Source organism: Enterococcus asini ATCC 700915 (assembly GCF_000407365.1).
Lineage (GTDB): Bacteria > Bacillota > Bacilli > Lactobacillales > Enterococcaceae > Enterococcus_C > Enterococcus_C asini.
This window is the reverse complement of record NZ_ASVU01000001.1, coordinates 1,814,095-1,929,437: the sequence shown is the minus strand read 5'-3', so window position 1 is coordinate 1,929,437 and position 115,343 is coordinate 1,814,095. Positions and strand designations below refer to the sequence as shown.

Here is a 115,343-nt window from a genome sequence, read left to right as displayed (position 1 = left end):
CCGGTGAAAAAGTTTCATGGGATAAGCGCAAGAGTCCATTTTCATAATTGGTTTGGTTGTAGCCACTGTTTAAGCTCGCCACGGTTTCACGGCTCGCACTGGTTTGGTATTGCCCATCTGGCATAATCGCCTGATAGACGGAATTGTCTACCCTACCAGTCGTAATGCTACCACTTTCCGTTTTTTCCCCTTTGTCGGTATTGGTGACCCCTTTGTCCAGATTGCCACAGGCGGTCAAGCTGAACAAACACAGCCCCAAAGCAATCGCTTGTTTAATCTTCATCACTTGATCCTCCTTCGATAGTCATTTTTAATTGTTCCTCATCCCAAATCGGGATTCCCAACTGTTCTGCTTTTGTCCGTTTACTCCCGGCATCATCTCCAGCAATGACCAAGTCGGTCTTCTTAGAGACGCTCCCTGTGACGCTGCCCCCAAGGTTTTCAATCAGTTCCTTGGCTTCATTCCGGGTATAATGGGATAATTTCCCGGTCAAGACCACGGTTTTGCCACTGAAAGGGGAATCGACTTCTGCCGGTTGAATCTTCGGTCCCGTATAAGTCAAATTGACCTTGGCCGCTTTTAACTCATCGATTAACTGATGGACTTCTTCGTTGGCAAAATACGTTGCCAAGCTGTCCGCAATCGTATCTCCAATCGTATCCAATGAGATGATTTCTTCTTTGGTCGCATGCATCAGGCGTTCCATCTCTTCAAAATGAACTGCCAAAATCTTTGCCGCTTTCGCTCCTACATGGCGAATTCCTAAGCCAAAGAGCAGACGTTCCAATGAATTTTCGCGACTGGCATCAATGGCTTGCAAAAGGTTTTGCGCAGATTTTTCTTTGACCTTGTCCATGGTCAAAAGGTCGGCTTCTGTTAAGCGATACAAATCCGCTACGTCTGTCACCAGATGTTTGCTGTACATTTGATTGATGATGCGTGGTCCCAAACCGTCAATATTCATGGCATTGCGAGAAACAAAGTGAGCCAAACCTTCTTTGATCTGCGCCGGACATTTGGGATTAATACACCGTAATGCGACTTCTTCATCTAAATGAACCAACTCACTATGACATTCGGGACAATGGGTTGGCGCCTGATACGGCTGGCTATCTTCCGGCCGCTGACTTAAGACCACTTGGCTGATTTCCGGAATGATATCGCCGGCTTTATATAAGATGACTTGATCCTGCAGTCGGATGTCTTTCATAGCGATATAGTCCATGTTGTGCAGACTAGCACGGCTGACCATCGAGCCTGCAATGCGGACTGGAGTCATCACCGCAGTCGGGGTCACTACACCAGTCCGGCCTACCGTCCATTCGATATCTTCTAAATAAGTTTGAGCTTCTTCTGGTGGAAATTTGTAAGCCGTCGCCCAGCGTGGTGCCTTTATCGTAAAACCTAAATCTTCTTGTTGACTAAAATCGTTCACTTTGATGACCACACCGTCGATTTCATAAGGCAAATTGCTGCGTTTGTCATGAAACTCTTCGATGTAGGCCCAAATTTCTTCCACATTTTGACACAAGCGGCGTTCTGGATTGGTGTGGAAGCCGATTTTTTGCAGTTCTGCTAAAGCGGTGTATTGATCTGATACTTCCAGAGGACCAAAATCTGCCAACGTGTACAAAAAAGTATCCAAGTTGCGCTTGGCAGTCACACTAGTGTCTAAGTTACGCAAGCTTCCTGCCGCGGCATTTCGCGGATTGGCAAAGACATCTAAGCCAGCCGCTTCTCGCTCTGTATTAAGCTTCACAAAAGAAGACTTCGGCATAAAGCATTCTCCCCGCACCTCGATGGATAGGGGTTCTTTTAACGTCATGGGAATCGAGCGTACAGTTTTCAAGTTCTCCGTGATGTCTTCCCCAATCGTTCCATCCCCGCGGGTCGCCCCTTGTACGAAGCGTCCTTCTTGGTATTTCAAGGAAATAGAAAGGCCGTCGATTTTCAGTTCACAAACATAGGTCACTTGATCTCCCAGTGCTTTTTTCACCCGTTGATCAAAAGCGATGATTTCTTCTTGATTGAAGACATCATTCAAACTGTAAAGGGGCACATCATGGACTACTTTTTGGAAGCCTTCTTGAATCAACCCGCCTACTCGCTGGGTTGGCGAGTCTGGGGTGATCAATTCTGGATGAGCCGCTTCGATTGCCACTAATTTGGCATATTGTTCATCATAGAGATGGTCCGGCACCGTGGGCTGATCCATTACATAATATTGATACGCATATTGATTTAACTGATCCCGCAAAGCTCGGGCTTGTTCTGCAATTGAGGATTGTTCAGTCAAGGAAATCCGTCCTTTCTATACTTTAGTAATCGGGGCAAAAGAGGCTAATAAACGCTTGATCCCTTGAGAGGGAAAGGCCACGTCTAGCTCCAAGTCTTTTTGACTGCCCCCCACACGGACCACGGTACCTTGGCCCCATTTCTTGTGTTCGACTTTGTCGCCAACTTTCCAGGTGACGCCTGCCGCAGAGGTTTCTTTTTTCCCAGGCACTCCCGTGGTTACTGGTTGTTTGTACTGAGGTTTAAAGACCTTTGGCGCAAAAGTGGCCACGGGCGCTTTTTTCTCTCCTGGTGCTCCGTTGCCTTTTCCTTGCAAGAGTTCACTTTCGATTTCACTGACAAAGCGAGAGGGGCGGTTGTACTGGGTCTTCCCGTAAAGCGTCCGAGATAGAGCATTGGTTAAATACAAAGCCTCTTCCGCTCGGGTGATGCCCACATAGGCCAGGCGTCGTTCTTCTTCTAACTCCGCTTCTTCCATCATCGCCCGGGACAAAGGAAAGACGCCTTCTTCCATCCCCACCAAAAAGACTACAGGAAACTCTAGGCCCTTGGCAGCATGCAAGGTCATCAAAGTAACTTCACTGGCTTCTTCTTCGTAACTGTCCACATCGGATAATAAGGCCAAATCGTTTAAGAAAATAGTCAATTTATCTTCTGGGGCTTCTTGTTCTTCTTCCGATTGTGCTTCATAAGTCTTATCAAATTCCATGGTTACGGGAAGAAATTCTTCTAAGTTTTCCAAACGGTTTTGGGATTCCAAATTGTTCTGACGTTTTAACTCGTCTTCGTAGCCGGTCTTTTCCAAAACTTCCCGGGTTAATTCCGTCACGGACAAGTAAGGAATCATCTGGTTAAAGTCTGCCAAACTTTGGGCTAATTTCTCAATTTCCGTAGCTGCTTTGCCTTTTAACGAAGACAAGGCTACGTTTTGACCGGCTTCTAATAATGAAAAGTCATGGAGCGCGGCAAAACTTTGCAGTTTTTCAATGGAACCGGCACCGACACCGCGCTTAGGCACATTGATGATTCGCAATAGGCTTAAGGAATCGGCCGGATTGGCGATGACTTGCAAGTAAGCCAAAATGTCCTTAATTTCTTTCCGATCGTAGAACTTGTGGCCTCCGACCATTTTGTAAGGAATATTGGCTTTTAGGAACGTTTCTTCCACCACCCGGGATTGGGCATTGGTACGGTACAAAACGGCAAAGTCGCCGTATTTTCGCTGTTGTTCTCGTTGCAAGCGTTGAATCTCTGAAACGATAAAGCGGCCTTCGTCTCGTTCACTGTCTCCGCGATAATAAGTAATCTTGTCTCCTTGGTCATTTTCCGTCCAAAGTTTTTTCTCTTTGCGGTTTTGATTGTGGCCGATGACCTGATTAGCCGCGGACAAGATATTTTTCGTGGAGCGGTAGTTTTGTTCCAGCAAAATCGTTTGGGCATCGGGATAGTCTTTCTCGAAATCCAAGATATTTTGCATATCTGCCCCGCGCCAGCCGTAAATACTTTGATCCGCATCCCCCACGACACAGAGATTGCGAAAACCAGCTGCCAAAAGGTTAACCAAGGTGTATTGAGCGTGGTTAGTATCTTGGTATTCATCCACATGAATGTAGTGAAATTTGCGTTGATAGTATTGCAAAATCTCTGGATTGTCCTGAAATAAGCGAATGGTCAACATGATCAAATCATCAAAATCCAGACATTGATTGCGCCGTAGTTCTTTTTGATACAAGTCATAACAGCGGGCCACGATGTCTTCAAACAAACTGCCTTGTCTGGCACTGTATGCTGCTACTGTTAAGAGTTCATTTTTCGCATTGGAAATCGCCCCTAAAATGGAACGGGGATCGTATTTTTTCGGGTCGATGTTTTGTTCTTTGACCACTCGTTTCATCAAAGTCAGCTGCTCGGAACTGTCGATAATCGTAAAGTTTTTGGAATAACCAATATGATCCACATCTCGACGGAGAATCCGAACACACATGGAGTGAAATGTGGAAATCCACACATCTTCTCCACCGGCTTCCATCAAATTAATAACCCGTTCTTTCATTTCTTTGGCGGCTTTGTTCGTAAAGGTGATTGCCAAAATATTCCAAGGATTGACTCCTTTTTCTTCTATCAAATACGCGATGCGATGGGTCAAGACTCGAGTCTTACCACTACCGGCACCTGCCATGATCAAAAGTGGGCCTTCTGTTAACTGCACCGCTTCTGCTTGTCGAGGATTCATCCCTTTTAGTAGCTCTTTGGCTCTCATGAAAAACTTCCTTTCTCCATTAGCGACTAGCTTTCCCCAAAAAGTCCCAGCCGCTAGCAGCTGTTCTCTTTGCTTTCGTCGCGCAAAAATCCACCGTCACAGTCGGTGATTTTCTTGTTAATCAATCCTTTCAATTATAGCATTACCCCGCATTTGATTAAACGGCTAGCCTCTAAAAGTTAAGAAAAATATACTGGAATCCTTTTGGAAAATTTCAATAGACCTTGTCAACTTCATCAAAAATCGCTACAGTAAAGAAAAAAGGTGCAGTTTAGGTGGTTAAACAATGAACATTCAACATCTGGATAAAACTAGGGGACACTATCTCTTACTGGGAACAGCCGTAGGAATAGGCAGTGGGATCGTCGTCAGTCTCTTCCGTCTGGCTATCGAAAAACTCAGTGGCCTGGTAGGACGTGCTTACCACGCATTTCACAGCCAACCGACTTGGTTAGTCCTCTGGCTTTTCGTGAGTCTTGTAGCAGCATTATTCGTTGGTTTTTTGGCCAAAAGTGATTCGGATATCAAAGGCAGCGGAATTCCTCAAGTCGAAGGCCAATTACGAGATGAGCTCTCCACAAATTGGTTTTCCGTTCTCTGGAAGAAATTCGTCGGTGGCGTTATCAGCGTGGGCTTAGGCCTGTTCTTAGGTCGGGAAGGTCCTTCGATTCAATTAGGGGCTGCCGTAGCCCAAGGACTAGGGGAAAAAATCAAGGCCAATTCTTCTGACACGAAGATTTTACTTTCCAGCGGAGCCAGTGCCGGTCTAGCCGCAGCTTTTAATGCGCCGATTGCCGGTTTGCTTTTTGTCGTGGAAGAGGTTCATCATAATTTTTCTCCTTTGGTTTGGCTGACTTCTTTTACCTCAGCCATCGTAGCAAATTTCGTTTCCTTAAGTATTTTTGGGTTAAAACCTGTGCTTCACATGGGGCAAATTCAATCCTTACCCCTTCATTATTACGGACTTCTATTGATTTTAGGGGTTCTTTTAGGCGTCTTAGGTCGCTTTTATCAAGTCATTCTTTTAAAGATGGCGGATTGGTATCATCTCTTGCCGATTCCGGAGCAATTTTACGGCCTAGTACCCTTTTTGCTCGTGATTCCCATCGGTTATTTCTGGCCCACAACTTTAGGGGGTGGCAATCAGTTAGTGGTCGCTTTCGGGGAAGCCATTCCACCTTTGGCCACACTCCTCTTTTTGTTTGCGCTACGCTTTGTCTTTTCTATGATCTCCTATGGGGCTTCTTTACCTGGGGGTATTTTCCTACCTATCCTTTCATTAGGGGCGATTATCGGTGCAATCTTTGGCATGATTTCCGTGGCGTTTTTCGGCATGGATCTCATCTATGTAAAAAACTTCGTGATTATCGCTATGGCAGGTTACTTTGCGGCGATTGGGAAAGCTCCCTTAACGGCGATTATTTTGGTCACGGAAATGGTAGGCTCCTTACAACACTTGATGCCTTTAGGAGTGGTTGCATTGATTGCTTACTTAGTGGTGGATTTACTTGGGGGTGCACCGATTTACGACTCTTTACTCGCTCGCCTACTACAGCAAAAACCGGTGAAACTCCAAAGTAAGAAAGTCGTTTTGGAATTTCCAGTCTTTGCGGACAGCCCCTTAGATGGTGCCATGGTTCGGGATATCAACTGGCCGGAGCGCTGCCTGTTAACCTCTCTTACTCGGGGGGAACAAGAATTATTGATTCACGGAGACACGATCGTCCGCATGGGGGATACCTTACACATCCTCACCGACAATCGCCATGCCGGAGAAGTCTTTAGACACATCCAACAAATCGCCAAATAAACCAAAAGCCCCCTTTGCCAGAGGATGATCCTCTGGCAAAGGGGGCTTTTGGTTAGTAAATAATCAATTCTGCTCACTGCGCTTTCCTTGAAGGAGCTTTAGAAAATCTTGGCCTTTTTTGATAATCGGCAAGATTTCCTCGTTAACGTAAACCGCAATCTGCCCGTCAGCCACTGGGAAGACACCACCACCGTCTTTATCCAAGATGACTTTTTCCTGGTGATTGCCCATGGCGTCCACGAAGGTTTTTCCCCCATGTAACGCACTAATCGTCATTGCCACACTACCGCCAGTGGCATTGGTCATCACCACGGCATAGCCGGATAAAGGATGGTCAAAGTCTCCGGTACGGGTCCAGCCAATGCGATCTTCATGGTCAAAATAATCCACTTGATTGCCGTAAGCTAAGTGCTTTTGCAATAAAAGTAAGGTCAGTAATTCTTGCCCAACAGGATCGACGCCTTGGGTAGGAATGCCGTACAAGTCCCCCCAGAAAATCGTTGGTACCCCTTCTTTGCGTAGTAAAATCAATGCATAAGCATGGACTTTAAACCAGCCTTCGATCCAGGACTCTAAACTCTGTCCCTTTTGCGTATCGTGATTGTCCACAAAAGTCACCGCATAATCCGGTCGGGTACTCAAAAGCGTCTGATCAAAAATCCGTCGCATATCAAAGCTTCCCATACTGGAGCTAGCTTCAAAAAAGTTAAAGTGTAATGGAACATCGAACAAAAAAATCAAATTCCCAGAAGTATCCAAATAATGCTCCAACTTTTCCACTTCATCCGCCCAGTATTCCCCCACCACAAACATGGGAGCCCCTTTTTCCTCTCGCCGATGGAGCAACCAATCAATGTAATACTGAAAGTCAATGTGCTTCACGACGTCTAATCGAAATCCATCCACCTTGGTCTGGGCCATAAACCACTGACCCCAACGATCCAACTGCGCCACAGTCTCCGGATTTTCCATATCCAAATCACAGCCCATTAAGTAGTCGTAATTGCCATTTTCCGAGTCCACATCTTTTTCCCACCCCTTACCGGCAAAGTTAAAAATCCCGTGGTCCTTTCTTCTAGCATCATAATCGACACCGGAAAAATTTTGCCAATGCCACTGGTAGTCATTGTACTGCCCACCACGGCCGGGAAAAGTGAACTTAGTCCAAGCAGAAATCACTTCTTCTTCACTAATGGCTTCTTCACGATTTTCCCAGCTGTATTTGATTGCGGGAACATCCTCGGTCTCATCGGCTCCCATAAAGTGGTTAAAGACGATATCGGCATACACTTTCAGTCCGACTTCATGCATCTTTTTGATCATTTGGATGTATTCTTCTTTGGTTCCGTATTTTGTGGGAATCGTGTCCTTTTGATTAAACTCACCTAAATCGTATAAATCATAGGTGCCATATCCCACGTCTTGTGCCCCGGCCGCCCCTTTTGATGCAGGAGGCAGCCACAGTCCCGTAATTCCCAGAAAAGCAAACTCTTCTGCCATCTGCTGCAGTCTACGCCAGTGGCTATGATCGGCAGGTAGTTCCCACTGAAAAGCTTGTAGCAATGTGATATTCTCCATTTTCCATCCCTCTTTTCTGAAAATTTTTACTACTACCTATAATTAAGCCAAAAATCACTCCAAGTTGCAATTCTGGGCCTCTTTTGAGGCCAAACTTTTCAAATAAGGCAGGTTATCTCGGTTAATTGACCGTTCGTGATTGTTTTTGATTGTTTTCTGTTGATTGTAATCGCTTTTCATGCTATTATACTGGCGAAGGGAGGTTTGAAAATGCTTACAGAAGAAAGACAGCAACGAATCATTCAACTGGTGCAACAAAACAACATCGTCAAACTTCACGAACTCACCAAGCTACTACAAGCATCTGAGTCCACGATTCGCCGGGATTTACAAGATTTAGAAGATCAGGGATTGCTCAAACGCATCCACGGCGGCGCGCAAAAAAACAGTCACTTATTACAAGAAGCGGACATGCAACAAAAAACCACTGTGCATACATTGGAAAAACAAGCCGTTGCCCGCCTGGCCAGCCAGCAAATCGCGCCAGAAGACGTCCTTTATTTGGATGCCGGCTCGAGCACATTGGCCTTAATCGACTTTTTGCCCACGGATCAAAACATCCAAGTAGTGACCAATTCCGTGCAACACGCCGCACGCTTAATTGATCGCGGCATTCAAACCATCATCCTTGGGGGCAAAATCAAATTGTCCACTCAAGCAACTTTAGGTTATACAGCGATTGAGCAGCTCAGCCACTATCGCTTTACGAAGGTTTTCTTAGGCACCAACGGCATCGATCTTGCAGCCGGCATTACCACACCGGATCCAGAAGAAGCCTCTTTGAAACACCAAGCGATTGCCCATGGGGAGGTTGCCTACATTCTGGCTGATTCATCCAAATTCGGTCAAGTAACTTTCACCCATTTCGCAAATTTGGCAGATGTGACCATTATCACCTCACCCCTAGAGCTGGATAATCTCAGTGAATACCAAAGCAAAACAACAATACTGGAGGCATCCTTATGATTTATACTGTGACACTTAACCCATCCATTGACTATATCGTCCACGTGGCGGATTTTCAGCCGGGAACAGTGAATCGCATGACCAAAGACTTTAAATTTCCCGGGGGCAAGGGTATCAACGTTTCTCGCATCTTAAAACGTCTCGACACTCCGTCTAGTGCCCTGGGCTTTCTTGGGGGCTTTACCGGAAACTTTATCCAAAATGCTTTGGTTAAAGAAGGTCTTGCTTGTGATTTTACCCAAATAAAAGAAGACAGCCGGATCAATATCAAGCTAAAATCCCAAGAGGAAACGGAAATCAACGGGGCCGGCCCACAGATTACCAATGAAGAAATCCAAGCTTTAAAACAAACCCTCAGCAAAGTGGAACAAGGCGATATTGTGATTTTTTCCGGCAGTGCTCCGGCTAGTTTGCGCAAAGGGTTTTATCAAGAATTGATTCAAATCATCAAAGACAAAGACGCAGAATTCGTCATCGATACCACCGGTAAGGACTTGGAAGAAGCTTTAGACCAAGCTCCCCTTTTGATCAAGCCAAACAATCATGAACTTGGTGCTTTATACGGCGTAACGTTGGACACGGTCAATGACATCATTCCTTACGGCAAAAAAATGCTAGAACAAGGCCCTCGTTACGTGCTAATCTCCATGGCTGGGGACGGCGCACTTCTTTTCACACCGGATGGGGTTTATCAGTCCAATGTTTTGAAACGTCCAGTCAAGAATTCCGTAGGTGCGGGAGATTCCATGATTGCCGGTTTTGTGGGCGGATATGCCAAGACCAAAGATCCACTAGAAGCCTTTCGTTGGGGAGTAGCTTGCGGCAGTGGCACAGCTTTTTCAGACGACTTAGCGAGTCGGGAAATGATCGATGCTTTACTACCGGAAGTTGAAATAAAAAAAATACAGGAGTAATCAAGGGAGGACGTAAAAATGAAAATCAATGAACTACTGATTAAAGACGCCATGATTATGGATCTAGCTGCCACTGACAAAGCCGGAGCCATCGATGAAATGGTCCAAAAGCTGTACGATATCGGTCGCATTACCGATCAAAAGGTCTTTAAAGACGGCATCTTGGCCCGGGAAGCTCAAACCTCGACTGGCTTAGGGGATGGGATTGCCATGCCCCATGCCAAAAATGCAGCGGTTAAAGAAGCTACGGTTTTATTCGCCAAAAGTAAAAATGGTTTGGATTATCAAGCACTAGACGGTCAACCTACGTACTTATTCTTTATGATTGCGGCCCCAGAAGGCGCGAACCAAACACACTTAGAAGCCTTAGCCGCACTTTCTCGCTTATTGATTGATCCAGACTTTGTTGCCAAATTAAAAAATGCCCAAACCCCAACAGAAGTGCAACAACTCTTCCAAACAGCAGAAGCTGCTAAAGAAGCGGAAGAGACTGCCGCAAATGCTGAGACCACTGCGAGTGAGCAACCTTTTGTCGTCGCCGTGACCGCTTGTCCTACCGGCATCGCCCACACTTATATGGCCGAAGACGCTTTGAAAAAACAAGCCAAAGCCATGGGGGTAACCATTAAAGTCGAAACCAATGGCTCAGAAGGCATTAAAAATCGCTTGACTGCCGAAGATATCGCAAAAGCGAGCGGTGTAATCGTTGCCGCCGATAAAAAAGTCGAAATGAACCGTTTCGATGGCAAACCATTAGTCAATCGGCCGGTTTCCGATGGTATCCGTAAACCAGAAGAACTAATTAACGAAGCCGTAAGTGGCAAAGCACCGATTTTCCACGGGGATGGTAGTAGCGCTACTACAGCCGGAGAAGAATCCGCTGAAGGTACAATCGGGCAACGGATTTACAAGGACTTGATGAATGGGGTTTCCCACATGTTGCCATTTGTGGTGGCCGGCGGAATCATGATTGCAATCTCCTTTATGATCGACAACTTCATGGGCGTTCCCCAAGATCAGTTAAGTAGTTTAGGTAGCTTCAATGAACCGGCTGCGTGGTTTAACCAAATCGGAAGTGCTGCTTTTGGCTTTATGTTGCCGGTCTTGGCTGGATTTATCGCATCAAGTATCGCTGATCGTCCTGGTTTAGTAGTTGGTTTTGCTGCTGGTGCTTTGGCAAGTAGTGGCGGGGCCGGTTTCTTAGGTGCTTTAATCGGTGGTTTTCTAGCTGGTTACGTCATCATCTTCTTGAAGAAACTCTTCAGCAACTTGCCAAAATCACTGGAAGGCATCAAAGCCATCCTCTTCTATCCATTCTTCGGTCTTTTGATTACTGGGTTCTTAATGCTCTTGATCAACATCCCAATGAGTGCAATCAACTCCGCGCTTAACGATTTCTTGAACAGCTTAGGCGGTGCCAATGCCGCCGTTTTAGGAGCCTTATTAGCAGCTATGATGGCAGCCGATTTAGGTGGGCCAATTAACAAAGCGGCTTACGTCTTTGGTACAGCAACCTTGGCTACAACTGTTGCAGAAGGCGGTTCAATCGTGATGGCTGCCGTAATGGCCGGTGGGATGGTACCACCTTTGGCAATCTTCTTAGCAACGCGCCTCTTTAAGAATAAATTTGACAAAGAACAACAAGATGCTGGTTTGACCAATATCATCATGGGGCTTTCCTTCGTTACGGAAGGCGCGATTCCATTTGCTGCTTCTGATCCATTGCGGGCCATCCCAAGCTTTATGATTGGTTCTGCTGTTACCGGTGGTTTCGTCGGCGCACTGAGCATTCGCTTAATGGCTCCTCACGGTGGAATTTTCGTAATTCCATTGGTAAGTAGCCCACTAGTTTACTTATTGGTTATTGCCTTAGGTGCCGTGATTTCCGGCGTCATCTTCGGACTGTTGAAAAAACCATTAATTGCAAAATAAAAGTAAAAAGTAGCGTGATTAGTCAGTGGCTAATCACGCTACTTTTTTAATTCAATGTTTATTCACTTAGGAATGGGTCTCTTCGTAGTAGCTTAAGACAAAGCTCAACGTCACACCGGTTAATAAAAAGAAGAGACACACCGGCACTTTCAAAAAGAAATCCGGCAAAAGGTAAAGCACTAGTAACAATAAAACTGTGGGTACCATGATCTTCTTAAACACTTGTTCTGCCATTAAACTCCCCCCAAAGACTTCGTTTATTCTGCCCTGTTTCCTGTGCCACAAAACGCACACGCAGGTGATTGTCCCCTTTTGTTAAATCCATGTAGTTGCCTTTACGGCGCTTTTTCAAGCGAGAAAAGCGCACTTCCCCCATCTTTTCCTTCAACCTTTGATAAGGAAAATTTTGAATCTGTTCTTCTGGCAGATACAAATCCAAACCTACCAAATACTCCCGATACCGCTGATCCATTACTACCTTAGGAATCTCAAGATGATTGCGAATGTAAAATTCATACGCTGCCAGGCCCCCGTCAAGACTCAATTCCGGATTAAGCACCACCTGATTTTTCATACTCATGCGAGTGTCATCTACGATTGGGAAAAAGGCTTTCGTATTAAGACTCCCTTTCACCCGTTTGACTTGGTGCTGTTTTTTCTCCACATCAAAACTTCTTGTCACAAAATGTGTCGCTTGCTTTTTTGTGGTGGGTTGCAAGTAATCATTTTGGTATTGTACCGTTTGGATACGACCTTGCGTGTGGGAATACTCGATATATGGCTCCCGTAAAACCCCGGTGCCATTACTCCATGCTAGCTGATCAATCCCTAACTGGTCACGAAACATTCGCTGAAAAGATTGATTTCGCTGGTCTGCCCAACGAAACGGATCTCGATATAATTCCACCATTAAAGCTTTGTGGGACAACCAACGAACCTGTTCTACCTGCTGCACATCTTGGATGATTTCCAAGGGAACCGATTCCTGATACCCCTCCCCGAAATACATCCGCCAACAAGACGTGAGGCAATGACCACCAAAATACAAATCATAGCCGGCAAATTGACTACAATCCACCTCCACTTGATCGTCACTGCGTCGGACTTTTGGCAAAGCATCAATTTCTGCCTGACTTTGGATTGCAAGCCGGGATTTAAGATTGGCTAAATTGTGATGCAAATATTCCCCATAATCACGAATGTAGGCACAAGTGGCGAGATTCATTTGAACTTCCGTATAATCGAGAATCATTTGCCGATGCTCATAAAAGATTCCCTTAGTTAAAATGTGGTCTTCCCGTAATCGGCCATAGCGAAAGTGAATACAAGATTCATTGACCCCATCACTCATGCGTAAGGCAAACTCATTTTCCCCACAGTTTTCCCGAATCATGGTCAGACACAGACTCAAGAAAAAAGGCTGCAACGGTTCTTGATTCAGCCCCAGCCACAGCGGCCGATATAAAATTCGCGTAAACACCAACCAGTCCTGAATGATCCGCTTGATGGTTTTCTCCTCTAAGGAAAGAAACCGGATCGAAACAAAAATCTGCTCCGCTGCTTTCATAACCTCATCTTATTCTAATTTCATTATAATCTTATTATAACGTAAAAAGGCAAGTTTACAAAGTTTAAGCACCCCCGAAATAGCAATTTTTATTTGAAAAATGGAGAGTGCCTTTCAAGAGTGATTTTGTAAAAATTTCTTGTTCTTTTATCCAAGTCAATTTCCAGACTACCCTCCGGTAAAAAAACGTGCTAGACTATGCAAGGGAGGTGGAAATCATGGGATTGAAATTTCAACGGGATGATTCCCTAGATCGCAAATTCGAGGAGTTTGCCCAATTGCCAAAAGAAAAAGCCAAGGAAACCAAAGTGGATATCCAACGCTTTCTAGAACCAGAACAAAAAGAAACCAAAGCGAAAGACAAACAAAAATAAACAACCAAACCCTCGCCTAGCGTCGTATGCTAAGCGAGGGTTTTCTTAGGAATTCGCAAATAGACCAAAAATCTGGTATACTGTTTCTATGCGATAAATATTGTTATGCGAACGATTGATTTATTTCGGTGAATTTAATCCTTTGGCGTAACTAAAGAGTTACAAAGATGCATTAGAGGTAGGGAATGCATCGTTTAAACGAGAAATAACATGAATTAGTAGTAATAGTTTTGCTCCAACCTTAAGTAATAATATTGATTCGTTAGATAGCCTTCTCGCTTGCGAGAGGGCTATCGTCCATTTTGGGGATAAAAAAACGACTCAAAGCAGTCATTCTGACCTTTGCTTTGAGTCGTTTTTATTTCGATAAATGTTAGCCGTCCACTTCGTCTGCTAGTCGGACTTTTTCTGCCGGATAACGTTGGACCAATTCTTCTTTTAAAGCCAAAAAAGTTTTTTTGCGAAAAAGCAACCGAACCTCTTTGCCTTCATAAGAAAATGCGATACCATTTGGAAAGTAAATCATTTCAGAGATTTTGGTTAAATCATAGCTTTCGTGTTTCCAAAAGCGAGCGTAGCGCATCACCATATTCTGACCGTCAAAAAAAAGACTCCGGCGCCAACCTAGATAGGCAAAAAATGCGAAGATGCCGATTACCAAGTTGCTCTTCCAATATAGGCCGGTGTTTTCTAATGCCATGGTCATGCCGTAAAAAAAGACGATGAAGGTCAAGGACCAGTAAATAATCGCCCCGGCCGGTTCTGGTTGCCAGTGATAACGTTTTGCTTTCATGATGTGTCCCTTCTGTCATGCTATTCGAAAAAAGTTTATCACAGAGCTGTGAAGAAAGGAAGAAATTAACATGATTAAAGCTTATATTGACGCTTCTACTAAGGGAAATCCCGGTCCCAGTGGTGGCGGGATTCTATTAGTAGACGGTCAAGCGCAACAACAGCTTCATTTCCCCCTCCCAATTTTGACCAACCATCAGGCGGAGTTTGCGGTTTTGGAGCAGCTTTTGACCCACTTGATTGAAGCAGAACAAACCGCAGAAACCATTATGGTGTACTCTGACAGCAAAGTCTTAGTCAGTACGATTGACAAAAATCATACCAATAATTCTGACTTTCAAGCGTATCTCATCCGAATCCAATCACTGCTGGCTCATTTTCCTTTGCTGATTTTGCAGTGGATTCCCGAAAAACAAAACAAAGGCGCTGATCACCTTGCCAGACAAGGATTGCAAAAGGCATTGTTGTTACAAAATCGGCGACAATAGCCGGGAAAAGTTTTGCTTGAAACGCAACCAACGACTTTGCTTGGTAATGATTTCATCCGTCAGTAAGAAGCAGTCTTCCATATCTTTTTCAAAAATCCGCTGCATTTCTAGAGTAGTCCCTTCATCGTAAACAAAGGCGCTGACCTCGAAGTTTAAAGAGTAGCTGCGGATATCCTGATTGGTGGACCCCACGGAGCAAATCGTATCATCCATGACCAAAGTTTTGGCATGTAGAAATCCTTTGCCTTCCTTTTGGTATTGATAAATCTTAATGCCGTGTTGGTGTAAATAGTTACAATAATACTGGGTCGCTCGGTAAATAAAAGGATGATCCGGCATAGACGGCACCATAATGCGCACGTCCACTCCTGATTGAGCTGCAATCAAAAGAGCATTGATCATGGTATCATCAGGAATCAAATACGGTGTCTGAATCCAGACTTTGTCTTCTGCCGCTAGCAGCATCTTCACAAAGGCACTTTTCAAAATATCCACTTTGTTCTCCGGTCCGTCGGAAACAACTTGAATCGCCACATTCCCTACTTCTTTTGAGGGAATGACAAAATAGCGATCCTCATAGTTCAACTGGTTGCCTTTTTTCCGCACCGAAGCATTCCAATCCTTTAAAAAGATTTCTTGTAAAGTAAAGCTTGCCGTACCCACAATTCGAGCATGAGTATCTCGCCAATAACCAAAGCGTTCGTATTCCCCTAAGTATTGATCCCCCACATTAAAACCACCGGTCCAACCGATTTGCCCATCGATCACAACAATTTTCCGATGCAAATGGTAGTTCAATCGGGTCTTGCGAATCAAATCCCGGGAAGTAATAAATGCCGTAACTTGTCCACCGGCTGCTACTAATGGCTCAAAAAAGCTTGGCCCCGAACCTTTTGCTCCCCATGGATCGTAAATCAAGCGGACTTCTACTCCGGATTGTGCTTTTTCCGTTAATAAATCACGAAAGGCCGTGCCAATCTTATCTGGGAAAAACGCATAGTATTCCACGTGAATGTGGTCTTTTGCCCGGCGAATGTCCTCAAACAAAGCGCTGAATTTTTCTTTGCCATCCGTGTATAAATCAATGGAATTGCCCTTAGCTAAGGGGGATTCCTCCACATTTCGCAAGTAGCGCTCCAATAGTTTGGAGCCGGTGGTATTCACGCTGCGATGGTATTCTTGATTGTTTTCATGAATCAAGGCATTGATCTCCCCGATTCGTTTTTGGTCCTCATTATCAAAGCGGTAGACCGTCTCCCCATCGATTCCCCGACCGCAAAATAAATACACAATAAAGCCTAACACTGGGAAAAAGGTCAAGGTCATCAACCAAGCCAAAATGCTCGTAATCGACCGCGGCCGCCGAAAAACGGTAATCACTGCCCCAATGGTATTGATTAGTATCAATAAGGACAGGGCGGCATTGAGCATACTCATCTCCATTTGAAATTCCATATTTCTCCCCCTTTTTTACTCCGGTAACAAATAATTGTGATCAAAGGTAATCTCTATTTTTTGATTCCCATATCGTTGATGAATCTTCAAGCGAATCGTATCCGCCAACTCTTGATCACTGAGCTGAACTGTTTTGGGTACAACCAAATCAAAACTGATGCTCTCTGGATTTATCACGCGAAAGTCATGCATCCGCAAGCGCTCATCCACATTGGCAACAATGGCTTCAATGGTACGGCGTTTTTCTTGAAAATCGGCATCTTGAACCGCTACAGGATCGATGTGGCAGACCAAGCTCACATCCAACTGTTCTAAAAAATCTTTTTCAATTTGATTGATTACTTCGTGGGCTTGATTCAAACTCCAACGATCATCCACTTCAATGTGAACCGAGGCAAAGCGCTTTTGCGGACCATAATTGTGCACCAGCAAATCATGATACCCTAAAATCTCCGGATACTCACCAAGTAAAGCATTCATTTGCTCTAATTCTTCCTCATTGGGACGCTGGCCTAAAAGTTCAGCGATGAATTCCATCACCATCTTAATCCCGCTATAGATAATGTACAGAGCAATCAGAAACCCCACGTAGCCATCCACTCGCCAGCCAGTAAACCACTCCACAATCGCCGACAAAAGGACCGCCACTGTGGTCAAGACATCATTTAGTGAATCTTGAGAAGTTGCTTGCAAGGTTTTTGACTGGATACTCCGTGCCAGGCTTTGATACATCCGACTTTGCCAGACTTTAATGGCAATCGACAATAGCAGTACCACAAAAACAAGCCAATTTAACTTAACTTTTTCCGGTTGCAGAATCTTTTCAAAGGATGCCTGCAAAAATTGCCAGCCCACAAAAGTCATGATTAAAGAAATTAAAAAGCCCGAAATATACTCAAAGCGCTCATGACCATAAGGGTGTTCCTTGTCTGCGGGTTTCGCCGCAATTTTAAAGCCAACTAAAGTCAACACGGAGCTAATCGTATCCGTCAACGAATTGATCGCGTCTGCCATAATGGAGACGGAATGTGCCATGACCCCAATGGCAAACTTGCCAATAAACAAAATGGCATTTGACAAGAAGCCTAAGACTCCAGCCAATTGTCCTACACTCGTCCGGTTTCCTTCTGGGCCTTTTGAAAGAAACTTCTTCATGAAAAATTTAACCATGCAAAACCCGCCTCTTAACCTAAAAAGGAGGACAAGTCCCCCTTTTTCTTTCATTCCTACTGGGCAAAGATTCCCAACAAGCTTCTATCTATTGTACCGCGAAAGACTTTTCTTTTACAAGAAATCACTGCTCGTTCTTCCCTGTTTTTTGCTCAAAAACGAGGAAATTTCTTCCCAGAAAAAGACACTCTCAAAAAATTTTTGAGAATGTCTCTGAAATTCTAACTTTTGTGAATTTGAATTGCTTCGTTTTCTTTCTGTTTGTTTTTCTTTCCAACTAAACTGAAATATCGGTCTTTGATTTTCTTGACCTTCACTTTAACCCCCCAGTCCTTTTGCCGAACTTGATAACTAGCACCAGGTAACTGAGTGAAACAGCCTCGCCCCTCACTATCCGTGACCACTTGGTAATCCTGGCCTTCTCTTTTCATCCGGCGTCTACCATTTTTTGAATAAAGGGTAAAAGTTTCATTTGCTAGGGGCTGACTTTCATCATCAAGCAGTACAAAAGCTAAGTCATAACGCCGCCTCCGTAAAAACATCAAGCGTATTCGCTGGCAAATAATACCCGTAACCAGGATAAATAGCAGAAGACTGCCGCCAACCATCAAAAACTGTCGCAGGCGATTTTTCTTTTTACCGGCTTTCATTTCTTTTGCCATTTCAGGAACATAGGGAATTCGATGCCCTTGTACCAATAATCGGTGACTGTTAATCATATAAGGCGTACAAGTCATCAAGGTTGCCCGGTCCTCCCCAGCTACAATTCGCAAATCTTCCAGCTCAGTAGGCTCGATTACCTTGACTTTATCCACTTGATAAGCCAATATTTCCGTTTGGTTTTCCAAAAAGAAGCGATCACCAATTACTAACTCCGGTAACTCTGTAAATAACGTCGCCTCCGGTAAACCCCGATGAGCCGAAATAACCGTGTGAGTACTCTCACCTCCCACTGGATAAGAAGTACCCCCTAAAAGTCCCGCACCCCGACTTAAAAAGAGATCTGTCGTCCCATCAAAAATGGGAATCTCTACTCCAATTTTGGGAATCTTAACGATGCCAATCGTGTGCTGACTGTAGTAATCCACGGTAGGTTTTTTTTCATCTTTTGGAGGATTGTCAAAAGGATCATCACCGGGAGCACTCTCCTCCTTGGCCAAACGCTCGTTTTCCGCAACCATCTTTTCGTGAGCGGCTTTTTGCGCTTGAGCTGCTTTTTCATCTGCCTTTCTCTGATAATGATTCAAAATCTGATAATCCAAAAAATTATTCAATGAATCTTCTACAAATGGATACAGTATTGCTACCAGTCCTGCTACTACTAGGAGGATCATCAAGATATCGCCGATGTTTTTTTTCATTTGCTTTCCTCCTATTGATTAAAATTGTGAAAAGATAAGGGACATAGATCAACATGATATATGTCCCTTCTTCCTTTCACTTTTATACTTCAGCTTTGCCGTTGCGTTTGAAATACCAGCCCGCAATACCAAAGGCCGCCACCCCAAACATCAATAGGGCAACAATCCCCATACCCCCAGTAGAAGGCAATGTCCCTTTGTGTCTGTTGACTACTTCTGTTGGAGCTACCAGTTGAGAATTCGCCCCTTTGTAAGATTCTTTTGTTACTTCAAACTCAATGCGGTCTTTAAGCAAAATATATCCCTCTGGTGCTACTGTTTCTTCCAAATAGTAGGTACCATATGCTAAGCCTGTGATGTCGATGATACCGTCCGGATCAGTTTTAAACTTAACAGCATTTTCATATTCGGATACCCATCCGTGCTTTTTCGTTTCAGGATTGATTCCCCAATACTTGGCATTTTCGTTGTTCAAATCCCGTACCACAAACTCTGCACCTGCCAATTTATTATCTGGTTCTGCTAAGTCTGCATCGATTTTTACAAAACGTTTTCCCCCGGTATAACCGGTCTCTTCGTCTTTGCCTTCCAAAATATCCGTATCACCAGACACAACAACATCGGCATTATTTTTGTAACCATCGTCAGGGGTGGCAGTCGAATTTAGTTTCATTTTGTAGGAGAACGTCAGCGTCGCTCCTGGTGTTAACTGCGAGATACCGGCTTCTGTTAAGTTAAGGGTAAACCCGTTGTCAGCTGTAATAATTTTATAATTATCAACATTACCTTCAGTCACAGGAATCGTGTCTTCCCCACTCATCAAAGTAACTGTAGCAGAATCATTGATAAAAGTAAGAAAACTGTCATGAGTATCTTTTAACTCTACTTTGTCGTAACGCTTTTTCCCATTTTCCAACACATCTTGAATCCCATCTGGAATACGGAATGAAATCTTATAATCAATCAAATCACCAATACTATGGTCCGCCTGATCAATTGTCTTATCGACAATAATCGTGTCATTCATAATATAAAGAGGCGTCGTGCCATCTATCGGAATAGAAAAATCAGTTTCGATATAATCATTAATTAATCCGGCATTGTCTGGGGCTTTAATTTCTACCAAGGTGTAATTTCCTGCTTCCAAATTATTGATAACTAGTTGGCCGCTCGTTGCGGAGCCTTCGTCATATATTTTAAAGACTCCCGTATCAGGGTTAGTTTTAACCGAATACTCCTTACCTGATTCAAATATACTAGCACTTTCATTTTCTTTCACTCCCTCTTCACCAGCATCAACAAATCGTTTACTCCATGTGTAGAGTCCGTTATTTACTCCAGTAACTATATAGGGTTCTTTATCCATTATTTTTTGCAAAATAAACTGCGCCCCGTCTAATCCAGCTTCCTCCGCCGTACCTTTTTTTAAAATCGTCAGTCGTCCGGCGGTACTAACAACATTTTTTGGATATAAGTGAATATGAGAGAGCTCATTGTCCGTATCATTATCCTCACTGTCCAATTGATAGACTGGAAAAGCCAAAACCATATTTTCCGCAATAGTCACACCTGGCTTTGGTGTTTCCACGAAAAGATAAATCGCATCTTTTCCACCTTCTTCAGTAGCAATTTTTTTGTCCAAAGTCATGGTGAATTCACCATTTGCGTTAGTTATCTCGGTGGCTACTAAACGGGTATCCTCTGAAATAGGGACAATTTTTTGCATCTCGTCGATTGCTTCTGTGCGCGTGTAATATTTATCCGTACTTGAATTAATAGTTTTTAGGAGTGCATAGAACTCTGCAGAAACGTTATAAACTGTATATGCGACATCCTCTAGACCATCATACTGACTAAATTCGCTCATGATATTCCCAGTATTCTGAATAGACTCTAGTTTCGTCGTCATTTTTTTCTTATGAATGGTCACAAAAGCCTTTCCAGAAGGCGGTCCTTCAGCAAAACCTCCTATATCACTACCAAATAATCCTGCCACTAACGGTACAAGCAACAATCCTACCAGTATTACTTTCATCAGCTTCTTACTCATCTTTACTTCCCCTTTTCTTCTTTCCATTCTTATAACCAGCATCTTTAAACGGTGTTGCACCCCTTGAAGTAATATACTCCGTATTTACTTGAGAATTTTTCTCCTTTTTTTACATAACATCGCTACCGACCATCCTCCTCCGGCAGTTTATACTTGTAGTGCTTCTCTTGATTTAGACCTTTAGTCAGCGCCCCATATTTTTAGTCGGTTGCGAGGTTTGACTAAACGCAAAAAAAACAGCTAGGTAAAAAACCTAACTGTCTTGATTTAATAAAATGTGAAAAATCAGCTATCCGATTGCCCCTGTTCTTCTTTGCGGTAGTGTTCCATCTTACGGCGGAAAAGTTCCCCATTGGAAGGCGGGGTATAGGTGATGGCATTGGCACCGGCTTCAATGGTTTCTAAAATGCTCTTTTCTGAAGGGCCACCGGTAGCGATGATGGGTAAGTCGGGATATTGCAGTCGGAAGAAATTCACCGTTTCTGCCGTACGAGAACCGGCAGAGATATTGATGATTTTCACACCAGCTTCTAGTTTTTCTTCAATCGGCGTTAAGGTGGAAGTCACGGTACTAACTACGGGAATGTCCACCACTTCTGCCACCATTTTCACTGTTTCCACAGGAGTGGGTGCATTCAATACGACTCCGATCGAACCCTGACTTTCGGCAAACATACTCATATAAGAGGAGCGGTTGCCTTGCGTTAAACCTCCGCCTACTCCAGAAAAGACGGGAATATCCGCGGCTTCAATAATGCTTTTGGTAATCGCTGGGTGAGGCGTAAAAGGGTACACGGCAATCACCGCATCCGCATCCGTATTGCGGATAATCGCGATATCCGTGGTAAAGATAATGGAGCGAATTTTGCGACCAAAAATCGAAATACCACTTGCTTGACGGATAACCTGGGGTACTCGCACGATGTCCTTACGCAAATCTGTCATGATTTCCGGTGTCTCTCTTTTCATGGAATCACATCCTTACAATTATTTCAATCAGTCAAAGCGATGTAACTGGTACTGCTCAATCATAGCGATTATTTTATCAGCATATGTAGGATCTGTCGCATACCCTGCCTTTTGGAGAGCTTGGGCTGCTTCTTGGTAGCTTTTAGCTTGTAAAACCGGTTCGTACTTATGTCGATCCCAGTCCACGCCGTTGACAAAAAGTTGCGTGTGATCTTCCATGGAAGCCTCCCATGATGGATAGACTCGAAAATCTCCTTTAACGGTTACCCAGCGTCCTTCCAAATACTCTTGGGTTTCCAAATTCACTTTGTCTTGATCCCCATAGGCCTTTACACCAAAGAGATTGTTGTAGGTACTGGCTAAGGTACTCTGACCAAAATTAGATTCCAAGCAAGCCTGCCCAATGATGATACTCGGTAAAACGCCATAACCGGCCTGAAGCTCTTGGGTATAAGGGACAAGGGTTTCGATAAATTCTTGGCGACTCATATTTTGGCTTTCTTGTGCTTCTTGATTGCCCGATGAATCAGCCAAAGTCACCAAAGAGAAGACAAAGGCCACCCCAATCAAAAGTAGGCCTGTGAGTACCAAAGGGAGATTCATTTTTTTAGTTTTCTTGTGATAGCGTCTGACTGTCATAGGCCCCCCATTCTTTTACTTCTTGGACAAACTCTTCTAAGCACAGGTCATTTTTCGTCATATACTCAGCGACTTCTTGCCCCACATAGCGCAGATGCCAAGGCTCGTATGTGATTTTGGTCAAGTCGGTCTTATTCGCCGGATAGCGAATGACAAAACCGTACTCTTTGCTGTGCTCGGCTAACCACTTGCCTCCTGCAGTCTTGCCGTAGTCTTCCGATAAAGTCCAGGCCGGCCCTGAGGCTAACCAAGACTCGTCCACCACGTCCATGGCCAGTCCAGTGTGATGCTCACTGTATCCAGGTTCGGTCATATCGGTCATAGTCGCAGCTTTGGCTTCCTGATCCGTCATCCCTTGTGCTTTCATTCGTTGAAATTTCTCGTTGAAGACGACTTGTTGATCCGCAATGGAACGATAGCCAGAGATTTCCGTAATGACAATGCCAGCTTGTTTGGCGGCATCTTTCATCTTTTGATAATCCCCCGCGACTCGCTTGTCGAGTTTTTCCCCGGGAGCCACTTCTGTAAGTTGATTGGCATCGATTTCTTGATTTAAAGGATGGTCTGGTCCGACTAATAAAAGGCGCCAGTCGTTACTGTTGATTTTAGGAAAATCGGTAGGTGCCGCGCCTATCTTTTTCGTTTCATTTTCTGAATTCGTCTTTGGTGCTGATTTTTGAGACTCCGTTCCCCAAGGAATCGCAAAATCGGTGGGTAAGGATTCTCCGGTGCTCTTGATTTCAATTACGGGTAACACTTCTGCTGCCGATTCATGTTGCGGAAGTAATGCTTCATAAAAGAACCACACAGTGGGTACACTTGCAAATACGAAAAATGCTGTAATAATTTTTCGGCGATTTTTTGCCTCAACTACCATTTTCTAAATACGTCTCCTCTAAATTGTCATGTAACCAATCCAACAATGCCACATGTTCTTTTTCAATTTGTTGTTGGATCTTGGCTGGCAAACGGAAGCTTAACACATCGTCATAGCCCCACTTGCCGTAATTGACAATTACTTTTACCGCCACGAATTGGGCGTTATGATTTTCTTCTTGTTTCACGGATACTTCTGCCAAGTCGGCTTTTAACCAAGCTTGAGCAATCCGTGTCTTCATTTGGCGATACTCTTGAATCGCACCGGTCCGTTTTTCTGGAAAAATAATGGTCTGCCGCAAAATCTTTTGCAAAAGCATCCATTCATAATCACTAAACAGGTTTTTGATTTGCTGGGATTGTTCACCGGATAGGCTGTAGTTGCCTTGTTTCCATTGTTCCCAAGTGCTCTCATCCAGATTCAAGACCCCTTCATAAAAGGTCTTTTCGCCGATATACTGTTCTTTAATCGTCATTACTAAGATCTCAATGTAGACATCATGCATCCTGCTCAACTCATTTCTTCGCTTATTTTTTCCGCTCTGTTCTTCGGCTTTTAAGCCAAAGGAAACTCTCTTTCATTGTACTGATAAACCATTAGGAAAACCACTAACAGCTCTAGAACTTTCAATTTTTCTTAAGGATTGCTACACTGATACTAAGAACGGGAAAGGAGCTTTACTATGACGAACTACAACTGGGCGATTGCCGGTACCGGTGAAATCGCACAACAATTTGCCCTAGGCTTTCATGAGGAACACAGTACCCTTTACGCCGTCTGCTCCCGCAATCAGGAAACGGCGAAGCACTTTGCAACCGAATATAACATTCCCCACGCATACGGGAACTACGAAGAACTTTTACATGACGAACAAGTGGACATCGTCTATGTGGCTGTGCCCAATCGCTTCCACTTTGACTACATCAAAAAGGCCTTAGAAGCAGGCAAACACGTGCTTTGCGAAAAGGCCATTACCTTAAACTTAGCGGAATTAGAAACCTTAATGGCACTGGCAGAGGCGAAAAGCTTGATCCTCCAAGAAGCCATGACCATTTTCAACATGCCCCTTTACCAACAATTAACCGCCATTGCCACTAGTGGTCGTCTGGGTAAACTGAAAATGATTCAAGCACCCTTTGGCAGTTACAAAGAACCCGACCCCACGAATCGTTTTTTCAATCCAGATTTAGCCGGAGGTTCCCTTTTGGATATCGGGACCTACGCCGTGAGTTTTGCCACTCGCTTTATGAGTGAAGCTCCCACGGTCATTGCCAGCCAAATGCAGCCTTTTTCCACCGGGGTAGACGAGCAATCCATTACGATCTTGCAAAATCCAGTGGGAGAAATGGCCGCAGTCACGCTGTCTTTCCAAGCGAAAATGCCAAAAATCGGCATCGTGGCTTACGAAAAAGGCTATATTACAGTTCCGGAATACCCTCGAGGCGACAAAGCCGAAATCGTCTTCACCGATGGCAGCAAAGAAGTCATCGAAAGTGGTAGTACTGGTCAAGCCTTGAATTATGAGATTGCTACTATGATTGCCACAATTGAAGGAGCGCAGAATCAGTCCTTGGTTTGGACTCATCAAGCCACTGCAATCATGGATCAAATGCAACAAGCCTGGGCTGCAAAGAAAAACTAGCTTGTACTTTGCTACTTACCACTAATCCAACTGATACTAATGACCACTTTCTTGTCCGTTTTGTCCCTAGGAGATAAGGAGGAAAAACAATGCGCTTTGGCCGTTTTCGGATTGGGATGCGCACTATGAAGACTGCTTTGGCCGTCATGATTTGCATCTTCTTATTCCATATCACGAATCGGGGCGCCCCGATGATTGCCGCTTTAGCCGCGGTCTTTTCCCTGCGCCAAGATTTGACCACTTCCGTCTCCTTTGGCCGTTCCCGGATATTAGGAAATACCCTTGGTGGCCTGTTTGCTATTTTCTACTTCTTTGTCAGTCAGTTTTTTCACAATAATTTTCTCGTACAACTCTTCTTGCTTCCGGCACTGGTTGCCGTTATCATCATTTTTTCCGATGGCATCAATAACAACGCCGGCATTGTCTCTGCCATTGCTACCATGCTGTTGATTGCTTTGAGTTTGGACAAAAGTGAATCCATCCTCTACGCCTTACAACGAGTGGCCGACACTTTTATCGGGACTACCGTGGCGATTTTATTGAATTTCTTAATCCGACCACCAGAGCAAGAAAAAGAAGAAGCGTTGACGGAAGACTTAGCAATTTTGAAAGAAAAAGAAGAGAAACTGCAAGAACTATTGGCCGAAGTTCAGGAAAAAATCCAAGACCAAGAGCCTAAGGACCCATCAAAAAAGTAACCAAAAAAACTTCTCCCTTTTTCGGAGAAGTTTTTTTGGCTTGTTATTGGAAATACGCTAGTAACACTCCGGCCGCAACAGCCGAACCGATAATTCCCGCCACATTTGGGCCCATAGCATGCATCAAAAGATAATTCGAGGGGTCATTTTTCAAGCCTTCTTTGTGCACCACTCGTGCGGCCATAGGAACGGCGGACACTCCCGCTGCCCCAATCATGGGATTAATTTGCCCCTTGGTCAGCTTGCACATGAGTTTGCCAAACAAGACCCCAGAAGCTGTACCGATTGCAAAGGCGCACAAACCCATGACTACGATTTTTAAAGAGGTCACGGAAAGGAAAATTTCGGCTTCCGCTTTGGCTCCCACCGTCAATCCCAGCAAAATAGTCACAATGTACATCATGGCGTTTTGCAAAGTTTCCGTCAATTTTGGCACCACCTGAGATTCTCGAATCAAATTTCCCAACATCAAACAGCCTACTAAGGTAGTTGCACTAGGCACCACCAAAGCTACGAAAATCGTGGCAAAAATTGGAAACAAAATGCGTTCTTTCTTAGTGACCGCCCGTTGCATACTCATCTTGATTTTCCGCTCTTCTGTGGTAGTCAGAGCATTGATAATCGGCGGCTGAATAATCGGAACTAGCGCCATATACGAATAAGCCGCAATGGCAATCACACTAAGCAAATGAGGCGCCAGTCGCGTGGTCAGATAAATCGCCGTGGGTCCATCCGCCCCGCCGATAATCCCCACCGCAGCGGCTTCCAAGCCTGTCATCCCCAAAGCGATTGCCCCGAAAAATGCGGCAAAAATTCCAAATTGAGCTGCCGCTCCAAGTAGCAAAGTCTTTGGATTGGCGATCAATGGCCCGAAATCCGTGGCGGCTCCTAAACATAAGAAAATCAATGGGGGATAAATCCCTAAATTCGTCCCTTGATACAAATAGTACAATAAGCCCCCAGGTTCCGCTGCACTAGGGCCTGAAAAAATTCCCGTAAAAGGCAAATTCACCAATAAAATCCCAAAAGAAATTGGAATCAACAGATAAGGCTCGTATTCCTTAAAGATTGCCAAGTACAAAAAGATCAGGGCGATGACGATCATGACCCCGTGACGCCAAGTCAGCCCCGCAAAGCCTGAGGTCTCAACCATATTGCGAATAATTTCACCCATCGTGAGTCCCCCCTTTACCCACGACTTTGTGAATCAACTCCAGTGCCCCCCACAGACACAGTAGTACCACGAAAACAATCCCCATGGCGACAACCGTCACCATAGCTGCTTCTCCCACTGACATACTCCCCACTCCTTATTCATTTAATTTTAGTGCTTCAATCATATCGATTTTCTTCAACTTGAAGTAGATCACGATTCCTACCACTAGGGCGAAGAAGATGGTAATCAGACTGGCATAGCCATAGCTTTGCCAATGCAATGCCGGTGAAAACATCAAGATATCCAACTCCACCGTGGTCAACACGTAGAGGTGTTCAAAATAACCTAAAACCAGCCCGACAATGATCCCCACAATCGTCAAGAAGATATTCTCCCGATAGATGTACATGGTCACTTCATTGTCGTAAAAACCTAAAACCTTAATCGTGGACAACTCGCGAATCCGCTCGGAGATATTGATATTGTTCAAATTGTACAAGACGATAAAGGCCAGTAACCCGGCGGAAATAATCAAGACCCAAACGACGATGGTCAAAATCCCCATGGTGTCTTTTAGCTCATTGGAAGCTGCGGACAAAAAGCTGACATTGATGACTTGATTTTGTTCCATTAAAGTCGTAGTCACCGCTTTTTCTTCCGCTTTGGTCAAATTTTGATCAAAGAGGAGAAATTCGCTATTAAAGCTCGGTTCCTTTTGAAAAACTTCCTGGTAGTAATTTTTTGATAAATAAGCGAAATGTCCCGTATAGTTTTCTGCAATATGAGCGACTTTCAGCTGGAAGTCTTCCTTGTCCGCAGAAGTTAAGGTAATGGTATCCCCAGGTTTCACATGGAAAAGATCTGCTAGTTTTTCGTCGATGATTGCTCCTTCATCGGTCAATTGATACACTTCGCCGGTTTTTCGATTATTGAAAAGAACGAAGTCCCCTAGATTCTCCGTAGTCTCCGGTAGGTACACCGAGACGTCTTGAGTGGTTTGTCCTTTGCCCGACATGGTCAAAGTATCAGAGGCCACCCCTAAACTCTTATCGAAATGCTCCAACTCGTCTAACGCTTCATGATAGGCAGTTCGGTTTTCATCGGTAATCCCATCTTCAAAGGTCACCACGGCTTGATAGCGCCAAAGCTTTTCAAACTGTAAAGGCACCATGTCCCCAATGGAACCCCGTAAACCAAATCCGGTAACAATCATGGACGTACAGCCGGCAATCCCGAAAATCGTCATAAACATCCGCGACTTATAGCGGAAAAGATTCCGCACCGTGACCTTGCGAATAAAACTTAAACGGCTCCAAAGCGGCTTAATCCGCTCCAACCAGACCCTTTTTCCGGATTTTGGTGCTTTCGGTCGTAAAAGCGCTGCTGGCGTACTGAACAAATCGATCCGCAATGTAACGAAGGTAATCCCTACGGTACACAGTAATGCGACCAACACCCCAATCACGCTGTAAGAAACGTACCAAGGCGTGGTGAAATCGGAGAAGTTGTACAAGGCCCCATAAGCATTGATGATAATAGACGGGAATAAGTAGAAGCCCAGTGCCAGTCCGGCCACGCTTCCCAAAATCCCGGCAATCGCCGCATAAAGGAGAAATTTCACTGCGATTTCCCGGTTTTTATAACCTAGAGCACGGAAAGTTCCGATTTCGCCACGTTTTTCTTCCACCATACGGCTCATGGTCGTCAGACTGACCAAAGCTGCGATTAAGAAAAAGATGATGGGGAAAACCGTCGCCAAGGAGGAAATCCGATCCGCGTTTTGTTTGAACTCCGTATATCCTGGGTTGTCATTGCGATCAGAAAAAATGTAATCTTCCGGTTCTAATTCGGCTAACTGTCGCTTTTGATTTTCCAACTGTTGCTGAGCGTCCAACAATTTTGGCATATTTTTACTGGTTTCTTCTTGGTACTTGTCGACATTTTCGTGATACAAGGCTTCCTTATCGGCTAATTCCGCTTCTGCTGCATCCAAAGCGTCGTTTCCTGCTTGTTCTTGACTGGCTAAGGCATTGCGTTTATCGGTAATTTCTTGGCGGCCGCTCGCAATGGCTGCTTCTCCTTGGGCCAGTTGGTCCTGGGCAGCTTTTAACTGCTCTTCTTGGGTAGCCAGGGCCTCTGGAGACAGCTGTTCTTGGGCCTTTTCCAGCTCGGTTAGCTGTTGTTGCAGTTCGTTTTTCTGGCTTTCCGTATCCTTGGCGGCCTTTTCACTGGCAGAAGCCACGGCTAGTACTTCTTCTTTGGTGCTTTCTGGCGTCAGACTTTGCAGAGCTTGCTTTAAGGACTCATCCGGTAAGGACTCACTCGCCGTCTGCCACGCGGCGGTGCTGGCACCGATAGCCTGCGCTAAATCATCAGACTCGGCTACTGCCTTCAAACTCCCCATCAGATCATTCAGTGCTTTTTGTAAGCTTTCCAGATCTTTCACGGAAGTTTTTAGCTTGTCCATATCTTTTGTTTGTTCTTTTAACTCCTCCGCTTGTTTCTTAGCCTGCTCCAACTGTTCTTGGCCACTGGCGAGGGTTTTCTTTTGTTCTTCTAGTGCTTGAGCCTGCTGATTGAGCTCGACTTCTCCTTGATCTAAGGCCGTTTTCCCGGCGGCAATCTGATCTTTTAGCTCTTGGCGTTTGGTGGCTAGTTCAGCTTTGCCGGCAGTGATCTGTTGATACGCGTCATCTAGCTGGCTAGCCCCGTCATCCAGTGCTTTCTCCCCAGCAGCAATTTCCGCCGTAGCCTTATCCAATTGCTCCTGAGCGGCGGCGCGAACTTCGTTGATGCGCTCTTGCGGTCGATCTTGCAGCACTTTCTCCAACGCTTTTTGGCCTTTTTTCACTCGTTTTTCATAGGCGTCATAATAAGTCGTCTCCGTCTTATCTTTTTTAAAGGTTACGAGAATACGGCTGTACACATCCATATCAAACTGATTGGCAGGAACCACTGCAAAATAATCAATGCTCCCGGAGCCTACATTGGTATTGCCGCGGGTAAGATTTTCGATATATTCCGGGGAATTCACAAAACCTACCACTTTAAACTCATGGGTTTTCAACTGTTTCGGCAGATCGTCTTGGCTTCCAATAGTAAACGTGTCCCCTAACTTGTAGTCCCCATTGTGCTCCGCCAGCTGATCTAAGGCGATTTCATCGGCTTTTTCCGGCAATTTACCCGAAGTTACCACATACTGATTTAGCTTGTCAGCCTCATCGTAGCCAAAAAAGCGAATCACTTGATTGGTGTCAGCCAACTCCAGGTCTAGTAAATACTGTCCTTGAGCGGATTGCACTTCTTCCGTTTCACTCACCAAGGATAAATCCTTATCCGTCAAGCCTAGACTGGACATCACTGATAAATCTGCCAGTTTTTGCTTTTTAAAATACGCGTGGCCCGAGGCAATCATATCCGGCCCCGTGGCACCGATTCCGACGAAAAAGGCGACCCCTAAAAAGATAATGGTCAATATGGATAAAAAACGGGCCGGGGAATTGCGAATCTCCCGAAAGCTGGTTTTTAACAAAGCTTTTTTCTTCAACTGAATCCCTACTTTCAAAAAAGATAACGATTACAAATTCAAGTGGCTGACAAAGAAGCGCCTTGTAAAAAAGGCGTCACGCTCCCATTACGCCAATCATTCTCTCTTCTTCAAGTGTACCATATCCCCTTAGAATCGTCCTATCATTTCAAAGCATAAAAAAAGACGGAGCAAGAAGCTCCGCCGTTTTCATCAGTTGATTATGCTTCGTAGCGGACTGCACCGTCTAAGTAAGTCGCTTGCAAAGTCATGTCTGGATTCAAAACGATAAAGTCAGCATCCCGACCTTCTTTGATCAAGCCACAAGCGTCGTCCATGTGACAGCTGACTGCTGGTACCCAAGTAGCCATCATAATGGCTTGTTCAGGCGTCGCAATTCCCCAATCTACCACGTTTTTAATTGCGTCTTTTAATTTCAAAATTGAACCGGCTAAATTACCAGATTCCAAACGAGCAGTGCCTTCTTTTACGACTACTGGGAATTCCCCTAAGATATAGTCGCCGTCTGGCATGCCCCCGGCCATCATACAGTCGGTAATCAACGCCACGTGATCGTGACCAGCTTTTTCCATTAGGATTTCCGCTGCTTGTGGGTGAACATGGTGTCCATCACAAATCAATTCGGAAAAGACGTGTTGCAAGCTCAACAAAGCACCTACCATCCCAGGTTCCCGATGGTTCAAGCCTCGCATACCGTTGTAAGCATGAACAAAGACGCTGGCGCCAGCCTCCACTGCTTCTTCTGCTTCTTCCAAAGTGGCGTTACTGTGGCCTAAAGAAACCACTACGCCTTCTTTTGTCACAGTCGAGACGAATTCTTTCACACCTTTACGTTCCGGTGCCAAAGCGATTTTTTTGATTAAGCCTTGGGCAGCATCTTGCCATTCATGGAAGGTATCCAAGTCGGGATCACCAAAATAAATTGGATTTTGCGCCCCTTTGTGTTCTTCCGTGAAGAAAGGTCCTTCAAAGTAAATCCCTTGAATCTTCGCCCCAGTGACTTCGTCTTTGACAGAAGCAATCGTCGCTGCTACATCTTTCAAACGTTCTTTACTAGACGTCAAAGTAGTTGGCAAATAAGAAGTTACCCCACATTCCAACAAGCCATCTGACATGACTTTCAAGCCTTCTGCATCATTGTCCATGACGTCATGGTTTTTGTACCCATGAATATGAGTGTCCACTAAACCAGGGGCAATCCAAGAACCACTCTTGTCGATGACTTCATGGTCTCCTGCTGGTAATTCTTTGGTGTAAGCACCAAACTTACCTTCCACGATTTCCAAGTAACCAGGGCCTCGGGTAGCCGAATTCATAAAGAACTTGTCCGCATACAAAAATTTTCTCATGATTTTTTCGCTCCTTTATCTTACTAAACTAAAACTACAACTTATCCTTTTGTTAGTCAAGAAAGGTCTACACCATTTTGCAAATTTTAATGATTCGAGATGTCGCGAATGAAGCGGACCGCCTCCGAAGCACGATAATACTGCTCCCCAGCCGTCACTTCCACTAGCTGATCGTGAATCATCCCCATTAAGTGAAACAAATCCGTCAAATAATAATAACTCTTCTGTCGCCGGGCTACCGTAATGCCTTCCTTTGCAAACTCCCAAGCAGCTTGGTACTCCCCTTGATGATAGGAAAAATATGCGTGATTGTAAAAAATTTTAGCCGCCATATTGGAGATTCGCTGACTGGGCATTTCCCCATAGAGTTTCAGACTGTAGCTCAAGCTTTCCCGAGCCAAATCGATTTCCCCTAATTCTGCATACACCCGGCCAATACAGCTGATCAACTGAATTTCAATCGAGGAGACATTCGACTTGTCCAGTTTAAAGGTGCACGACAATCCTTGCTTCAAAGACTGCAAGGCTAATTCGGGATTCTCCTCCACATAAAACTGGCAACTCCCTAAAAAGTAGTAATACAGTTGCAGATCCGTATCCAAATAAATCTGATTTAACAGATTTTCCGAAGACAAAATCTTGCCCAATTTTTCGTATTGCTTATGAAAGAAAAGACACGTCATCTCCTCAAACAAACGATGCAAATGATGGATTTCCTCCGATTGCATGTTCATGACTTGGTCAATCGTGACCCCTAAACGCTGGCACAACTGCTGCATCACCCGCACATTCGGCAATTCTTCATCATTTTCGATTCGGCTAAGTACGCTTTGGGAGCAGATTCCTTGCGAGAGCATCTTTTGAGTCAGCTTCCGTTCCTTACGCAGGCCTTTCAAAACTTCCCCAAAAGACAGATCGTTCTTCATCCCCAATCCCCCCAATCAGTGGTTTATGCAGATTCGCATTAGACTTTGATACCTTTTTATTACATAATACCTGAAACCGTTCTTTTTATCGAGGGGTTTCAGTCTAAAACTCGTGAAACACAGGGGGAATGCAAAATGGAAATGAAAGCAAACGTTATTTTCAAATGGCAAGAACAAAGTTTCAAAGGATGGGTGGAACAAGAATATCAAAACTCCTATCTCATCAACGTTTTAGAACCATTCAACGAAGAAATCTCTGAAAAATACTCCGGGCGTATGGTAGTCAGTAAAAAACACTGCGAACTACTCACCAGCCTTGACAGCTAAATGAAGAAGGCAGAAACGAACTCGTGAAGCCAAACATAGTCAGACTCGATATAGCAAAAGAGGTTGGCACGCTTTTAGCGCGCCAACCTCTTTTTTACTCTGCTTCTTCGATATCTTTGGCAATCTCGTCTAATCTGATTTCATTTGCTAAATAGTCGGCATTTTCAACAGGAAAGTGTTGGCGAAACTCCGCTAACTCCATTAATTCCACCTGCCCTGTGGCTAACTCAAAGTCTAGCACATGGCCGCCAAACTGGTGATCATCACTGATGAAATGCAAGTGAAAACCGGCCGCTGCAGCTCCGTGAAAGAGCTTTGGCGTAAAGAAGCCAACAATCGTCCCGGAAATTTGTTCGGCGTGAAACTCGGGCTGATTCCGAGCAATCTCCACAAAACGAGGATACGGCTTCACTTGCTTTGGTGCTACCCGCACGTGCATTCGCTCAAAAACGCCGCTGATTTTCACCGCCGCAAACAAATTGTGACTGATATTCTCTAGAATCATTCCTTTGACTTCCTCGTCCGACATCTCGGACAAAACAAATTCTTGATCTGCTTTAAAATCGGTAACCGCAGCATAGGGGGTCAATTCTTCTCCGGTAAGTTGCTTGATTTTTCCGGTTTCCTCCGCATGATAAATCACGCCATCTAGAAAAATCACCTCACCATTGGAGCCTTCCAAGGTCCCAAGGCCAAAATCCCCATAGTTTCCTAACGTCCCGATTTTTTCGGTACCGTCCATTAAATCTTGCATTAATCCACCAAGTGTTCCGTGTTGGTAGATATAGTTTTTTTCTTTGACTATCATGAATCTTCCCTCTCACTTCAAGACATTCGTCGAACTTTTAGCGGCCATTTCTTAATAAAATTGATCCGGTAAAATCGTCTTGCCTAGTTCTTTGTTATCCGAATAATCGATTGGAATATCGATGATTACCGGACCTTCTGTCGCTAAGCCTTCTTGAATCGCCGCTTCCAACTCAGCTTTCGTAGTCGCTCTGAGCCCCTTGGCACCAAAGGCTTCGGCGTATTTCACGAAATCCACCGGGCCAAAATGAACACCAGAAGAACGATTGTATTTCATCTCTTCTTGGAATTCCACCATGTTATAACTGCCGTCATTCCAAACCAAATGAATAATGTTTTGTTTCAAACGAACCGCGGTTTCCAACTCTTGGGCGGAAAAAAGGAAGCCGCCATCACCAGAAACGGAGAAGATTTGCGTATTAGGCCGAACCAAAGCCGCAGAAATCGCCCATGGGAGAGCCACGCCTAAGGTTTGCATCCCATTACTAAACAGCAAATGCCGCGGTTCATAACTGCGAAAATGGCGTGCCATCCAAATATAGTGACTTCCCACATCCACGGTAACGGTCATTTCATCGGTAACTGCTTTTTGAAGCACGTCAATGACTTCCAGTGGATGCACACGGCCGGCTACCGCTTCAAAATTTTTATCTCCGTTTGAGAGTTTTTCTTGAAGCGTAGCCAAGTAATCCGCCACGTCCCCTGATAAATGATAGTCCATGATTCTTTCACTTAATTTTTCAATGGTTTGCGCGATGCTCCCAATTAGTTCCACTTCCGGCTGCATATATTGGTCGATTTCCATAGGGACTTCATCGATGACTACGATACGAGCGTCTTTCTCTGCATTCCAGTTCCGTGCCTCATATTCAATGGGATCATAACCCACGGCGATTACCAAGTCACTGCGCTTCAACAACATATCCCCCGGTTGATTTCGGAACAAACCTACTCGACCAAAGAAGTGTTCTTCCAAATCTCGGGAAATAATCCCGGCCCCTTGGAAAGTTTCCACCACGGGTAAGCCTGTTTTGGCAACCAATTGGCGGATTGCTTGAGTTTCTTTTTCACTGGATGCGCGCATCCCTACTAACAAAGTGGGCAGTTTCGCTTCTTGAATCCTTTGAATTAAGTCATCGATTGCTGCATCGGCAGGGGCCCCTAAAATCGGTGCTGACAAGGGTTTAATCGCCGCTCCATTAACTTCCCCATCGGTCACATCTTGGGGAATAGAAAGAAAACTGGCTCCTTTTTTAGCCGTTTTCGCAATTCGAAAAGCATTGGCGATACTTTCTGATAAATTTTCTGGATCTTGAATCTCAGAGCTGTATTTGGTAATTGGCGCAAAGAGTGCCGCATTGTCCATACTTTGGTGGGTTAATTTCGATAAATCCGCCCGTTTTACTTGCCCGGCCAGTGCCACGACAGGATCGCCTTCTGCCGTAGCCGTAACTAAGCCTGTGGCCAAATTACTTGCTCCCGGTCCGCTAGTAGCGATCACGACGCCAGGTTCTCCGGTCAAACGGCCAATTGCTTGGGCCATAAATGCCGCGTTTTGTTCATGACGAGCTAGAATCAATTGTGGCCCGTGATCTTCCAATGTATCGAATACCCCATCAATTTTAGCTCCGGGAATACCGAAGATAAAAGGGACGTTATGATTTTCCAATGTATTAACAATAATTTCAGAACCTTTTGCGCTCACTGTACTACATCTCCTTAAATTCTGTATCACTTACATTTGTGAATATAGCATGTATTCCTGATTTTATCAACAATGAAACACCATTAATGATTGTTTTATATGAAAATAGATTGTAATTTTCATTATAGTGCCCTCTTCATAATCCTTTCCTCGCCCCTCAAATAGAAGGCTTCACCCCAATCGAAAGAATCTAAAAATTGCTGGACACAGCAAAAAGCACAGAAACAGGGGCTTCCCCACGTTTCTGTGCTTATTCAATAAATATTGTGTGACAGTCTTGTCTTTCTTATTTGATTGTTTACGGCTTTTGGCGATAGGTTGCCAAAAACTCCCGCATAGCTGCCGTAGTAGTCTTCAAATCATCCATTTTAGGCAAGTACACAATGCGGAAATGATCCGGCTGTTGCCAATTAAAGCCCCCGCCGTGTACCAAAAGGATATGATGCTCGTGTAAGAAGTCTAAAACAAACTGCTCATCGTTCACAATATTAAAACGCTTGGTATCGATTTTCGGGAAGATGTAAAAGGCTGCTTTCGGTTTTACCGCCGATAATCCAGGAATATCGTTAATCGCTTGGTAGATGTATTCCCGCTGCTCATAAATCCGCCCCCCTGGCAAGAGCAGTTCATCCACACTTTGATAGCCGCCTAAAGCCGTTTGAATAATCTGCTGGCTTAAGACATTAGAACACAACCGCATGGAAGACAGCATGTTTAAGCCTTCAATATAGTCTTTTGCTCCAGATTTGTCACCGGAAAGTACCATCCAGCCCACTCTAAAGCCTGCCACTCGGTGCGACTTAGACAAACCGTTTAAAGTAACCACCATTCGATCTGGTGCCAGTGTCGCCAAAGGAATATGCGTTAGGCCATCCATAATCAAACGATCATAGATTTCATCAGAGAATAGCAAGAGGTCAAACTCCCGGGCCAACTCCACAATCCCTTCCAAAATTTCTCGAGGATACAGAGCCCCGGTTGGATTGTTAGGATTGATTACCACAATGGCTTTTGTTTTCGGGGTGATTTTCTTTCGCATATCTGCAAGGTCTGGATACCATTCACTTTCCTCGTCACAGACATAGTGCACCGGCTTGCCCCCGGCTAAGGAGACGGAAGCCGTCCACAAGGGGTAATCAGGCATGGGAACCAAAACTTCGTCCCCATTGTTACACAATCCTTGCATGGACATGGTGATCAGTTCGCTCACGCCATTTCCAGTATAGATATCGTTAATATCGACATTTGGAAATCCTTTTAACTGGCAATCTTGCTGAATCGCTTTTCTAGCGGCAAAGATGCCCTTAGACTCGGAGTAACCTTCTGATTCCCGAACGTTTAAGATTAAATCGCGAATAATCTCGTTGGGCGCCTCAAAACCAAAGGGAGCGGGATTGCCGGTGTTTAGCTTTAAGATGCTAATCCCCTCTTCTTGCATCCGCTCCGCTTCTTCCAACACGGGCCCTCGCACATCATAGCTGACCCCTTCTAGCTTTTGTGATTTTTCGTATTGCCGCATGGCGCCCACTCCTTTTCTTTTACAGATGTTATCAACAACTTTAATCGAGGAAATCGGAAATTGCAACAGAAAATTGCTCAGAAGAACGCTTATTTTTTAAGTGGTGGCAAGACAATTTTTTCATATAATTTGACCGTTAACAGATAGTAGCCGGCATAGATGATTCCGAACAAGGCAAAGGGTAACACGATCCCATTGTAAGGATTTTGCAGTAATGTAGTAAACATCTTCAAACCAAACAGTACGTGAATGGCACCGACAATTCCTGGTGCTAAAAAGAGCAAGCCTAGTTCTTTTTTGATGGAGCCTTTTAAAAGTTTTTGGCGAGCACCGATTTTTTGCAGCATTTGGTAGCGTTGAATGTCTTGACTCGCTCCAGATAAGATTTTGAACATCAAGCAACTAGCCAGCATGGTCAAAAAGGCAATCCCTAAGAAGAAGCCCATGAATTCAAAGCCAGAATAAAAACTGTTAAACAACTCGTAAACCACCACTCGTTGGGTATAGCCTTGTTCTGAGTTTAGTCCAGGATTGTTTTTCTCGTTGATTTTTACCAACTTCTTCAATTGCGGAATTGAGTCGGCAAAGTCTTTTACTTGAATCACTTTTAACTCAGTCGTGGGTAAGTTTAAGGCCGCAAAATCACTAGGACTCAGAATTTGAAGATTTAAAGCTTGGCGCTCAGGAGTCTCTAAATTCCGTAGTTCATCTTGCTTGTTAAGGTCTTTTACCAGTTCTTCCCCAGAGACTCGTTGATACCCTTTCACCCCATAATCCGTGATTAATAAAGGTTCTTGATCGAAATCAGCCTGGTTATAGTACAGTGTTGTGCCATCGCTTTTTTGCTGATAGGTAGCTTCTTTGGTAATGTCCAGCTTACTCAATTCCCCAGCAGATACAGCTTGGGAATTGTTTAACACCAAGTCATAGGCGGTACTTTGCTTCGTGATTTTCATAATGTCATTTTTAAACCCAATCCCCACGGTCAAGGCACCTAGGGCCAAGGCAAAAAGCATGGCTACTAAAGAGAGCACGCGACTGTAGTCTTGCAAACGAAAGTTTAACTGGGAAAGAGTAAAGTTATTCAGTCTGCGAAACGCTACGTTTGGCCGGTTTTTTAAGCCATTTACAAAGACCAACAAGAGCGCATGGAAGATTAGAAACGTCCCCCCTAAAATGGTGAAGAGTGCCCCAAAGATTCCCGCTATTTGAAAACGAACTAAATCGCTCATTAGGTAATAGCCCGCTGCTAATAACCCAATCCCAATCAATGATTGTAACAACAAGCCGAACAAATTCCGTTTTCCCGGAGCCGGCGTACTGCCGTCTTTTAAAAGACTGAGTAAAGTTTTTTTGCGAATCTGCTGGGCATTGAAGACCGCCGCTAAGAAAAACAGGATGCTAAAGAAGACGATGGTCTCCAATAACGCCTTTGGACTAACTGGTTGGAAATGGGTCAAACTCAGTTGCAGTTGATTGATTAAAATCAGACTGACGCCTTTCGTCAGTGCAATTCCTACTAAAGAGCCCATCAAGGTTGCCAAAAAGCCCACTAAAAAAGTCTCTAAAAAGATTAATTGTGCAATCTTTTTAACCTTTGCCCCCAACATCAGAAACATCCCGTACTCTTTTTGCCGCATATTCAGTAAGAAGGAATTGGCATAAAGGATGTAGACAAAGGTAATGATTGCCAATAAAACCGAGCCTAGTCGAAAGATGATGACCACATAAGAAACAGTGGTATTGGCCTCCAAAAAGGCTTTGTTACTAGCCAGTGACTCAAACATATAAAAGATCCCGGAAGCTACTAATAAGCCGGAAAACAAAACGAGATAATCCCGCAGACGAGCTTTAATTCCGCTAATCGAAAGTTTCAAAAGCATTGCAAATCCTCCTTATTGTTCCAAATTGCCTAAGATATTCAGGATTTGCCGATAAAAGTCCGTTTGAGACTGGTTTTCGCGACGAAGTTCCTGGTGAATCATGCCATCTTTGATAAACAAGATCTTTTGACAATAACTAGCGGACAATGGGTCATGGGTTACTAGTAAAATTGACACGTGATCATTTTCGTTTAAGTCTTTCATCATGTTGAGCAAGTCTTTGGCGCTGTTGGAGTCCAATGCCCCGGTTGGCTCATCCCCAAACAAAATCGTCGGTTCCCCTACCAAAGCCCGGGCAGAGGCCACTCGCTGTTTTTGCCCCCCGGACAAAGCCGCTGGGTATTGATCCAAAATGGCTTCAATGGACAAACGTTTGGCTACGGCCATGATTTTTTTGCGAATCGTTTTAGGCTTTTCCCCTTGTAAGGATAATGGCACCGCAATATTTTCATAAGCAGTTAAGTTTTCCAATAAATTAAACTCTTGAAAGACGAAGCCGATTTCCCGGCCTCGAAAATCCGATAGTTCATCCCCCTTTAAAGTAGTTACGTCTCTTTGGTTGATAAAAATTTCGCCAGAGGTTGGTTTGTCGATTGTGGACAAAAGATTCAAAAGGGTTGATTTCCCTGAACCGGAAGCCCCCATAATCCCGATAAAGTCTCCCTTAGATACATCGAAGGTAATCCCTTTTAGGGCCTCCGTGATTTTTTCTTTGGTTGTACCGTAGCTTTTCTTGACGTCTTTTACACTAATGACCGTTTCCATTTCTTTCATCCTTTCTAATCCAGTTTTGCTTGGGCTTTACTAGGGATTTCATCTTTTTGAACTTCTTCCCAGCTGGTTACCCCTTTGTTTTTATTCCAGATAACTTTTAGGTAGGCTTCTTTTCTCAATGGCCGTGCTTGAAAAGAATCAAAGGTCAATTCTTTACCACTCCCTTCTTTATCGTAACCGGTCAGTTGGTAACGATAGGTAACCATAGGCTTTCCTGCATCGTCTTTTTCGTCAATCTTCTCTCCGTCTGTGGTGATCTGAACATAATAAGGTGTGCCCCCCATAATGACCTTTTGGGCCACAGAAATGCCTCCGATTATGAGGACTGCTAGTACACCTAATGTAATCATTACTTTTTTCATGAAAATTCCCTCCGCTTCTTTGACTACATTCTACGAGATATTCTTGTTACAATCAGAATGATATGACTGACATTAGTCTTTCAGTTTTGTCACTTTTCTCAAGAAATCCTGATATAATAGTATTTAGCAACATTTTCCAATGACTTATAGAAGTCATTTTTCCGGCAAATCTTGGTGTTTTCATTAGATTTTCTTTACCTTTTTCAATTCATTGAAAAAAAGGCACAAAAAAAGAGGTTCCCTGATCAGGAAACCTCAAAAGAAATGCGGAAGATGGGAGTCGAACCCACACGAGCTATTGCTCACAACGACCTCAACGTTGCGCGTCTGCCATTCCGCCACTTCCGCATGTGCCACTGGCGACTGTTTAATCGTACCAATCCCCCCTTTATTTGTCAATAACATTTCAAGAAAAAGGAGTCTGCACGATGGAAAAAGAACACTTTGATGGCGAGTTTACCGCCCTAGGGCTCTTAATCGGCATCTGTATCGGTCTTGTGAAGGACAACTTGGTCTTTGGCTTTGTGATTGGCATCGTCATTGGCATTGCCCTAGACTGGCTAGGAAACCTATTTATCCTGTGGCGCAATCAAAAATAAACACTGCTGCTCGTAAGTACCCCTGAAGAATAAAAAACTCCGAGGCCTCTTTGCCTCGGAGTTTTTCTATAGAACAGTAGGATCGTAACGATAGGTGACACTCCCGTTATGATGTGCTTCGCCTACAAAGTATTTGCGATCTTCTCTGGTTAACCAAACTTCCCGAAACAACATGAATTGTTCCAGACTCACTTCGATTTTCTCGATTTCGCCAGATTTAAGCTTATCCAACTGCGTTTCGTATGCTTCCATCTGCCTTATCCCTTCTTCGTAAAGTAACCCTTATTCTTTGGATTCACCGTTTCGTCATGAATCAAACCTTGCAAGCCACGCTCTAAAATTCCTTTACGTTTCGTTGCTGGTTCTTCCTCATTGACCTCGGTTGCTGGGAATTTCTTCACCGTGGGGTCTTCCTTGCGCTTTTCTTGATACGCAGAGACCTCTTGATCAAACATCAAATAGCTGTCTTGAGGCTTTTTCAAAGAAGTTAACAGTTCCTCCGAAGTGACTCCAGAATCTTTACTATTAGACTCATCTGGAAGAACAGAAGCCGGAATATACTTAGGCACGAAGTAAGAACGACCAGAATACTCCCGTTTTAGGGAATCATCGGTTTTCTTCGGTGTCGCTGGATTGCGCAAAGCCGATTTCCGAGGGTCTTTCCCAAACAGAGAAGTTCGCCCCACCGCATCGGTTTCCGTAGTGATTTTTTTGCTGTAATCCGGTAAATTGTCCCGGTGTTTTTGTAATTCAGTCTGTTGACGAATCGTCAAACCTTGCTTGTCCAAAGTTTCTTTTCGAGAACGGCGCAAAGTGCGTTCGTCTTGATTGTCAGTGCTACGGCTATTCGTCGTATCAGCTACGGTATTTGCTGGTTTCGAGCTTGCAGCAGTATTTGGGGTCAACCAACTGCGGTCGTTGGCGAAGAGATTGCGCTTGCCTTCTCGGTGCAGTTTTACCCCTTCGTTGTCATCATAAGCTGGAAAGCGGTAGTTTTTCCGCTTGATCTCATTGTAGTTACTCATAAGTCTCATCCTTTGTTTCTGGCTTTGCCTTATTCTACCACAAAATGCAAAATCAGGAGAACTCTCCTCTTTATTCTGACAATTCTCCTTCGATTACATAAGAACCATGAGCCCGAATGCGCTGTCCTTCCAAAAGTTCGGCCAAGCGTTCTCTGGTCAGTGGCAACTCCCGAAAAGCCGCAAAGTCCTTTGCCGACACGATGACTTCCACCCCTAAAGGATTAAGCACGGTGAGAATAAACTGCGTCTCATCGTAGCGCAAAACGCCTAGTAGGCGCTCACTGTAAATCAAGCCGAATTCTCCTCCTTGAAGCAAGTGATTTTCCTTGCGCAAAGCCAACCACTTGCGACACTCTCGATAGCAAGTCTCATCCACTCGCCCCCACGGAAAGAACTTCCGATTGTCCGGGTCTTTACCTCCCGTAAGCCCTGCTTCATCCCCGTAATAAATACACGGTACGCCAGGAAAAGTCACCAAAAGCGCGAAAGCTAAGGAAAGCTTCTCATAATCTCCCTCTAACTGAGATAAAATTCGCTCCGTATCATGAGTACCGATATTATTCAGACTATTGTAGAAGACTTCTCGGGGATAATTTTCCTGCAACCGGGTGAAAACCAAGGCGATGTCTTCCGGACTACAATTTTCCATTAAGAAGTCAATGGTCGCACTACGCAAAGGATAATTCATCACCCCATGCAAATGGTCCCCTAAAATGTATTGCCGTCGAACGCCATAGGAAACTTTGTTTGAAGCATCTTCCCAGACTTCTCCTAACAAAACCTTGTCTTCATAGTGATCCAGATTGTTGCGAATCCCGGCGATAAATTCATCCGGTAATTCGTCTGCCACATCCAATCGCCAACCGTCTAAGCCCATTTGATTCCACTTACTTAAGACACCCTTAGCCCCATAGATAAAGCGCTGAAACTCTTCATTCTCCTTATTGACTTCTGGTAAGTCTTTGACTCCCCACCAGGAGCGATACTCATTGGGATAGTTCAAAAAGGTAAACCAAGGAAAATACGGACTCTTAATGTCTTGATAAGCGCCGACTCCAGGGCCGTACGCACCATCGTAGTTGAAGTAGCGGCTGTGGCGCCCCACGTGGCTAAAGACTCCGTCCAAAATCACACGAAAGCCTTCTTGATGCAAAGTATCCAGTAGCTCTTGAAACTCCGCTTCCGTCCCTAAAATCGGATCGACCTTCAAATAATCCGCCGTATCATAGCGATGATTACTACGAGCCTCAAAGATGGGATTTAGATACAAGGCATTGACTCCTAGTTCTTTCAAATACGGAATCTTCGCCTGAATCCCGGCGAAATTCCCACCATAAAAATCCCACCGTAAAACTTCTCCTTGGGCATCTTTAATATACATAGGATCGTCCCGTAAATCCCCGTATAAGAAGGTATTCTCTTTGGGATTGTTCACGTGACCGTCCGGATTGCCATTGAAGAACCGATCTGGGAAAATCTGATAAAAAACCGCCTGACGATACCAGTCTGGGGCTTTTTCGGCCTTCTGATAGCACGTTACTTGATAATTCATGCATTCCTTCAAATAATCCCGCACTTCCCCATGGCCATTTTCCCCGCTCCAGCCATAATAACGGGTAAAACGTTGCTGATTGGCCGAAAGGTACTCCAGTTCAAAGTGGTAAAAGTACAAGCCCTTCCCATCAGTAAAGGCAAACTCCGTCTGAAAAAAGCCATTCTCTTGTGGTGTCATCTTAATGCGATAAGCCTTTTGCCCTTCTGGTTCTATCACCAGATAGACTTGATCAATTCCCGAATCAGCACCTAAAAAACCAAAACGGGCACTCTGTCCTTCTTGAATCGCGCCAAAGGGAGACTTATACGCTGATTTCCATGGATTGTAATAAATTTCCCCCATTGCCCATTACCCCTTCTTTTTCGAATATTGTTCCACTGGTTCAATGTGCCAAATCTCTTCGGCGTAACGCATCATCGTATCGTCTGCGGAAAAACGCCCAGCGTTGGCAATGTTCATCAAGCTCATTTGCTGCCAATGGTGTTGATCCCGGTACAAGCCGTCAATTTTTTCTTGGGCTTTCACGTAGGCATCAAAGTCTCGCAAGACAAAATATTCGTCATTGTGTTTGAGTAAGGAATCGAAAATTTCCCGGCCTTCAAAGTAAATATTTGGAATCGTGCCATCCACAAAGGCGTTTAAAATTCGTTGTAGCACTGGGGACTGGTCATAATAATCCTTCGCTACATAATCTTGACGCTCGTAATACTGGTAAACTTCCCGTTCGGTCATGCCAAAGATTACCACATTGTCATCTCCCACGGCATCCCGGATTTCCACATTGGCCCCATCTAAGGTTGCTAAGGTAATTGCACCATTTAGCATTAGCTTCATATTACTAGTGCCGGAAGCTTCCTTAGACGCTAGGGAAATCTGCTCACTGACATCTGCCGCCGGAATGATTAGCTCTGCCAAATGCACGTTGTAGTTTTCCAAGAAGACCACTTTAATGCGTCCGTTAATGTCTGGATCGTTGTTGATTAGATTTGCCACTTCATTGATAGCTTTAATGATAGATTTAGCGTAAGTATAGCTTGGTGCCGCTTTTGCCCCAAAAATGAAGAGCCGAGATTCTTGGACTTTCTTCGGATCGTCTTTCAAGTCGAAGTAGAGTTTCAAGATATGCAAAAGATTTAACAACTGACGCTTATAGGCGTGCAATCGTTTGATTTGCACATCGAAAATCGCCTCTGGGGAAACGGTAATCCCCGTTGTCTCTTCGATATAGCTGGCCAATCGCTGTTTGTTGCTTTTCTTAGCCTCTGCTAACTGATCAAGAACCGTCTGATCCTCCACATAGTTTTGCAACAACTTCAAATCCCCTGGAGTTTTCCGCCAAGTGGTGCCAATGGTCTGATCCAAGACTTTGGATAATTTGGGATTTGCCAATTGCAACCAGCGTCGTTGGGCAATTCCATTGGTCTTATTATTGAAGCGTTCTGGGAACAATTGATAAAAGTCATGAAGCACGACTTCTTTCAAAAGGTCTGAGTGAAGTTTCGCCACGCCATTGGTGCTATGGCTACAAATAATCGCCAAATGGGCCATGTGTACTTGCTCATTTTGAATGATCCGAGTCCGTTGAATCAACTCAGGATTTTCCGGATAGCAAATGGTCAATTCATTTACAAAGCGACGGTCGAGTTCTTCGATAATTTGGTACATCCGAGGTAGATTTTCTTTCATTAAAGCCACCGGCCATTTTTCCAGTGCTTCTGCCATAATGGTGTGATTGGTGTAGCTCATGACTTTCACTGTTACATTGAAGGCCTTTTCCCAAGACATGCCGTGCTCGTCCATTAAAATTCGCATCATTTCCGGGATACATAGAGCTGGATGGGTATCATTAATGTGAATCGCCACGTACTCATTTAAAACGTCCAGTGGTTTATTTAAGCGCAAATAATAGCGAATGATACTCTGAACGCCTGCCGAAACAAAGAAATATTCCTGCCACAGGCGCGTTTGCCGGCCCCGTTCATTGGAATCATCTGGATACAAGACCGCGGTCAAATCCTCAAATGCTCGCCGGTCTTCAATGCTGCGGTAATGGTCTTCTTCCGATTCAGGAATTTCCACACTCCACAGACGCAACGTGTTTACCAAGTGATTTTGATACCCTAAAACCGCCGTGTCATAAGGCACTGCCCGCAAACGACGAGCTCCTTCATAGACCGGACGCAACTGACCGTCAGTGTCTTCTGCTAAATAGACATTGCCCCCAAACAGCACATCCACTGCTTTGGATTCTTTCCGGACTTCCCAGGTATTGCCATTACGCAACCACTCGTCTGGCAACTCCACTTGGTACCCATCCACAAACCGCTGCTTAAATAAGCCATAATCGTAACGAATCCCATTGCCATTACCCGGCAAGCCACAAGAAGCAATGGAGTCCATGAAACAAGAAGCCAGTCGTCCTAGCCCGCCGTTTCCTAAGGCCATATCCTGCTCCACTTGGGCTAACTCATCCAAAGAGACGCCAAGATCAGCCAAACCAGCTTCCACTGTCTCTAAAATTCCCATATTCAAAAGGTTACTTTTTAGCATTTTCCCTGGTAAAAATTCAATGGAAAAATAATAGGCTTGCTTCTGGCCATCTTCCAAATAATCTTTCCAGGTATTGCTCCAAGCATCGGAATAATACGCTTTTACCACGCTCCCTAAGACATTGTACAGTTCCTGAGAGGAAGCGTCATTGATGTCCATGGCGTACTTTTCCTTTAGTCGTTGTTGCAGTTCTTTTTTAAATTCTTCCTTCGTCATCTCCATTTACAAATACTCCCCTTTATATTGGAAAAAGACTGCGGTCAATCCCCAGCAGGTATCTTGTCGCATCGCACTTCATCTTGTTAAAAGAGACAAAGTCGACACCAAACTGCTGGGGTTTGACGCACAGCCCTTCATTAATTTGTCACTACTTCTTCATACAAAGCCAAGTAAGCATTGCAAGCGGTCTGCCAGCTAAAATCTTGCTCCATGGCTTGTTTCATCACTTGTTGCCAAACCGGTTTGTCCCGATACAAGGTTACGGCTTTCTCCATAGCTTTCATAAACTGATAGCCACTGAAATCTTGGAAGCCGAAACCTGTCCCCCTACCAGTTACCGGATTAAACGGCGTCACCGTATCCCGTAAGCCACCGATTTCATGAACCACTGGTAAGGTGCCATAACGCATAGCCATCATCTGAGAAAGTCCACAAGGCTCAAATGCAGATGGCATCAAGAAGATATCCGCCCCCGCATACATTCTTTGAGCTAAGGCCACGTCAAAAGTGATATTGGCAGAAATTTTGTCCGGAAAGGCTTGGGCATACCCTTTAAAGGCTTGCTCAAAGTCATAATCCCCGGTACCTAACAATACCAGCTGCATCTCTTGTTGCAAGAGACTTGGCAATTCCTCTAATAAAAGATGGAAGCCTTTTTGACGGGTCAAACGACTAACCACCGCTAGTAAAGGCACATCTTTTACCGGTAGTCCCATGGCTTTTTGTAAGTCTGCTTTGTTAGCCTTTTTGCCAGTCAAATCACTAGCCGTAAAATGATGGGCAATCAAAGGATCGGTTTCTGGATTGTTTGCGTCGTAATCAATGCCATTAACAATACCGGATAACTTGCCGGATTCCATGCGCAAGATTACATCCAGGCCTGCACCAAATTCCGGTGTTTGAATCTCTTGGGCATAAGTTGGGCTAACGGTATTCACTCGGTCTGCGTACAAAATGCCACCTTTCATATAATTCAGGCAGTTGTTCATGCGCAGTGTGCCGTCTTCATAGCGTTCCATTCCCACACCGAACCAATCCGCCAACTTATCCCCAGCATACCATCCTTGAAATTCAATATTGTGAATCGTCAAGATGGTCTTGATTTCATTGTAGGATTGAATCCAACGGTACTTTTCTTTCACCAAAAATGGCAACAAAGCAGTGTGATAGTCATTGGCATGGAGGACATCTGGGATAAAGTGTACCCGTTCCATCATCTCCATAATTGCCAACTGGAAGAAAGCAAAGCGTTCCCCATCATCGTCGTACCCATACAGCCCATCCCGAGCAAAGTAATACTCATTGTCGATAAAATAATAGGTCACCCCAGCATAGACTAGGCGCTTAATGCCACAGTATTGATTGCGCCAGCCTACGGACACCGTAAAATGAAACAAATCTTCACATTGCTCCCGTAGTTCTGGTGACATTTTGTGGTGAAAAGGCAGGACCACACGACAGTCCAAGCCTTTTTTCACCAATTCCTTTGGTAAGGCGGCGGCCACGTCTCCTAAGCCCCCGGTTTTAAAAAATGGTGCACATTCCGCTGCTGCAAAGAGTATCTTCAAATTACTCTCCTCCATAAATATCCGAAATTACATAGCTATCTTTTTTCAAGACTACTGGATGGGTTGGTGTACCGATGACTTTCACGCCGGCTTCAACGGCAACATTTTTATCTAGAATCGCATGGCGAACCACGGCGCCTTCTCCAATATTGTTGTTGGCCAAAAGAATGGCATTTTCCACTACTGCATCGGGATGTACGAAGGCTTGACGAGATACCAAGGAGTCTTTCACCGTGCCTTCGATAATGCTTCCGGAAGCAAACTGGCTATTTTCTACCTGAGAACTATCGGAGTAATACGTTGGCACTTCGTTTTTCAACTTGGTGTAGATTTTTTGATTGGAATACAACAAGGAGTTGAATTTCTTCGGATCCAACATGTCCATGTTTGCTTGGAAGTAGGTTTCCACATCGTAAATATTGCTCAAATAGCCGGTGTATTCGTAGCTAGAGCTGTTTACCGTACCCACTAAGTTACGGAAGAAAGTTTCCAAGTTCACCGAAGCATTGGTATTTTGCCCTACGGATAATGCTTCAATCAAAGCTTGGGTTTGCATAATGTAGATATCCATGGCCAAGTTGTTCTTTTCTCCAAGGGTCGTATCTTTGGCAATCATCGTTTCGGTGATTTTGCCATCTGCTGCCACATCTAGCAGCAGATCGCTTGGGTGAATGTTGTCTTTGCCCACTCGTTTGTAGACTACGGTCATATCATTTTTTTGCATTTGGTGGATTTTCAGCACCGCCCGCAAGTCGATGTTGCACAGCATCTTGCTACCCATAAAGACCACGTATTCCGACTTTGATTTTTTCAAATAGTCGATGACCTTTTCATAGTAAGCTTTGTGTTCCGCTTTTTGTTTTAACAAATCTTGGTAAACATTGATAAAGAAACGGTTTTGTACACCGTCTAAATTCCACTCTTTGCCCCCACCGATATGATCAAAGACCGACTGAGTTTCATCATCATTAAAGACCATGAAGATGGTATTGATATTCGCATTGACAATACTGGATAAGTTAAAGTCGATTAAGCGATATTTGCAGTCAAAAGGTAAGGTGGCGATTGGCCGGTTTTCCGTTAACGGCAATAATTCTTTAAAACGGGTCAAATTCCCCATAATGGCACACATTTTATTAGTTCTCATCTACAGACACCCCAATCACTTCAGAATACCCAACGACTTCGATTTCTTCGCTGCCGTCGATTACGGCATTGTCGCCGATAATGGCATTTTCGCCAATAATTGCCCGATGAATGCGGACATTTTTCCCAATGGTCGCTCCAGACATAATCACGGAGTCACTCACTTCAGAACCACTCTTAATCTGAACATCCTCGGATAAAATCGAATGTTCAATGGCTCCAGCGATGTAGCAGCCGTCTGAGATTAAGGAGTCATTCACCGAACCGGTTTCCGTTAAGAAATGCGGTGGTGAAATCGGATTTTTGGAATACACTCGCCAAGATTTGTCCCGAATATCCAAGTCCATCTCTGGTTCGATAAATTCCATATTGGCTTCCCACAAGGAATCAATCGTACCCACGTCTTTCCAATAGCCTTGGAAGCGATAGGCATAGACGTTTTCCCCACTATCCAAATAAGAAGGAATCACGTGTTTCCCAAAGTCGATCATCTGACCGTCTTTGGTGTAGCTGTTCATCAAGACATTGCGCAGACGGCCCCAGTTAAAGATGTAAATCCCCATGGAAGCCAAGTTGTTTTTCGGCTGTTCTGGTTTTTCTTCAAATTCAATAATCCGGTCGTTTTCGTCCGTATTCATAATTCCAAAACGCGATGCTTCATCCATAGGAACTTCGATTACCGCTACCGATAAAGAAGCATTGTTCTGTTTGTGAGTTTCCAACATTTCTTCATAGTCCATCTTGTAAATGTGGTCCCCGGATAGAATCAACACATATTGAGGGTCCATTTCATCGATATAATCGATGTTTTGGTAAATCGCATGGGCGGTTCCTTCAAACCACTTGCTTCCTTCCGAGCTGGAGTAAGGCTGCAAAATGGTAACCCCGGAATTAATCCGATCCAAGCCCCAGCTTGCCCCATTGCCGATATGACTATTCAATGTCAAGGGTTGGTACTGTGTCACAACCCCGACATTACGAATCCCAGAATTGGCACAATTACTCAAAGTAAAATCGATAATGCGGTACCGACCACCAAAGGGAACTGCCGGTTTGGCGATGTTTTTAGTAAGTTTTCCTAGACGGGTCCCTTGCCCTCCTGCTAGGATCATGGCTAACATTTCAGTTTTCATTTAGACGGTGAAAAAATCTCACCTTCTCCCCCTTTCACTTAGAAACTTTTTTAGCTTTTCGTGTATTAATCTGCTCAGGACGGATAATCAATGTTCCTAAGGCTGGTACAATCGTTTGAATCTGTTGGTCAAATTGTTTAAAGGCAATCGGCAGTGACTCACAAACGTCATTGTGCTTTGTCCAAGTCCCACCAAACTCCACCATCTCCGTATTCAGAACTTCTTGATAGGTTCCGGGATAAGGTACCCCAATGGCGAAGCTTTGCCGTTCCACCGGTGCCAGATTCAGCACGACGATTAAAAAGTCTTTTTTTGTTTTCCCTTGGCGGATAAATGTCAGCACACTATCTGCAGTATTATCTGCGTCAATGACTTCAATCGTATCCCAAGTGCCCTCTAACTCCCACAAAGCTTTTTCGCTGCGGTAAAATTCATTTAAGGTTTGGGTAAAATGCTGCATCTTGTGGTTCATATCATCCTCAAGATCCACCCATTCAAGGCCTTCATCAAACTTCCACTCTAAAAATTGTCCCCATTCACTCCCCATAAAGGTTAATTTCTTCCCAGGATGGGTAATCAAATAAGTGAACAAGGTGCGCAATTGAGCAAACTGCTTGTAGCGATCCCCCCACATTTTGTGCATCAAGCTTTTCTTCCCATGGACCACTTCATCGTGGGACAGTGGCAAAATATAGTTTTCATCCATCATGTACATGAAAGAAAAGGTCAACAGGTTGAAGTGGTGTTGACGAAAAAGTGGATCCATTTCAAAGAAGCGCAAGACATCATTCATCCAGCCCATATTCCACTTGTAGTCAAAACCTAGAGAGCCGGTTTCAATCATGCCGGTAATCTTCGTTTCCGAAGAACTTTCTTCTGCCACCATGATGACTTCTGGATGAGCGAGCTTAATCACCGCATTTAATTTTTGTAAGAAATAATAGCCTTCGAAGTTCCGATTGCCCCCTTCATGATTCGGCGTCCATGGTCCTTCATCGTAATCCCGATAGATCATATTGGATACCGCATCCACACGAATGCCGTCCAAATGATACATCTCAATCCAAAACATGGCGCTGGAAATCAAGAAGCTCTGAACTTGCGGTTTCCCTAAGTCGAAATTCAAAGAACCCCAACGTACATTGTTAGCTCGATCTGGATCCGTGTACTCAAAGGTAGGCGTTCCATCGTAATAAGGCAAAGTATCATCATTGATACAGAAATGCCCTGGCACCCAATCCACGAAGACGCCGATATTGTTTAAGTGACAAGCCTCTACAAAATCTTGAAACTCTTCTGGCGTACCATAATAGGAACTCAATGCAAAATACCCGATTAATTGATAGCCCCAGCTTCTTCCCAAAGGATGCTCCATTAAAGGCATGAACTCCACATGTGTGTAATTCATCTCTTTTAAATAAGGCACCAACTCCCGGGTCAAATCGGCAAAGCTGTAAGGTGTGCCATCTTCATGATGTTTCCAAGAACTAGCATGAACCTCGTAAATATTCAAAGGCCGCTTAAATTGATTCGAGCGTTTCTTCCGTCCTTGCCACAACCCATCTCGCCATTTCTTTTCTGGAATGGTATGAACCACCGCAGCGTTTCCTGGACGCTTTTCAAAGTAAATCGCAAAGGGATCAATTTTGAAAATCTCCCGTCCATCTTGTTGCCGGACTTTAAACTTGTACAAGTCCCCTTCTTTTGGAAGTTTCGTGGTCACCTCCCAGATACCGGATTCACTGGAAACAGTCATGGGCAATGTATCGTCCCAATCATTAAAATCCCCTACGAGCCAAACCTGTTGCGCATTTGGTGCCCAAACACGAAAAACATAGCCCTGGCTACTTTGATGTGCCCCTAAAAAATGTTGAGCATAGAAGTTTTCCCCTGTGAGAAACCGCGTTTTTGCGGCTTCTACTGCTGTTGCTACCTCGTCAGCCATACCATTGTCCTTTCCTTTTCACTAATCTTAGCCACTCTGGCAAACGCAAAAAAACCTCATCGAAAGCAGGTTTTCTAGGCACCAGAGTTTTCTAATATTATAATAACACAACCTTAATGATTCGAAAGCAGTTAATCACAAAAAAATTGAGTTCTTATCATCTTTTTTCGTGTTTTCTTTCGCTCATTTTCTTTCTCTTGTTTTTTATCGCGCTTACATTCTTTTTGTATAGACATTTTACAGTAATTTACAAAAAAACATTCATAATGATCGTTTTTTTAAGTTATCCATCATAAAATGAGAGATCAGATAAAATTACTTTTGTTTTATAAGAAAATAACACTCACCTAACAAAAAGGACAGTTGTTTTCCTAGCAAGAATAATTCACCAATAAAATGTATTTGCTTTCAATTTTTTGCTCAGAACCGGACCATTCTCTAAAAAAGAAAAAATCCGTTTGAGACACTTTTAACGAAAACAGACCTCCTTTTCAATTCTAGAAATTGAAAAGTACACCTATCACAAGCTTTTTCATTTTTTTCCAATAAATTGAGAGGATTCAAAAAAAAGACAGAAACTCATGAAAACTCGTGTTTATTGGATTTTTCAACAAAAGTAAAAATTGAAAATAGATTTTCTTCAAAGAAAAATGCTAACAATTAGATGGTAGCGTCAAGAATTATGTGTAAATGGAAAATCCATTCCGTTAATTACAGTTAAATCATTGACTCTAATGTATCCTGAATTTCTTTAAATCCTTTGTGAATCCTGCCTAAAAATTTTTGGTTATATTGATTAAATTGCGACACTAAAAATCTTTCTAAAGAGTCTTCATTTGGAAATTGTTCTTTTCTTCGAGTATACCGTTTTAATTGTTTATTAAATCCTTCGATTAAGTTCGTTGAATAGATGGTTCGTCTGATAGTGGGAGGAAAATTATAAAATGTGACTATGGCAGGATTCAAGAGCAGATTGACAACTCTTGGATACTGCTTTCCCCATTTTTTGACCATAAAGTCCACTTGAGCCAATGCCTCTTCTTTAGACGTTGCTTGGTAAACCGCTTTGAACTCCTCACAAATTTCTTTTCGATCTCGAATACGCACTTTATGTGCGATATTTCTAGATACATGTACACAGCATTGTTGAAATTGTGCATTCGGATACACACTATGGATACTTTCTTCGATACCACTTAAACCATCGGTTACCACTAATAAAACCTCTTCTAACCCACGGTTTTTAAGATCTTGAAGAACTTCTTTCCAAATATACGCGGATTCCGTTGGGGCGATAGTGAACCCAAGAACTTCTTTGGTTCCATCCAATCGGATACCAATCGTAATGTACACGGCTTCTTTTGAAACGGTTTGTCTCTTCAAAGGAATATGTGTCGCATCCATAAAGATAACGGAATAACTGGCTTCTAACGTTCTTTCTTTAAATGCTAAAACGTCTTCAGACACGAGTTTACTCATGTTGGAGATCGTTTGTGGCGTATAGTGATGCCCATACATTTTTTCAATTAATTCGGAAATTTCAGCCATCGTAATGCCTTTTTGAAATAATTGGATAACGGTCGTTTCTAACGAATCATTGGTTCTCTTATATGCTGGGAGTGTTTGTTGAGAAAATTCGCCATTCCGATCTCTAGGAATAGTTAAATTTAGCTCTCCATATTCTGTTTTAAATGTACGTGAATAATTCCCGTTACGGGAATTTCCTGAATTGAATCCATTTCGATCATATTTTTCGTAGTCTAAAAAAGCAGTTAGCTCTGCTTGTAGAAGTGAATTAATCGCTCGTTCTAAATGATCCCGAAATAATTCATCTAAATCGCCTTTATTGAGTAGTGTTTGCATAATTTCTGTAGTAAAATTAGTCATGAGAAAGTCCTCCTATAAAATTTCGGTGTCGTAACTTTAATTTTACAGAATGGACTTTCTCTTTTTCTACCCTAAATTTCTATTTACACAAAATATTTTACGCTATCAATTAGATTTTCTTATGAGATTCATTCGACATTTACTTATTATTTTGTTACTATTCTTATATGATAATCAAATGAAGAGGAGTTTTTTAATGGGTCAGCCGTTATTTACAAATAGAAAGTCCGGGAAGATAGCAGTCTTCAGCGGCTTTATCACCGTTTTGTTTTTTATCTTGTGTTTGCTTTTTTTAGATCAACAGACTGTTTTTTATTCCACCCCTTTGCCCCTCCATACAGACTTCGCCAATGGTGGTCCGATTTCCGCTTTGTTTTACCATCTTTTCATCTTGATGTTGGTAGTCTTTAGCGGCTTAGTTTGTCGGTTTGCTCGGGTCAATCATTGGGTGGAATTTCGGGAAGCCACGCTTTTCACTTTCATTGGCTATGCCTTTTTATTTCTGCGAACCTTTTTACTGATTTTTGACACCCAATCCTTATACTATATTTTGACAGCTGGTGTGCAAGTCTTAGTGGCTTTAGTGGGCATGCTCTTTTACCTGATTACGTTTATCTCAAATCCAAAAGCACACCCGATGGCCTTTCTCTTAGGCATGGATATGATGCTCTATTTGCTCAGTGTTCTTTTTAGCGTCTTCAGTACCGAGTTTATCTTGCCAAACTTCGGCACCTTACTGGTGACGGTTGCCAATGTGAGCATTATCAGCTTGTTCTTTTACTGGGCTTTGAAAAAAGACGCTCTTACACAAGAACTGGAAAACACTCCTTCTTAAAGAAAAAGACATCAAAAAAGGAGCTTGAGAATTCTCAAGCTCCTTTTAGTTTACTCAGATTTGATTTACGACTTATTGCACTACGAGTTCTTGAATGGAACCACTGGTATACACCTTGTAGATTGAAGCAACTTTCTTTTGCGGACTAGAAGCTACCACCAAGTAATAGTTCCCATTGCTATCAAAGTCCAACTCCCCAATGGTCTTGTACTGATAGCCATTACCGGCATATTTCTCTTCATCACGAATAAATGCCGAAGCTTGAGATGGGGAAAGAATGAAGTTCGAGTCCACCAACCAGTCTAAAATCACCGGAACCACTGTAGACGCAGCGACTTCTTTTTGCTTTTGAATGGCAAGGATCATCTCGGCATCAGAAAAGTGACTCTCATCAATTTGGCTCAACTTCAACTCTTTTCGGGCACGTTCCACCTCCACCATGGAAACAAACGTTACGACTTCGCCGACGGTTTTTGCTTGCTGCGGTACAGTTATATCCTGATAATTTTCCAATTTCATGTCCTCCTTTTGATCTTCTAAAAAGAGTGTAACACGCATGAAAAATTTTCACAATCATAACATTTATTATTTTCTAATTATTTTATCTTTTATTTGCAAGGATAGTCTTTTCTTTATAAAACCATCGAAACAGCCCTTTAAAGCGGTTTTCACATAGAAAACCTAGTAAAACACTTATTTCAAAATGATTTAACTTCATGATTTTTGTTTTTAATTCAGTCGTTTCTGAGAGATTCCGTAGATAGAGAATCGTCAATTGATTCTCCTTTGTTAAGATTCCAGTCCGCAAAAGACTCTCATAAAAGATGTTTGCTTTTGGCGCTTTGCCTTTTCCCACACGACTTAAAATCCACTGAACTTGCTGAAAGTAATACTCCTCATCCACATCCCCAATCAACTGAGCAAGCTGACTGTAAATAACCGGCTCCTCCAAATGACGATTTGCTACAAAATACCCCGCTAAATCTGAGGCGTCAGGTTTTGTTACCAAACTAAAAGCCTGTAAATCTCCTGGTAATCCAGCTTCCTGAAGCCTACCCATAGGCACATCGTCAGCTACCAAATAAGCAGTCTCTGGCTGACACGTCACAAAAGGTTGCAAAAAAGTAGCTAACTCCTCTTGTGATAAGTGTAATAAATCCTGTAACAACTCTTGCACCGCTGCTTCTTTTCCGACTTGTTGTTGATCTTCTTGCGTATAAAACGGCAAGTTCAGTTGATAACGCCGATCGGCACGCTCAATCCAGCCCACTTCGATGCAAGACTCCAAGTATTTCACAAAGCCTTTTTCAGAAAACTGCTGATTCAGCTCCCGCAAGGTACAGTTAGGTCGTGCTTGTAAAAAGGTCATCAAAGGGGTAAAAAACACCTTAGCTTGGAGCTCATACAGTTTCGATTTTCTCGTATCGTAATAAATCTTCATGTCTTCACCTCAAAAAAAGACTTGTTTCCCAAAAGAGAGCGGCTTAGCTGGCACTCTTAAGGAAACAAGTCTCCATTTTTATCCTTCGAAAGCTACGGTTAATTGAGGAACCACTTGTTTCTTACGGGAGACAACGCCTGGTAAGAAAGCCCGGTTATCGGTTAAAGTCGTAGCAAAAGCCGTTTCCACCACTTCAAGAGGCGCACCCACTGCCAATAATTCCGAGTTACTGTCTAGAATGTCAGTAGCAATCAACAGGAACAAGTCATACCCTTTCGCCGCATTTTCCGCTACCATGGCAGCTTCTAATTCTTGCTGACGGTTAAAGACTTCTTTTAAGTCTACGGTGTTCACTTGGGCGATACGGACTGTTTTGCCCCCCATTGGGAAACTTTTCGCATCTAAGTCCAAAAGTTCTGCCGCTGACTTGTCGCCTAAATTAGTGCCGGCTTTTAACATTTCCAAGCCATAGCTGTTTAAGTCCACCTTCGCGATGTCGGCTAATTTTTCTGCCGCATTGATATCTTCAGGTGTGCAAGTTGGTGATTTGAACAACAAGGTATCGGAAATAATTGCAGATAACATGATTCCGGCAATTGCTTGAGGAATTTCCGCTTCATATTCTTGATACAATTTGTAAATGATGGTGCTCGTGCAGCCCACTGGTTCTGCTCGGTAGTATAAAGGGTTCGCTGTTTCAAAATTAGCAATCCGGTGATGGTCTACCACTGCCAAGACAGTAACATCCGCAATATCAGAAACACTTTGTTGGAATTCATTGTGATCCACTAACATTACAGTGTCGGTTTCTGGTTTTACCGCTTCAATAACCCGAGGTGCTGCTAGACCGAAATGATCCAAAGCAAACTGGGTTTCTTCAGAAGGTGTGCCTAAAGCCACGGCTTCTGCATCCACCTCTAATACTTGTTGTAAGTTGGCAAAGGCAATCGCTGCCCCAATTGCATCCGTATCAGGATTTTGGTGACCAAATACTAAAACTTTTGACATAAGTCGATTCGCTCCTTTGATTAGATTCCTTTCCATAATAACAAAAAACAGGAAAGAAATCACTTCTTTCCTGTTCTCGTGACGCTTTTTTAGCGGGTCAAATAACCGGTGTACTCACTAGTGTGAAGCAAGCGTTTGGCATTTTCCACCCGTTCTTCCGTTGGCGGCTTGATTCCTTTTAGGGGATAGGTCAAGTTTAACTCTTCCCATTTGTAGCGCCCCATGGTGTGGTAAGGCAAGATTTCCACTTTGTCCACATTGTTCAAGCTCTTGATAAATGTATCCAAGCGAATCAAGTATTCATCGTAGTCGCTTCGTTCAGGAACCAAGACGTGACGAATCCAGACAGGTTTCCCGATTTCAGACAAGTATTTTGCCATTTCCAAAATCGGTGTGTTGGATTGACGGGTTAATTTTTTATGGGCTTCTTCATCAATGTGTTTAATATCAAACAACAAGAGGTCCGTGTATTCCATCAATTCATTGAACTTGCTGAAGAAGGGTTCTTCCCGGGTGAAAGGTTGACCACAAGTATCGATTGTCGTGGTAATTCCCATGGCTTTGGCCTTTTTGAAAAGATCAATCAAAAAGTCAATTTGCAACAATGGTTCCCCACCACTAACAGTGATCCCACCTTTTTGTCCCCAGTAACTACGGTAGTGCAAAGCTTCTTCTAAAACATCATCCGCCGTGCGTTTCCGCGCTTTCGGATTTTGCAACATCCAAGTATCCGGATTGTGACAAAATTGACAACGCATGCGACATCCTTGCATAAATACGATAAACCGGACACCCGGTCCATCTACTGAGCCAAAGCTTTCTGTAGAGTGGACAATGCCGTATAATTCTTCTGTTTCTGCCATTGGTTGATCTTCCTTTCTGGTACACATTCGATCCTTGCCAAAGAGTGCTTATTGTCGGAAAACTCCCACGAATAAGTGGCAAAAGGCGGATGAACACCGTCCATCCGCCCTGTATTGCCTATTGTGTTATCTTCTTACATGTGATCGTGGAATGTCCGGCTAATAACGTCCATTTGTTGTTCACGAGTAAGGTCGATAAATTTAACTGCATATCCAGAAACCCGGATAGTGAAGTTAGCATATTCTTCTTTTTCTGGGTGTTCCATAGCATCCAACAATTTTTCTTTGTTGAACACGTTCACGTTCAAGTGGTGTGCTCCTTGGTTGAAGTAACCATCCAAGACGTGAGTCAAGGAATCGATTTGTTCTTCTTCGTCATGACCTAATGCTTCAGGGTTGATACTTTGAGTGTTAGAGATACCATCCAAAGCCAATTCGTAAGGCAATTTAGTCAAGGAATTCAAGGAAGCCAACAATCCGTGAGTTTCAGCGCCGTAAGATGGGTTAGCACCTGGTGCCAAAGGTTCGCCAGCAGCCCGACCGTCAGGAAGAGCCCCAGTAGCTTTACCATAAACCACGTTAGAAGTGATTGTTAGGATTGAAGTTGTTGGTTCAGAGTTACGGTAAGTGTGGTAGTGTTCCAATTTTTCCATGAATGTTTGTAGCAACCAAACAGCCAAGTCATCGGCACGGTCATCGTCGTTACCATATTTAGGGAAGTCGCCTTCGATCTTGTAGTCGATAGCCAAACCATCTTCGTCACGAATTGGTGTAACTTTTGCATATTTAATAGCGGACAAGGAGTCAACTACGTGAGAGAAACCAGCGATACCAGTTGCAAAAGTACGTTTCAAGTTTGTATCCATCAAAGCAAGTTCAGCTGCTTCGTAGAAATATTTGTCATGCATGTAGTGGATGCAGTTCAAAGTATTTACATACATACCTGCTAACCATTCCATCATGTCGTCATATTTTTCCATAACTTCGTCGAAATCTAGAACGCCGTCGCCTTCGATACCACGGTATTTAGGTCCAACTTGTGTTTTGCTCTTTTCATCCACGCCACCGTTGATTGCGTACAACAAAGCTTTTGCCAAGTTTGCACGAGCGCCGAAGAATTGCATTTCTTTACCAGTTTCTGTTGCGGATACACAGCAGCAGATTGCATAGTCATCTTTCCATACTGGACGCATAACATCGTCGTTTTCGTATTGGATAGAAGAAGTCTCGATAGAGATTTTTGCAGCGTAGTCTTTGAAGCCTTGAGGCAAACGAGAAGAATACAAGACTGTCAAGTTTGGTTCTGGAGAAGGTCCCATGTTTTGCAATGTACGCAAGAAACGGAAGTCATTCTTCGTTACCAAAGTACGGCCGTCCATACCCATACCAGCGATAGACAAGGTTGCCCAAACTGGGTCACCAGAGAACAATTCGTTGTAGCTAGGGATACGAGCAAATTTCACCATACGCAATTTCATAACCAAATGGTCAATCAATTCTTGTGCTTGTTCTTCAGTCAAAGTACCGTTCTTCAAGTCCCGTTGGATGTAGATATCCAAGAATGTAGAAATACGGCCGATAGACATTGCAGCACCGTTTTGTTCTTTAATTGCTGCTAAGTAACCGAAGTAAGTCCATTGAACTGCTTCTTTTGCGTTAGTAGCTGGTTTTGAAATATCGTAACCGTAAGCGGCAGCCATTTCTTTCATGCGTTTTAATGCTTTGTATTGGTCGTTGATTTCTTCACGAAGACGGATATCTTCTTCAGTGAATTGACCATGGCCACAGTTCGTGTGGTCTTTTAATTTTTCAGCCATCAAGTAATCGATACCGTATAATGCAACCCGACGGTAGTCACCGACGATCCGGCCACGGCCGTAAGTATCAGGAAGACCAGTGATGATTTTGTTACGACGTGCTGCCCGGATTTCAGGAGTGTAAACGTCGAATACACCTTGGTTATGTGTTTTGTGGTAGTCATTGAAAATTTCAGTGTATTTAGGGTTTGGAGTGTAACCATAGCTTTCTAATGCTTCTTCAGCCATGCGAATCCCACCGTAAGGCATGAAAGCACGTTTCAAAGGTTTGTCAGTTTGCAAACCAACGACTGCTTCTTTGTCTTTAGAGCTTTCGTCGATGTAGCCAGCGCCATAAGCGTTTGCGGAAGAAACCACGTCAGCTTCCATGTCTAGCACGCCGCCGTTTTCCCGTTCTTGTTTTTGTAGTTGTTGCAATTTGCCCCATAGTTCGTTAGTAGCTTCTGTTGGTTCAGCTAAGAAATCAGCGCTACCTTCGTATGGAGTGTAGTTTGTTTGGATAAAATCACGGGTGTCGATGCCTTCTTTCCAAAGACGACCGTTAAAACCTGCCCACGCAGTTTTATTCATTTCTTCAATATTTGTCGCAGTTGCCATTGAATGAAACCTCCTTAGTTTTGCCGTTGACGATATGTAACAGCTTTACGGGATTAGTATAACACATCTCAAACCCATTGCAAGCATTTTCCCAAAAGTTGTTCAAAAAAACACGGAACATTCCTCTTGAATTTCATAAACCGCTTAAGAACAACACTTACAGCTTGTGATATTCTTAATTTTTAGGTGTGCCATTTCTCGAAACCCTTTTCACATGAGCATCAAAAAACGCCCGTCTGTATCAATACAGACGGACGAGTGTGTTGAAATTTATATAACAGAATCTTCTTTCGGTAATCCTGCCTCGATGATTTCGTGGACACTGATCACCGTGCCCCCTTCTTTTTCGTCCAGGACGAAGGAACCATTAGAGGTCCGCTCACCGATTGGTACCTGATTGGTAGCCACTTCTCGTAATTGCCCCTTTTGATTTTGCAATAAGAGTATACGATCTTCCCCAGGCCCCATGTACAATACGCGATGAGGATTTTTCTTTAACTCCCGTAAGACCATCAGACCTCTCTTGGCTCTCCCTAAAGCATTCAACTCTTGTGCGAGCATGCGTTTTACCGCACCGCGTTGGGTCACAATCACCACAAGCGTGTCCCCTTCTGCCAGTACCAAAAGACCATTGACTACAAAGTCATTGTCTTTTAGATTCATTGCTTTCACCCCAGCAGCTTTCGGACCGACCACCGGCACTTCATTTAAGTCATAGCGCAAGCCAAAGCCACGATGGCTCACTAAGAAGACATCCAAAGGTTCGTCCTCTGAAACAAGGTAGACCGCAACCAATTCATCTTCGTCGGCTTTTAACTTGATCATGGTCAAAGGCCGACTCTTATAGGTCCGCCAAGGTTCAAAGTCCGTCATCAGAGATTGTTTGATCTGACCATTTTTTGTAATCAAAACAAAGCGTTTCGCCGGATCGAGTTCTTTATAGGTAAAGACCGCTAGAATCGACTCATCAATGGCTAAGCTGAGCATGGTTTGGCTAATATGCTCCCCGATTTCCTTCCATTTTAGATCTGCTAATTCATGCACCGGGCGATAGATGACATTGCCCTTATTGGTCACTAACAAGAGATGATCCAAGGTATTCACCGCTCCCGTGTACAAGAGCCGGTCCCCTTCTTTCATCCCCACTTCTTCCGGTTTTGAGGCCTGGTAACTCCGCAGACTACTGCGCTTCAAGTAGCCATCATGGGTCACGGTAACAACTACATCCTCAGAAGCAATCAAGACTTCCGTTTCAATCTTGATTTCGCTGATTTCCGCTTCAATTTTAGTCAAACGAGGATTGCCGTATTGCTTTTTCACACTGCGCAATTCTGCTTTAATGACTTTCAACAACTCTTGTTCGTCATCTAAAATCTTCCGCAAACGCAAAAGGGTCGCCGCCAGTTCTTCTGCCTCCGCCCGTAAAGCGGTAATATCCGTATTGGTCAAACGATACAATTGCAAATTCACAATGGCTTCCGCTTGTTCTTCTGTAAAGCCGTGCTCTAATACTAAGTTGTTCTTAGCGTCCCGTTTGTCCTTACTTCCTCTAATCGTAGCAATTACTTCGTCTAAAATCGACAGAGCTTTAATCAAGCCTTCCACGATATGCTGACGTTTTTTGGCTTTTTCCAACTCAAAGCGACTGCGGCGAGTGATGACATCTTTACGGTGAGCGATATAGCTATTTAAAATGCGCAAAAGTCCAACTTGTTGGGGGCGCATTTCGTCGATTGCTACCATATTAAAGTTGTAATTAATCTGCAAGTCGGTATTTTTGTAAAGGTAATTCAAGATACCTTCTGCGTTGGCTTCTTTCTTTAATTCCACCACAATGCGCAAGCCGGTCCGGTCGGATTCATCTCGGACTTCGGCGATACCGTCGATTTTCTTATTCAAGCGCACCTCGTCCATCTTCTTCACCAGGCTGGCTTTGTTGACTTCGTAAGGAATTTCCGTGATGACGATTTGTTCTTTGCCGCCTTTTAGTGTTTCAATGTCCGTCACCGAACGCAAAATGACTTTGCCTTTACCGGTTTCGTAAGCTTTTTTGATCTCTGCCGCCCCTTGCAAGATTCCCCCAGTGGGAAAATCCGGTCCAGGGATGAAGTCCATCAATTTATCCAAAGAAGCATTAGGATGGTCAATCAAATAAATCGTGCCATCAATGACTTCTCCTAGATTGTGGGTAGGAATCTCAGTGGCATAACCGGCGGAAATCCCGGTGGAACCATTGACCAAAAGATTGGGAAATCGTGCGGGTAAAACCGTGGGCTCTTTTTCCGTGTCGTCAAAGTTCCAGACTAAGTCCACGGTTTCTTTTTCGATATCCGCCAACAACTCTTCGCTGACTTTGGACAAGCGTGCTTCCGTATACCGCATAGCTGCCGGCGGATCCCCGTCCATGCTCCCGTTGTTCCCGTGCATTTCAATCAAGACTTCCCGTAGTTTCCAGTCTTGACTTAGGCGCACCATGGCTTCGTAAATACTGCTATCTCCATGGGGATGGTAATTCCCCATGATGTTCCCTACAGACTTAGCCGATTTCCGAAAGGCTTTATCGTACGTATTGCCGTCCTTGTTCATGGCAAATAAAATCCGCCGTTGTACCGGTTTTAGTCCGTCACGGATATCTGGCAAAGCCCGTTCTTGAATGATGTATTTTGAATAGCGCCCGAAGCGATCACCCATGACCTCTTCTAGCGTCAACTCTTGAATGTTGTGATTGTGTTCCAAAAAAGCTCCTCCATTTCTAGCCAGGAATCTGACCTATTCCAAATCGAATAAGCTGATTTCGTCGGTTGCTGCTTCGGAATTAGCTTCCGGTGTGACTGCTTCTGAGACAGTTTCAAAGGTACCGTTATCGGTTTCTTTGTTCTCCAAAATGCTACCGTCTTCTTCCAATGTGAACTGCACATGGGATTCAATCCAACGACGGCGGGGTTCGACTTTGTCCCCCATTAAGGTCGTTACCCGGCGTTCTGCTTGAGCCGCATCGTCAATACGCACCCGCACCAAAGTCCGAGTTTCTGGATCCATAGTGGTTTCCCATAGTTGTTCCGCGTTCATTTCCCCGAGACCTTTGTAGCGTTGTAGCATATAGCCTTTGCCAACTTTTTGAATCACACTTTGCAACTCTTCATCCGTCCAAGCGTATTCTAATACCGCTTTTTTCCCAGTGCCTTTCGATACTTTATACAAAGGAGGCAAGGCAATGTAAACCCGACCAGCTTCGATCAATGGTTTCATATAACGATAGAAGAACGTCAAAAGCAACACTTGAATGTGGGCCCCATCGGTATCCGCATCCGTCATGATAATGACTTTGTCGTAATTGGCATCTTCAATCGCAAACTCCGGTCCCACACCGGCGCCAATGGTGTAAATCACGGTATTGATCTCTTCGTTTTTCAAGATGTCTTGCATCTTGGCTTTTTCCGTATTGATGACTTTCCCCCGCAAAGGCAAAATCGCTTGGAATTTCCGATCCCGTCCTTGCTTGGCACTGCCCCCGGCGGAATCACCTTCCACTAGGAACAGTTCATTTTTCTTCGGGTTACGAGATTGGGCCGGTGTTAGTTTTCCGGACAATAAGGACTCGCCTTTTTTGCGCTTCTTGCCATTGCGACTTTCTTCTCGAGCTTTTCTGGCAGCTTCCCGGGCTTCCCGAGCCTTCACCGCTTTTCGCACTAACATTTGGCTCATTTCACTATTTTCTTGTAGGAAAAAGCCCAGCTGTTCCCCAAGGACACCGTCCACGGCATTCCGAGCAATCGGCGTACCAAGTTTCTCCTTTGTTTGGCCTTCAAATTGCAATAGGTTTTCCGGGATGCGCAAGGAGAGCACCGCCGCCAACCCTTCGCGGAAATCAGAGCCTTCTAAGTTCCGGTCTTTTTCTTTCAACAAGCCCACTTTCCGGGCGTATTCATTAAAAGCCTTGGTCATGGAAGCTTTCATCCCGGCTTCGTGAGTCCCGCCGTCTTTTGTGCGCACGTTATTGACGAAAGACAGGATGTTTTCGGAATACCCATCGTTATATTGGAAGGCGATTTCCACTTCGATGCCTTCTTTTTCCCCACTGAAGTACATCACCGGTGTTAGCGTGTCTTTTTCTTCATTTAAATAATCCACGAACTCCTTGATGCCTTCTTCGTAATGGAAAACCTCGGTTTTGTGTTCTGCTTCCCGCAAGTCGGTCAATGTAATCTTGACGCCTCGCAGTAAAAAGGCAGATTCCCGCAAACGTTCGGCCAACGTATCGTAAGAAAAATGCACCGTGGTAAAGATGCTATCATCAGGTAAAAAGGTCACTTTGGTTCCATTCGGGCGTTTGGTCTTGCCGATTTTTTTCAGCGTCCCTTGAGGTTTGCCACCATTGATAAAGCGTTCTTCATACTCCACGCCATCACGGACGATGTTTACCGTTAGCCACTTGGACAAGGCGTTAACCACGCTGGCCCCCACCCCGTGAAGACCACCAGAGGTCTTGTAGCCCCCTTGCCCGAATTTCCCACCGGCATGGAGCACAGTGAAGATGACTTCCACCGTAGGAATCCCGGAAGCATGCATCCCCACTGGCATCCCCCGACCACTATCCACGACGGTGACACTGTTGTCTTTGTTTAAAGTTACTTCAATATGATTGCCAAAACCGGACAAAGCTTCGTCCACGGCATTGTCCACAATCTCATAAACTAAATGATGTAAGCCTCGGCCGTCCGTGGAACCAATGTACATTCCCGGCCGTTTTCGTACGGCTTCTAATCCCTCTAGCACCTGGATCGAAGCGTCGTTGTATTCGTTTTTGTTCGTTGATTTCGCCAAAGCAAACTCTCCTTTATCTGGAAATGCGCCAAAAGGCCACATATTATAATACTTCAAATTCCTCGGGAAAAAAAGAGAAAACCTGAAATTGTATTGTCCCCTTTCTGGATTCATGCTAAAATTGCCCTAGTTTAGAAAAGAGGTATTATATGAAAATTGTTATTTTATTAGCCGTGGCCTATCTCTTGGGCTCGATACCTTCCGGAGTCTGGATTGGCAAACTCTTCTACGGCAAAGACATTCGCCAATTTGGCAGTGGCAATTCTGGCACTACCAACACCTTTCGCGTCTTAGGCAAACCAGCGGGCATCGTCGTCTTACTCATGGACATCTTAAAAGGAACCTTAGCCACCTTGTTGCCGACCCTTTTTCACTTGGATAATGTCAATCCTTTGTGGTTTGGGGTTTTTGCGATTCTCGGCCACACCTTCCCGGTATTCGCCGGTTTTAAAGGGGGCAAAGCCGTGGCCACCAGCGCCGGGATGTTATTAGCTTACAGCCCTTTATTCTTTCTTTATTCCGTTGTGCTCTTTTTGGTTTGTCTCTTTATCAGTAGCATGGTTTCTTTATCCAGTATGATTGCTGCTGTACTAGTGACCCTCTCTACGATCATCTTGCCTTATGTCTGGCCGACCATCTTACCCGAGCACAACTGGCTTTTGACCTTGATTGCAGCTGGTGTGACGATTTTCATCTTCATTCGCCATCGAGAAAATATCAAGCGCATCAAAGCCGGTACCGAAAACCGCGTGCCTTTTGGTTTAAATCAAAAATAAGAGCTACTCTCACTTTCCTTTAGCGAAAGTTGAGAGTAGCTTTTTTAATTGCTGATTTTTCCCGAGCCTACTTCACGATAATCGCGTATTTGGTCCGGAATGTGGCTCCGGGAGCTAATTTTTGAATGCCTAATTTTTCCGTTAACTCACCGGTAGCATCTGTGGTGTCCGCCACCCCAGCCCAAGGCTCAATACATAAGAAAGGAGCCGCTTTGGGATAAGGTGTCCAAATACCCACGTAAGCCATATCATTAAAGGCCACGCGGACACTGTGAGGCGATTTTTCACTGGCAATGGTCACGCTGGTCAAGCCTTTGGTCTCATAGATCAAAGCATCATTTTGAAAGAGATCATGGGTCAAACGCAAGTTAGTATTGGTTGCACCAAGCGTCCGCTGACTCATATCGATGAAATTACCAGATAGGGGTAATTCAATCCGTGATTTCATCGGTGAAAAAGCCAAGTAATAATCTTCAAAGGTTAAGTTATCCTCTAAAGGTACGTTAAAAGCGGGATGCCCACCGATGGAAAAGAACAGTTCTTTTTGACTAGGATTATGCACCTCGTAGCGGACTTGCAAGCCTTCCCCGCCTAATTCGTAATGAACATTTAAGGCAAAATCAAAGGGATAAACTGTCCGCGTCGCTTCATCAGCCACTAGTTGCAAAGTTACCGAATCTTGGGTTTGCTCAATCACGGTAAACTCTCGGTCCCGGGCAAAACCATGACGAGGCAATTCGTATTCTTGCCCTTCGTAGCGGTAGCGACCATCCTTTAGCGCCCCCACAATCGGAAAGAGAATCGGCGCATGCTTGCCCCAGTATTCGGGGTCGGCTTGCCAAATATACTCCCGACTTGTGTCACGGCTTTGCAAACTTTGCAACTCCGCGCCTTTTTCGGCAATCTTGGCAATCAACTGTCCATTTTCAATCGTTACTGTCATACCATCGGCCTCCTGCTTTTCTGCTAACCTGACTGTACTTCCAGTGCCACAGACTTCTCACATTATCCGCCAGCAGATTTTAATAGTTATGTTTTTCCAATTCTTCTTTGAAACGTCCGTTTAACACGCGTAAATACGTACCTTTCATCCCGAGAGAACGTGATTCGATAATTCCAGCAGATTCCAGTTTGCGCAAAGCATTTACGATAACGGAACGGGTAATTCCAATTTTATCAGCGATATTCGATGCCGTCAATCGTCCTTCATCCCCATCCAAAGCTTCAAAAATCGCTTGGACTGCTTTTAATTCACTGTAAGACAACGTATTGATTGCCATTTGGACTGCTGTGGCACTGCGGACATCTTCTTCAATATGACGAGATTTTTGATACAAGAATTGCATCCCAACTACTGTGGCACTGTATTCCGCCAAGACAAGGTCTTCTTCGGTAAAAGGCGCATCCACCCGAGCCAAAATAATCGTTCCCAAGCGTTCTCCAGCACCGAACATCGGCACCACTGTGGTCACACCGTTAGGGTATTGTTCCCGGCTTTCCACTGGAAAAGCAGTCATATCGCTATCAATGGAGATGTTGGCTTCGGTTTTGCCTAAATGATCCAAAGCATCCGTGTATTGTTTTGGAAATTGTTTTTCCACAAACATGCTCTTCACTCGCTGGTTGTTCACGTCATGCTTTTCATTGAAGCCGAGCAAGGTCCCTTCATTATTAATGATGTAACTGTTGGCATCCAACACATCCCCTAAAATCATCGCCATCTTGTCATAAGGTAGGTCTGACTTCATATCAAAGGTGTTTTTTTGTTGCAACAATTCATTGATTTGACGCGTTTTTTCTAATAAGGATTCCATCTTCTTCTCCACTCTCTCTTACAAAATAAACCGACTAAGGTCTTGATCGGAAACAATTGCAGCTAATTTGTCATTGACATAACTTTCCGTAATCGTGATTTCCGCCATTTGCATCTCTGGTGCTTCAAACAACAAGTCTTCTAACAGTTTTTCCAAAATCGTGTGCAACCGTCGTGCTCCGATATTGTCCGTGTCCCGGTTCACATCAAAAGCGATTTGCGCAATCTTTGCCAATGCTTCTTGGGTAAAGGTTACTTGGACATTTTCTGTTGCTAACAATGCCACGTATTGCTTAATCAAAGCATTGTTTGGTTCCGTCAAAATCTTAGTAAAGTCTTCTGCCGTTAAGTCATTTAATTCCACGCGAATCGGGAAACGCCCTTGTAATTCGGGAATCAGATCACTAGGTTTGGACACGTGAAAGGCACCGGATGCGATAAACAAGATATGATCGGTTTGAATCACGCCGTACTTCGTGTTGACCTGAGAACCTTCCACGATAGGCAAGATATCTCGCTGGACCCCTTCTCTAGAAACATCCGCAGATTGCTGTGACTTAGAAGTGATCTTGTCGATTTCATCGATAAAAATAATCCCGTTGGAACCAGCCAAGGCGATGGCTTCACTGTGGATATCCCCATCGTTGACCAACTTCGCTGATTCTTCTTGAACTAAAAGCTCCCGCGCTTCTTTCACTGTGACTGTCCGTTCTTGCTTTTGAGCCGGACGCAAAGCACCTAATGTTTCATTTAAATCAATGCCCATTTGTTCCAAGCCGTTATTCATCGGTGGTACGACTTTCGGTTCTTCGATTTCAATAGTGACTTCCCGATTGTCCAAAAGACCTTTTTCCAGTTGTTCGAAAACCGTCTGGCGATTGACTTTGATTTCTTCTGTCAATTCTTCTTTTGGTTCTTCCGGTTGATTGCCTCCATTGAACATATTCATCATTTGTTCGTAAGGATTACTAGATTTCTTTTGTTCCTTTTTAATGCCGGGAACTAAGACTTTTACTAACCGGCGATTGGCTTTTTTCACCGCACGGGCATAGACCCGACTGTATTGTTGTTTCCGCACGATTTGGATAGCATTTTCCACCAAATCTCGCACCATGGATTCCACATCGCGGCCCACATAGCCGACTTCGGTAAATTTAGTTGCTTCTACCTTCACAAAAGGTGCATCCACGATTTTTGCTAAGCGGCGGGCGATTTCCGTTTTTCCGACACCGGTAGGCCCGATCATGAGCATATTTTTGGGGGTGACTTCTTGTTGCATTTCGTCATCCAATTGTTGCCGGCGATAGCGATTGCGCAAAGCTACGGCTACGGCTTTTTTAGCATCTTTTTGCCCGACAATGTACTGATCGAGCTCTTTGACAATTTCTCTTGGGGTTTGATTCATGGTTGACATAGTTTCTCTCCTTACTTGGTTTCTTCCACGATGATATTGTGATTGGTAAAGACACAAATATCCGCTGCGATATTCAAGGAGTTTTCGGCGATTTCTTTCGCTGACAAATCGCCTCCGTATTGTTTCATTGCTCGAGCTGCCGCTAGAGCGTAGTTTCCACCAGAGCCGATAGCCAAAATACCATCGTCTGGAGTGATGACTTCCCCGGTTCCAGAAACCAAAAGCATTTCTTTGTCATTCATGACAATTAACATGGCTTCTAGTTTTTGCATGGACTGTTGGGTCCGCCATTCTTGGGCCAACTCCACAGCGGCTCGTTGCAAGTTGCCGTTATATTCATTGAGCTTGCCTTCAAATTTTTCTTCTAAAGTAAATGCGTCTGCGACACTACCGGCAAAGCCAACCACGACTTCGCCATTATAAATCCGGCGAACTTTACGAGCGGTACCTTTCATAACGACGGATTCTCCCATCGTTACCTGACCGTCCCCGGCCATAGCAAAGTGTCCATCTTTTTCCACCGCGCAAATCGTAGTGGAGTGAAATTGTGATTCCATAAATAACTGCCTCCGTTTTGTGTAAAAATCAACTTCCCTTAGTGAGCAAATTATGCTCGGGGGTGAAAGTGGCGATAATTTTTTTGCAAACTTTCTTTGGTCACGTGAGTGTAAATTTGCGTTGACGAAAGATTCACATGGCCTAAAAGTTCTTGGACGGTTCGCATATCCGCCCCGTTGTTTAATAAGTGAGTAGCAAACGTGTGCCGCAACATATGAGGATGAATCTGACTGTCGAGACTACTGCGTTTGATAATTTGATCCAAAATGTAGGCGATGCCTCGCGCGGTCACCGGCCCTCCTCGATTGTTGACGAAAACAAAGTCATGATCCGTCTTTTTCATCAAAGCTTTGCGCCCATTGGCTATATACTCTTGCAAAGCATCCTTTGCATGGCGACTAAAAGGAGCATAGCGCTCTTTGTTACCTTTTCCCAGGACAAGTAAAACTTCTGCCGACCAGTCGATGTCCCCTAGTTTTAGATTGGCACATTCGCTGACCCGTAAGCCAGAACCATAGAGAACTTCTAGCAAACTGCGATTCCGTTGTTGCAAAGGTTCCTCACCAGCAACAGCGTCAAACAAGGCTTGCATTTCTTGTTCATAAAAAAAGCGGGGCAATTTAGCCGTTTTCTTTTTCAAGTGAACATAGGTAAAAGGATTTTCCTCGATGGCTTCTTCTCGCAATAAATACTGATAAAAAGAACGCAAGCTGGCAATTTTACGACTAATGGTATTACGACTGTAGTTCTGATCGTTTAAAAAGGCCAGATAAATTCGGACATCCCGATGATCTACAGCTAAATAGTCAGGACTTCCGGTATCATTTAAAAACATCTGAAAATCATGAAAATCGCGACTGTAGGCTTCAACGGTTTTTTTTGAGTATCCCCTTTCAACCTCTAAATAACGATAAAATTCACTGGGCCAATCCATGGCAAAAACCTCACCTTCCTTTGGCACGAGAATACTGTAACATAACAAATTCAAAAAAACAATTTAATTGTCAGAATTTAGCTAATATTTCAATGTTCGTTCACAATTCATAAAATTCGTCCAATTTACTGGTACTTTCTTGCGCGGAAAAAAGACACTGGAAGTCGCGCCTTTTCCAGTGCGTACAAAAACGCCTACCCTTACAGTTTCCAAGGCTTTTGGCGCCTGTAAAACTATAACACGAGTGACGGAATTTTAGGTAAAGAAACTCGGACTCCTCATTCTTTTTTAACAATTCTTACTATTTAGACGATAGCTTTTTCATTAAAGCGATTTCCCCGCAAAAAAACGGCCGAGTAACGACTCGACCGTACAGCTTAAAAGCTTGTGTCCGCTAAGGCAGTCAACGCTCGGTTGGCTAATGTTTCATAGCGAAGTTTTTTATCTTTGATTCGTTCTGGTAATTCTGGCAACAAACCAAAGTTGGCATTCATTGGTTGGAAATGTTTCCCGGCTGCATGAGTGATGTAGTACGCCATGCTACCGATTACCGTTTCTTGAGGGAAAATCACAGGGTCTTCGGCTTTCGCCAATTTCGCTGCGTTCAAGCCAGCCACTAAACCACTAGCGGCACTTTCCACATAGCCTTCGACTCCCGTCATTTGACCGGCGAAAAAGACATCGCTGCGTTTTTTGGAAGCATAGGTCTGTTCCAGTAATTCAGGAGAATTCATAAAGCTATTGCGGTGCATCACACCGTAGCGGACAAACTCGGCATTTTCCAAGCCAGGAATCATTTGGAAGACGCGCTTTTGTTCCCCCCATTTCAAATGAGTTTGGAAACCAACGATGTTGTACAAGGAAGCTGCCGCATTGTCTTGCCGTAGTTGAATCACGGCGTAAGGACGTTTATCGGTTTTAGGATCTTCCAAGCCTACAGGTTTCATAGGGCCAAAGAGCATGGTTTTCGGGCCTCTTGCTGCCATGACTTCAATGGGCATACAGCCTTCGAAGTATTTTTCTTTTTCGAATTCCTTTAACGGAGCCACTTCTGCCGTAATCAAAGCATCCCGGAAAGCTTCGAACTCTTCTTTGTTCATAGGACAGTTCAAGTATGCTGCTTCCCCTTTGTCATAGCGGGATTTTAAATAAACCTTGTTCATATCAATGGAGCTTTTTTCAATGATTGGCGCTGCGGCATCGTAGAAATAAAACCCTTCTGAACCATTGAAATCTTGAATGGCTTGAGCTAGAGCTGAGCTGGTCAAAGGCCCGGAAGCAATCACGGTGATCCCTTCTGGAATTTCGGTAACTTCTTCGTGAATTACCGTTACCAAAGGATGTTCTTTGACTTTCTTGGTGATTAAGGCAGAAAAAATATCCCGGTCCACGGCCAAAGCGCCCCCTGCCGGTACTGCGGTTTCGTCTGCCGAAGTGATTACTACGGAGTTTAAACGGCGCATTTCTTCTTTTAATACCCCTACGGCATTGGCTAAGCTATTGCCTCGCAGTGAATTGGAGCAGACTAACTCGGCAAAGTTTTCCGTATGATGGGCTTCCGTAGATTTTACCGGACGCATTTCATATAAATTCACGGCAACTCCGGCTTGGGCAATTTGCCAAGCGGCTTCACTACCTGCCAAACCGGCACCGATTACGTTGACTGATTGACTCATGAAATTCCTCTTTTCTTTAAGATTGAAAAGCTGCCCTAAAAACGGACAGCTTCACGATTATTTTTGAACGGCTTCCTCGTAGTCCCCATTAATGCAGACCACTTGTTTGCCACCTTTGACTTTCTTTTCCACCAAGTATTTGCCACATTTTGGACAATCCCGGCCGACTGGTTTATCCCAAGAAGTAAAGTCGCAGTCCGGATAACGAGAACACCCGTAGAACAAGCGATTTTTCTTGGATTTTCGTTCAATGACTTGGCCTTCATGGCATACTGGACAAGTCACGCCGATTTCTTTAACGATTGGCTTGGTGTTACGACAGTCTGGGAAGTTACTACACGCATAGAATTTCCCAAAGCGGCCTAACTTAATCACCATAGGATGACCACACAGTTCACAGTCAAAGCCTGCTGGTTCATCCTTGATTTGAATTTTTTCGATTTTTTCTTCTGCATCTTTCAGCTCTTTTTCAAAAGGCTTATAGAAACGATCCACTACAGAAATCCAGTCCTCTTGACCGGCTCCCACCTTGTCCAGATCGTTTTCCATCTCTGCCGTAAAGCTGGTATTGATGACTTGCGGGAAGAAGTCTTCCATAATGGTGTTGACGATTTCCCCAAGTTCTGTCGGTTCAAAGCGTTTTTGTTGCAACTTCACGTAATAGCGCCGTTGAATGGTTTCTAGCGTTGGTGCGTAAGTCGACGGCCGGCCTACCCCTTTTTCTTCCAAGGTGCGAATCAAGGTAGCTTCGGAATACCGAGCAGGAGGCTGAGTGAAGTGTTGTTTCGGTTCGATGGAGACGGATTGAACCACATCTCCCACGGCTAATTCCGGCAAAAGATTTTCTTTTTCTTCTTTGCCATCGTCTGTTCCTTCAATGTAAACCGACATAAACCCTTTGAATTTAATCTTAGAACCATTGGCGATAAAAATCACGCCGTTTTGCTCCAAAGTCACTTTCATGGTGTCTAAAACCGCCGGGGTCATTTGGCTAGCCACAAAACGCGACCAAATCAACGTGTAAAGCTTCAATTGATCTTTATCTAAATATTGCTTCATAGCTTCTGGCGTGCGCAAGATACTCGTTGGACGTACCGCTTCATGGGCATCTTGTGCGCCTTGGGCATTTTTCACTTTGGCTTTTCCATGGGCGGAGAACTCCGGACCGTAAGTATCCGTGATAAAGTCCGCCGCTTCCGCCTTAGCAGAATCCGCGATTCGCTTGGAGTCCGTCCGCATGTAGGTAATCAAACCTACTGTGCCTTGCTTGCCTAATGGAATCCCTTCATAGAGTTGTTGGGCTACCATCATGGTCTTACGTGTCCGGAAGTTAAGCTTCCGGGCCGCTTCTTGTTGCAAGCTAGAAGTGGTAAATGGTGGTGCTGGATTGCGTTTGCGTTCCTTTTTTTCGACTTTGGTAACATCGAAATCTTTGGTAGCCAAACGATCCGTGATTTCTTTGATGCTTTCACCATGAGGCAATTTCTTTTTCTTGCCGTCCACACCCCAGAAATTGGCTTTAAATTTCTTGCTGTTTTTCTTGAAGTTCCCATCGATACTCCAATATTCTTCTGGAATAAAGGCACGAATTTCTTTTTCCCGATCGATGATCATCTTCACGGCAATGGACTGAACACGGCCAGCACTCAAGCCTTTTTTGACCTTCCGCCATAAAATCGGACTAATGGAATACCCAACTAAACGGTCCAAAATCCGGCGAGCTTGTTGAGCATCCACAAGATCCAAATCAATACTACGAGGTTCTTTAAAGGCTGCTTTGACCGCATCTTTTGTGATTTCATTGAAGACAACACGGTTTTTGTCATTTAAATCCAAGTTTAATAGAAAAGCCAAGTGCCAAGCAATGGCTTCCCCTTCTCTATCCGGGTCACTTGCGAGAAAGACTTTTTGCGCTTTTTTGGCGGCGCTACGCAAACTCTTAATCACGTCACCTTTCCCACGAATGGAGATGTAGTGGGGTTCGTAGTTGTTTTCGGTATCGATACCCATCTTACTTTTCGGTAAATCGCGAATGTGGCCGACACTGGCAACCACTTTGTAATTACGGCCGAGGTACTTCTCAATTGTCTTCGCTTTTGCAGGAGACTCTACAATTACTAAATATTTATATGCCATAAAAAAACGAATGGCTCCTTCCTCTAGGACTATTTCCTACTATAGTATGGTCTGTTTTCGTGAACCAATAATCGTAGCTAACTATATCGATTCAAAAATACTTTGTCAAGGAAGGGCTAGTAAATTTCTAAAATTCCGGCAACTCTTCAAGCAAATCTTGCGGACGATATACGCATTTCGCTCCATCTTGAATCAGGCTATGACAACCGTCTTGGCGGCCACTTAAAATCTCTCCAGGCACGGCGAAGACTTCTCGACCGGCTTCTAAAGCTTGTTGTGCGGTAATCAAAGAACCACTGCGGGCCTTGGCTTCCACCACACAGAGACCTTTACATAAACCGGCAATGATGCGATTTCGTTGAGGAAAATGATATTTTTTCGGTGGCGTGCCTAAAGGATATTCCGTGATCACCAAATGTTCCTTTTGTAAAATTTCATAAAGGCGCCGATTTTCCGCTGGATAGCAAACGTCTAAGCCATTGCCTAAGACGCCAATGGTAAAGCCACTACTCGCTAAAGTCGCCATGTGGGCATAGCTGTCGATTCCTCGAGCCAAACCGCTGACAATAACGTAATTTGCCGCTACCATCTCCGGGATAAACTTGGCCACCACTTGACGCCCATAAGAAGAAGCGTCCCGAGCTCCCACAAAACCTAAAAGCCGCTTTTGCAAAAGCTCCCGGCGCCCAGCATAAAACAAGGCCAAAGGTGGGTAATGCAATTGTCGCAGCTGCTCCGGATACAAAGGAGAATCAATGGTTAAGTAATCTTGCCCTGTAAGTGCTTCGGCCAAGCCATCCCCTGCCAATGCTTGCCAACTGCTCTCTAGACGTGGTGAAAAACGCTGATAACCAAATAATCTCTGCAGATCCCCAAAGGTCAACGTCTCACGCCCGTATTTTTTCGCATAGGATAGTACCCACCACTTTTTTTGAATCCCTAATTCCTGGCATAAAGCCAAGCGCAATAAAAGATCTCGATTCATAAAAAAACCTTCTTCCCTAAACAATCTACTAGAAAGTTCGTGAAAAGAAGGTAAAAAATTTATTTTATTACGGCTGCTACGGGAGAAAAAGTGCGTCTGTGTATGTCACAAGGGCCATATTTTTCCAGCCCTTCTAAATGTACTTTGGTTCCATAGCCGGCATTTTTATCGAAGCCGTAGTGAGGATATTGTTCGTGATACTCCTTCATCAGAGAATCTCGCAATTCTTTGGCCACGATACTGGCCGCCGCAATCGAAACCGAGCGCGCGTCCCCTTTGATGATTTTTTCTTGGGGCAATGGAGAATCAATGGTCATCGCATCCAAAAGCAAGGCGCTAGGAGGAAAGGGCAATTCCTCCACTGCTAATAACATCGCTTGGCGACTGGCCTGATAAATGTTCACTCGATCAATCTCACTGGGTTCCACCACGCCGATGCCGATGCCTAGCGCATTTTCCTGAATCTGAGTGAAAAGCTCTCCCCGCCGTTTGGCTGAGAGTTTTTTGGAATCATCCAAACCGTAAATCGGATGATCTGGGGACAAGATCACCGCACAGGCCACCACTGGTCCTGCTAACGGTCCTCGACCAACCTCGTCGATACCGGCAATAAAACGATGGCCCTGCTCGTAAAAGGCCTGTTCAAACACCATCATCTCTTGGTATTTCGCCACTTGTGCCGCTTCCTTGGCCAAGCGTTTTTCCCATTGAGAAAGTAGCTTTTGTACCCCAACGCGAGAATCTTGCCGGAGCAATTCCAAATAAGGATCATTCTCCTCTTGAATTAGCAGCAAGCGCTCTTTGATTGTTTTTAAGGAATCACTCATGGGCCTCTTCGCTTCCTTCCCCGAAACGATCCAAAGTGAAAGCCCCTAATTTGTTTTGGCGGATTTCCACCACTACTAACTCACTTCCCCGTTCGTAGTCGTCTTTATAGCCCCGTTTGGCGGTGATTTCCATTAACAGTTCATTAGCTGGCGATTCTTCTGCCGAATCTGGTAATTTATAGCGCTGAGCCACTTTACCGGGATAGTATTTGCAAAAGAAAGACAACCCATAAATGGCAATGTCATCCAAATGAAGCAGTTGGTCTTTAATCGCCCCGGTTAAGGCCAATTTCTTACCGACTGCGGGATCTTCAAAGCGAGGCCACAAAATCCCTGGGGTATCCAAAAGTTCTAAATCATTGCCCGACTTCAACCACTGTTGTCCTTTGGTGACGCCAGGTTTGTTGCCAGTTTGCGCGATTTTCTTTCCCACTAAGCGATTCATCAAAGTGGATTTGCCCACATTGGGGATGCCCACTACCATCGCTCGGATACTCCGCGGTTTCAGTCCTCGGGTTTTATCCTTGGCCCGCTTTTCTTTCAGGACTTCTTTGGCTGCTTGAACCACTTGTTTACTGGTGCTGTTGTTGTGGGCATTGATGGCCACAGTTAAGAAACCTTGGCTTTGAAACCAGCCTTGCCACAATTTCGTTTGCTGAGGATCGGCTAAATCCGTCTTATTTAAAATAATTAAGCGAGGTTTTTGTTGCAAAATCTGATCTAATAAAGGATTACGTGAAGATAAAGGCAGACGGGCGTCCACCAATTCAAAGACGATATCCACATATTTTAGTTTTTCACTTACTTCCCTTTTGGCTTTATTCATATGCCCCGGGAACCATTGGATGACTGAGCTCATGTAAATACTTCCTCCTAGTGTTTGGCCTAGCTTCTCGGCTTTGAAAAACCACTCTGGTGGAACTTTCTAGCAGGCAGGGCCAAGCATCTTATGATTTTAGCACGAATTTTGTGAATTTGAAATGCCAACTCCCAGGATAAGAGGTTTTCTTTACTTCTTTTCTGCTAATTCCTCCACTAAATTGGCCTTTTTCTGAAGTCTAAGTCACTCACAGGACTCAAAAAACAGACGAACACTTAGCCTTCGTCTGTTTTTTGACTATTTACGACATTTTTCCCCGTTTTTCACTTATTGTGACAGACTGGTTGTCCACTAATAAGATCGCGATCATCACATAAGCAATCCAACTATCCCGATGATACAAAGTGTAACGTGGGACCCATTTGCTGGCGTATTTTTCCTTGTATTCTCGCAAGCCTTGGAAAGAGTAAAAATGAGAACCAAACTCGTAAACCAGATTGGCGATTCGCTCTTGGGTGAAACTCTTACGGGAGTGGCCCACATTGGCCAAAGGCGCCATACCTAAATCGAAATAACGGACGCCAGCTTCCTTTAAATAGTCAAAGAGATTGATAAATAAGAAGTCCATACAGCCTGAAGGGGCCTTTTCACTATGATGACGCATTAAATCAATCGTACCCACGTCTTTTGAATACGTGGGCATCAAATTGGCAAAAGAGACGATTTCATCCTCTTGGTTGAAAACCACGGCAATCGGCCCTCGTTGTAAGTAAGACTCGGAAAAGAAGCCCATGGAAAAACCTTTTTCTTTGCGACCTTTTAACCAAGAATCGGAAATTTCTTTTAAACTGGCCATGGTAGCTGCATCAAAGGGTGGCTGAAGCACATCAAAGCGATAGCCCTCGCGACTGATTTTATTGATAACCGCCCGGGTACCTTTCATCTTTTTCCCAGAGGTGGTGAAATTCTCCAAGTCGACGTAGGCTTCTTCCCCCATTTTAATAAAGTCATAGCCCAGCTCGTGTAAAACCGTCACGCTTTTGGCATCACATTCATAGAAAATGGCTTGGTAGCACCACACATCGGCTTCGTTAATAAATTGTTCCAAGGCGGCCTTGAAATCACTCTCCTTACCAGAGGGATCCCCCATAACCACGCATTTGTTGTTATAAGTGACAAACTGAAGGAATACCGTGTCGTCTGCTCCGTCATTGTAGATATAAATCGACTTGTCCCCGAGAAAGGCCAATTGACTGGTAATATTGCCCCCATAGGTTTCCAAAATATGCAGAATCCGTGCTTCGTCCAAATCCGTACCGATTTCTTGTTTCTTCCCTTCCAAATACCGTAAGAAAAGTAACATGAAAAAGGCAATGACAAAAATTCCTAGTAAACCAAAGAGCCAGAGTCTCTCAGAGGGAAAAACCATGAATGAGAGCTGTGGTCCCCGATGATGATGGGGAAAGACCGGGGAGTTGTAGACCCCGATAGTCACATAAAGGATGGCTAAAGCACCGATAATCAGCCCATCCACCGTCATCCATTGCCAAGAATAAACTAGCTGTTCGCGATACAGCTCACTGCGAGAGAAGATGATCATTATCAAGATAATACCTAAAACTACGGAAGCAAAGATGCTAGAAGAAAAGAAGATAGTATACACAATCGCCACTACTAGTAAGAAAATTGTCGGGAAATACGCCCGTTTGACTTGGGCGGCGATTCCTCGCCCCATGATCAATAGGGAAAAGCCTAAAATAATATTCGGAAATTGGGCCACCAGATGATAATGGAAGATGTTCAAACTTTTAAGCCACTGAATCTCCGTAAATCCTTGGGGAATCGTCGCCAAAAGCACAATCATAATACCGGAAAAGTACATCAGAAAAACTTCTACTTTATGAAATACTTCCAAGGTCAGATTGCGGGGAATGCCGGAATAACGGTCGTTGACTTGACTCCAGATATTCTTGAAAAATAAGACCAAGCCGATAACAAAGGGCACCAAATAATAGAATAAGCGGAAAAACAAGAGCCACACGACCACATCGGCCCGAGGCACGCCTAGACTAGTCAAGCCTAAAATCATCATCACATCAAAGGAACCCAATGCCCCAGGAATCATCGAGACAATCCCGATAATCGAAGACGCGATAAAGAGTGGCACCAAATCCCACAAGGAAACTTCAATCCCCATTAACCAACCGATCACACAAAAGGTGACGACCACTCCCAACCACTCCAAAAAAGAAGTAGCGGTTAGGGCCAAGCGATACTTCGGCGTCAAACCTCCGAGAATCCCCTTCTTCTTCAAAAAAGTCACGAGATATACAACAGGGAAATAAAGCCCCCCGCCGATTAACCAAGGCCAATACTGTTGTACAAAGGGGGAAGCCTTGTCGGTTAGGACCATAAAGAAACTGATCAAGCCAAACAGGGACAGACCTGCTTCTAAAAACAGCAAGATTTTGGACAACGCGCCCAGAACTTCTTTGCCTTCTCTGTCTTTTGTATAAAATTCTGAACGCAACCCGATGCTGACTAAGCCCCCAAAACCGGCTAAGTTATTAATCGTGTTTACCAACCAACTCGTTTCTATGATGTAACCTAGTTTATGGTCCAAATTGAGCATCTTATTCAAGATGAAGTCGTAGCCCGTCATTGGCAATACGGCAAGGATCCCCACTAAAGCCATTATCCCCATCTTATAGGGAGCGATTTCTTTAAAACTTTCCTTCAATTGCTCCATTGAAATGGTTTTGCCAATGGACAGTAACTCTCGAGCCACAATGACGACAACCGCCATTAAGAAAATGTTCTTAAAAATTTTGCTGTGTTTTTTTACCCATAAAACAGCGTCTTGCATCAATAACACCTACAACTTTCCTCATAATTTCGTATTTCACTTTTTCATTGCTATTTGCCTAGAGAACCCCAGATTTTAATGTGGTTTACGCTTATTGGATCTCCATTGGTAAGACTAAAATACGGTCCATGTAGTTTCCTGGTAAAAGGACACTGGGCGCTTCCCGGTATTTTTTTGCGCCACTTTCAAAGATCATTGCCAGCTCCGTCTCCTCATCGTTGATACTAACTTCTTCCACCGAGCGCGGGATAGTCACCGCATCCGGTCCGGTAAAATCCTTGGTGACATTGCTTTTTCGCCAGTTCTTAAGATCAGGTACCCGGTAGCGAATCAACAGCTTTCCTGGCTTCAAGCCATTGGATTGACTGACAATCATCATGCCGGATTTTGACAGGGAAATACCTTGCATACGATCCCAACCATGATTAAAAGAACTGATATAACCTTCTTCAAGTAAGGCCTCAATAAAAACTTTCTCCAATTCTTTTTTATCCGCCGTACCGATTGCATCTGCCAACAATTGACTTCCACGATCCGTGATTTTTGGTGGATAACCGGCTTGATTCAAAGGAATCGTAACAATCGATCGCTCATTAGGATGAAAACCATATTTGGCGACTACTAGTTGATTTTGATACGTGGTAATCGCCGAGGTACGCAAGCCAATCTTCCACTCTTTCTTTTGGCTTTCAATCGGTTTTTTCAAAACACTCGCCTGATACTCATCGATTACTGCCTGATCGATATACCCAAAACCGGCCACCTGATTCGTATCATCCGAATAGATCAATCTTTGATGCTCATCTTCATAGGTGATCCCCCCCACATGGGCTTTAGAGCTCAAAATCAACGTTTTGACATACTTTTTACTTTGCTTATCAATTTGAAAAATCACCGAGTTCAGCCGATGTTCCCCATCATAGGCGCTCACATAATAATGATCCTTTGATTGGGTCAATCCCTGGGGAACCCAACCTGTTCCAAAAGCCGCTTTTTTGGTTTTGTGATCAATGGACCAAGCCCCTCGCAGTCCGGGAATCACAATTAATTTGCCATCGGTTAATGAAACATCCTTGTTATCGTTTTTCCGGTTGAGTTTTTTTAGCTTCTTAAGTACGACATTTTCTGATTGAAGTGGCCGTGGATCAGCTTCCCACTTCGGTACCTCACTAGCCTTATCAATCAAACTCTCATAACCTTGCTTATTTTTTACATACATTCCGGTGAGAACCACCCCAACCAGAACAAGTATACCAACTACGATTAAAACAACTCGTTTTCTTTTCATTTCATGAAACCCTCCCCTATATTCAGTTCATTTTCTTGCTTCCTTTCAATTTTGGCTACGAAAACCCAAAAAAGACGCAGCCGTATTTTTTTAATTACAGCTGTATCTCTTTTAATTGCTATTTTTTACGGTGAAGCTGGCGGAACTGCTTTTTTTCATCCAGTCAGCCCTTTCCTTTAATGGCGGTAATTGTCTTGGTTCTTTACTAGTGAAACCGATCTACACGCTCCAGCCCGCTAACCGAGATGCAAGGGTGACGCTGAATTATCCTCTGCCCTTTGCAATGGTACTCACGCTCACCAATACATAAGGCAAGTACAAGAAAAGCAAGTTCAGCCGTTGCCATAATCCTCGATGAGAAACTTGAAACGCTTTGATGATGGGAATTTTAGGCATTGCAAACAGCAACATGAACACCCCGGCTAAGAGGAAGATTACCAGCATGGCAATAACCATGACTTGATTGTGCTCTTGATAATACAACCAAATCAATAAGAGAGTTCCCAATAAGAGTGCTACAAAGCCAGCCCCAGAAGCATAGTTATGGAGCAAGCTGGCAAAGCCCACTTCCTCGCTGTTTTTTGCCCGGGAAACTAAGCCCGTAATGATACAGTCCCCGATACCAAAGGCCACAATAAAGAGGGCCAAGATCAATGCCACATTCGGATTGGTATCCACAAAATGGTGATAAAAAGCCGGTGCTGCCAAAATAAACAACACACCATTGACGATTTCCCACACTTGAAAGGCGGTTTTCGTCCTCATGCCCGTTTCTCCAAAACTAGAAATCAACATCTCCGTTTGGCTGTACCCTTTAACATAGTGCCCCAGGACAAAAGGCAATGCTAACTCGCTAATGACAGCCAAAATCAAAAAGTAAAAACCATAACGATTGACTAATTCCATACCCATACCCTCAATCTAATCCAACTAATCTATTGGCAAGAACAAAAGAATATGGCCACTTTTCTTTTGCCCGTACCACTTATCCTCAGTATAGACTTCTATGGAAAATAGGTACTAATAAAAACCTCTGGATTTAGTGAAATTTTTAATAATTCACGCTTACAGTCCTATTGGGGTTGTAATGCATAAAAAAAGCGTTAGCCAGAACTGGCTAACACTTTTTTAAATCAAATGCCAATGTTTCAGTGGGTAATAAACAAATCGCGCTTTGCCGATGATGTTTTCCCCTTGAATGGCCCCAAAAGAGCGGCTATCCTTTGACGTACGACGATTGTCCCCTAAGACAAAGTAACTATTTTTTCCTAGTTTTTGTTCCCCGGTTAATTCCGTTAAAGAAAAATCATTGGTGAAATCATTTTCCGAATGATCTTCGGCCAACAATTCTTTTAAGAACGGTTCTGCCACGGGTTTGTCATTGATATACAACTGATCGTCTTCATAACGCAAGGTGTCTCCGGGCATACCGATGACTCGCTTAATATAAGTAGTACCACTGGAAAGGCGAAAGACTACCACATCGAATCGCTTGATTTTCGTCATGCGTTCCATGACCACCATGTCCCCTTGATGAAGGCTATTTTCCATGGAGTTGCCCACCACGGGTACTGGAATCAAAAGAAAGCCCCGTACCACCACGGCAATCGCCGCAGCGACTACTAGGTATTTGACCCCTAGCCAAAACAAATCCAGGCGTTCTTTTTTCGTCACTGGGCATCCCTCCTTAATTTGTCAATTCTTCTATTCCTTTTTGATAAGCAAAGTCTTGTCCTTTCAAGCTAGCATTTAACGCCAGCTCAATGGCATCGGCGGTTTCCCCATCTAACGTACCAGTAACCGGCAAGTTATTTTTTGCTTGGATCTCTTTTAGTGCTGCTTGTGTCGCCTCATTAAAGCTGTCCCCAGAAGTCGGATAATCCAAAGCTGCTAGAAATTGATTCAAATAGTCGATTTCTTGTCCGCGATCCCCTAGCTGATAATTCGCACTCCGGGAAATCGGTGTCAAATACGCAAAGCTAGGATAATCCGCCTCAATCGTTGGAGCGAGGCCCTTTTCGTTGACCCACGTGCCTTTAGGAGTCAACCATTTGGCCACCGTTAATTTCAATTCACTGTCCTCGTCCAAATCGGCTACTTGTTGCATGGTCCCCTTCCCAAAGGTTTTGGTCCCAATTACTGGGCGATTCGCAGATTCTTTTAAAGCTGCCGCAAAGATTTCCGCAGCCGAGGCAGAATTGCCATCCACTAAGACCACCACCGGCTCCGTTACTTTAAAACCACCGTCTAGCTCTGAACTAGCTACCGTTTTCGTGCGGGCTCCTTGACTGTCCTCAAATTGCACGATTACTTTTCCATCGTCTAAGAACATGCTAGCCATCTCTTGCACGGTTTCCAGTAGGCCACCGGGATTCTGGCGCACATCTAGGATAAAGCTTTTCGCCCCAGCCTTGCGCAAATCTTTAATCGTTTCCTTTAGTTCCTTCGCCGTACCTGTGCCAAAAGTAGTAATTTGAACGTAGCCCACTGTTTCGTTAGTTTCGTCCAACTGGCCATGAACGGTCTCCACGGGAATCACATCCCGGGTTACCGCAACATCAAACGTGTCTTGTCCTCGTTGGATTGTCAAGGTTACTTCGGTCCCTTTCTCCCCGCGAATCTTGGCTACCACCTCATCTAAGCTTAATCCTTTGGTGGTGTCCCCGTCCACAGCGGTAATCCTATCTTCTACTTTTAAGCCGGCTTTCGCAGCTGGTGTCTCCTTAATCGGGGTTTGGGCGATAGCCGGCCACTCTTCTTGGAGGATCAATGTAGCGCCGATGCCTTCGAAAGAGTCGGCCAAAGACTCATTTAATGCCGCCGAACCCGTGGCATCCAAATACGTGGAATACGGATCGTCTAAAGCTTCTGTCATGCCTTTTAAGGCCCCTTGAACCAAGGTTTCTTTGTCCACATCATCATAGTAGTTTTGCTGGATTGTCTGATAGAGTTGGTAGACGGCAGTAAGGTCCTCCGCATTTTCTTTCTGAACTTGACTCGTCTCAGACTTTGGACTGTCATTTTTAGCAAGCCAAAAGCCGCCCCCAGCAAAAAGCCCGGCTACCAGGATTAAGCTGATTACTAGCTGTGGGACACTTATTTTTATCGTTTTTTTCACCATTGACTCTCCTTGAAACAGGCTTTTTTGGCGCTCATTTGTTATTCTCTAAATATTTTTCCCAAACTTGATCAAAAATATCCATGGAAGGCAGGTAGTCTGCATTCATTTCTAAGTAAGAGGACAATTCATGATAATCTTCACTGTGCTTAGGAAATTGAATATCGTGACTGGCATTGGTCGCAAAAATCTGTTCCTGATCTTTGTGACTTGGTCCTTTGATGGCTTGTAAATATTGGTAAAAGCTTTTGCGCATTACATATCCTCCCAATGTTCCTGTAAAAAAGCACCCCGCCGTGCGTGATTGCGGGCAAAATTTTCCGGATGTTTCTTATAGTATTCTTGATGGTAATCTTCTGCGGGATAAAACGTTTGAGCCGGCTCAATAGTGGTAACAATTGGCTTGTCGAACCGACCGCTATCGGCTAATTTTTTGCGACTGGTCAAAGCCATGTTCTTCTGTTCTTCCGTGGTGTAAAAAATCACCGGACGATAATTGTCCCCTCGATCCTGAAACTGACCAAAAGCATCCGTGGGGTCAGTTTGTTGCCAATAAATATCTAGCAGGGTTTCGTAAGGCAGTTTTTCGGGATCAAAAATGATTTCCACAGCCTCCGTATGACCGGTGGTATGGGTTAACACATCTTCATAAGTCGGGTTGACCGTAGTGCCTCCAGTGTAGCCAGAGACGATGCTATACACTCCCGGAGTTTCATCGAAGGGCTGTACCATACACCAAAAACAGCCTCCTGCAAAAATTGCTCGTTCCATTATGCTCACTCTTCTTCCTTGTCTGACTTGTCTTTGGGCAAGTATAAACTAAATTGAATGTCGTCGTCCAACAGATTAATTCGGTTGGCTTTCATAAACAAACCGTTCGCCATTTGGAATTTATCCAAACGAATCATGATGTTTTGCTCTTCGCTATTGACTTCAATCCATTCCGGCAACTTAAAGTTTCGCTTGACCATCTTCATGACTTCACTCACTGGCAGATTCAGAGTGCCGACAGAAAGACTTTTTGCCCGTAGCTGGACATTGCCATTTTCCATCACATAAGGATCAAAATACAAGTAAAAGGTCACTGGGAAGGTTAAAATTTCAAATTCTCCGGTCAACATGGCTTCATTTTCCAAAGTAAAATGATATTGGATATCCGAGTTGTCCAAGTATTCCTCCAAGTAATAGGCAATCACTTGGTTGACCTTTTCTTTATTGGTAGAAATGGTTAAGATCGGATCCCCGGTGCGAACCACTTCCGGCGCTGCTTTGTAATTTGGTTCCCGGATTGCAAAGATACGACTAGTAAAAAAGGCTCCGGTTCCCAAAATCAACACGAGCAAAGTGAAAAAGGCCACTTTCCAGAAATTGAGCTGTCGGATTTTCTTCTTAATTGTGGCAAAGAAGTCTTGCCAATTTGTCTTTTTCATGGTCTTCAGTCCTTTTCTAGCCAATCTGCTTGGGTTTTAATCAGTTCATCCCGCAGTGCGTTGGCCATTAATTGATAGCCAATGTTGTTTGGGTGGAAATTGTCCTCTTCATAGAGCACGTTGTTTGCCAAACCCAGCTCACTACCCCCACTTGAATCCGTGGTGCTCGTTGTTTTGTCCAAGTTGCTCTCGATTCCCACTTTTTGATCTAAGCCTTGGTAAAGCAAGTCGTTTATCGGGATAAAATACGTGTGTTCAAAGCTTTCCACGGTTTCTTTGGTCGCTTCATTCCAATCATCCACGATAGTTTGCATGTCCTCAATATCAGGGAAATTCAAATAAAAAGGATTGTAAATGCCCATCATGTAAATTGGAGCACTGGCATTTAAGTCGCGAATCTCGGTCAGCAATGTTTCAATGCGCTGGGTGTATTTGGTGCGAGGTTTGACAAATTTTTTCACCGTTAACGAAAAGAAATTGTCTTGGAAGACTTTCATCAAGTCATTGCCCCCCACGGTTAAAGAGATAAAGTCGGCATCCTTCAAACTCTTGCGAAGCTTCTCGTCTTCTCTCAGGCGCTTTAAAATCTGGGTGCTACGATCTCCTGAGACGCCATAGTTATCTACTTCAATGCTACTTAGATTGTAGCGAGACTGGAGATCTTCGGCCACGATTGGGACAAAGCCCCCTCGTTCACTTTGATCACCAACTCCTTCTGTTAGCGAATCCCCTAAGGCCACATAATGGAGATGAATCGCCCCGGCCTCTGCTTTTTTCGTTGGTTCCAAAATCGGTTGCGCCGCGGGAAACAATCGGTTGAGGGTGGCATACACTAAAATAACGGCAATGACGACTAAAATCCCTTGCCAAAGCCAGTTGAAAACTCGGTTTGCTGTCAAGCGCTTCATGGGGCGCCTCCTTTCGGCTATTCAGCTTAATAGTTTGTTGTTAGTGTAGCAAAAAAAGCGTGGGTTTTGGGTCCTTTTTCGAAAATTTTTCAGAGAAATTACTTTAAAGAATGACAAATTGAAGTAGTAAAAAACCGAAGCACCAAGGCTTCGGTTTTTCCCTTTAAAAAGGAAAATTAATCTAAGTAGTAGGTAATGGCAAAAGCACCTTTACCAGTATGGGTAGCAATGATTGGCGTCGTCTGCAACACCGGAATGTGCATCCCCGGGAACAAGGCTTCTAATTCTTTTTTAAAGCCTTCTGCTAATTCCCAGGCATCCGCATGAGAAATGCCGATTTGTTTTACATTCGGTAGTTTTGTCAGTTCTGCTTTGAAACTCTCAAACCAGTTGGTGAAGGTCTTGTTACCGCGGCCTTTCACCACAGGAATCAATTCAGAATGGTCAAAGTCCATTACAATGCGCATGTTGAGGAAACTAGAAAGTAAGCCTGTCGCCCGGCTAATGCGCCCGCCTTTCACCAGATTATTTAAAGAAGACAAGCCGATAAACAATTTCGTATTGTCGGAAATTTCTTTGACTTTTGCCAAAATTTCTGGCAATTCAGCCCCAGCTAGCGCCATTTCCGCTGCTCGAATCACTTGGAAGGACAAGCCTTGGTCCGTGGTATCGCTATCTAAAATGGTTACATTGGTTTTACTTAAGTTGCTTGCTTGACGAGCGGCTTCCACCGTACCACTTAAGCCTTTGGTCATGTGAATCGAAATTACCTGACTGCCATCTTTGCCCAGTTCGTCGTACAATTCCACAAACTCGCCAATCGGTGGTTGGCTCGTCTTCGGCAGTTCTTTGGCGCTACTCATCATTTCCATAAAACGAGCGCCAGACAAGTCATCATCGTCCCGATACAAGACGCCGTCGATCATCACTGATAAAGGTACCACATGGATATGCAAACGATCACGGACTTCCGTTTCCATGGTGCAGGAGGAATCCGTAACAATTTTAATTGATGTCATTTCATTCACTCTTCCTTTAAAAAAGCCCCCGAATAGTGTATAATGCGGGTAGCAGGTTGATATAATTCAGTATAACAGAGTGATTGGCTTTTCACCAACCAAAAAATAATGGAGGCTACGCAAATGAAAAAAATCCATTCGCGGAAGTATCAGATCCTCAATGAAGTGCTCAATGCAGTGACCCACGGCATCGGCTTTGGCTTAAGCGTGGCGGGGTTAGTGATTTTACTAATCAAAGGGGCGCGCCTCGGTTCAGCCGTGCACGTGGTTTCTTACGCCGTCTACGGCTCGATGATGATCCTTTTATTTTTGTTCTCCACCTTGTTTCACAGTCTGATTTTTACCAAGGCAAAAAAAGTCTTTCAAGTTTTTGATCACGACTCGATCTTTCTTTTAATAGCCGGCAGCTACACCCCTTACTGTCTCTTAAGTGTCAGAGGGTGGCTGGGCTGGACCTTGTTTGGTGCTATTTGGGCCATGGCCATTGGGGGCATTGTTTACAAGTCCCTTACCTTACACAAAAAAGAAACAGTCTCGAAGATTTCCACTACTATTTATATCTTTATGGGGTGGCTATGTTTGGCCGCCGGACCGAGTCTTTACGCTTCATTGGGCAGTGTGGGCTTTTGGTTACTGGTTGCCGGGGGCGTTTCTTATACCTTAGGCGCTGTGATTTACAGCATTAAAACGATTCCCTTTAACCATGTGATCTGGCATTTGTTCGTTATGTTAGGCGCCGGCTTTATGTACTTCTCGATTTTGCTTTATACCTAAAAGACAGATAAAAAAACTCGAGCTGACTAGTTCGAGTTTTTTTGTGCATTATTTAAGCCAATAACAACTATCTTTTTTGCCACATTTCAAAATGATGGGGATAATGGTTCTTCTCGTCGACTGCCCCTGGTCGTGTTTCCACCAAGCGATAGCCACTAAAATCAAAATCCGGGAAATAAGTATCCCCTTGAAATTCCCCTTCAATCACCGTGCGCAAAAGCACATCGTAATAAGGTTCAAAAGCTTTGTATACTTGCGCCCCACCAGCAATGTAAACCGGTGTTTCAGCGGCTTTTGCATAATCTAAAACTTCGCTTATCTGATGCATGACTTGAACATTAGCATCGGTTACTTGATAGGAGTGGTCACTGGTCAACAAAAGCGTCTTGCGCTTGGGTAGTGCGCGACTGCCCATGCCTTCAAAGGATTTTCGTCCCATGACGATGGTCTTGCCCAAGGTTTGCTCTTTAAAGTACTGTAAGTCCGCAGGCAAATGCCAAGGCAAATGTCCTGCTTGGCCGATTAAGCCGTCTTCTGCTTGGGCCCAAATGGCAATCAACATCCCAAATTCCTCCTTATACCGCAATCGGGGCTTTGATACTTGGATATGGATCGTAGCCTTCGATCGTAATATCTTCCATCTCAAAATCAAAGACAGAGTGTTTTTCCTCATTCAAGACCAGTTTTGGCAAAGCCCGAGGTGTCCGGCTCAATTGCTCTTTCATTTGGTCCAAGTGATTGTTATACAAATGAGCGTCTCCCAAAGTATGGATAAACTCGCCTACTTCTAGACCAGTTTCCCGGGCGATTAAGTGGGTCAATAGCGCATAACTAGCGATATTAAAGGGCACCCCTAGAAAAACATCCCCGCTTCGTTGATACAATTGGCAAGAAAGTTTGCCGTCATTTACATAAAATTGGAACATTGTATGACAAGGTGGCAATGCCATAGAAGGAACGTCTTCGGGATTCCAAGCAGAGACGATTAAGCGCCGAGAATCAGGTGTGGTTTTGATCATCTCGATGACATTTTGCAACTGATCGATAAAACCGCCATCTTTTGTTTCCCAATGACGCCACTGGGAGCCGTAAATATTCCCTAAATCCCCATATTTTTGGGCAAAATCTTCATCGGCTAAGATTTTCTCACAGAACCGCTTGCTCTCTGCTTGATATTTTTCATTGAACTCTGGATCGACTAATGAACGACGACCAAAGTCTGTCATGTCTGGCCCTTGGTAATCATCACTTGCCACATAACGTTGAAAGGCCCATTCATCCCAAATGTGGTTATTGTGCTGTAAGAGATAACGGATATTGGTATCTCCTTTTAAAAACCATAACAACTCGCTTTTAATCAAACCAAACGGTACCCGCTTAGTGGTCAATAAAGGAAAGCCTTCCGTCAAGTTAAAACGCATTTGATAACCAAAGATACTATGGGTCCCTGTCCCCGTACGGTCTTCTTTCACGTGGCCTTCCTCGATTAATTTTGCGCCTAAATCCAAATATGCTTGCTCCATTTTATTTCGTCCCTTCCAATCAATCTTCGGCAAATTCGCTTAAGTACTCCCAGCGATTCATCTTTTCTTCTAGTTGGGTCTCCACTGTGTTCAGTTGATTTTGCAACTCTTGTAGTTTGGTAAAATCAGAACCTTGGTTATTCATCCCCGCCGTGAGCGTCTCAACTTGTGCTTCTAAGTCAGCAATCTCATCTTCTATGGTAGCCCATTCCTTTTGCTCCATGTATGTGAGTTTTTGCTTTGGTTTATTGGCAGCCGGTGCAGCTGCTTCTACGGTTTTAACTGGTGTCGGTTTTGCTACTTCTGGCGTTACTTCCGGCGCTTTTTCCAAATAATCCATAATCGAACCGTAATAGCGGTCGATTTCCCCTTGGCCTTCAAAGATCAAGAGTTTTTCTGCCACCTTATCCAAAAAGTAGCGATCATGGCTGACCGTAATCACTGCCCCAGGGAAGTTTTGCAAATAGTCTTCCAAAATCGTCAGCGTCGCGATATCTAAGTCATTCGTCGGCTCATCCAGTAAGAGCACATTTGGCTGGCTGATCAATAGCTTCAGCAAGAATAACCGTCGACGTTCCCCACCGGAAAGCTTGCTGATCAGACTTCCATGAGTATGGCGTGGAAATAAGAAACGTTCCAACAGCTCGGCCACAGAAATACTGGTGCCATCTTTTTGCTTCGCTTCTTCTGCCACTTCTTGAAGATAGGCGATCACCCGCTGATCCTCTTTAATCGGTTCCGTCAATTGGGTATAGTAGGCGATTCGTACGGTTTCTCCCACGATTAAAGTCCCACTATCTAAAGCCAGTTGGCCTGCCAAAATATTCAAGAGTGTGGACTTGCCGGCGCCGTTTTCCCCGGTAATCCCAATACGATCCCGGGCTTGAACCAGTAGGTCAAAGTTTTTTAAAATAACTTTTTCATCAAAACGATAGTTGCCCTCTTTGATTTCTAGAACTTGTTTCCCCAACCGTTTCGTCGTCAATTCCATTGCCACTTGCTCGTCGGTTTGGACTTGATTTAAGTTTTCCTTCAAGTCTTCAAAGCGATGAATCCGGGCTTGTTGTTTCGTGGTCCGAGCTTTGGCTCCTGCTCGCATCCAGGCTAATTCTTGCTTGTACAACTGTTGTCGTTTTTCTTCTTGTTGGATCGCTTGGCGTTCTCTCTCGGCTTTGGCCACTACATAGTCCTCGTAGTTACCTTTGTATTCGATCAATTGTCCATGGGAAAGTTCAAAAATGCGATTGGTCACTCGATCCAAGAAGTAGCGATCGTGAGTCACCATTAATAAAGCCCCGCGATATTGGCGCAAATACCCTTCTAACCATTGAATCGCCTGATAGTCCAGATGGTTCGTAGGCTCATCTAAGAGTAAAAGATCCGGCTCTTGAATCAAAACTTGTGCCAGACCCACCCGTTTCTTTTGGCCCCCAGAAAGTTCTTTGATCTTCTGATTGATCTGGGTAATGCCCAGTTTTTGCAAAATCGTCTTGGCATTGGTATCCACTAGCCAGGCGTCTTGCTCATTCATAGCTTCTTCGGCTCTGGCATAGGCCTTTTGATTTTCCGGATTATCCCCGGCTTCAGCTAAAGCGAGTAACGCCTGTTCGTAGCGCCGTACCGTTTGAATCATCGGCGCGTCCCCTTGAAAGACACTTTCCAAAACCGTGAGCTCTTCGGGAAAATCAGTTTCCTGGGTCAAATAACCAATTTGATAGTCCCCGGCTTTTTGAATATAGGTCACATCTCCATCACCGGCATCTAGTTCCGCCAAGATTTTTAATAAGCTCGATTTTCCCGTACCATTGACCCCAATCAAGCCGATACGATCTTTTTCATGAATCAAAAAGGAGATATCCTGAAAAAGTGTCTTTTCCCCATAGGTTTTTGTCAGACCGATTACTTTCAATTCCTGCATTGATTCCGCCATCCTTCGCTTTTATTCACTTGGGTTATTGTAACACAAAGCCTGCCTGTCACACCATACAATAAAAAGCAAAGCTGCCAGCCTGATTGCCATAAACCCAAAAGTTAAACGCTCAAAAAAAGACTCAAGCCACCCGAATTATCTCGGGTAATCTTGAGTCTTTGTTGTGCTAATTTTGTAACTTACTGAGTGGAGCACTCACCTTTTTAGTTTGCCATAAAAGTATCATAATAGGCATCCATGATTTCTTTAGCGATATCAGAGTTGATGTGTTGGTCTTCCCCGCTTAAGAACGGTAGGACCACGCTAATGGCAATTTGCGGGTCTTCCACGGGACCGTATGCCACGATGTTACTATTAATTGTCGTCACACCATAGGCCGTGGTTTCCGCCGTCCCGGTCTTAGCTGCCAAGGTCATCTTGGCCGAAGCCAATTTGGTCGCCGTAGTAAAGGCATCATGTCCGTGAACTGCATCATAAAACCCGTCTTGGATGATTTTCATCTGATCACTACTTAAATCCACAGTATCTTGAACAGTGGGTTCAATGGATTTGATCAATGAACCTAAGTTGCCTTCCTCATCATTGCCATAAATTCCTCGTACCACGTGAGGTTGGACTTTCTTGCCCCCATTGGCAATCGTTGACACGTATTGAGCCAGTTGCATCGGCGTATAGGTATCAAACTGCCCAAAGGCCGTATCCAGGATTTTCCCCCCGTCTTCTACCGGATCCAAATTTCGGACTGCTGTTTGAATCCCTGGTGATTCATTTGGCAAATCGATTCCAGTCTTTTGTCCCAGGCCAAATTCTGCCATGGCATTGCGCAATTCAGCGTAAATTGGACCTTGTTGAGAGGTACTCATGATACTCATGTTATTGGAGTAGCTAGTGTTCATCATCTTTAAGACTACTTGCACCATGTACGAGTTGGAGGAAATTTCCAAGGCTTTTTGGGCATTTAAACTACGGTTAGCCGAGCCATCTTTGTTGTAGATGGACGCTTTCACCGGAGTACCTTGGATGTATAACGGCTGATCGTACAAGACCTCATTGCCGTTTAATGCCCCACTTTGCCAACCGGCCGCTAACGTCCCTGCCTTCACGACGGACCCGGGAACAAAGGCAGAAGTAATCGTGCCCAGCGCATTTTCGGATAATTCTTTGGAGTCTTTTTCGTGGGTGAAACCGGCCATGGCTAAGACACCCCCGGTTTTGGGATCCATCGCCACTGCGTAGACCCCAGGAGATACCGCCGCTTTTCCATTTTCGATTAACACTTGGTAATTTCGTTGCAAGATTTCTTCGACTTTTTTCTGGAACTCCGTATTAATCGTCAAAACCAAGTTATTCCCTTTAGCACCGGCAAAGGTTTCTTTTTGAGAAGAAACATTGCCACTGCGATCCAAGGTGATTTCCGCTTGGGACTTGGTACCTTGCAAGACGTCTTCGTATTGCTTTTCTAAATAACTAGTTCCCACTCGGTCATTGCTAGCATATCCTTTTGCCAGATATTCTTCCGCATCTTCTTTTTGCAGGCCGTTTGTCGAGACCGTCCCCAAGATACTTTTAATGGAGCCGTCAGCGGTGTACTCTCTGGACCAGTCTGTTCCCGTGGAGACTCCGGCCAGTTCAGCGGAATGTTCTGCCACCGTCGCCAATTCCTCGTCGGTGACTCCACTATTTTTGATAAACACCGTGTTCAGAGCCGTCGCACTGTTCATGGTCGTAAAAATTGTGGTTTCTTTCAATGCTTCCTCATCAAAAGCCAGTTCTTCATCCTTCACTTGGGCTAATACCAAAGCGTATTCCTGGCTGTTGTCACTGGCGATTTTCTTTAAGTCTTCATCGCTCAAGCGTTTGTAGGCTTTTTGGAAATTGTCCTTATCCGCCAACCAGAAATCGGCTTTATCCCGTTTTCCCAATTCCGCATCTCTTAGTTTTGCCGGAATCTCAATGGCAATCAACTTGTTCAACTTCACCGCCAAGTCCCGCAAATCTTGCGCGGTCATTTGGTTGCCTCGAGTAAAAGTAATCGCCGCATTGGCTTTATTGGTCACCAAGGCTTTTCCCGTGGCATCATAAATGATCCCCCTAGGACTAGAATTGCTCACCGTAATCGTAGAAGAAGATTTCAGTTGATGGGTAATATTTTCCCCATTAACGATTTGCAAATACCCTAGCTGTCCAATCAGTGCAATGAACAACGCAAAAATTATAAAAAACAAAAAATTTAAACGGAAGGGAATATGTGAGCGACGACCGCCTGCTCCTTGCTCATTTTTTGTGCCGTTGCCATTTTTTCGTAAAAAATTTAATCGCTTTTTATCCATGCCCATTTCCTTCCAAACAGAGTTTCTTCGTATCATTCTATCAAAGTTCCACCATTCGCGCAGTAAAAATCCCCATCTATAGAAATTCTTTTAAACTTTCCGCTACTTGTTTCACAGAACAGATGAGAAATCTCATTTATCTTCTCCAAAAAGGACCACTTCCTTGTTTTCATCATGGTTTCATTTTCATCTTCCGTGAAACATCCCTAGATAAATCAAAAATTGTGGACAACTTCCTGTGGAGAACCGAGGCAAAGAAAAAAGACAGGCCGCAGCACTGTCTTCTCTTCCTAGTAGGCTTCACTGTATTGATTGCCCTCGTCGTATTGATCATCGGTATACTGATCTTCTGTATAACCCTCATTGTAGTCCGTGTCGTAATCACTATCATAGTCCTCGGAATAATCGGAATCGTAATCAGCGGCGTAATCAGTACTGGATTCTTCATCATAGTCACTGTAGCTCTCCTCTGAATCCCCGGAGTAGCCCGCAGCATTTCCATAATACTCCATGGTTCCTGTGTCTTCATTGTAAAACATGTAATCTGCATAACCTGAAGTGTATTCGTCACCTACTGGCAAAGCTTCACTAGTGGCAATTCCTAATTGTTCTTTTAAAGTATTTTGGGTTTCAAGTAAGCTTGAAGCACTTAAGAATTGATAGTAAATGCTGTTGTATAATTGTCCTTCTCCTTGCAACTGCAACGGTACGACATTTTTCAAGGCATTTTGATACCCGTTGGCCACATCTAGCATATCATCCCAGGTTAAGTCGGTCTTGGTGTTCTTTTCCACGGCCTTCAAGATTTTTTGATAGTTTGTAACGGTATCTAAAGACATCACTTTATTGACGATCTTCTCGATTACTTCCCGTTGCCGTTTTTGGCGACCGATATCACCGTCTGGGTCTCCCATGCCGGTTGCTTCATCATACTTTCTAAAGCGGGAGTAAGCCAAGCCGGTTTCCCCATTTAGCGTATAGTCCGTATCCGCTTGGAGTTCCACCCCATCCAATTCGAAGTGATATTGGTTATGGACTTTAATCCCACCCACGGCATCGATCAAATCACTTAACCCTTGCATGTTAATGGTCACATAATGATCCAAGGGAATATCCAAAAGATTTTCCACGGAATCCATGGCCATTTCCACACCACCAAATGCATAGGCGTGGTTTAGCTTATCCATAGCGCCGCCTTGGTGCCCGACGATTTTCGTATAAATATCGCGGTCCAAACTCAGCATGGTTGTTTGCTTTTTCTTTGGATTAACGGTGACCACAATCATGGTATCCGAACGTCCCTGCTCAGTTCGACCCTTTGCCCCAGTATCCAACCCTAAAAGAAGGATGGAAAAAGGATCAGTGGCATCAATGTTCACGGCAGTTTTCCGCTTAGTTGAATCCCGATCAATTTCTTCGACGATATTGTCAAAGGTGGAGTTTGCATCATAATAGACTTTTAATCCATAGGCTGTGACTCCGGCAACCACCAGTGTGATCACACCTAAAATCCCAATGATGACTTTTTGCCATGTACGCATAGGACACCTCATCTGCTTAATTGTAAATTATCTGAATAACGTTTAAATTTTGCCACACTTCGCCACCGTCAGCAATTGCAACTTGTCTTTATTACAGAATCTTAACACTTTTGAAATAGGAATGAAACAGAACAACCCTTCTTTTACTCTTAAAAAAAGAGAGGAAACTTTTCAAAAGTCCCCTCTCCAGCTGATTTGTCGAAACCTGTCAACTTTTGATTATAATTTCGTCACTTCAGCAGCTTGAGGTCCCCGTTCGCCTTCAACGATTGTGAATTCTACGTCTTGACCTTCTTCAAGAGATTTGAAGCCATCACCTTGGATTGCTGAGAAATGTACGAATACATCGTCGCCCCCATCGGTAGTGATAAAACCAAACCCTTTTTCGTTGTTGAACCATTTCACTTTTCCGTGTTCCATTGCGTGTAGCCTCCAAAAAAATAATGTCCGATTTTCACCGGTGCTATTATTATATCGAATCTTGGAAGCGATGACAATTATTTTTCGAAAATATAATCTGCCATCACTAAACCCGGGGCAATCATCACTTCTTCTTGGCCCACAATTTGAAAGCTTTGATGCTGATAAACAGCGATGGCATTGGCGTTATTCTGATTTACTCGAAGTTGCTGGCGGCGATTGCTTTCTTTAGCCAAATCATCATACCAAGTAAAGATTTCCCGCATAAAACCTTGCCCCCGCGCTTTTTCATGTAAGTAGAGTTTGCTGATATACAAAATTCCCGGTTTCACCAAGGAATACGCCGTATACCCTACCATCTTTCCATCTTCTTGAACCAAGGTAAAATACCGCGCTCCCGCTTGAATCTCTACCCAAATTGTCCCTGGTGATTGATATTCTTGTAACATCTGCTCCACTTGTTTTGCCCCAATCATCCCAGTGAATACCTCCCGCCAGATTTCCGCTACTAAAGGAAATAATTCCATCACCTGAGCTTGATTTGTCACCGGTACCCGCTTTAACATCCCTTTCACTCCCCCAAAATAAAAAATGGTGGAAAACAATTGTTTTCCACCACTTTAGTTTAATCGATTTTTAGGCTTAAGCAAAGAGTTCGTTAACTTTATCCCAGTTAACCAAGTTCCAGAAAGCTTCGATATAATCAGGACGAACATTTTTGTATTTCAAGTAATACGCGTGTTCCCACACGTCTAAACCTAAAATTGGCTTTTTGCCTTCAGATAAAGGTGAATCTTGATTAGCCGTTGACATGATCGCTAATTTGTCACCGTCTTTAACTAACCATGCCCAACCGGAACCAAAACGTCCAGTAGCTGCTGTTTTGAACTCCGCTTTCATGGTATCGAAATCCCCAAAAGCCGCGTCGATTGCGTCTTTCACAGGTCCAGTAGGTGCTCCACCGGCATTTGGTGCGAGGATTTCCCAGAAGAAGCTGTGGTTCGCATGGCCACCACCATTGTTGCGTACGGCAGTCTTAATGTCTTCTGGTAAGCTGTCAAGATCAGCAATCAATGCTTCCACTGATTTGTCCCCTAATTCTGGGTGTTTTTCAATGGCTGCGTTTAAGTTAGAAACATAGGTTGCGTGATGCTTGTCATGATGCAAGTGCATCGTTTCTGTATCAAAATACGGTTCTAAAGCATCGTAAGCATAAGGTAGATCTGGTACTGTAAACGTCATGTGAACCCCTCCGAAATAGTTTATTTTCCTTACATGTAAACAGTATCAGAGAAGCGGCCTTTCATCAAAAGATATGCCTAGGGGAATGTTTCTTTTTTAGTGGCAAACTGTATTACTCCTCTTGACCACCAGTAAAGATCAACCACTTGCTAAAAAGATAGTTTGCTACTACTACTAGCACTTGGCTGACAATTTTGGCCAGGAGATCTCCTGAATGAAAAACTTGAACGAGAAGCAACATACTGCCCATATCCAAGAAGTAGGACAATGCCCGATAAAACACGAACTTACCAAATTCTTGTAAATAGGCCGCTACCCCTTCTGTGCGAGAACGAAAAACCCAACGCTTATTCGTGACGAAGGCGAAAAGCACAGACAAAATCCAAGCCAATGAATTGCTAATGACTAGCCCTGCATGAAAAACTTCTCGAGCACAAAAAAAGACAATCAAATTGACTAAAGTGGTCAAACCACCAAAGAAGAGATAAGTGAATACCTCCCACAAATTTCGCGTTTCTAAAAAGACTTGAAATTTCTTAAACAAACTTTTTGCCTCCTATAGGAATCATTTCATCCATATTTTTTCATGAATTCTACATGAAAAAGCTTTTATTAATCAGTTGTAATTCAATAATGCCTTCGCTACAATAGAGAGAACAGCAAGCGCGTGCTAAAGGCCTGCTTGTCACGATAATTAGTTAGGAGTAAACCAAATATGACCTTGCGTCAGCTATTCATTGCCTCGCTTTCTCGCTTTCAAGATCTCAAAAATGCCCGTCGACTTTCTTTTGGCAAAGTGGTCCTCTACTTACTTTGCTTAAGTCTTGTGATGGCAATTCCCATCACCGCTCAAATTTGGCAAGCTTTTCAAAACCTTCAGGCGGACACCCAAGAAATTGCCGCGAAAATTCCTGATTTTACAATCCAAGATGGGAAATTGACCACCGATGATGCTACTGAGGGATTTATCTATCAAACAGATTCCATCATCTTTACCTTCGATCCAGAGGGCAAACGCAATGCCAATGATATCGCCAAAGACCAACTTGGGAACTTTTTAAGCGTCGGCCTTTTGCCGGATAAAGTAGTCATTTCCATGCCTGCCACCAATCTTAGCACACAATTGTTAGGGAGTAATCAATTGGAGTTAAAATATAGTCAAGGCTTAACGTCATTGGATGGCGCCCATATTCGAGAGTACTTAGGTGAAAGTCGGATTCCCTGGTGGATTCTCGCTTTGAGCATCCTCATTTCCATTTATCCTGCTTTTATCAATCTTTTAATGACTGTTTTGATTAGTGCTTTCGGCGGTGTTATTATGATTGGTTTTCGGCGAGTCAGTCTCAGCTACTTTGAAACCTTGAAAATCTTGATTTTCTCCGCCACCTTACCAGTGATTTTATCGGTGATTGTCTCCTTATTGGTACCAAGCTTTGATACTTCGGTCTTTATTATCTTAGCTAGTTTATTCATCTTTAGCCAAGCGATTAAAGACCTGCCAAAGCGCCCTTTGCCAAATCAACCAAAATAGCCTAAAAGACATTTTTCGTTTCTGAAAAATGTCTTTTTTTACGTCCTTTGGTACACTGAAGAAAAGAACTAGGAGGCCTAAACATGAAATACATCTTATCCAAACGACCCTTTCGTAAAGAATTTCTCGATAGAATCGCTCAGATTGCTCCAGAATACCAGTTTGAAACCGATCCTGCCAATGTCGACTGGCAACAAGTTCAAATCACTGTAGGCTGGCAAAAGGACTGGGAAGAACAGCTCTTGACTCCAAACATCTCCTTAGCCTGGGTCCAGTCCCTATCCGCTGGGGTGGACACTTTACCTTTGGCGCAATTTCGAAAACAAGGGATTATTTTAAGCAACGCCAGTGGCATTCACACGCGTTCAATTACCGAACACGTTTTAGCCTGCCTCTTTATGGATGTGCGAGGATTCCCTAAAGCCATCGCCAATCAGCAAAAACACCTGTGGTCAGGCGTAGACATGCGCTACGGCTATCTCAGTGAACAAAAGATTTTGATCGTGGGTACCGGGGAAATCGGTCAAGAACTAGCCAAAAGCTTAGCTGCATTGAATATCACCACTACAGGCATCAATACGACTGGTCATAAGGCTGCGGGCTTTAGCAGAACCGCTCCCATTACTGAGTTGCCGACAGAAGCAGCTGAAGCAGATTATATTGTTAATATTTTGCCCTTAACTCCAGAAACCCACCATTTGTACAATCAACATTTTTTTGCCAATGTTAAGCCCAGTGCGGCCTTTCTCAACGTGGGTCGAGGAGCTAGCGTCGATACCCAAGCGCTAACCGACGCTTTACAACAAGACTACTTGCGTCAAGCATATCTAGATGTGGTAGAAGAAGAACCATTGGCGCCCGACCATCCTTTGTGGCAAATGGAAAACTGCTTGATTACCCCTCATATTTCCGGAATGACGCCCCATTTTGAAAAAGCTTTTATGGAAATCTTCTTGGAGAATTTGGAAGGGTTTGTTGGGGATGGCAAACTTTGGCGCAATCAAGTTACTTTAAAGGCTGGATACTAAAAAGAATGAGGCTCACGCCTCATTCTTTTTTTTCGTTAAATCCGCCTCTGTTTCTTTTACCAGATAGAGTGGTCGTTTTTTTGTTTCTAAAAATATTTTTCCAATATACTTACCGATGATGCCCAAACATAGTAATTGTAGCCCACCGACAAAAAGCATAATCGATACCATGGAAGGCCAACCGGCTGTTGGATCCCCATAGACCAGAGCACGAATTACAATAAAAAGTAATGCCAAGGCCGAACCAACACAAGACAAAGCTCCTACGATTGAAGCAATATTCAACGGTGCTTCGGAAAAATTCACTATGCCATCAATGGAGTAACGAAATAGGCTCCAAAAAGACCAAGAAGTTTCGCCAGCAACCCGTTCTCGATTTTCAAAGGACAGGTACTTTGTATTAAACCCCACCCAGCTGAAAATTCCTTTTGAAAAACGATTGTATTCCGTCAATTCCAATACAGCGTCCACCATTTGTCGGGTCATTAACCGAAAATCCCGAGCCCCATCGACCATTTCAGTTTGACCAGTTTTATTCACCAAACGATAAAATAGCTTCGCAAAAAAGCTTCGAATAGGAGGTTCTCCCGCTCGATCTTGGCGCCGAGTACCGATACAATCGTACTCTCCCGTTTCAATTAAGCGTAGCATCTCCGGTAAAAGTTCCGGTGGATCTTGTAAGTCCGCATCCATTACCGTAATCAGATCTCCTGTAGCTGCTTGTAAGCCAGCATAAAGCGCCGCCTCTTTGCCAAAGTTTCGTGAAAAAGAAATAAAGCGAAGGGATTTCGGGTATTGATAATATAAATCCTTAATAACTTGTAAGGTTTGATCCTTTGAACCATCATTAACAAAAATGTATTCTAACTCTTGGTGCATTTCTTGGTTCACTTCTTCTACTGCCTGGACAAACAAGGGCAAGGTCGCTTCCTCGTTATAACAAGGTACTATTATTGATAACATACAAGTTCCTCCATAAAAAAATTATAGCATATCAACGGAAATCACCGAAAAAAAAAGAGGCCTTACAGCCCCTTTTCTCGCTCTTCGCCATTTTCAGTAAACTCGTATTTCGGTTCTTTTAATTTTTCGTCGTAAGCAACTACTAAATCATAACCTTTAAAGAACCAGTCATCGGCTTCTTCGGCAAAGAATAAAATCCCTGCTTCTTTTGATTTCACGATTGGTTTTTCTGGAGTATCGATGGTCATCCCCACAGAAAAACCGTCATGGACTTGGGTCTTCCCATAAACTTTCCCAAAGAAACGGACGCCTTGACCTGTTGGAACCTCTACTTCGGCTTGAAACCAAGCCAATGCTTCCGGTGTCACTGTGATTTTCATCAAATTGCCTCCCTAGTCATTCATTTTATTGTCGAGAATATCTACGTCTTCTGTGGTACCGATTACCAGCAGATTGTCATTTTTTCGAACGATTTCATCGGCAGTCGGGGAAACGACCACTTTGCCGTCTGAGCGGCGGATGGCGACCACCGTTAAAGCAAAGCGCTGGCGGAAGTTTAATTCTAACAACGTTTTATCAAAGAAACGCGGATTGGATACGCGAATTTCTGCCATGGAATAGTCATCGGAGAGCTCCACATAGTCCAGAATATTTTTAGACACCAGATTGTGAGCAATTCGAATCCCCATATCTCGTTCCGGATGGACGACACGATCGGCGCCGATTTTCTCCAAAACACGGGCATGGTATTCATTTTGTGCTTTGGCCAATACGTCGGGTACACCCATTTCTTTCACCATTAAAGTTACCAAGATGGAGGCTTGGATGTCTTCGCCGATTGCCACGATAACGTGATCAAAATTACGGATTCCTAATGATTTCAGGGTCATTTCGTCTTGGGCATTGCCCACCACCGCATGAGTCGCGATATTCATGTATTCATTGACCCGATCTTCATTGTTATCGATGGCCAAAACCTCTTGACCGGATTCGATTAGCGTCCGACAGATACTTCCGCCAAAGCGGCCTAACCCGATGATTGCATAGTTCTGTTTCATGTTCTTCTCCTTTTCCACAGCCAACATTCTTCCTTCATCCTCGCTGTGTCCCTGTTCTTAAGTATAGCAAAGACCTCGCCAATTGACTATTGGCGAGGTCTTTTATTTGGCTAAGCCGTGTTTAAAGGCATAGATTGCCGCTTGCGTGCGGTCTTCTACTTCCAATTTCGATAAGATATTGGAAACATGAGTCTTAACCGTTTTTAAGGTGATGAAAAGTTCATCCGCGATTTCTTGGTTGCTCTTTCCTTGCGCGATTAACATCAAAATCTCTGCTTCTCGCTTGGTCAAATCCTCATGCAGAACTTGATAGCGACCGGTCATCTTGTCCATCATCTTGGTGGTGACTTCCGGTTCTAAGACTCGTTCTCCTCGCTGTGTCGCTCGGATGGCGTCGGCGATTTCATGAGCCGTGGAAGTCTTTAAAAGATACCCTGCCGCTCCTGCTTCAATGGCAGGATAAACTTTTTCATCATCGATAAAACTCGTGACGATCAAAATTTTGGCTTCCGGCCAATCTCGCAAAATCAACTGAGTGGACTCAATGCCATCCATCTCCTCCATCACTAAATCCATTAAAATCACATCTGGGCGCAATTCTAAAGCTTTCTCATAGCCAATGCGTCCGTTCTCAGCCTCACCCACTACTTCGATATCGTCTTGAATGGAAAGATAAGAAGAAACGCCCAATCGAACCATCTCGTGATCATCTACCAGTAATACCCGAATCATACCACACTCTCCTTTTTCTCTTCTCAGGGAATTTAGTTTCCACTAGCAAGCGGCTTAATCAAAGGAATCTTGATTTCAATACTGGTTCCTTGACCTTTAAAGCTAATGATTTTCACCATACCACCCACCGCAGCAATCCGCTCGCGAATGTTCATCAAGCCATAACTTCCCGCTTTCGGCTGACTAGTGTCAAAGCCAACCCCATCGTCAATCACTCGTAATAAGACGTTTTGATCGATTTCATGTAAATAGACTTCCAACTCGTTAGCCTTCGCATGACGCAACGTATTCGAAAGCAACTCCTGTACCACCCGAAACAGTTGATCTTCAATCGCCGTGGGCAAACTTACATCTTCCACGTCCCATTTCAGTTCAATTTTGATTTTTGATTGTAATTCTTTTAATAATTGCTCGATTCCTTGGCGCAGGCTCTTGCCTTCCAAGCTCACCGGACGCAAATGCAAGAGCAACGCCCGCATTTCTGATTGAGATGCATTAATAATATCCGTAACCATGGCCAGCTGCTTTTGCTGGGCTTCTGAGACTTGGTCTTTTTTGGCCTTTTCCGTAATCGCGGACAGCATCATCATGGCAGCAAATAATTGCTGGGAAACGGAATCGTGCAATTCTCGAGCCAAGCGATGACGCTCGATTTCTAAGATTTCTTCTTTCGTCTGCCCTTCCAATAGCCGAGGCTGGTTGTTCAATGTTTGCAATTCTGCCGAAATTTCCTGCATCTTACTAGCAATTACTTGCAAATCTTTGTCAATTCGCGTCACGTAATGATTTTCCTTAGAGTGGGGCAACTCCTTGGTCACGATTGGGCTGTCATAATTGCCACTAGCCATCACTCGCAGTTTTTCCTCAATTTCCCCATACAAACTCCGGCGAAACAGCGAAATTAAAAAGAATGCCAGTAAGCCAAATCCGATGGCGATTACGAGAATGTACAAGATCAAAGGGATAAAAAAGATCCGGGTCTCTAATAAGACTTTCCACCAATGGGAAATCTTTCGTGCATGAAGAAAGGAAAACATCACTAAGATTAACGTTAAGAAGGCAGCTAACCCCACATAAAAGGACAGCATTCCCTTGGAGATTTTGGCCATCATATACGGATCACCTCCACATCTCCTAAAAAGGTGCTGGTGATGATTTTAATCCGGCGGGGGTTCTCGTCATAGTCTTCACTGTAGACCTTTAAGGATTCATTTCTCAAAGTGCTTTGTTCCCCTTCAAAGATCAAATCCCCGGCAAAAGTAGCATACTCCACCATGACGCCGACACCTAGTGGCACCAAAATTCGCGTCCGGCCAATGCCTTTACGCACCAAGACCACGTTATCCCGTTTTGGCAAAATCGTATTGCCCAAATCGATAATCGTGTCTCCTGAAATGGCCAACAGATTGATATCATCCCATTCGTAGACTTGATTGCCAATGCGCTCATTGCCAAACAAAGGTTGTTTCACCTTCGTTCCCCCATGGGCTGAAGGTTCTTCACTTTCCACTATGGTAATGTGCTTCTTTTTCCAAAACGCATTTTTTGAAGGATCAATGCCTGAGACTTCAATGCCTTTTAACCCTACAAAAACGATTCCGAAGACGAGCATCAACCAGAGAGCGGGACTGGATACTAAGCTCAAAAAGACGCTGACGCCCCCGATAATGAACCAAAAGCCGTTTCGTTTCCGACGTTTGAAGCCCATGTAGAGGCACAATAGGCCAAAGCCCAACAAAATCAATAATTGGGGACTGCTGACGATTTGCCACACGGCCCATAAAAGCAATAGGGCTTCTCCCACAAAGAAAAAACGCCATGGATTTTTCACAGCAATCACCTCCTACTCTTTTTTATTTTATCATACCTAAAACAAAGGGAGAATCCATCGGTCTTAAGGTGGAGTTTCTTCCCTTTAGTCAGGCACAAAAAAGCTGTGACCCGCAGCCGGCTACTTGCCACAGCGGATCACAGCCTTGAAATTAGCGCTTAGTTTGGTGAAACTTTGGTGATTTTCACGTTCATGTCGCCACCAGGAGTCGAAATGATGACTTCATCGTCCACCCGTTTGCCAAGCAAGGCTTGGGCAATTGGTGAATCATTTGAGATCTTACCAGAAAATGGATCAGATTCGGCACTCCCGACAATGGTGTATTCTTCTTCTTCGCCATCAGGTAATTCGATAAACGTCACGGTCTTCCCGATAGAAACTTCATCTTTGTCCACGCCGTTGTTGTCGATGATTTGTGCAAAACGAATCATTGTTTCCAAAGTAGTAATGCGTCCTTCCACAAAGGCTTGTTCATCTTTCGCAGATTCATACTCGGAGTTTTCGGAAAGATCGCCGAAACCACGTGCGATTTTAATCCGTTCGATGATTTCCCCACGTTTCACCGTTTTTAATTCTTCTAGTTCTTGTTCTAATTTTACTTTTCCTTCAGCAGTCATTGGATATACTTTTTCTACCATAGCTAAATTCTCCTTTATTCCCATTACGTTTGACATTATTTCTCCGGGATTCCCCGTTTAAAGATTCTCGTTAAATCGCAACCAAAAGATTACCACGCTTTTTGTCAAAAGTAAATCACTTTCATCATTTTCAATCATTGTTGTTTACGTGTTCTTCCACCAAGGCATTGTGCTCTTCCAAGGTTTGGGCGTAATACACTTGCCCTGTGGAAACATCTGCAACGAAATAGTAGTAGTCATTGCTTTGCGGATTCAAGACCGCTTTAATGGACTGTTCACTTGGATTGTCAAATGGCCCCGGCCCATATCCCCGATTGGTATACAAGTTGTAAGGGGAATCCACCTCCAGATCCTTATACGTCACGAGCTCTTTGTGTTCGCCTAAAGCGTAAAGAATCGAAATATCTGACTGAATCGGCATATCAACCGCTAGACGATTGAAGAATACTTGGGCAATCTTCCGCCGGTCACTTTCATTGTTTCCTTCTTTTTCCACCAAGGAAGCCAGCGTCAGCACATGTTGCACCGTCAAGCCTTTGTCCGTAATCGTTTGATAATAAGGACTCATAACAGAGTTAGTTTTGTCCACCATCGATGTCACAAAGGTTTCCAAATCCGTTCCTTGATAATAATCATAAGTTGCTGGGAACAAGTACCCTTCAAGACGGTAGCGAACCCCTTCTGCTTCTGCTGCGGAATCCAACAGTTGTGGGTATTTCTTATGCAATTCTTCAAAGAACTCATCATTTTCCATTAAGTCCAAGAAATCTTTTTTCTTGATTTTCAAGTTCTTCTCAATCGCATCCCCAATCTGATCCACATCGTACCCTTCCGGAATCGTCAGCTTCACATCTGCTGCACCACCCGTACCGTTCACCAATGCTTCACTGATTTCATCTAAGGTCATGTCTGGTGATAAATTGTATTTCCCAGCTTGAAAGCCGGTTAAATTATTAAACTTCGTGTAGTAGTTAAAGATCATACCACTCTTAATCACATTATCTTTTTCCAAAATCTCCCCGATGGCTTTGTTGGAAGACCCTTGAGGAATCTCCACCGCAACCTTCTCGGAATTATTTGCATCTAAGGGTTTCAGCCCACTGGAAACATAGCGATAAATAGAAAAGGCTAAAATCGTACCCATAATCAGTAAAGCCACCACCACAATGGTGACGATTTTGCTGACCATGCGATTTTCCTTTTCACGTGAAGCTTTTCGGCGATATTCTTCCTGTTTCTTTTTGGAAACAGGTTTCTTATTTACCGGAGTTTTTCTCTCTAAATTTAGGTTCTTGTTCGATTGAGTCATTGAAGTACTCTTCTTCTCAGTCTTTTTCCCAGTACTGCTTCGTCTTGATCCCACCGAACTTGCTGCTTTTTCTGATTGATTTTTTGCTGTTATATTCGACGATTTCTCCACTTGTTTCTTGTCTGTGGATTTAAGAGATTCCATTACTTTTTTTCTGATGTCCCCTTCGTCTGGATGTTGTTTAGACAAAACAACTCCTCCTAACTTCGTATAGTAACTTGTACCATTATACACGAAAGTCAGAAGGAGGAAAAGGAGCAATTAGGAAGTAAACTGTCGACTAATTATGGGTTTCCCGACGATATATCCATAATGAGATTCGCCAAAGCCTGAGGATTCCCTCTTTCGACATAAAAAATATTAGTCGACGGTTTATATAATTCTCGATTGGCATCGGAATCTCCTAAAATAATTTTTTTTTGCATAGCTAAATAAATATATGTTTTGCCAGCGATTGTCCGATTTGCTTTTCCTACAGTGCTGCTGAAATGTCCCGATAAAGCAAGATCAGCTTGATTGATATACTCAGCTAAGTCTTTTTGAGTAACCCAAGGAATAAACGTCACATTTGGAAAATCCATCTCATTCACTTGAAATTTTGATCCAATGGGGCCGATTAAAGTAAAATGAATTTCTGAATGATTATTTAGCAGTTTTAATGCATCTAATATAACTTGAATCCCTTGAACTGGTAGAATACTTCCAAAATAGATTACTTCAAATTTAGCATTTTTTTCCCTTGGGTGCGGTTGATAAATAGATGAATCTGCCTCGATATACAGAACCCCGATTTTTCTTTTATTTATTCTAAATTCTTCTGAAAAAAATTCTCCATGAGCTTTTGTATCAACAACTACACAATCAGCCTTTTCTAAAGTTTTTCGATCCCAAAAATGCAGTGCTTTTGAAAAAAACGTATTATCTTTTATTTTCTTCCGATCGTCTACTAAAGTATCATAAAAAGAAATAAAAAAATCCATGACAATCAACTTATTCTTAGGTAAAAATGGAAAATACGGAAACAGTAGCTGGGGAGCAAATCCTAAAAATAAGCCATCAAAATCTCGTTTAATTAATTTGGGTAATAGTTTGAGGTATACAAAAAACAGCCTGATAAAATAATTGTTCGAAGGATGACAAATTATTTCTATTTCACTTGCTAGCCCTTTTAACCAGTTTATTTCCTGGGTGTTTCGGATATAGTCTAAATTTTTAGTAGATATAAAAAGAATTTTTTTATTATAAAACTTTTTTTCGATTTCTTCAATTGGAAGCATTTTGTCTCCCCTTTGTCTTATATATAATCTCAAAAATTTTGCCGAATACAAATGCTATACAATCTGCCACGACTAGCAATATTCGGATAATTACCATTGAAAGAGTGATTACATCAGTACCAATATACCCTCCAGTTACAGCGACCATGACAAGTTCCTTTATTCCAATACCTCCAGGTGCTCCAGGCGTGATAAAGCCCACAAGCCACGCAAGCGTATACGCAGAAAATAACTGGAGAAAAACTTGTGAGCTAAGTGGAGTATCGGTGATATAAATAACAACGATTAAATACATCAAACTCGAAATCATCAATACAATAATATAGTAAATCAAAGCGACTAGTATCGTTTTGATACTTTTCGTACTAAAAAGATAACTATAATTTTCAATTTTTTTCCATATTTGATTCCTAAACAAAAACATTAAAAATACCGCCAAAACGATGATAATTCCTACTATAATCAATGCAGTCTGCATCCAAGAATTAACTCGTAAATATTTTGCTATAAAATCGTATAAGAAGAAAATGGAAATTATTGCAGCGGCGATTACTGTAATTAGGACATCTAACATAGTCGCTAAAGCAACTGGTAAATGCGGAAGACGATTACGTACAGCCAACTGATTTCTTCCAACATATTGAAAAACATTACCTGGTACATACTTCATCAAGTTTGCACTTACATATACTGGAATTGTCTCTACAAAAGGAACTTTTCTTTCTGTTAACATTTCTACTAATATTTTCCATGGAAAAGCATTGGTCATTACCATCACAGATTGTACAACAATAATAATCAACATCGGAAAAATATTTTTTGAAACTAGCAACTGGCTGTAATCATAATCATTATTCATTAATCTCTTGATAACATAGAAAATAGCCACAATAGTAATTATGTTACCAATGATTTTTAACGACTTATTCAGGTTGTTTTTCAATGATTTACCTCCAACTTTTCTACTGTAAATATTATTCATTCACAAGTAATCAACTGTTGTTAGACAGCTACCGTCTAACAACAATTGACTCAAGACCAGTCCCTGTCCAATCGCCAAAGTACACTCTATCCGTTGCTTTTCCATAAGTAACTACTCTTTCAGCAACGCCGGAAGTTGTTAGATTGTTCTTAATGTGATAAGCATTCAATCTCCTTACTACCAAGCCGTCAACTTGATCCCCATTCCAATCACCGATAAATATCTCATCATCTGGCTTACCATAGGCAATCATGATATCAGCATTACCGTAAGAAATCGAATTCTTAATATGGAAAATATTTTCACGTCTAACAGTAACTGTTTCCTTTCCGTCACCGTCCCAGTCACCAAAATAGCAATCATCCGTCCCACGTCCATACGCTACAGAAAAATCTGCTTCACCGTCAGAAAGATCATTTTTAAAATAATACTTATTATCTCTTCTAACAGCAATAGTGTCTTTCCCATCACCATCCCAATCACCAAAATAAACTTGGTCACCATCTCTTCCAAATGAGATGGTGACATCTGCTTCACCACTAGATAACGAATCTTTAAAATAGTACATATTGCCTCTGCGAACGACAAACGTATCTTTGCCGTCGCCATTCCAATCACCGAAATATGTCACATCTTCCGGTCTGCCATATACTACTCTTAGATCTGCATTACCAGCTGAAAATGTATTTTTAAAGTAATAAACATTTCCATTATCAAGCAGGTCTTTATTTGTAAAGCGACCACCATAATCCTGATTAATATCAAAATAAACATCTGATTTTGAAGGAAAGACGTAGACTGAAGACCATTGCCAAGAAGCATACTTGCTATACCAGTTCATATTAGATGTCAAGTTAGTTGGGTAATGTGCAATCCAAATATTCTGATAACCAAATGTATTAGCGCTTAACTCTCCACCATCACCATATTCAGTAATCCAAGATGCCGAAGTATAGTACAGCACATTAGAAAACCCCAGCGAATTTAGTCTATTTTTAAAAGCAATTGTATTTAAACTAAGACTACCATTTTTCATAGCATTTTCCTCTATATCAATTACCATATTAACGGATTTATCCAGAATCCCAATACTTTCGACGTATGAAGCAAAATAATCTGCTTCCGCTCGTGCTTTAGCAGCTGTTGTGTAGTGAGCGTAATGATACACGGATACTTTCAATCCTGCCGCTAATGCATTCTTTACCTGTCCTTCAAAATAGTAACTGTTCTTATATGAAGTTCCTTCCGTCGCTTTTACTACAACTCCTGTTACTCCATAGCGAATCATTTCTTTGTAATCAGATACGCTAATTGTTCCGTTATGACTAGAAACATCGATAAAATTAGCCTCTGGAGTATTGTTATTACCAGCTATAACAGATGATCTTCCAGCTCTCGCAAGTTTATTAGAGTCCGTTTTGAAATTTGTGCCCATCTCTTTATTTGACGCCTCATCAATCTGTTCTTCAACCTTTTCTGGCACATCACTAACTTCATCTGGTTCAACTGTACTTTCAGTAGTAGAACTATTAGATAAACTAGACTCGCTACTTGTTTCTAATGAACTCTCTGTAGTTTCGGTAAGCTGTTCAGTCGAAGAGACAGTGCCCATTTCCCACATTGAGCTACTCTCCAATGAACTTTCCTGAAAAGAATTTTCTGTACTACTCTCACTCACATCATTTGCAGAACTCTCTGCAAAGCTTATCGTTGAATTTTGAAACAAGCATAACAAAATAATTAATAAAATTGATATTTTTTTTTTCAAGTGATTCCCTCCACTATGGTACAGACTAAAATTCTTGCAATCATACAATACTTTAAAATTCCTAATAGTCATTATTGTTTCCTATACAATCCACTCTTAAACTGTTATTCCATATTTGCTCAAAAGTATCTGAAGTTTTTTCCTAAAAAGAACTAGGATAAGAAGCACGACTACTGTGACACCGGTGACAATCCAACTAATAAATAAACTTTTACTATTGTGTTTTAAGACAATTGTGTGGTTTCCTTTTGGAATAACAATTGCCCTGAATAAGTAATTACCTTTATATACAGTAGTTTTTTGTCCATCAATATATGCATCCCAATTGCCATCGTTATATTCATTTATCAATACAACACGACTTTCATCAACGGTCGCATCAAAAGAAATTGTGCCATCACGGTTATTTACTGGAGAACTAATGCTTTCCTCCGCACTTAGTTTATTGCTATTTAGTACATTAGGATAATTATCTTCTTTCGAAAAGTACACTCTGTTTTTTCTATAATTATTCTCCATCGAAGAAAGAACATCTTTCGATGTTTTTTCCGTGATTATTTCATCAGTTAGCTGGATTTGCTGAGAGAAGTCTTCTAGCTCCCTTACCGTAATACCGTCTCCACCAATACGTTCGTTTTGCGTACTATAAAAAGGCTGTAGGACCAGATTTCCTCTGTAATCAGTTTCCGAAAAGTCACCTTCATAGCTTTTTTCATTGCTGGCATAGAAAGTAATTTTATGCTCCTCTTGAACATTGGTTTTTATCACAAGTTTGTATTCAGTATCTTTTGAATTCCCAATGGGATCAAAAGAAAAAGTGATGTAATCATTATCTTTCTGTTTATAAAGAGAAGTTGACGCCTGCCGTATTATCTCATCACTTTGTAAATCAATAAGTTGAATCGCTACACTATCCTGTTCTGTGAACTTTCCTTGGTAAGTACCAATCATCAATTTTAATGTAGATAAATTGTTTTCAGTGGCTGTAAATGTCTGAGTAAATACTTTTTCACCTTCATAAAATTCTCTCAGCGGAGTAACACCGGAGATAAATGGTTCTCGATCAGAAGCCCCCTCTGATTCACTTAAAATGTATTTGACCCCAAGATACTTTAACAAGTTCTCGTTATCAATTTTGTGAAAAGCGATTCTTGTCGGCGTTGAATAAGCTTCGTCATCTATTGCTTCATAATAATTTTTAATATCTTTATTCGTGTATACAAAATTATGACCACGAACATCTCTAATATTATAGTACATATTATTTGAAGCAAAAAAAGTCCATTGTCCGATAGATGCTGTTTTTTCTTGATTTTTCGTATTTTCTTTAACATACGACAATGAATCGGTTATGGGAGGTATAACTGATGCATCGTTCGAAATTAATGGCAAATAGTAACTGCCAAACCCAGCCATATCAATAATAACTAAAATAATTAACGACAACTTACATAATGTTATTGTCACCCTATTTTTTACAAATAAAGTGATTACACAAATAACGAATAACGCAATTAGTACCAACTTAGCAGTATCTACTTGCTCATTTAGTGCCTTACTTAATTTATAAGAGTCAATGATCGAATAAGCAATGTAAAAGAAGCCAATCCCAATTCCTAACAAGGAAACAAAGAAAAACTTTTTCTTTTTGTAATCCGCCAAGTTTTCGAATATATCCCCAATATTCAATCCAACTAAAACCGATAAACTAAAGTTAATTAAAACTATTAATCGGTATCTAATCGAAGTGTTTACTAATGGTAACATCTGATAAATCGGCGATAGTAGGTTCGTAAATACAAGGATGAACAGAACAATTAATGAGACTAAGAAAAACATATCTTTTGGTTTCTTTTTGATATTTAGGAACGACAATGGTAAGGAAACCATGGCTAAAATCCCCGTATATAAAGTAGCTTCGTTAACATGAATTGTCAAATCTTCACGAACATATGGGAAAAATAAAGTTCGTAAATAATCCAAGCTCAGCTTTGCTTCCGCAAGCCCCTTTCTAGAGTCATTATAGCCATTACCACCCACCGTCTGAAGTAATTCCAAAGTATACGGTAATGAAAGTAATGCACCCAAAACTACACAAGCAAAAAAGCTAAAAAAATAGCCTAATAACTTTCGCTTATCGTTCCAATATTTTTTTAACCCATAATATAATACATAGCAACCAACCAAATACATAAAATAAGCAGTGTAGGTAGGCATTCCAGCAACTAGCATACAAAAAATTATAAGGCTTCCACAAACAATCGTACTTACTTTAATCTTTTCTAATAATAAGTCCATCACTAAAAAAAGTAGAGGCGCCAACATTGTAACTTCTGAGTGAGGCCACCCATGCCAGACTACCATCGTTGAGCACAAAGCATATGATACACTCGAAATATAGCAGCCAATGCGAGAAATTTTAAGATGCTTCATATAAAAATACATAGCAAAAAAAGCAATGAGCACTTTTACAATGGAAATTACTAGAGGTGCTATATCAAATGGCAAAAGATAGACATAGTTTAAAAAAAATAGATAGATTGACATGCTCTGTGGTGCGCCTATTCCTAACATGGAAATCCATGATGTAAATGTTAGATTATGAATAGACTGATAAGCAATTGGATACACGTTATCTGCGGGATCAGATAAAAAAGGGCCTTTAGTCTTTACTCCCAAACTATCAAATGGTGAAAAAGAATATGTAACGTTAGTAAATGATAATTTCCAACCATCAAAAATAATTGGACTATAGAGTAACAAAAGCATAAACGCTATGACAATGATAGCAACTAAATACTTTTGATTATTTCTTATCAATTTTTTCATTTTTTCAAAATAAACCATTATTAAATCCTCTTCATTCATGAATGTTATATCGAAACTGAGCGTGTATCGACTATTCCGATACACGCTCAGTTTTCTGATGTTTTCCCATCATCTGACTACGCCTGCCCAATGCTTCAAACAATGCTCCAAAACAGAGTATATAAATAATCTGCAAAATTGGAATCGCCCCACTACTATAAAAGTATAATCGATTCATAGTGTCACCCGACACCCAGGAATACGCCCAGGAAACTCCTAATAGTAGGATAAAATATGACAATACTAAACCAATAGATACTAGTACAATCAAGAAGTGCTTATCATTATAACCTTGTCTTTTCAAATTTATAATAGAAGAAACAAAGCCTATAATAGACAGAATAATCACAGGAATACTAGTTATTTTGTATAGCGAAATAATTCGATTAATACGTTTGACAACTCCGCCAATTGATTTATTATACTGAGCTTGTTCAGAGCTGACGGGATAATTCAAAGGTGAATTAATCAACATCTCTATTTCTCTCGTTGCCATAACATCTCCACTAACAGCTCGATTATCTTCGGTAACAAAATAACTCCGATATAGCGCCGTTTCCTGAGCTGTATATAATATTTTAGGAAGTACATTCTTTTTGATATCTTCAATCTTTTTGGCAGGGGCCGATTTTGAAACAGAGATTCCGCCACTTCTTTTCTTCAGGCGCCCATCATTAAAGCCCGCCATCAATTCCTCATGAATCGCTTTATAGAAATTATCTGTGACTTTACCACCGAGTTCTTTTTTTCCATTTACGACTAATTCCTGTTGATAACCTACCCCGGCTCTTTCGACAGCTAAGCGTAAAAGCCAAACTACTTTTCCACTAAACATTTCTTGCTGCTTTTCTCCATCAATTTTCACCATCAATGTAGAATTTGGAACATAAAAACTATCAAATTGCTCTTCAAGTTTTCTCAAGGTTGGAGAAACTTCCATAGCACTCCTTAATGCAGTTCGATGTACCCAAATATACTCTTGATTTGTCCCATCATCAATTGCAATTAAGTCGGCAATAACATTTTGAAAATGTGTTTGTGTATGGTCATTAACTGCATAAATCCCATATTTTTCTTCATTTTGATGACTAAGAGCCATAGTTAAACCAAAGAATATGGCAATTGGTATTAGCAGTGATCCCATTTTTATTACTTTCTCTAACACACGTTCTTTACCAAATAGAATGAAAAAGAATGTGATAGCCAAAGCAACGTAAAAAAGTGGTTTTAACCATATACTATCTTCACGAAGATACGTAAAAGAAAAAAACGATACCCCTGCTAAAATTGACCAAGCAATTAGCAAATACTTAGAACGATTGCGATACAAGAAAAGTGCAATCAAGCTTGCAACTAGTAATACAATTAAAGGAGTTAATAGAGCATCTCTGTATAGCCGAAACCCGAATTTTTTATCCAACATTACAGGAGAATAGAGCAAAAATATATAGGCAAAAAATCGAAATAAGGTACTTCGCATAACTGGACTTAGTGCGCAGATCAATACAATGATGGAGAAGATGTAGAACATTATCAACGCAAAAGGATATGCAACTCCAATCTTATTTACAAAAATGTAAAAGAACGAATACATTGGATTCTTTACCAATGTATTGGAATTATAATCCCCAAACCAATTCCCTTTTAAAATTTCAGTTGCTTGCATTACAAACACATGCTCGTCTACCCCACCACCAGCAAATGTAACTGGAGGAAGTTTTAGTTGAAGTATAATTCTGTACACAGTCAAAAAAGAAGCTAGGAGTACGAGAAAAATTCTACCCGTTTCCTTCGTAGCTACCTTATTAATTATTTTTTTCATCAA

General features: G+C 43.3%; 99 protein-coding genes and 1 tRNA gene (1 of these 100 running past the window's edge). 15 read left to right on the top strand and 85 right to left on the bottom strand.

Translation table 11 applies throughout. The features are described from left to right. The 3 genes in view from I579_RS09245 to pcrA are tightly spaced (at most 15 nt apart) and all read right to left on the bottom strand, a layout consistent with a single transcriptional unit that may run on beyond the window. Positions 1-283 carry the 5' end (the start) of a CamS family sex pheromone protein gene (locus tag I579_RS09245; protein WP_010753867.1) on the bottom strand. The gene continues 812 nt to the left of window position 1, outside the view, so the window shows 283 of its 1,095 coding nt (coding positions 1-283); its start codon is at positions 281-283; its stop codon lies off the left edge, out of view. Then, complete coding sequence (gene ligA, locus I579_RS09240; protein ID WP_010753868.1) at positions 273-2,297, bottom strand: NAD-dependent DNA ligase LigA; 2,025 nt, start codon at positions 2,295-2,297, stop codon at positions 273-275. Before ligA ends, I579_RS09245 begins: the two co-directional genes overlap by 11 nt. Before the next feature lie 15 nt (positions 2,298-2,312). Further along, positions 2,313-4,556, bottom strand: coding sequence for a DNA helicase PcrA (gene pcrA, locus I579_RS09235; protein WP_010753869.1), 2,244 nt, complete (start codon positions 4,554-4,556; stop codon positions 2,313-2,315). Positions 4,557-4,842: 286 nt separating this feature from the next. Here pcrA and I579_RS09230 point away from each other — a divergent pair, with 286 nt between their 5' ends. Beyond that, a complete protein-coding gene (locus I579_RS09230) occupies positions 4,843-6,366 on the top strand; it encodes a ClC family H(+)/Cl(-) exchange transporter (protein ID WP_010753870.1) in 1,524 nt (507 codons plus the stop codon). A gap of 63 nt (positions 6,367-6,429) precedes the next feature. Here the strand turns inward: I579_RS09230 and I579_RS09225 are convergent, their stop codons facing one another. After that, positions 6,430-7,944 carry an alpha-amylase gene (locus I579_RS09225; RefSeq protein WP_010753871.1) on the bottom strand — a complete coding sequence of 505 codons (1,515 nt, stop codon included), beginning with the start codon at positions 7,942-7,944 and terminating at the stop codon, positions 6,430-6,432. Between the two features lie 210 nt (positions 7,945-8,154). On the opposite strand from I579_RS09225, the gene I579_RS09220 reads away from it, so the two are divergent. The 3 genes from I579_RS09220 to I579_RS09210 are packed head-to-tail and all read left to right on the top strand — an operon-like array spanning position 8,155 to position 11,756. After that, the gene (locus tag I579_RS09220; protein ID WP_010753872.1) at positions 8,155-8,910 is read left to right on the top strand and encodes a DeoR/GlpR family DNA-binding transcription regulator; all 756 of its coding nucleotides are present in this window, start codon (positions 8,155-8,157) and stop codon (positions 8,908-8,910) included. Then, on the top strand, positions 8,907-9,824 hold the full coding sequence (pfkB, locus tag I579_RS09215) for a 1-phosphofructokinase (RefSeq protein WP_010753873.1): 918 nt from the start codon (positions 8,907-8,909) through the stop codon (positions 9,822-9,824). Before I579_RS09220 ends, pfkB begins: the two co-directional genes overlap by 4 nt. 18 nt (positions 9,825-9,842) lie before the next feature. After that, positions 9,843-11,756, top strand: a complete 1,914-nt coding sequence (locus I579_RS09210; RefSeq protein ID WP_010753874.1) for a PTS fructose transporter subunit IIABC — start codon at positions 9,843-9,845, stop codon at positions 11,754-11,756. Positions 11,757-11,822: 66 nt separating this feature from the next. Here I579_RS09210 and I579_RS12845 read toward each other — a convergent pair whose 3' ends face one another. Both I579_RS12845 and I579_RS09205 read right to left on the bottom strand, forming a co-directional pair. Next, complete coding sequence (locus I579_RS12845; RefSeq protein ID WP_010753875.1) at positions 11,823-11,990, bottom strand: hypothetical protein; 168 nt, start codon at positions 11,988-11,990, stop codon at positions 11,823-11,825. Continuing rightward, a complete protein-coding gene (locus tag I579_RS09205) occupies positions 11,971-13,323 on the bottom strand; it encodes a hypothetical protein (protein ID WP_010753876.1) in 1,353 nt (450 codons plus the stop codon). Before I579_RS09205 ends, I579_RS12845 begins: the two co-directional genes overlap by 20 nt. Before the next feature lie 218 nt (positions 13,324-13,541). Here I579_RS09205 and I579_RS12920 point away from each other — a divergent pair, with 218 nt between their 5' ends. Next, entirely contained in the window at positions 13,542-13,697 is a 156-nt protein-coding gene (locus I579_RS12920) for an SPJ_0845 family protein (RefSeq protein WP_010753877.1), read from the top strand. A gap of 373 nt (positions 13,698-14,070) precedes the next feature. Here I579_RS12920 and I579_RS09200 read toward each other — a convergent pair whose 3' ends face one another. Then, the gene (locus tag I579_RS09200) at positions 14,071-14,490 is read right to left on the bottom strand and encodes an EbsA family protein (RefSeq protein WP_010753878.1); all 420 of its coding nucleotides are present in this window, start codon (positions 14,488-14,490) and stop codon (positions 14,071-14,073) included. Positions 14,491-14,560: 70 nt separating this feature from the next. Between I579_RS09200 and I579_RS09195 the strand changes: the two genes are divergently transcribed. Continuing rightward, positions 14,561-14,977: a ribonuclease HI family protein gene (locus I579_RS09195; RefSeq protein ID WP_010753879.1), complete on the top strand. Its 417-nt coding sequence runs from the start codon at positions 14,561-14,563 to the stop codon at positions 14,975-14,977. Here the strand turns inward: I579_RS09195 and cls are convergent. From cls to I579_RS09155, 8 genes are all read right to left on the bottom strand, one after another. Beyond that, a complete protein-coding gene (gene cls / locus I579_RS09190) occupies positions 14,957-16,432 on the bottom strand; it encodes a cardiolipin synthase (RefSeq protein ID WP_010753880.1) in 1,476 nt (491 codons plus the stop codon). The two genes, I579_RS09195 and cls, sit on opposite strands and share 21 nt — an antisense overlap. Positions 16,433-16,447: 15 nt before the next feature. Then, on the bottom strand, positions 16,448-17,602 hold the full coding sequence (locus I579_RS09185) for a cation diffusion facilitator family transporter (protein WP_010753881.1): 1,155 nt from the start codon (positions 17,600-17,602) through the stop codon (positions 16,448-16,450). A gap of 221 nt (positions 17,603-17,823) precedes the next feature. Next, entirely contained in the window at positions 17,824-18,963 is a 1,140-nt protein-coding gene (locus I579_RS09180) for a class C sortase (protein WP_010753882.1), read from the bottom strand. A gap of 82 nt (positions 18,964-19,045) precedes the next feature. After that, positions 19,046-21,013 carry a SpaH/EbpB family LPXTG-anchored major pilin gene (locus I579_RS09175; protein ID WP_010753883.1) on the bottom strand — a complete coding sequence of 656 codons (1,968 nt, stop codon included), beginning with the start codon at positions 21,011-21,013 and terminating at the stop codon, positions 19,046-19,048. A 285-nt stretch (positions 21,014-21,298) separates the two neighbouring features. Then, positions 21,299-21,982 (bottom strand): beta/alpha barrel domain-containing protein, encoded by a 684-nt coding sequence (locus tag I579_RS09170; RefSeq protein WP_010753884.1) that lies wholly within the window; start codon positions 21,980-21,982, stop codon positions 21,299-21,301. Positions 21,983-22,009: 27 nt separating this feature from the next. Further along, entirely contained in the window at positions 22,010-22,621 is a 612-nt protein-coding gene (locus I579_RS09165) for a glycoside hydrolase family 73 protein (protein ID WP_010753885.1), read from the bottom strand. Beyond that, complete coding sequence (locus I579_RS09160; RefSeq protein WP_010753886.1) at positions 22,590-23,498, bottom strand: M15 family metallopeptidase; 909 nt, start codon at positions 23,496-23,498, stop codon at positions 22,590-22,592. Before I579_RS09160 ends, I579_RS09165 begins: the two co-directional genes overlap by 32 nt. Further along, positions 23,488-24,003: a hypothetical protein gene (locus I579_RS09155; RefSeq protein WP_010753887.1), complete on the bottom strand. Its 516-nt coding sequence runs from the start codon at positions 24,001-24,003 to the stop codon at positions 23,488-23,490. Before I579_RS09155 ends, I579_RS09160 begins: the two co-directional genes overlap by 11 nt. Before the next feature lie 177 nt (positions 24,004-24,180). Between I579_RS09155 and I579_RS09150 the strand changes: the two genes are divergently transcribed. Then, a complete protein-coding gene (locus I579_RS09150) occupies positions 24,181-25,140 on the top strand; it encodes a Gfo/Idh/MocA family protein (protein WP_010753888.1) in 960 nt (319 codons plus the stop codon). A gap of 89 nt (positions 25,141-25,229) precedes the next feature. Then, a complete protein-coding gene (locus I579_RS09145) occupies positions 25,230-25,838 on the top strand; it encodes an FUSC family protein (RefSeq protein ID WP_010753889.1) in 609 nt (202 codons plus the stop codon). A 43-nt stretch (positions 25,839-25,881) separates the two neighbouring features. Here the strand turns inward: I579_RS09145 and I579_RS09140 are convergent, their stop codons facing one another. The 5 genes from I579_RS09140 to I579_RS09120 form a co-directional block, all read right to left on the bottom strand. Next, positions 25,882-27,012: a sodium ion-translocating decarboxylase subunit beta gene (locus tag I579_RS09140; protein ID WP_010753890.1), complete on the bottom strand. Its 1,131-nt coding sequence runs from the start codon at positions 27,010-27,012 to the stop codon at positions 25,882-25,884. Beyond that, the gene (locus I579_RS09135) at positions 27,005-27,136 is read right to left on the bottom strand and encodes an OadG family protein (protein ID WP_010753891.1); all 132 of its coding nucleotides are present in this window, start codon (positions 27,134-27,136) and stop codon (positions 27,005-27,007) included. Before I579_RS09135 ends, I579_RS09140 begins: the two co-directional genes overlap by 8 nt. Positions 27,137-27,148: 12 nt before the next feature. Beyond that, positions 27,149-30,541, bottom strand: coding sequence for an FtsX-like permease family protein (locus tag I579_RS09130; RefSeq protein ID WP_010753892.1), 3,393 nt, complete (start codon positions 30,539-30,541; stop codon positions 27,149-27,151). A 200-nt stretch (positions 30,542-30,741) separates the two neighbouring features. Then, a complete protein-coding gene (gene nagA / locus I579_RS09125; RefSeq protein WP_010753893.1) occupies positions 30,742-31,890 on the bottom strand; it encodes an N-acetylglucosamine-6-phosphate deacetylase in 1,149 nt (382 codons plus the stop codon). A gap of 86 nt (positions 31,891-31,976) precedes the next feature. Continuing rightward, positions 31,977-32,816, bottom strand: coding sequence for a helix-turn-helix domain-containing protein (locus I579_RS09120; RefSeq protein WP_010753894.1), 840 nt, complete (start codon positions 32,814-32,816; stop codon positions 31,977-31,979). A 135-nt stretch (positions 32,817-32,951) separates the two neighbouring features. Between I579_RS09120 and I579_RS09115 the strand changes: the two genes are divergently transcribed. Beyond that, positions 32,952-33,143 carry a hypothetical protein gene (locus I579_RS09115; RefSeq protein WP_010753895.1) on the top strand — a complete coding sequence of 64 codons (192 nt, stop codon included), beginning with the start codon at positions 32,952-32,954 and terminating at the stop codon, positions 33,141-33,143. Positions 33,144-33,237: 94 nt separating this feature from the next. Here the strand turns inward: I579_RS09115 and budA are convergent, their stop codons facing one another. The 7 genes from budA to I579_RS09080 form a co-directional block, all read right to left on the bottom strand. After that, on the bottom strand, positions 33,238-33,951 hold the full coding sequence (gene budA, locus I579_RS09110; RefSeq protein ID WP_010753896.1) for an acetolactate decarboxylase: 714 nt from the start codon (positions 33,949-33,951) through the stop codon (positions 33,238-33,240). A gap of 51 nt (positions 33,952-34,002) precedes the next feature. Further along, entirely contained in the window at positions 34,003-35,655 is a 1,653-nt protein-coding gene (alsS, locus tag I579_RS09105) for an acetolactate synthase AlsS (protein ID WP_010753897.1), read from the bottom strand. A gap of 298 nt (positions 35,656-35,953) precedes the next feature. Then, on the bottom strand, positions 35,954-37,174 hold the full coding sequence (locus tag I579_RS09100; protein ID WP_010753898.1) for a pyridoxal phosphate-dependent aminotransferase: 1,221 nt from the start codon (positions 37,172-37,174) through the stop codon (positions 35,954-35,956). Positions 37,175-37,263: 89 nt separating this feature from the next. Next, a complete protein-coding gene (locus I579_RS09095; protein WP_010753899.1) occupies positions 37,264-39,057 on the bottom strand; it encodes an FtsX-like permease family protein in 1,794 nt (597 codons plus the stop codon). A gap of 12 nt (positions 39,058-39,069) precedes the next feature. Then, positions 39,070-39,822, bottom strand: coding sequence for an ABC transporter ATP-binding protein (locus tag I579_RS09090; RefSeq protein ID WP_010753900.1), 753 nt, complete (start codon positions 39,820-39,822; stop codon positions 39,070-39,072). Positions 39,823-39,836: 14 nt separating this feature from the next. Beyond that, entirely contained in the window at positions 39,837-40,193 is a 357-nt protein-coding gene (locus tag I579_RS09085; protein WP_010753901.1) for a YxeA family protein, read from the bottom strand. A 265-nt stretch (positions 40,194-40,458) separates the two neighbouring features. Beyond that, positions 40,459-40,541, bottom strand: a tRNA-Leu gene (locus tag I579_RS09080). 80 nt (positions 40,542-40,621) lie between these two features. Here I579_RS09080 and I579_RS12915 point away from each other — a divergent pair. After that, entirely contained in the window at positions 40,622-40,792 is a 171-nt protein-coding gene (locus I579_RS12915; RefSeq protein WP_010753902.1) for a hypothetical protein, read from the top strand. Positions 40,793-40,858: 66 nt separating this feature from the next. Here I579_RS12915 and I579_RS09075 read toward each other — a convergent pair whose 3' ends face one another. The 9 genes from I579_RS09075 to I579_RS09035 form a co-directional block, all read right to left on the bottom strand. Next, positions 40,859-41,044: a hypothetical protein gene (locus I579_RS09075; RefSeq protein ID WP_010753903.1), complete on the bottom strand. Its 186-nt coding sequence runs from the start codon at positions 41,042-41,044 to the stop codon at positions 40,859-40,861. Positions 41,045-41,049: 5 nt separating this feature from the next. After that, positions 41,050-41,817 carry a hypothetical protein gene (locus I579_RS09070; RefSeq protein WP_010753904.1) on the bottom strand — a complete coding sequence of 256 codons (768 nt, stop codon included), beginning with the start codon at positions 41,815-41,817 and terminating at the stop codon, positions 41,050-41,052. A gap of 70 nt (positions 41,818-41,887) precedes the next feature. Further along, entirely contained in the window at positions 41,888-43,714 is a 1,827-nt protein-coding gene (locus I579_RS09065) for a glycoside hydrolase family 13 protein (protein WP_010753905.1), read from the bottom strand. Positions 43,715-43,720: 6 nt separating this feature from the next. Continuing rightward, a complete protein-coding gene (locus tag I579_RS09060; RefSeq protein WP_174270016.1) occupies positions 43,721-46,138 on the bottom strand; it encodes a glycogen/starch/alpha-glucan phosphorylase in 2,418 nt (805 codons plus the stop codon). Between the two features lie 140 nt (positions 46,139-46,278). Next, a complete protein-coding gene (gene glgA, locus I579_RS09055; protein WP_010753907.1) occupies positions 46,279-47,709 on the bottom strand; it encodes a glycogen synthase GlgA in 1,431 nt (476 codons plus the stop codon). A gap of 1 nt (position 47,710) precedes the next feature. Next, a complete protein-coding gene (gene glgD / locus I579_RS09050) occupies positions 47,711-48,856 on the bottom strand; it encodes a glucose-1-phosphate adenylyltransferase subunit GlgD (RefSeq protein WP_034810435.1) in 1,146 nt (381 codons plus the stop codon). Further along, on the bottom strand, positions 48,846-49,988 hold the full coding sequence (locus I579_RS09045) for a glucose-1-phosphate adenylyltransferase (RefSeq protein ID WP_010753909.1): 1,143 nt from the start codon (positions 49,986-49,988) through the stop codon (positions 48,846-48,848). Before I579_RS09045 ends, glgD begins: the two co-directional genes overlap by 11 nt. 34 nt (positions 49,989-50,022) lie before the next feature. Then, positions 50,023-51,933 carry a 1,4-alpha-glucan branching protein GlgB gene (glgB, locus tag I579_RS09040; protein ID WP_010753910.1) on the bottom strand — a complete coding sequence of 637 codons (1,911 nt, stop codon included), beginning with the start codon at positions 51,931-51,933 and terminating at the stop codon, positions 50,023-50,025. A 717-nt stretch (positions 51,934-52,650) separates the two neighbouring features. Beyond that, a complete protein-coding gene (locus I579_RS09035) occupies positions 52,651-53,820 on the bottom strand; it encodes an IS256 family transposase (RefSeq protein WP_010752995.1) in 1,170 nt (389 codons plus the stop codon). Between the two features lie 196 nt (positions 53,821-54,016). Between I579_RS09035 and I579_RS09030 the strand changes: the two genes are divergently transcribed. Continuing rightward, positions 54,017-54,655, top strand: coding sequence for a hypothetical protein (locus I579_RS09030; RefSeq protein WP_010753911.1), 639 nt, complete (start codon positions 54,017-54,019; stop codon positions 54,653-54,655). Between the two features lie 72 nt (positions 54,656-54,727). Here I579_RS09030 and I579_RS09025 read toward each other — a convergent pair whose 3' ends face one another. The 7 genes from I579_RS09025 to parE form a co-directional block, all read right to left on the bottom strand. After that, the gene (locus I579_RS09025; RefSeq protein ID WP_051091749.1) at positions 54,728-55,174 is read right to left on the bottom strand and encodes a hypothetical protein; all 447 of its coding nucleotides are present in this window, start codon (positions 55,172-55,174) and stop codon (positions 54,728-54,730) included. 82 nt (positions 55,175-55,256) lie between these two features. Beyond that, positions 55,257-56,096 (bottom strand): DUF1803 domain-containing protein, encoded by an 840-nt coding sequence (locus I579_RS09020; protein ID WP_010753913.1) that lies wholly within the window; start codon positions 56,094-56,096, stop codon positions 55,257-55,259. Between the two features lie 78 nt (positions 56,097-56,174). Next, positions 56,175-57,104, bottom strand: a complete 930-nt coding sequence (locus I579_RS09015) for a manganese-dependent inorganic pyrophosphatase (RefSeq protein WP_010753914.1) — start codon at positions 57,102-57,104, stop codon at positions 56,175-56,177. Between the two features lie 89 nt (positions 57,105-57,193). Beyond that, complete coding sequence (gene pflA / locus I579_RS09010; protein WP_010753915.1) at positions 57,194-57,967, bottom strand: pyruvate formate-lyase-activating protein; 774 nt, start codon at positions 57,965-57,967, stop codon at positions 57,194-57,196. 134 nt (positions 57,968-58,101) lie between these two features. Beyond that, entirely contained in the window at positions 58,102-60,381 is a 2,280-nt protein-coding gene (gene pflB / locus I579_RS09005) for a formate C-acetyltransferase (RefSeq protein ID WP_010753916.1), read from the bottom strand. A 270-nt stretch (positions 60,382-60,651) separates the two neighbouring features. Further along, a complete protein-coding gene (parC, locus tag I579_RS09000) occupies positions 60,652-63,117 on the bottom strand; it encodes a DNA topoisomerase IV subunit A (protein ID WP_010753917.1) in 2,466 nt (821 codons plus the stop codon). A 33-nt stretch (positions 63,118-63,150) separates the two neighbouring features. Then, positions 63,151-65,205, bottom strand: coding sequence for a DNA topoisomerase IV subunit B (parE, locus tag I579_RS08995; protein ID WP_034810567.1), 2,055 nt, complete (start codon positions 65,203-65,205; stop codon positions 63,151-63,153). A 149-nt stretch (positions 65,206-65,354) separates the two neighbouring features. Between parE and plsY the strand changes: the two genes are divergently transcribed. Continuing rightward, complete coding sequence (gene plsY, locus I579_RS08990) at positions 65,355-65,981, top strand: glycerol-3-phosphate 1-O-acyltransferase PlsY (protein WP_010753919.1); 627 nt, start codon at positions 65,355-65,357, stop codon at positions 65,979-65,981. 67 nt (positions 65,982-66,048) lie between these two features. Here plsY and I579_RS08985 read toward each other — a convergent pair whose 3' ends face one another. From I579_RS08985 to I579_RS08890, 20 genes are all read right to left on the bottom strand, one after another. After that, entirely contained in the window at positions 66,049-66,924 is an 876-nt protein-coding gene (locus I579_RS08985) for an aldose 1-epimerase family protein (protein ID WP_010753920.1), read from the bottom strand. 79 nt (positions 66,925-67,003) lie between these two features. After that, positions 67,004-67,795, bottom strand: a complete 792-nt coding sequence (codY, locus tag I579_RS08980) for a GTP-sensing pleiotropic transcriptional regulator CodY (protein WP_010753921.1) — start codon at positions 67,793-67,795, stop codon at positions 67,004-67,006. 18 nt (positions 67,796-67,813) lie between these two features. Continuing rightward, complete coding sequence (gene hslU, locus I579_RS08975) at positions 67,814-69,208, bottom strand: ATP-dependent protease ATPase subunit HslU (protein WP_010753922.1); 1,395 nt, start codon at positions 69,206-69,208, stop codon at positions 67,814-67,816. 11 nt (positions 69,209-69,219) lie between these two features. Then, positions 69,220-69,765, bottom strand: a complete 546-nt coding sequence (hslV, locus tag I579_RS08970) for an ATP-dependent protease subunit HslV (RefSeq protein WP_010753923.1) — start codon at positions 69,763-69,765, stop codon at positions 69,220-69,222. A 50-nt stretch (positions 69,766-69,815) separates the two neighbouring features. After that, a complete protein-coding gene (gene xerC, locus I579_RS08965; RefSeq protein WP_010753924.1) occupies positions 69,816-70,700 on the bottom strand; it encodes a tyrosine recombinase XerC in 885 nt (294 codons plus the stop codon). 377 nt (positions 70,701-71,077) lie between these two features. Further along, the gene (gene trmFO / locus I579_RS08960) at positions 71,078-72,376 is read right to left on the bottom strand and encodes an FADH(2)-oxidizing methylenetetrahydrofolate--tRNA-(uracil(54)-C(5))-methyltransferase TrmFO (protein WP_010753925.1); all 1,299 of its coding nucleotides are present in this window, start codon (positions 72,374-72,376) and stop codon (positions 71,078-71,080) included. Positions 72,377-72,433: 57 nt separating this feature from the next. After that, the gene (topA, locus tag I579_RS08955) at positions 72,434-74,512 is read right to left on the bottom strand and encodes a type I DNA topoisomerase (RefSeq protein ID WP_010753926.1); all 2,079 of its coding nucleotides are present in this window, start codon (positions 74,510-74,512) and stop codon (positions 72,434-72,436) included. Positions 74,513-74,639: 127 nt separating this feature from the next. Further along, on the bottom strand, positions 74,640-75,497 hold the full coding sequence (gene dprA, locus I579_RS08950; RefSeq protein ID WP_010753927.1) for a DNA-processing protein DprA: 858 nt from the start codon (positions 75,495-75,497) through the stop codon (positions 74,640-74,642). A gap of 59 nt (positions 75,498-75,556) precedes the next feature. Further along, positions 75,557-76,324 carry a ribonuclease HII gene (locus I579_RS08945; RefSeq protein ID WP_010753928.1) on the bottom strand — a complete coding sequence of 256 codons (768 nt, stop codon included), beginning with the start codon at positions 76,322-76,324 and terminating at the stop codon, positions 75,557-75,559. Then, positions 76,317-77,183: a ribosome biogenesis GTPase YlqF gene (gene ylqF / locus I579_RS08940; protein WP_010753929.1), complete on the bottom strand. Its 867-nt coding sequence runs from the start codon at positions 77,181-77,183 to the stop codon at positions 76,317-76,319. Before ylqF ends, I579_RS08945 begins: the two co-directional genes overlap by 8 nt. Positions 77,184-77,445: 262 nt before the next feature. Then, a complete protein-coding gene (mprF, locus tag I579_RS08935) occupies positions 77,446-80,010 on the bottom strand; it encodes a bifunctional lysylphosphatidylglycerol flippase/synthetase MprF (RefSeq protein WP_034810569.1) in 2,565 nt (854 codons plus the stop codon). 91 nt (positions 80,011-80,101) lie between these two features. Then, entirely contained in the window at positions 80,102-81,298 is a 1,197-nt protein-coding gene (locus I579_RS08930) for a hypothetical protein (protein WP_010753931.1), read from the bottom strand. A gap of 264 nt (positions 81,299-81,562) precedes the next feature. Beyond that, on the bottom strand, positions 81,563-82,204 hold the full coding sequence (locus I579_RS08925) for a DUF998 domain-containing protein (RefSeq protein ID WP_010753932.1): 642 nt from the start codon (positions 82,202-82,204) through the stop codon (positions 81,563-81,565). A 222-nt stretch (positions 82,205-82,426) separates the two neighbouring features. Next, positions 82,427-82,972 carry a signal peptidase I gene (gene lepB / locus I579_RS08920; protein WP_010753933.1) on the bottom strand — a complete coding sequence of 182 codons (546 nt, stop codon included), beginning with the start codon at positions 82,970-82,972 and terminating at the stop codon, positions 82,427-82,429. A 13-nt stretch (positions 82,973-82,985) separates the two neighbouring features. Then, on the bottom strand, positions 82,986-84,419 hold the full coding sequence (locus I579_RS08915) for a S41 family peptidase (RefSeq protein ID WP_010753934.1): 1,434 nt from the start codon (positions 84,417-84,419) through the stop codon (positions 82,986-82,988). 31 nt (positions 84,420-84,450) lie between these two features. Continuing rightward, the gene (locus I579_RS08910; protein WP_010753935.1) at positions 84,451-84,672 is read right to left on the bottom strand and encodes a YozE family protein; all 222 of its coding nucleotides are present in this window, start codon (positions 84,670-84,672) and stop codon (positions 84,451-84,453) included. Continuing rightward, complete coding sequence (msrA, locus tag I579_RS08905; protein ID WP_034810436.1) at positions 84,672-85,187, bottom strand: peptide-methionine (S)-S-oxide reductase MsrA; 516 nt, start codon at positions 85,185-85,187, stop codon at positions 84,672-84,674. The genes I579_RS08910 and msrA overlap by 1 nt, the downstream gene beginning before the upstream one ends. A 5-nt stretch (positions 85,188-85,192) precedes the next feature. Then, the gene (locus I579_RS08900) at positions 85,193-85,846 is read right to left on the bottom strand and encodes a YpmS family protein (RefSeq protein WP_010753937.1); all 654 of its coding nucleotides are present in this window, start codon (positions 85,844-85,846) and stop codon (positions 85,193-85,195) included. 5 nt (positions 85,847-85,851) lie between these two features. Beyond that, the gene (locus I579_RS08895; RefSeq protein ID WP_010753938.1) at positions 85,852-86,754 is read right to left on the bottom strand and encodes an SGNH/GDSL hydrolase family protein; all 903 of its coding nucleotides are present in this window, start codon (positions 86,752-86,754) and stop codon (positions 85,852-85,854) included. 176 nt (positions 86,755-86,930) lie between these two features. Further along, positions 86,931-87,773: a DegV family protein gene (locus I579_RS08890; protein ID WP_010753939.1), complete on the bottom strand. Its 843-nt coding sequence runs from the start codon at positions 87,771-87,773 to the stop codon at positions 86,931-86,933. 123 nt (positions 87,774-87,896) lie between these two features. Here I579_RS08890 and trhA point away from each other — a divergent pair, with 123 nt between their 5' ends. Next, positions 87,897-88,547 carry a PAQR family membrane homeostasis protein TrhA gene (gene trhA / locus I579_RS08885; protein ID WP_010753940.1) on the top strand — a complete coding sequence of 217 codons (651 nt, stop codon included), beginning with the start codon at positions 87,897-87,899 and terminating at the stop codon, positions 88,545-88,547. A 67-nt stretch (positions 88,548-88,614) separates the two neighbouring features. Here trhA and I579_RS08880 read toward each other — a convergent pair whose 3' ends face one another. The 9 genes from I579_RS08880 to I579_RS08840 form a co-directional block, all read right to left on the bottom strand. Next, positions 88,615-89,109: a dihydrofolate reductase gene (locus tag I579_RS08880; protein ID WP_010753941.1), complete on the bottom strand. Its 495-nt coding sequence runs from the start codon at positions 89,107-89,109 to the stop codon at positions 88,615-88,617. 13 nt (positions 89,110-89,122) lie between these two features. Further along, positions 89,123-90,070: a thymidylate synthase gene (locus I579_RS08875; protein WP_010753942.1), complete on the bottom strand. Its 948-nt coding sequence runs from the start codon at positions 90,068-90,070 to the stop codon at positions 89,123-89,125. A gap of 19 nt (positions 90,071-90,089) precedes the next feature. Further along, a complete protein-coding gene (locus I579_RS08870) occupies positions 90,090-91,988 on the bottom strand; it encodes an ABC-F family ATP-binding cassette domain-containing protein (RefSeq protein ID WP_010753943.1) in 1,899 nt (632 codons plus the stop codon). A gap of 215 nt (positions 91,989-92,203) precedes the next feature. Next, a complete protein-coding gene (locus I579_RS08865) occupies positions 92,204-94,330 on the bottom strand; it encodes a penicillin-binding transpeptidase domain-containing protein (protein WP_010753944.1) in 2,127 nt (708 codons plus the stop codon). A gap of 290 nt (positions 94,331-94,620) precedes the next feature. Beyond that, complete coding sequence (locus I579_RS08860; RefSeq protein ID WP_010753945.1) at positions 94,621-95,871, bottom strand: LCP family glycopolymer transferase; 1,251 nt, start codon at positions 95,869-95,871, stop codon at positions 94,621-94,623. A gap of 219 nt (positions 95,872-96,090) precedes the next feature. Continuing rightward, positions 96,091-96,291, bottom strand: coding sequence for a cold-shock protein (locus tag I579_RS08855; RefSeq protein WP_010753946.1), 201 nt, complete (start codon positions 96,289-96,291; stop codon positions 96,091-96,093). A gap of 77 nt (positions 96,292-96,368) precedes the next feature. Continuing rightward, positions 96,369-96,857: a GNAT family N-acetyltransferase gene (locus I579_RS08850; protein ID WP_010753947.1), complete on the bottom strand. Its 489-nt coding sequence runs from the start codon at positions 96,855-96,857 to the stop codon at positions 96,369-96,371. 76 nt (positions 96,858-96,933) lie between these two features. Next, entirely contained in the window at positions 96,934-97,533 is a 600-nt protein-coding gene (locus tag I579_RS08845) for a superoxide dismutase (protein ID WP_010753948.1), read from the bottom strand. 112 nt (positions 97,534-97,645) lie between these two features. Then, positions 97,646-98,077: a GtrA family protein gene (locus tag I579_RS08840; RefSeq protein WP_010753949.1), complete on the bottom strand. Its 432-nt coding sequence runs from the start codon at positions 98,075-98,077 to the stop codon at positions 97,646-97,648. Positions 98,078-98,248: 171 nt separating this feature from the next. Here I579_RS08840 and I579_RS08835 point away from each other — a divergent pair, with 171 nt between their 5' ends. Both I579_RS08835 and I579_RS08830 read left to right on the top strand, forming a co-directional pair. After that, positions 98,249-99,064 (top strand): DUF1189 domain-containing protein, encoded by an 816-nt coding sequence (locus I579_RS08835; protein WP_010753950.1) that lies wholly within the window; start codon positions 98,249-98,251, stop codon positions 99,062-99,064. Positions 99,065-99,147: 83 nt separating this feature from the next. Further along, positions 99,148-100,092 carry an NAD(P)-dependent oxidoreductase gene (locus I579_RS08830; protein WP_010753951.1) on the top strand — a complete coding sequence of 315 codons (945 nt, stop codon included), beginning with the start codon at positions 99,148-99,150 and terminating at the stop codon, positions 100,090-100,092. Between the two features lie 12 nt (positions 100,093-100,104). On the opposite strand, the gene I579_RS08825 is transcribed toward I579_RS08830, so the two are convergent. The 13 genes from I579_RS08825 to I579_RS08765 form a co-directional block, all read right to left on the bottom strand. Beyond that, on the bottom strand, positions 100,105-101,055 hold the full coding sequence (locus tag I579_RS08825) for a glycosyltransferase family 2 protein (protein ID WP_010753952.1): 951 nt from the start codon (positions 101,053-101,055) through the stop codon (positions 100,105-100,107). Between the two features lie 62 nt (positions 101,056-101,117). Then, positions 101,118-101,435 carry a HesB/YadR/YfhF family protein gene (locus tag I579_RS08820; RefSeq protein ID WP_010753953.1) on the bottom strand — a complete coding sequence of 106 codons (318 nt, stop codon included), beginning with the start codon at positions 101,433-101,435 and terminating at the stop codon, positions 101,118-101,120. Positions 101,436-101,447: 12 nt separating this feature from the next. Further along, entirely contained in the window at positions 101,448-102,113 is a 666-nt protein-coding gene (locus I579_RS08815; RefSeq protein WP_034810574.1) for a potassium channel family protein, read from the bottom strand. A gap of 102 nt (positions 102,114-102,215) precedes the next feature. Continuing rightward, positions 102,216-102,845, bottom strand: a complete 630-nt coding sequence (locus I579_RS08810; protein ID WP_010753955.1) for a response regulator transcription factor — start codon at positions 102,843-102,845, stop codon at positions 102,216-102,218. Positions 102,846-102,877: 32 nt separating this feature from the next. Next, on the bottom strand, positions 102,878-103,957 hold the full coding sequence (locus tag I579_RS08805) for a sensor histidine kinase (RefSeq protein WP_010753956.1): 1,080 nt from the start codon (positions 103,955-103,957) through the stop codon (positions 102,878-102,880). After that, positions 103,954-104,676 carry a cell wall-active antibiotics response protein LiaF gene (gene liaF, locus I579_RS08800; protein WP_010753957.1) on the bottom strand — a complete coding sequence of 241 codons (723 nt, stop codon included), beginning with the start codon at positions 104,674-104,676 and terminating at the stop codon, positions 103,954-103,956. Before liaF ends, I579_RS08805 begins: the two co-directional genes overlap by 4 nt. Positions 104,677-104,834: 158 nt before the next feature. Beyond that, entirely contained in the window at positions 104,835-105,314 is a 480-nt protein-coding gene (greA, locus tag I579_RS08795; RefSeq protein WP_010753958.1) for a transcription elongation factor GreA, read from the bottom strand. Between the two features lie 130 nt (positions 105,315-105,444). Then, complete coding sequence (gene mltG / locus I579_RS08790) at positions 105,445-106,767, bottom strand: endolytic transglycosylase MltG (RefSeq protein ID WP_081633682.1); 1,323 nt, start codon at positions 106,765-106,767, stop codon at positions 105,445-105,447. Between the two features lie 140 nt (positions 106,768-106,907). Next, on the bottom strand, positions 106,908-107,900 hold the full coding sequence (locus tag I579_RS08785) for a glycosyltransferase (RefSeq protein ID WP_010753960.1): 993 nt from the start codon (positions 107,898-107,900) through the stop codon (positions 106,908-106,910). Continuing rightward, on the bottom strand, positions 107,887-108,843 hold the full coding sequence (locus tag I579_RS08780; protein ID WP_010753961.1) for a lysylphosphatidylglycerol synthase domain-containing protein: 957 nt from the start codon (positions 108,841-108,843) through the stop codon (positions 107,887-107,889). The genes I579_RS08785 and I579_RS08780 overlap by 14 nt, the downstream gene beginning before the upstream one ends. A 67-nt stretch (positions 108,844-108,910) precedes the next feature. After that, the gene (locus I579_RS12565) at positions 108,911-110,650 is read right to left on the bottom strand and encodes a GH25 family lysozyme (protein WP_010753962.1); all 1,740 of its coding nucleotides are present in this window, start codon (positions 110,648-110,650) and stop codon (positions 108,911-108,913) included. Positions 110,651-110,746: 96 nt separating this feature from the next. Next, entirely contained in the window at positions 110,747-113,497 is a 2,751-nt protein-coding gene (locus I579_RS08770) for a YfhO family protein (protein ID WP_010753963.1), read from the bottom strand. Positions 113,498-113,549: 52 nt separating this feature from the next. After that, positions 113,550-115,340, bottom strand: coding sequence for an MFS transporter (locus I579_RS08765; protein ID WP_010753964.1), 1,791 nt, complete (start codon positions 115,338-115,340; stop codon positions 113,550-113,552). Positions 115,341-115,343: the final 3 nt, after the last annotated feature.

Coding starts and splice junctions, on each gene's coding strand:
- pcrA (WP_010753869.1), bottom strand. CDS start 4,556: ATGAGAGCCAAAGAGCTACTAAAAGGGATGAATCCTCGACAAGCAGAA.
- I579_RS09230 (WP_010753870.1), top strand. CDS start 4,843: ATGAACATTCAACATCTGGATAAAACTAGGGGACACTATCTCTTACTG.
- I579_RS09225 (WP_010753871.1), bottom strand. CDS start 7,944: ATGGAGAATATCACATTGCTACAAGCTTTTCAGTGGGAACTACCTGCC.
- I579_RS09220 (WP_010753872.1), top strand. CDS start 8,155: ATGCTTACAGAAGAAAGACAGCAACGAATCATTCAACTGGTGCAACAA.
- pfkB (WP_010753873.1), top strand. CDS start 8,907: ATGATTTATACTGTGACACTTAACCCATCCATTGACTATATCGTCCAC.
- I579_RS09210 (WP_010753874.1), top strand. CDS start 9,843: ATGAAAATCAATGAACTACTGATTAAAGACGCCATGATTATGGATCTA.
- I579_RS12845 (WP_010753875.1), bottom strand. CDS start 11,990: ATGGCAGAACAAGTGTTTAAGAAGATCATGGTACCCACAGTTTTATTG.
- I579_RS09205 (WP_010753876.1), bottom strand. CDS start 13,323: ATGAAAGCAGCGGAGCAGATTTTTGTTTCGATCCGGTTTCTTTCCTTA.
- I579_RS12920 (WP_010753877.1), top strand. CDS start 13,542: ATGGGATTGAAATTTCAACGGGATGATTCCCTAGATCGCAAATTCGAG.
- I579_RS09200 (WP_010753878.1), bottom strand. CDS start 14,490: ATGAAAGCAAAACGTTATCACTGGCAACCAGAACCGGCCGGGGCGATT.
- I579_RS09195 (WP_010753879.1), top strand. CDS start 14,561: ATGATTAAAGCTTATATTGACGCTTCTACTAAGGGAAATCCCGGTCCC.
- cls (WP_010753880.1), bottom strand. CDS start 16,432: ATGGAATTTCAAATGGAGATGAGTATGCTCAATGCCGCCCTGTCCTTA.
- I579_RS09185 (WP_010753881.1), bottom strand. CDS start 17,602: ATGGTTAAATTTTTCATGAAGAAGTTTCTTTCAAAAGGCCCAGAAGGA.
- I579_RS09180 (WP_010753882.1), bottom strand. CDS start 18,963: ATGAAAAAAAACATCGGCGATATCTTGATGATCCTCCTAGTAGTAGCA.
- I579_RS09175 (WP_010753883.1), bottom strand. CDS start 21,013: ATGAGTAAGAAGCTGATGAAAGTAATACTGGTAGGATTGTTGCTTGTA.
- I579_RS09170 (WP_010753884.1), bottom strand. CDS start 21,982: ATGAAAAGAGAGACACCGGAAATCATGACAGATTTGCGTAAGGACATC.
- I579_RS09165 (WP_010753885.1), bottom strand. CDS start 22,621: ATGACAGTCAGACGCTATCACAAGAAAACTAAAAAAATGAATCTCCCT.
- I579_RS09160 (WP_010753886.1), bottom strand. CDS start 23,498: ATGGTAGTTGAGGCAAAAAATCGCCGAAAAATTATTACAGCATTTTTC.
- I579_RS09155 (WP_010753887.1), bottom strand. CDS start 24,003: ATGCATGATGTCTACATTGAGATCTTAGTAATGACGATTAAAGAACAG.
- I579_RS09150 (WP_010753888.1), top strand. CDS start 24,181: ATGACGAACTACAACTGGGCGATTGCCGGTACCGGTGAAATCGCACAA.
- I579_RS09145 (WP_010753889.1), top strand. CDS start 25,230: ATGCGCTTTGGCCGTTTTCGGATTGGGATGCGCACTATGAAGACTGCT.
- I579_RS09140 (WP_010753890.1), bottom strand. CDS start 27,012: ATGGGTGAAATTATTCGCAATATGGTTGAGACCTCAGGCTTTGCGGGG.
- I579_RS09135 (WP_010753891.1), bottom strand. CDS start 27,136: ATGTCAGTGGGAGAAGCAGCTATGGTGACGGTTGTCGCCATGGGGATT.
- nagA (WP_010753893.1), bottom strand. CDS start 31,890: ATGAGAAAATTTTTGTATGCGGACAAGTTCTTTATGAATTCGGCTACC.
- I579_RS09120 (WP_010753894.1), bottom strand. CDS start 32,816: ATGAAGAACGATCTGTCTTTTGGGGAAGTTTTGAAAGGCCTGCGTAAG.
- I579_RS09115 (WP_010753895.1), top strand. CDS start 32,952: ATGGAAATGAAAGCAAACGTTATTTTCAAATGGCAAGAACAAAGTTTC.
- budA (WP_010753896.1), bottom strand. CDS start 33,951: ATGATAGTCAAAGAAAAAAACTATATCTACCAACACGGAACACTTGGT.
- I579_RS09100 (WP_010753898.1), bottom strand. CDS start 37,174: ATGCGGCAATACGAAAAATCACAAAAGCTAGAAGGGGTCAGCTATGAT.
- I579_RS09095 (WP_010753899.1), bottom strand. CDS start 39,057: ATGCTTTTGAAACTTTCGATTAGCGGAATTAAAGCTCGTCTGCGGGAT.
- I579_RS09090 (WP_010753900.1), bottom strand. CDS start 39,822: ATGGAAACGGTCATTAGTGTAAAAGACGTCAAGAAAAGCTACGGTACA.
- I579_RS09085 (WP_010753901.1), bottom strand. CDS start 40,193: ATGAAAAAAGTAATGATTACATTAGGTGTACTAGCAGTCCTCATAATC.
- I579_RS12915 (WP_010753902.1), top strand. CDS start 40,622: ATGGAAAAAGAACACTTTGATGGCGAGTTTACCGCCCTAGGGCTCTTA.
- I579_RS09075 (WP_010753903.1), bottom strand. CDS start 41,044: ATGGAAGCATACGAAACGCAGTTGGATAAGCTTAAATCTGGCGAAATC.
- I579_RS09070 (WP_010753904.1), bottom strand. CDS start 41,817: ATGAGTAACTACAATGAGATCAAGCGGAAAAACTACCGCTTTCCAGCT.
- I579_RS09065 (WP_010753905.1), bottom strand. CDS start 43,714: ATGGGGGAAATTTATTACAATCCATGGAAATCAGCGTATAAGTCTCCC.
- I579_RS09060 (WP_174270016.1), bottom strand. CDS start 46,138: ATGACGAAGGAAGAATTTAAAAAAGAACTGCAACAACGACTAAAGGAA.
- glgD (WP_034810435.1), bottom strand. CDS start 48,856: ATGAGAACTAATAAAATGTGTGCCATTATGGGGAATTTGACCCGTTTT.
- I579_RS09045 (WP_010753909.1), bottom strand. CDS start 49,988: ATGAAAACTGAAATGTTAGCCATGATCCTAGCAGGAGGGCAAGGGACC.
- glgB (WP_010753910.1), bottom strand. CDS start 51,933: ATGGCTGACGAGGTAGCAACAGCAGTAGAAGCCGCAAAAACGCGGTTT.
- I579_RS09035 (WP_010752995.1), bottom strand. CDS start 53,820: ATGACTAATTTTACTACAGAAATTATGCAAACACTACTCAATAAAGGC.
- I579_RS09030 (WP_010753911.1), top strand. CDS start 54,017: ATGGGTCAGCCGTTATTTACAAATAGAAAGTCCGGGAAGATAGCAGTC.
- I579_RS09025 (WP_051091749.1), bottom strand. CDS start 55,174: ATGAAATTGGAAAATTATCAGGATATAACTGTACCGCAGCAAGCAAAA.
- I579_RS09020 (WP_010753913.1), bottom strand. CDS start 56,096: ATGAAGATTTATTACGATACGAGAAAATCGAAACTGTATGAGCTCCAA.
- I579_RS09015 (WP_010753914.1), bottom strand. CDS start 57,104: ATGTCAAAAGTTTTAGTATTTGGTCACCAAAATCCTGATACGGATGCA.
- pflA (WP_010753915.1), bottom strand. CDS start 57,967: ATGGCAGAAACAGAAGAATTATACGGCATTGTCCACTCTACAGAAAGC.
- pflB (WP_010753916.1), bottom strand. CDS start 60,381: ATGGCAACTGCGACAAATATTGAAGAAATGAATAAAACTGCGTGGGCA.
- plsY (WP_010753919.1), top strand. CDS start 65,355: ATGAAAATTGTTATTTTATTAGCCGTGGCCTATCTCTTGGGCTCGATA.
- I579_RS08985 (WP_010753920.1), bottom strand. CDS start 66,924: ATGACAGTAACGATTGAAAATGGACAGTTGATTGCCAAGATTGCCGAA.
- codY (WP_010753921.1), bottom strand. CDS start 67,795: ATGGAATCCTTATTAGAAAAAACGCGTCAAATCAATGAATTGTTGCAA.
- hslU (WP_010753922.1), bottom strand. CDS start 69,208: ATGTCAACCATGAATCAAACCCCAAGAGAAATTGTCAAAGAGCTCGAT.
- hslV (WP_010753923.1), bottom strand. CDS start 69,765: ATGGAATCACAATTTCACTCCACTACGATTTGCGCGGTGGAAAAAGAT.
- xerC (WP_010753924.1), bottom strand. CDS start 70,700: ATGGATTGGCCCAGTGAATTTTATCGTTATTTAGAGGTTGAAAGGGGA.
- trmFO (WP_010753925.1), bottom strand. CDS start 72,376: ATGAGTCAATCAGTCAACGTAATCGGTGCCGGTTTGGCAGGTAGTGAA.
- topA (WP_010753926.1), bottom strand. CDS start 74,512: ATGGCATATAAATATTTAGTAATTGTAGAGTCTCCTGCAAAAGCGAAG.
- dprA (WP_010753927.1), bottom strand. CDS start 75,497: ATGAATCGAGATCTTTTATTGCGCTTGGCTTTATGCCAGGAATTAGGG.
- I579_RS08945 (WP_010753928.1), bottom strand. CDS start 76,324: ATGAGTGATTCCTTAAAAACAATCAAAGAGCGCTTGCTGCTAATTCAA.
- ylqF (WP_010753929.1), bottom strand. CDS start 77,183: ATGAGCTCAGTCATCCAATGGTTCCCGGGGCATATGAATAAAGCCAAA.
- mprF (WP_034810569.1), bottom strand. CDS start 80,010: ATGCAAGACGCTGTTTTATGGGTAAAAAAACACAGCAAAATTTTTAAG.
- I579_RS08930 (WP_010753931.1), bottom strand. CDS start 81,298: ATGAAAAGAAAACGAGTTGTTTTAATCGTAGTTGGTATACTTGTTCTG.
- I579_RS08925 (WP_010753932.1), bottom strand. CDS start 82,204: ATGGAATTAGTCAATCGTTATGGTTTTTACTTTTTGATTTTGGCTGTC.
- I579_RS08915 (WP_010753934.1), bottom strand. CDS start 84,419: ATGGTGAAAAAAACGATAAAAATAAGTGTCCCACAGCTAGTAATCAGC.
- I579_RS08910 (WP_010753935.1), bottom strand. CDS start 84,672: ATGCGCAAAAGCTTTTACCAATATTTACAAGCCATCAAAGGACCAAGT.
- msrA (WP_034810436.1), bottom strand. CDS start 85,187: ATGGAACGAGCAATTTTTGCAGGAGGCTGTTTTTGGTGTATGGTACAG.
- I579_RS08900 (WP_010753937.1), bottom strand. CDS start 85,846: ATGAAAAAGACAAATTGGCAAGACTTCTTTGCCACAATTAAGAAGAAA.
- I579_RS08895 (WP_010753938.1), bottom strand. CDS start 86,754: ATGAAGCGCTTGACAGCAAACCGAGTTTTCAACTGGCTTTGGCAAGGG.
- I579_RS08890 (WP_010753939.1), bottom strand. CDS start 87,773: ATGACATCAATTAAAATTGTTACGGATTCCTCCTGCACCATGGAAACG.
- trhA (WP_010753940.1), top strand. CDS start 87,897: ATGAAAAAAATCCATTCGCGGAAGTATCAGATCCTCAATGAAGTGCTC.
- I579_RS08880 (WP_010753941.1), bottom strand. CDS start 89,109: ATGTTGATTGCCATTTGGGCCCAAGCAGAAGACGGCTTAATCGGCCAA.
- I579_RS08875 (WP_010753942.1), bottom strand. CDS start 90,070: ATGGAGCAAGCATATTTGGATTTAGGCGCAAAATTAATCGAGGAAGGC.
- I579_RS08870 (WP_010753943.1), bottom strand. CDS start 91,988: ATGCAGGAATTGAAAGTAATCGGTCTGACAAAAACCTATGGGGAAAAG.
- I579_RS08865 (WP_010753944.1), bottom strand. CDS start 94,330: ATGGATAAAAAGCGATTAAATTTTTTACGAAAAAATGGCAACGGCACA.
- I579_RS08860 (WP_010753945.1), bottom strand. CDS start 95,871: ATGCGTACATGGCAAAAAGTCATCATTGGGATTTTAGGTGTGATCACA.
- I579_RS08855 (WP_010753946.1), bottom strand. CDS start 96,291: ATGGAACACGGAAAAGTGAAATGGTTCAACAACGAAAAAGGGTTTGGT.
- I579_RS08850 (WP_010753947.1), bottom strand. CDS start 96,857: ATGTTAAAGCGGGTACCGGTGACAAATCAAGCTCAGGTGATGGAATTA.
- I579_RS08845 (WP_010753948.1), bottom strand. CDS start 97,533: ATGACGTTTACAGTACCAGATCTACCTTATGCTTACGATGCTTTAGAA.
- I579_RS08835 (WP_010753950.1), top strand. CDS start 98,249: ATGACCTTGCGTCAGCTATTCATTGCCTCGCTTTCTCGCTTTCAAGAT.
- I579_RS08830 (WP_010753951.1), top strand. CDS start 99,148: ATGAAATACATCTTATCCAAACGACCCTTTCGTAAAGAATTTCTCGAT.
- I579_RS08825 (WP_010753952.1), bottom strand. CDS start 101,055: ATGTTATCAATAATAGTACCTTGTTATAACGAGGAAGCGACCTTGCCC.
- I579_RS08820 (WP_010753953.1), bottom strand. CDS start 101,435: ATGAAAATCACAGTGACACCGGAAGCATTGGCTTGGTTTCAAGCCGAA.
- I579_RS08815 (WP_034810574.1), bottom strand. CDS start 102,113: ATGAAACAGAACTATGCAATCATCGGGTTAGGCCGCTTTGGCGGAAGT.
- I579_RS08810 (WP_010753955.1), bottom strand. CDS start 102,845: ATGATTCGGGTATTACTGGTAGATGATCACGAGATGGTTCGATTGGGC.
- I579_RS08805 (WP_010753956.1), bottom strand. CDS start 103,957: ATGATGGCCAAAATCTCCAAGGGAATGCTGTCCTTTTATGTGGGGTTA.
- greA (WP_010753958.1), bottom strand. CDS start 105,314: ATGGTAGAAAAAGTATATCCAATGACTGCTGAAGGAAAAGTAAAATTA.
- mltG (WP_081633682.1), bottom strand. CDS start 106,767: ATGGAATCTCTTAAATCCACAGACAAGAAACAAGTGGAGAAATCGTCG.
- I579_RS08785 (WP_010753960.1), bottom strand. CDS start 107,900: ATGCTTCCAATTGAAGAAATCGAAAAAAAGTTTTATAATAAAAAAATT.
- I579_RS08770 (WP_010753963.1), bottom strand. CDS start 113,497: ATGGTTTATTTTGAAAAAATGAAAAAATTGATAAGAAATAATCAAAAG.
- I579_RS08765 (WP_010753964.1), bottom strand. CDS start 115,340: ATGAAAAAAATAATTAATAAGGTAGCTACGAAGGAAACGGGTAGAATT.